The sequence below is a fragment of the Gluconacetobacter johannae genome (assembly GCF_014174305.1).
Taxonomy (GTDB): Bacteria; Pseudomonadota; Alphaproteobacteria; order Acetobacterales; family Acetobacteraceae; genus Gluconacetobacter; species Gluconacetobacter johannae.
Map to the genome: position 1 here is coordinate 1 of NZ_JABEQH010000004.1, position 115343 is coordinate 115343.

Genomic DNA, 115343 nt, shown 5'->3' on the forward strand with positions numbered 1-115343 from the left:
TCTGATGCGAGACCGGACGGCAACGAGCAATCGCCTCAAAACCTTGACGATCGACTTGCTGAAACGCCATGGCCGACATCGTTTGCGGCAGATTGAAGTGCAGATCGCTTCTCTCGATGCCGCCATCGCAGCGTTGGTGGCAGAAGACCCGCACCTGTCTCGCCGGCGGGACGTGCTGGCCAGCATCCCGGGTCTTGGCCTGATCACGGCCCACGCGCTGCTGGCCGACATGCCGGAACTCGGCACGATGGAGGAAGGCCAGGCTGCCGCTCTGGCCGGGCTCGCCCCGATCACCCGCCAGTCCGGAACATGGCGGGGAAGAAGTTTCATTCAGGGCGGCAGGGCTGCCATCCGGCAAGCACTCTACATGCCAGCCATCGTCGCCATGCGCTTCAACTCCGATCTCAAGCGGCTCTACGACCGACTGACCACCATCGGAAAGCACGCCAAAGTCGCCATTACCGCCATCATGCGAAAACTCATCGTTCTCGCCAACGCGCTGTTGCGGGACAACCGCCTCTGGACGCCAAAAGCCGCTTGATCACAACGGATACTCTCAGGGGCAGGGGGGATGGGTGCCGTCGGGGCAGACAACGTCGGTGCCGCGTGGAACGACGATGACCTTGTGGTCGCGGGGGGCGTCGTCCCCGTCGCCGCTGGCGGAACTGCACGCGGCCAGCGGCACGATGGCGATGCACGCCCCGAGTGTGAGGGGGCGCAGAAACCGTGTCGCGTTGTCGATCCACATTGCGGGACGTCTTCCTGATGGAGCCGGGACGCAGGTGCGGGTCCCGGATGACCACTCATCGCCCGGCGCCCATCACAGTTGCCACGATCGGGAAAGATTTTCGCGATGCGGCGCAGTGTTATTGCGGGTTGACCAGCAGCCGGCACAGCGCCTGGCAGGCCTCTGCGCGGTTGAGCGTATAGAAATGGAACCGCGACACGCCCCCCGCCCGCAACTGGCGGCACAGTTCGGCCGCCGTCGCCGTGGTGACCAGCGCGCGCGTCGCGGGCTGGTCGTCCAGCCCGTCGAACAGGCGGCGCATCCAGTCGGGAACGCGCGCGCCGCACATGTCGGCGAATTTATAGGCCTGGGCGATGTTGGCCACCGGCAGGATGCCGGGCAGGATTTCAGCGTCGATGCCGGCGGCGGCGGCCCTGTCGCGAAAGCGCAGGAAGGTTTCGGCCTCGAAGAAAAACTGCGTGATCGCCCGGGTGGCGCCCGCGTCGATCTTGGCCTTCAGATTGTCCAGGTCCGCCTGTGGGCTGGCGGCGTCGGGATGGGTTTCGGGATAGGCCGCGACCGAGATCTCGAACGGCGCGATCCGCCGCAGCCCCGCCACCAGCGCCGCCGCGTTCTCGTATCCGTCCGGATGCGGCACGAAGCGGCTGCCCGGCGTCGTGGGGTCGCCGCGCAGGGCCACGATATGGCGTATGCCGGCCGCCCAGTAGGCCCGCGCCACGTCGTCGACCTGCCCCCGTGTCGCATCGACGCAGGTCAGGTGCGCCGCTACCGGCACCGAGGTGTCGTGGGCCAGGGCCGCGATGGTCGCCAGCGTGCGGTCGCGCGTCGAGCCGCCCGCGCCATAGGTGACCGACAGGAAGCGTGGCCCCAGCGGCGCCAGCGCCCCGACCGTCTGCCGCAGGCCGTCTTCCATCTTCGTGCTCTTGGGCGGAAAGAATTCGAACGAAACCTCGACCGGGCCCAGGGCGGGGACATGCGACAGCGGACGCACGGCGGTAAGGGGGAATGGCATGCAGCCGGCTCCTTTATGAAAAGCTCTGGATTTTTGCGGGAGGGCGGCGACCCAGCCACAGCTTGACGGTCAGTTCGCCGTCGAGATGCGTGGGGCGCGCGCAGGACAGGCCGGCGGCCTTGAACCACGCCGCCATCTGCCCGTCCGTGAAGCCCAGGCGGACATGGGCATCGCGGTCGCGCAGGTCCTCGCGGTCGTGGGCCGCGAAATCGACGATCAGCAGGCGGCCGCCCGCGTCCAGCAGGCGCGCGGCCTCGGCGATCGCGGCGGCGGGATGCTGCGCGTAATGCAGCACCTGGTGCATGATGGCGACGTCCGCCGACCCGGCGGGCAGGGGCAGGGCGTAGATATCGCCCTGCCGCAGTTCGGCGCGGTCCAGCCCGGCCTGGGCCAGCTTGGTGCGCGCCAGGCGCAGCATGGCCGGGCTGCGGTCGAAGCCGATGGCGCACTCCGCCTTGCGGCCCAGCAATTCCATCATCCGGCCGGTACCGGTGCCGATATCCACCAGCCGGCCGATCGGCTCGGGCGCCAGCACCCGTTCGATCGCGGCCTCGACGTCGCCTTCGGCGACGTGGAGCGAGCGAATGGCGTCCCATTCCGCCGCATGGGTCTCGAAATATTCCTCGGCGGCGCTGGCGCGCACCGCCCGCACCGCCTTCAGCCGGGCGATATCGGCATCGGCGTCCGGGCCGTCGCCCCGCGTCCATTGGTCGATTGCAGCGAAGACCGGCGCCAGGTCCTGCGCCGGTCCCAGGGTCAGGAAGACCCAGCTGCCTTCCTTGCGCCGCTCGGCCAGGCCGGCATTGACCAGGATTTTGACATGGCGGGACACGCGCGGCTGGCTCTGCCCCAGCACCTGGGCGATTTCGCCGACCGAGAGTTCCATCGACCGCAGCAGCGCCAGGATACGCAGGCGGGTCGGGTCGGCCAGCGCCTGAAAGATGAGCAGCGGACGATGCATGGCGGATACATATAACGATATCCTTATATGTGCAAATTATATTGGTCCGATTTTTCCGCGGCATGGTTCTGAGCGCCGCCGGTGCCGTCCCCGTCGGGTAGCCAGCGGGGGCAGGATCCTATAAGGCGCGTGCTCGCGAAATGGTGTGGGGCCGTTTCGATGGGGTGTTGCGCGCGGGATGGAGTCATGACGTTCCAGTTTGCCAGCCGGATGCAGCATGTCGGGCCGTCGGCCATCCGCGAACTGCTGCGCCTGGGCGCCGATCCGGACGTGATCTCGTTCGGTGGGGGCTACCCCGACGCTTCCCTGTTTCCCACCGATGCGCTGTCCCGCCTGTTCGGCGACGTGCTGGCGGCCCAGGGCGCCACGGCGTTGCAATATATCGTCTCCAACGGCATTGCGCCGCTGCGCGCCCAGATCGCGGAACGGGCGTGGCGCGACGGGATTGCGTGCGACGCCGATCCTGAACGGGGGGCAGCAGGGGCTGGACCTGGTGGCGAAGATGATGCTCGATCCGGGTGACGTCGTCATCACCGAGGACCCGACCTTCCCGGCCGGCTTCGACGCGGCGCGCTTCATGGCGGAAACGATGCTGCCGCGCGCGAGGCTGGCCTATGTGCCCGGCGAAAGCTTCTTCCCGGTCGCCGGGCACGCCAATCATGCCCGGATCAGCTATTCGACGCAGGACGAGGCTACGATCGTGCACGGCATGACCCTGCTGGGCGGCCTGCTGACCGAGGCCCTGGGGTGACCCGCCACCCGTGACGAGGCCGGCGCGATGTCGTAATGCTGGTCGATCCGGCTTCGGAACGGTGCCGGTCGGCCGCTGCCTGCCCTGCCTTCATTTTCATTCGCAAGGAAACGTCCAGACGTGTCACCCCATCTGAATCGCGCCCTCGGCCCCTGGCAACTGCTGTTCACCGGGCTCAGCGCCATGATCGGGTCGGGCTGGCTGTTCGGCGCCCAGCGCGCGGCGGCGACGGCCGGGCCGGCCGCCAGCCTGGCGTGGCTGCTAGGGGCGTTCATCGCCCTGGTCATCGCCGGCGTGGCCACCGAACTGGGCGCGATGTTCCCGGTGGCGGGCGGGATGGTGCGGTACGCCAATGTCACGCACGGGCCGTTGATCGGCTTCATGGCGGCCAGCGCCAACTGGATCGCGATCGTCAGCGTGGTCCCGATCGAGGCCGAGGCCTCGGTCCAGTACATGAGCTCGTGGTCCTATCCCTGGGCGCGACAGCTCTATCAGGGCGGCGAGCTGACATCGTCGGGCCTGGCCGTGGCGGCGGGCCTGGTGGTGGTGTATTTCCTGCTCAACCTGTGGGGGATACGGCTGTTCGCCCGCGTCAACGTGCTGGTGACGCTGTTCAAGATCATCGTGCCCACCACCACGGCCGTGGCCCTGATGCTCAGCAGCTTCCATGCCGGCAACCTGGTCGGCAGCGATACCGGCGGGTTCATGCCCTACGGCCTGTCGGGGATCCTGACGGCGGTTGCGACCTCGGGCATCGTCTTCGCCTTCAACGGGTTCCAGAGCCCGTTGAACCTGGCGGGCGAGGCCCGTGATCCGGGCCGGACCATTCCCTTCGCCGTCCTCGGTTCGGTCGGGATCGCGACGATCGTGTATCTGCTGCTGCAATTCGCCTATCTGGGCGCGGTCCGGCCTGGGGCCGGGGGATGGGCCGGCCTTGCGTTTTCCTCGCCGTTCGCGGAACTGGCCGTCGCCTTCAACCTCAACTGGCTGGCGATGGTGCTGTATTTCGATGCCTTCGTCTCGCCCAGCGGAACGGGGACGACCGACATGGCGACCAGCGCGCGCATGACGCTGGGCATGCAGCGCAACGGGACGATGCCGGCGGTGCTGGGCCGCATCCATCCGCTGTACGGCGTGCCGCGCCCGGCGTTGTGGTTCAACCTGGGCGTGTCGTTCGCGTTTCTCTATTTCTTCCGGGGCTGGGGCATCCTGGCGTCGGTCATTTCGGTCTGTACGATCATTTCCTACCTGATGATCCCGATTTCGGCGCTGTCGCTGCGGTACAGCATGCCGGAGCACGCGCGTCCGGTCCGGGTGCCGGCGATGCGCGTCACCGGCACGCTGGCGTTCGTGTTCTCGTCGCTGCTGCTGTACTGGGCGCGCTGGCCGCTCAGCGGCGACATCATCCTGCTGCTGCTGATGTTCCTGCCGGTCTATGCCTGGTTCCGCCGGCATGATGGCTGGGAGCGCCATCGCGCCGCCTGCCGCCATGCGGTCTGGTTCATGGTCTATCTGCCGACGATCGCCGCCCTGTCCTATGTCGGCAGCCGGCCGTTCGGCGGGCTGGGGTGGATTCCTTATGGCTGGGACCTGGCGGTGGTGGCCGGGGTGTCGGTGCTGTTCTGCGAATGGGGCGTGCGTAGCGCGATGGACACGCCCGACCTGTCGGCGATCGCTGAAGAGGACGACCTGCCGGCGTTCGGCGGGCACTGACGTCCGGCCAGGCGTCAGAAATACCGTTCGTAGATGGTGATGACGTCGCCGGGTTGCAGCAGGGAATCGCGCCGTACCCGGCCCTCGATCGTCCGGCCGGACCCGCCCGCGTCGCTGCGGACGTCGCCGGCATGGTCGGTCACCGCGCGGTAGGTATAGCCGCCGGCCAGCGCGACGGCGCTGAGCATGGTCATGCCGGGCATGTAGGGATACTGGCCGGGATGGGCGACCTCGCCCAGCACGAAGATCGGCCGGTACTGGGTGACCTCGACCGAGACGCTGGGGCGGTTGAGGATGCCCTTGCTGGTCAACTGGTCCACGATCAGCGCCTGCAGCTCGCGGGTCGTCAGGCCCGATGCCTGCAGCGAGCCGATCAGGGGGAACGCGATCTGGCCGTTGTCGCCGACGGTGAACGTGTTGCTGAGTTGCAGGTCGTTATAGGTCAGCACCCGCAACTGGTCGCCGGCGCCCAGCCGGTACGCGCCGGGGGTGGGCGGCGGCAGGGGCGGAAGCTGGCCGGCGCATCCCGACAGCAGCATCGCCAGCACGCCGACACCGGGCCAACGGATGCGGCGCGGCGATGGGGCCGTGTGGGGGCGATCTTTCTGCACGGTCATCTTCACTCTCCGGTCATGATGGCTATTCGGCGAAATTGAACCCGATGGCGACATAGTTGCTGGCAAAGGTCGATTTCCGGTCGTTGAACAGCGGGTCGGACGTCTGGCCGCCGTGGGAATAGTTGTTGACATGGCTGAAGGACAGGTTGGCGGTGAGGTAGCGATTTATCGTCCAGTTGACCGATGCCCCGAATTTGAACAGCGTCTGGGTGCGCGATTGCGTGCCGGCCACGGTCTGCCCGGTGACGCTCATGCCGCCCTCGGCGAACCCCCGCAGCACGATGTTCCGGCGCAGTTCGTGGTCGATCTGGATACGTCCGTCCGTCACCGTCTGGTTGCGCGCGAAGGGCGAGGTCGGGTCGATGATGCGGCGGTAGAAGAACACGGTGACCGTATCCAGCAGGGTCGGGGTCCAGATCGTGTCGATCTCGAATGTCGGCGTGGTCACGGCGGGGGCCGGGCTGCGGGTGAAATGGCGGGTCTCGCCCCCCGCCAGCAGGCGGTAGCGGACGACCGAATCCCCATTCAGGTCCAGCCCGGCGAAGGCCGCCCCATCGACATAGTCATTCGGCGTTTCCCCCTGGGTCGGCACGAACTGCGCCGCCGAGGCGCGCAGGATCAGCACGGCGGCGTTGCCGGTCGACAGTTCGAAGCGCGATGTCAGCATGCCGGTTTCCAGATGGTGGCTCAGGCTGCCGTAATCGGTGTCGATGCCGCCCCCCGTCGCCTTGCCGAACGAGAAATCCTGGTAGATCGCCGAGGGGCTCAGGCTGAAGCGCCCGAACAGCCTGTTATAGGTCAGGCGGTAATCGTCGGCCGTGTAGGGCACCGGGCGCGACACGCCGAAATTCCCCAGATCCGTGGAATTCAGGTGCAGCACGTAATGCGTATAGCCCGCCGACAGCGTGTCGCGGCCCAGGGACAACGACCCGCCGGCCCCGGTCGTCCAGTTGGTGTAGTTCGCCACCGGGATTTCGGGAAAGCGCCGGTCGCCCACGCTGGCGAACACGCCCAGCGCATGGCGGCTCCAGTCCGAATTGATCCGCACGCCGCCGTTGCTGTCCAGTTCGGCGCTCTGGGTGTTGGGGGTGGCCAGGGTGTTGGTGTTGTATCCGGCATTGAACGAGGCCGACGGCCGGACGACGAAGCTGCCGACATGGATGCCGGTGGGCTGGTGCTGCAGCAACTGGCGCATGGTGACCGTATCGGCCAGGTCCGGAGCGGTATAGCCGGGAAGATCGACCGGAAAATATTGCGAAATCAGCTGTGCCCGCGCCGATGGTCCCGCGAGCAGGCAGGGCAGGGCCGCGACCGCGCGGATGGCCAGACGGAATCGGTTTCTCGCCGCCGGTCGCCCGATCATCAGGACAGGGTGCCCCGCTGTGCCGCATCGACGGGCATTGCGCGGATCGGCGCCGGATTCTGCCCGGCATGGGTCAGCACGTCGCGATACAGGTCGGCATAGCGCCGCGCGACGTCGTTCCAGTCATAGGCCGCCGCCGCCGCGATGGCCTGCTCGCGCACCGCGCGCACATGGTCGTCGCCATGGGCGGCCAGGACGTTTCGGGCGATGCCGTCCGTGTCTTCGGGCGAGCCGATGACGCCGATGCCGGTCTGGGTGACCAGGCGGCGGAACGGCACGATGTCGCTGACGATCGGGATCAGCCCGGCCGACAGGGCCTCGACGGCGGCCAGTCCGAACCCCTCGTGCCGCGACAGGCAGCCGTAATAGCTGGCCTGACCCAGCAGGGCCCGCAATTCCGTATCCGACGGCCCGATGACGAAGCGCACGGCGTCGCCCACGCCGGCCGCCCGGGCCGCCGCCGCCAGGTCCTGTTCGGTCTGGTCGGCGGGACGGCCGGCCACGATCAGGCGCCAGTCCGCGCCCTCCATGCGTAGCCGCGCCAGCAGGGGAAACAGCCGGTCGATCTGCTTGTGGCGGGAAAACCGGCCGAAGCTGATGATGGTCCGCGTAGGCGCGCCCGAGGCCGCGTTGCGGAATTTATCCTGGTTGATGCCGTTCTCGATGGTCGTCAGCCGGCCGCGCGCCACCTTGTCGAACATCAGGGCGTCGCTGTGGCTGCACGCCACGATGCGGTCGTAGCCGCGGACCGAGGCGCGGGTGACCGAGCCGAACCACAGCGCCTTGATCGCATGCAACGCCTGCGTGTGGAAGAAGCCGCCATGCGTCGAGGCCACCAGCGGCCGGCGGTGCAGCCATCGCGTCAGCGCCAGGGCGTCGAAGAAGAAGTCGATGGCATGGACATGCACCAGGTCGGCGTCGCCCAGATGGCGGAAGACGCCGGGTGCGACCGGGTAGCGGGTCGATCCCCGCCAGGCGATGCGCCGGACCGGCACGCCCTGCACGGTTTCCGTGGGTGACAGGCGGTCCGGCTGGCCGAAGACCCGGTCCAGCGTCAGCACCCGCGCGTCGAGGCCCAGGCTTTCCCGCTGGATCCGCGCCAGGCTCAGGACCGAATCCTCCAGCCCGCCGACCGACGGGCTGAACTGGCGGACGATATGAAGAACTTTCAATACCGATCCCTCATGAATTGTGATGCAGAGCGATGCGCCGCGTATCCTGGCGGCCGTATCGTGCGCCGGGATGCGCCGTTGCGTGTTCCTCGGCCATCGAGACTACGACGCCCGAGACATGGGCGCCGTAGGAGCGCAGGCGCTCAATGGACGACAGGACGGCGCTGCGCGAGGTGCTGAGCCAGCGGCAGATGAAGACCGTCTGGTCGGCCAGCGCGCCGTAGACCAGCCCGTCCGGCATGGCCAGCAGCGGCGGGCTGTCGATGACGATCAGGCTGTAGGACCGGCCAAGCTCTTTCAGCATCTCGCGCAGGCGCGCGATTTCCGTGGTGTCGAAGGGAAACAGCTTGGGCGCGCCGGCGGGCAGGAAATCGACACCGGTTTCGGGGTCCGGGCGCACCACCTCGCCCACCGACGCTTCGCCTGCCAGCAGTTCGGTCAAGCCGGGACAAAGGGGCGAGCGGCCGGGCGTGCCTTCGCGATGGTCGCCGTCGATGACCAGCACCGGCTGGCCGCCCGTGCGGGCCAGGCCCGCCAGCCAGGCCGCCAGCGAACTCTTGCCCTCGCCGGCCGAGGCCGAGGCGACGACGACGACCCGTCCCCGGCCGGTGGTCTTCGGCGCGGACAGCGACAACTGCGCCAGCAGGCTGCGTACGGCTTCGCTGGCGGGAGAAAACGGGTTGTCCAAGACATGGCGCCGCACGGACCGGCGGTCGCGCCCGGCAATCCGGGGAATGGCGGTCAGCAGCGGCAGGCCGACCAGCGCGCGCAGTTGTTCGACCTCGCCGAAGCCCGACGAAAACAGGTCGCGCAGGAACACCGCCCCGGTGGCCGCCACCAGCGACAGCACGACGACGCCCATCAGCAGCTTCCTGCGGTTGGGGAAGGTCGCGCTGTCGGGGGCGGCGGCGTGCGAGACGAAGGCGACCGGCGGTTGCAGCAGGGCGACCCGGTCGACCAGTTCCTTCGACCGTTCGAGGAAGGCCTCGTACACGTCCCGCGCGCTCTGGGCCTCCTGCGTCAGCATGCGATATTCCGCCTGCGGCGAGCCCTGGCTGCTGGCCTCCTGGCGCAGCCGGTCCAGGTCGTGGGCCAGTTGGGCGACCTCGGCGCGGGCGGACATCGCATCCTCGTTGATCGAGGCCAGGGCCGCGTGCGTCTCGGCGGCCAGGCTGGCGCGCGTGGTGGCGATCTGCTGGTCCAGTCCGGCCAGGTCGGGGTGATGCGGCCCCAGGGCGGCGGCCTTCTGCATGCGCGCGCTGTCCAGTTGCTGCAGGGTGTTGGCGGTCGCCACCAGGATCGGCTGCTGGGTCAGCGCGACCAGCCCCCGGGCCTCGCCGCGTGCGCTGGCGCGGGCCAGGGCGTCGGCCCGGGCCTCGGCCGCCGCCAGGCGGCCCTGGGCCTGCGTCAGGCTGACGGCGGTTTCCGACATTTCCCGTTCGATCAGCGGGCCGTTGCCGGCGCCGTCGCCGGTGTTGGACAGCTTGTGCGTGGCGTTGAACGTGCTGGCGTTGGTCGCGGCTTCCAGCCACCGTTCGCGCAGCTGCGCCGTGCGGCTGTCCACCCACGCCGCCGTGCGGTTCAGGTCCGCCCGCTGCCGGTCCAGGGCCAGTTGCTGGTACTGAATGACGAACGCGTTCGCCAGGTCGGCGGCCCGCCGGCCGTCATCGGCGTTGACGGTGATGCTGATGATGCGCGACCGCGGCATCGGCGCGATCGTGACGGCGGCCAGCAGCCTGTCCACCTGCGCCTGAGCCTCGGCGCCGGGGTCGGCCCTGGTCGCCTTCGGGCAGGCCGGGTACAGGCCGTGCGCGCAGAGCATGCCTTTCAGGCTGAAGCCGGTCCGGCCGGCCGGTGCCGGCAGGCTGTGCAGCACGGCGGCCGCGACATCGCGCGATTGCAGCAGCCCGGCCTGGGTCGCCAGTTCATCATCGCTCAGGCTTTCGGCCTGCTGCCCCCCGCGCGTGCCGACCGGATCGCTGACGGTCGGCGAGACGACGACCGTGGCGGTGGCCACGAACGACCGCCTGAGCGACAGCGTCGCCCCGCATCCCACGATGAAGGTGCCGATGCCGACCGCGAGGAACAGGCGGTGATAGCGGCGCAGCAGGCGCACGCCGTGCAGGATGATGGTCCTGCCGTCGCGCTGGCTCAGGGTGATCGTCGACAGGCGGTCGTTCATGCGGGTCTCGACTTCCGGAAAAAGGGGGCTCGCGTGGCCGGGTCGGCGGGGTGGACGTCAGGCTTGCGGCCGCTCGGGCCGGATTTTCCAGCGCAGGACATGCAGGCCGAAGACCGGCAGCCCCAGCAGGTAACGACGCCACAGCCGCCTGGGTTCGCGCACCAGCCTGACCAGCCATTCCAGGCCCATGTTGGCGACCCATCGCGGGGGCCGGCGGACGCGGCCGGCCGCGTGATCGACCAGCGCGCCGGCGGTGATGGCGATGGTCGGCGGCAGACGGTCCCAGTGATCGTAAAGCCACCGTTCCTGTCGGGGCATTCCCATATTCACCAGCAGCAGGGTCGGGCGCGTGGCGTTGATCTGCCGGACGATGTCCTCGGAGTCCGCCGATCCGGGACGGGCATCGAAAAATCCGTTCCGCACGCCCGCCGTGCGGACGCCGTAGCGTTGCTCGTAGGTACGCGCGGCATGTTCCGCGGTGTCCTGCGTCCCGCCCAGCCAGAACAATGATGCGTCGCGGCCCAGCTGTTGCAGGACGGGACCGATCCATTCGGGCGGGGTGGTGCGGTGCGGCCGCCGGCCGATCAGGAACGCCGCCGCAAGCTGGACGCCCGCGCCGTCGCAGAATGCGATATCCGCCCGGTCGAACAGGTCGCGCAGCCAGCGCTCGCGTTGCGACAGGACGACGCAATGCGCGTTGGCGTTCACGACCAGCATCCTGCCGCCCCGCCGCGCGGCCTGTGCCACGGTGTCGGCCAGCGCGTCGCGCGGAATGTCCAGAAGGCGCAGCCCCATGACGCGCAGCGCGTCGAACGGCGGGGACGCATCGCGGGGCGCGTCCGCCGCGCGCGCCGGGGGGGAGATCACATCAGAAGGCATGTTTGCTGAAAACCTCGCGCAGGACGGTCAGGGCCAGGATCTTCAGGTCGAAACGCAGTGACCATTTCTGCATGTATTCCAGGTCGAACTCCACGCGCCGGCGCAGGTCGTCCAACGTCACCAGTTCGCCGCGCGCGCCGTTGACCTGGGCCCAGCCGGTGATGCCCGGCTTGACCTGATGGCGGATGACATATTCGGCCAATGCATCGTCCAGCAGCATGCCGTCGGCGCGGGTATGCGGGGCATGGGGGCGGGGACCGACCAGGGACATCTCGCCGCGCAGGACGTTCAGAAGCTGCGGCAGTTCGTCCAGGCTCAGCCGCCGCAGCCATTTGCCGATCCGGGTCACGCGCGGATCGTCGCGCGACGTCTGCCTGGCTGCCATCACGTCGGACATGTTGGCGTACATGCTGCGGAACTTGAACACCATGAAGTTGCGATTGTTGTAGCCCAGACGGGGCTGCCTGAAGAATACCGGACCCGGCGAGGTCATCTTGATGGCGATTGCGATCAGGCCCATCAGCGGGGCCAGCATCGCAAGGGCGGTGGCGCCCAAAACCACGTCCAGCATCGTCTTGCGGACGATCTGCCACTCGGACAGCGGCCGGCGCTGCAACACCAGCAGGGCGAAGGGCCCCAGCCGTTCGATCGGCAGCAGCACGTCGATGCCATGCACCACATTGGGCATTACATAGACATCGGACAGGACGCTGCGGAGCCGCCAGCTGATTTCGGCGACATGATCCACTGGGTCGGAACTGGGTGGAATGGCAAGGATGATCGCATGCAGACGGGATTCCCGGCTGCGCGCAATCAGGTCGTCCAGCGTGCCGTCGGTCACGGTGGAATCCAGCGCCGTGTCGTGGTCGTCGAACACGCCGATCATCCGGTAGGTCGGGCCGGCTTCCTCGGCGACGCGCGCCGCGACCTTGGTTGCGACCTCGTCGCTGCCGATCACGGCAATGTTCCGGGCCAGATGGCGCGTGGCGGAAGGATGTTGCAGGATCAGGATTTCGCCGCCGCGCAGCACGCACAGGGTTGCGGCACAGATCCCGAGCCAGACCAGCGACAGCGCAATGATCTGGGCCGTGGGCCGGTGCAGCATGTACAGGACGACGAAATGCAGCAATGCGCCCATCACAAGCGGGGGCGTCAGATATCGAACCTGTGCCGAAATATGAAGGATGTTCGGGATATAGAGCAGTGAACGCTTTTTGGGGATCATCAGGAACCCGAGGGCTGACATCAGGTCGGCCAGGGGCAGCGCCACATGTCCGTTCCCCATCAGGATGGTCGGTTCGACATGCGTGCACAGGATGGTCGCGCCAAGGACGCCGAAGGCGTCGAGGCTGGTGGTCACGCCGGCCATGACCGGGTGATGATACGGGTAAGACCTGGCGCCGGTCGCCCCCGATGGCTGGGGTTCATCCACAAGGCCGTCGTTCGACAGGCTGATCGCGTCCTGCAACCGGCCGAATGATTCGCTCATGCGAGGACCTCCTGGGGGCACGCCACTGTCGATAACGACCGTTCTGATCGCTCCGGAATTAAGGGCCGAAAAACGTCTTTTTTAAGACGAAGGTTTCAAAAACGTCATAAATTCTTTTGTGTTTTTCTTGGAAATGGCGCTCTTTGCGCGCACCTCTCCAGGGCCGGCATCCGCGTGTCGCGGTCGGTCTATGGATCTGGTATTGTAAAACGCCGTACTATAAAACGGATTTACGGACCATCGCACATGTTCGCCCTCGGGAAACCCAAGGGCGCATCTGGAACATGTCAGTGTGAATCGACAATAAGGATCGAATTGTGGCGCTGTCCATTCTTTTGTGACGGGAATTTCAGAATCCGCACCGGGAACGGGATAAAATGCAATATCCCGCACCCATGCCCGTTCCCTTTCCGGTTTTACGGGCGGCCTACGGAACTGTAGCGCAGGCCATGCGCCCGCATGGCCTGCGGGTCCCAGATGTTACGCAGATCGACGATGACGTCGCCTTTCATCACGTCGCGCAGTCTGGATGGCGACAGGGCCCGGAATTCGTTCCATTCCGTCAGGACGACAAGCGCATCCGCGCCGGCCGCCGCGTCCAGCGGGTCGGTGCAGTACTGGGTGGCCTCGGGCAGCAGGGGGCGGGCCGGGACCATGCCGACGGGGTCGAAGGCGCGCAGGCTGGCCCCCGCGGCGGCCAGCCGGTGCAGGATGGGAATCGAGGAAGCTTCGCGCATGTCATCGGTTTCCGGCTTGAAGGTCAGGCCCAGGATGCCGATCGTCAGGCCCGACACGCTGCCGCCGCAGGCCGCGATGACGCGGTCGGCCATGCGCGTCTTGCGCGTGTCGTTGATGTCCACCGTCGTTTCGATCAGGCGCATCGGCGACCCCGCGTCCTGCGCGATATGGACCAGGGCCAGCGTGTCCTTGGGAAAGCACGACCCGCCGAAACCCGGGCCGGGATGCAGGAATTTCCGGCCGATACGGTTGTCCAGGCCGATACCGCGTGCGATATCGTGGACTTCGGCACCGACTTTCTCGCACAGGTCCGCGATTTCGTTGATGAAGGTCACCTTCATCGCCAGGAAGGAGTTGGCCGCGTATTTCGCCAGTTCCGCCGTTTCCAGGCCGGTGAACAGGATCGGGGCTTCGATCAGGTAGAGCGGCCGGTAGAGGCGGCGCAGGATCTCGCGCGCGCGCTCGCCCCCGCCGGGCCGGGTGGTGTCGGTGCCGATGATGACGCGGTCGGGGCGCATGAAATCGCCAATGGCGTTGCCTTCGCGCAGAAATTCCGGATTGGAGGCGACGTCGAAATCCAGGTCCGGCCGGACGCGGCGGATCAGGTCGGAGACCTGCCGCCCGGTTCCGACCGGAACGGTCGATTTCGTGACCACGACGGCGTAGTCGTTCATGCATTTGGCGATCTGTTCCGCCGCCGCATAGACATAGCGCAGGTCGGCATGGCCGTCGCCGCGCCGGGTCGGCGTGCCCACGGCGATGAAGATGGCCTCGGCCCCCTGCACCGCCTTTTCGATGTCGTCGCCGAAGGTCAGGCGCCCGGCGGCCACATTGTCGGCGACCAGCTTGTCCAGGCCGGGTTCGTAGATGGGGATCCGGCCTTCGCGTAGTGCCGCCAGCCGGCCGGGATCGGTTTCGACGATGGCCACGTCGGTGCCGAATTCGGCGAAGCAGGCCCCCGACACCAGCCCGACATAGCCACCACCAATCATCGCGATCTGCATGATCCACTCCTGTCAAAGATGTTGTTCGTCCCGCCGGGCCGCGCCGGCCCGGTCATGCCGACCGCCAGATGGCGATGCGGCGGTGGAGTGCGCGGCCGACCTGCCGCCCGATGCGCGGGACGAAGGACGGCCGTCGCAGCGCACGCGCCGCCAGGGCGCCGACGGCCCCGCGACGGATCGCCTGCGAAAAGAAATGCGCGTCGTCCAGCCGGGACAGGCCCTCGGCGCGGCGCAGCAGCAGGGCGGCCAGGCCGGGGGCCGACCGGATGGCCGGATGCGCGGTGAGGTCGATGGCCGCCCGCGCCAGCGCGCCATAGGCGATGGTGGTGCGCGTCATGTCCGACGCCTTGCGGCTGACGGCCCCTTCGCGCTGGGTATAGAGATAATGCGCCGTATCGAGGATCCTGAAGCGCGCCCCGTGCAGCAGCAGGGTCACCATGAAGGTGAAATCCTCGCCATGGCGTTGCGCGGTCGGGTAGCGGATGCCCGATGAAAGCAGGAAGGCGCGCCGGATCATCGGCTTGAGCAATCCCCAGTCGGGGCCGCGTCCATCGGCCAGGTTGTGGGCCAGATAGGTCTCGACGGCGACGGGGCCGGGGGGAATGGCCCCGGGGCCGATGGCGCGGCCGGTCGTCCGGGCGGCGGCCGCGTCGTAGTCCAGCAGGTCGTCCGCCACGATGTCGGCCGCCGGGTCGCAGGCGACGAGGCCGGCCAGCGCCGCCAGCCGGTCGGGCGCATAGGCGTCGTCGGCGTCGAGGATTGCGATCCAGTCGCCGGTCGCCTGCGCGATGCCCATGTTGCGCGCCGCCGCCGGGCCGCCGTTCGCCGCCATGCACAGCAGGCGCACGCTGGGGTGGCGCCGGGCCAGCGCCGCCACGATGTCGCGCGTCGCATCGCTGGAACAATCGTCCACCACCAGGATCTCGGCGGCGGGCAGGCTCTGCACCAGCACCGAGCTGATCGCCCGCTCGACGAAGGGGGCTGCGTTGAAGACCGGCATGATGACGGTGATGGCGATACCGGTCATGGGCGCGTACCCGCCAGGCGGTCGTACAGATCTTCCAGCGCGTCGGTGCAGGTCCGGATGTCGTGCTGCTGGCGCACGAAGCGGCTGCCGGCGGCGCCCAGCCGGTCGGCCAGGGCGTCGTCGGTCAGCACCGCCAGCAGCCGGTCGGCCAGGGCGTCGACATCGCCCTCGGCAAAGGCGTAGCCGGTCCGGCCGTCGATCATCCCCTCGGTCACGCCGCCCCGGGCCGAGGTGACGACCGGGACGCCGCTGGCCTGGGCCTCCAGCAGCACCAGCGGCAGGCCCTCGGCGTCGCCGCTGGTCGCGGTGATGCTGGGCAGGCAGAAGACGCGCGCCTGGCCCATCAGCGCCTGCACCCTGTCGCGCGACACCGCGCCGGTGAAGACCACGTTGCCCATCGTGGCGGCCTGCGCCTCCAGCAACGGGCGTTCGGGGCCGTCGCCCGCCACGACCAGCCGCGCCGCCGGCAGGATTTGCCCGATCCGGCCGAAGGCCTCGATCAGGAACCGGCATCCCTTCTTCTCGACCAGCCGCCCCAGGAACAGGATCAGCGGCGGCCGGCGGCCCGGCGACGGGTCCTGGGGGGTGAAGCGGCCGGGATTGATGCCGATATGGCGAATATGGACCCGGTCCGGCGGCAGGCCCACGGCAATCGCGGCGTCGCGGATATGGTCGGACACGGCCACGAAACTGACCTCGGGCCGGGACGCCAGCCGTTCGAGGCGGCGGGGATAGGCCTTCCAGCGCCGCCCGGACCGTCCGGCGGCGAACCAGTCCATGTGGGTGGTGATGTCGGCCCCGTGCAGCGTCACCAGCAGCGGCACCGATAGCGAGCGGGCCAGATGCCATGCCTCGACCCCGTCGAACCCGAAATGGGCATGGATCAGGGATGGCTGCACATGATGCGCGATCCGGGTCAGGCCGGGGGGCGCCAGGTCCAGCGTGCGGGCCACCAGGCTGCGGGCGCGCTGGGGCAGCGTCGCCGGACCGACATAGCGCGTCCGGGCGGCCAGTCCGTCCAGGGGCAGCCGGTCGACCAGGCGTTCGCCGATCATGACCGGCTTCCACCGTTGCAGGGCCAGGGACTGGTCCCGCACGAAGGTTTCGGACAGCGGCAGGATCTCGGTCCGGTAGATCCCCACGGTCGGACAATCCGTCACGGCGCTGGTCTTCTGGAGCATCCTGTATTCCTTCCTGTCGTGGTCGGATCAGATCCTGGTGTCGGAATAGGCGTGGGGGGTCATGATGCGGTCCACGACCTCGTCCCAGCCCAGCATGGGTGTGTCGATCGGCGTGTCGTGCGCCAGGGCGGCGTCGACCGCGCGTTCGATCGACGCCGGGTCGCCGGGCGCGTATCCATAGCGCCCCGGCTGGTCGCCCCGGGCGAATTCCGGGCAGACCGCCGGTATGCCGAACAGCCCGAATTGCCGCAGTTTCAACGAGGTGTCGATCAGATAGCGGGGCGTCTGCCGGTCCAGATAGGGCGCCACGCCGAAGGCGGCGTGCTGGACGAAGGGCAGCGTCTGTTCGAACGGCATTTCGCCATGGACGATGATGTTCGGGGCCGACAGGCCCGCCGCCGCCTTGCCCGCCCCGATGATGTGGAAGTCGATGTCCCCAAACGCCGCCGCCGCGATCGAGAAAAAGGTCGCGTCGAACAGCATGGATCCGACCGAGACGCAGCTGCGGCGCGGGCCGTAGGGATCGGCGTAGCGTCGCTGGGCGATGGATCGGTCGATGCCCTGCGGCACGAAGACCGACGACCGCGCGTGCGGCATGCCGTCGCGCAGCAGCCGCGACGGCAGCCGAACGGTGTCGATGCTGTCGAAATTGGCCCGGAACCGCCGCTTGATCGTTTCGGCGCAATCGACGACGTCCAGATCGTCGGAGGCCAGATAGACGATCCTGGCGGCCGGATTCAGGCGGCGTGCATCCTCGATGAAGACCGGCGCCATGCCGGATTCGATGAAGATTGTGTCGGCCTCGCACAGCCATTGTCGTGGAATGCGCGGAATGAGCCTGCGATAGAGCCAGAACATGGATTCCTCGACCCGGGCCAGGGCGGGACGGCGCAGGTTGAACGGATGCCAGCTTGTGCGCCACAGAAAACATTCGACATGATCGACGGTCTCTACCCGGTTGGCCCGGGGGGCCAGGTCGGTGCGCGTGTCGCCGCGATATTCTGATAGTCGGCTGAGACCGATGGAAAAGAAGCGTGTCCGTCCACGCTTCGCCAGTTCCGCCGTAATGAAATGGACGCTCGCCTTCCGGCGGGACCGGTAATCATGCACGGATATGACAAGCGAATTCGTCATGCGTACGATCTGCCTCTTCTTCTTTACGGGCCGCGTCGGAAAGGATGCGGTATCTGTTCAGATAGAAAACAAGGCGTCCGGCATCGGAAGCGCACGATGCCGAAACGTTTACGGGATGGATGGCGGAAATGCAAGAAAATCGAGTCCTGCAAACAAAAATGAGTCACCCGCTATCCGGACGGAAAATGAGGCTTTTTTTTGACGAATTGATGGGCCGGGTGTGGCGCACCTTACGGATTCTGCATTTTCCGGAAATTTTTCCAAGGATGCGATGTTGTGCTTGCGAGGCGTCGCGGGATGAGGATAAGGCTGAGTCCGGGCGGGTGACGGGCAGCGCTGGTCAAGGCGCTGGACGGGTTGCATTCCGGTCCGTATTTTTCAGCAAGATCCATATTTCTGGTCTCTTTTCCGGCGGGCGGGACCCGTTGCGTGACGTGGCGTGCCGCCATGCCCTGGCGGCGGCCGGCCAACGGATTTTCTCTGGAGGAAGGACGGGCGGATGTCGGACCATCTGTTTACGGAACGATCTGAAAAAACGTATCTTCAGCAGCTTACTTCCATCCGTGGCGTGGCGTGCCTGGCCGTTCTGGTCGGACATGTGATCCAGACCATCCGCTATGATCCGCTGCCGCCGGCGCCGCATCGGCACTGGATGCGCGACCTGGTCACCTATGCGTTCAATGCCCAGGGCGCGGTGTTGCTGTTCTTCGTCCTCAGCGGCTGCGTCCTGTCGCTGTCGCTGCGCCGGGTCGTCACGTTCGACCGGCAGACCCTCGCGGGGTTCTATGTCCGGCGGGCCTTCCGCATCTATCCGTTGCTCTGGGTGTCGGTGTTTTTCTCGATTGTTGTTACAACGTACGTGCGCGCCTCGATGGATATCGGGGTCTATGTGGACTGGCTGGCGCGTAATCTGGGCTCCACACTTTCGCCGGCGCATGTGGGGCTGGCGCTGGTGGGGGCCTATACCCGTTATAACGGTCCGATGTGGTCGCTGCGGGTCGAGCTGATCTTCTCGATCTTCTTCCCCGGCATTCTTCTGCTGATGCGCGCCCGGCGCCTGCGGGGCTGGGCGCTGGCCGGGCTGTTCGTCATGGCGCTGGTGCCCATGCCGTCGGAGATCGGGCTGAATTTCGGCCTGGCGTTCGCGCTGGGGGCGCTGGTCCCGCTGATGCCGCCGATCGGCTGGGCGTCTTCGGCGCTGGTTCCCGTGGCGGCGACGCTGGTGCTGATGTACGACCGCCTGGCCCTGGGCGGTCATGCTGTGCCGGAACAGATCTATGACGTGATCGAGACCCTGGCCGCGTTCGTCATCGTGCGCGACCTCTACGCCTCGGGCCGGTCCTTCGGCGTGCTGACCAGCCGGATTGCCGTTAAGGTGGGCGAACTGTCCTACAGCATCTATCTGCTGCACCTGCCCATTCTGCTGCTGGTCTTCGACCTGATGCAGCAGTGGATGGGCCTGGCCCCCCTGCTGGCCCATCCGGGATGGAGCCAGGCCATGCTGGCGGTGCTGACGATCGGGGTGACGGTTGTGGTCTCCAGCCTGACCTACAGGGTGGTCGAACTGCCGCTGCATAATATCGGACGGGGGCTGGCGCGCCGCATCGACCGTCCAGCACCCGCCACGGCCGGCTGGCGAAACGATGCCGCGCCGCGCGCGTTGCCGGCCACGGGCCTGGAATACGAGCGCGAATCATGACCATCGCATATGCGACACCGGGCCGTGTGCTGGCGACATCGGGCGACCCGCAAGGCGGAAAATATCTGGTGGTCGCGGGTGGCGTATTCAACCTGTGGTTGTGTTTCGTCGCCACCCGGGGTTGGCTGCATGTCGGCAACGCCCAGATCGCGGCGGTGGAACTTACGATCATGGCTGTCGGATTCTACATGATCCGAAACCGGATCGACAGGAACGCAATCTGGATCATGGCGGTGACGTGCGGCTTCCTGGCCGGCGCGAAGCTGGTCAATCCCGCGATCAGCTTCAAGATCCTGCATGATTTCGGGATCATGTATATTTTCTATCAGCTTGGCCGGATGGCGTCCGAACGGACGGCGCGTTCGACGATCCGGATCCTGATGGTGCTGGTCCTGGCCGTCGGCTTCGTCGAGCTTGTCTTTACCCAGGCCTTCGCCCAGGCTTTCAATATCTGGGACTATTACGTCCAGAAGGGTGTCATTTCCAGCGATACGGTGAATTACAGCAACACCAATCTGTTCCTCAGCGGCAATCGTGGGGCAGGCGCCGGCCGCACCTTCTTCGAATCCGTCTTCGGGCCGCATCGTGTCTCGTCCATCTTTCTGGAACCTGATTCGTTGGGGAATTTTTCCGCCGTCGTGTTCGCATGGTGCCTCAGCGTCTCGAAAAACCGACCCGGCCGGCGATGCGTCATGTTGTACATCCTGGCGGCCCTGTGTTTTGTCCTGGCCGATTCCCGCTTCGCGTCGGGGTGCTGCGCGCTGATGCTGATGCTGCGGCTGACGCCGCTGTGCCGGGTGGCGCTGGTGACGTTCCTGCTGCCGCTGCTGGTGGCCACGGCCCTGACGCTGGTCGGTTCGTTTCACGAACTGCCGGGCGTCCTGCCGGCCATCCTGAAGGACGATCTATCCGGTCGGCTGGTCTTTTCCGGCCGTCTGCTGGACTACTGGCATGTCGGGCAATGGTTCGGCATGGCGCCGTCGCAGGTCTACACGTCGGATACCGGCTATGCCTATGTCCTGAACAACCTGGGGGCGATCCTGACGCTGTTCTATCTGGGCCTGTTCGCGTTCCGGCCCCCGCGCTCGCGCGAGGGCGAGATCATGAGGGCGATGATGTCGGTCTATTTCGCGACATCGCTGTGCATCGGGGCATCGGTTTTCACGATCAAGACGGCGGCCCTGCTGTGGTTCCTCTACGGAACGACCGAAGCCGGGCCTGCCGCGCCGGATGGCGCATCCGCGCGCCGGCGCCCTGCGGCCCGTCGCCCGGTCATGTCCGCCATGACCGAAATCGCGGCCTGATCCTGATTTATGGGAAATGCCATGCGTATGCTGACATATTTGCGCTGTGCCGCAGTGCTGTTGTTGCCGGCGGGCCTGTCCGCGCCGGGCGTGGCGCAGGAGTACAGGGGGGTGAATCTGGCGGGGGCGGCTTATTCCTCGAACAAGATTCCCGGCCGATATGGCTATGACTATCTGTTTCCCAAACCTGGTGAAGTGGAATATTTCCGGGGGAAGGGGATGAACATCTTCAGGATCTCGGTGCTGTGGGAACGGTTGCAGCCGGCCCGCCAGGGCGCGCTGGACCCGGCCTATCTGGGCCGGCTGCGCGATTTCATCGCCGAGGCGAGCCGGTCGGGCGCGAAAGTCATCATCGACGTGCATGATTACGGCCGCTATCGCGGTGTGCCGATCGGCACGGACCCCGTGACATCGGCCGATTTCCGGGATTTCTGGACTCGTATGGCGACCGCGTTCGGTGGAAGCCCTGGCGTCATGTTCGGCCTGATGAACGAACCGCAACTGCATTCGGCCGACGCCTGGCGCGATATCCAGCAGCAGGCCATCCTGGGCATCAGGGGGGCGGGGGCGAAAAACCCCGTCCTGGTGTCGGGAATTGCCTGGGATGCCGCGCATAATTTCGCGACGGTGAACGGACCGGCCTTGCAGTCCCTGCAAGACCCTGCACACGCCCTGGTGTACGAGGTCCACGAATATTTCGACGGCGACAGTTCGGGGCGCAGTCCCGACTGCATTCCCCAAAGCCAGGTCGTCGGCCGCCTGGCGCCGTTCACCGCCTGGCTGCGCCAGACCGGCCATAAGGGGTTCCTGGGGGAATTCGGGGTCGGCCGCAACGACATATGCCTGCAGGGCCTGGACCGGGTCGGGTCCTATCTGGCGGCGAATGCCGATGTGTGGACCGGGTGGACCTACTGGGCGGCGGGGCCGCTGTGGGGCGAATACATGTATACGCTGGAACCGAAGAACGGAACCGACCGGCCGCAAATGGCGGTGTTGCAGAAATATCTTTCCCGGTGACAGGCGCGATGGAAGGCATGGTGCGATGACGGACCCGATTATCGACGTTCTGGTGCCGGCCTATGATGCGGGGCGGACGATCCGCGCGTCGATCGACAGCCTGCGCGGCCAGACCATCCGGAATATCCGGATCGTGGTCGTCGATGACGGCTCGACCGACCAGACGGGCCGCATCCTGGCCGAACTGGCCCGCGAAGATGGGCGGATCAGGGTGCTGACGCAGGCCAACCAGGGGATCGTGGCGGCATTGTCCCATGGGCTTGAGGCGTGCCGCGCGCCATTCGTCGCGCGGCACGATGCCGACGACCTGGCGGCCCCCGACCGTCTGGAACGGCAGATACGCTATCTGGAGGACCATCCGGAGTGCGTCGCCGTGTCGGGCGGGGGGACGCATATCGACGCCGACGGCCGGCCGACCGGCGGGCGGGTGCGCCTGGCGTCGGTGGAAGCCGCCGATCCGGCCTGGGCGCCCGCGCGCGAGCCCTATCTGCCGCAGCCCTTTCTGCTGATGCGGCGGGCGGCGTTCGACCGGGTGGGCGGTTATCGCAGCCTGGCGGTCGCCGAGGACAGCGACCTGTACTGGCGCCTGTCCGAAATCGGCGTGGTGCGGAACATCGACCATAGCTTCGGATCGTACCGTGTGCATGCCGGAAGTATTTCAAGCCGGTCGATCCGCAATGGCCGGTCGCTGGCGTTCTGGTCCCAGATGGCGGCCCTGTCGGCGCGGCGACGACGGGCCGGCCAGCCGGATCTGTTCTTCACGCCTGACGTGATGCGCCAGCGCGAGGCATCGATCACGCTGGATGATTTCTTCCAGATCGGATGCCTGGGCCTGACGGCCGAGGAGCGATCATGGCTGGCGCTGGCGCTGGGCCTGAAACTGGCGGCGCTGGCGCTCTATCGGCCTTACGAACTGGACAGCGCCGATTGCGATTTCATTCGCCGCGCGTTGCGGGACCGGCCCCGGTCCATGACGGCTGCAAACCGGGCGGAGATGGCGGACCTGCTGATGGCGACCGCGACGCGCCTCGCGATCCATGGCCGCATGGGCGACGCGGCGAAGCTGGTCTCGCCGGCCCGCTATCCCGTGCTGCTGGGGCGCATCTCGTTCCGTCTGGTGTTGCCGGCGGGGCTGCGACAGGTCGTCAAGCGCGCGGCCGGACGCGTCCAGCCGGCCTGATGCCGGTGGACCATGACGGATCATTTGGGGGGATTCATGACGGCACGGGCGGAACGATCGGACGGACGGCAGGGCGGCCTGGGCAAGGCGGCCACCAGCGGCTTCCTCTGGCTGCTGGTGCAAAGCGTCGCGGCGCGGGGGATCGGCTTCGTGTCGCAACTGGCGCTGGCGTGGCTGCTGACGCCGGCCGATTTCGGTGTCATCGGCCTGGCCTATACCGTGTTCGGCATCGCCAATGCCCTGGTCAGTTTCGGGGTCGATGACGTGCTGCTGCAACGCCAGAAGGCGATCATGTTCTGGACCGCGCCTGCCTTCTGGATCTGCCTGTCGCTGGGCGTGCTGGGCATGGTGGGCATGCTGGCTGCGGCGCCGTTCGCCGCGCGCTGGTATCATTCCCCCGAGCTGGTGGGGCTGATCGCGGCCCTGGCCGTGGCGACGCCGATCAAGACGCTGGCCACCGTGCCCTCGGTCAAAATCCGCGCCGACATGAATTTCCGGTTTCTGGCCGCCTACAACACGTTTGAAATCTTCGCGTTGCAGCTTGGCACGATCCTGCTGGCGTGGCTGGGCTGCGGGGCCTACAGCTTCGCCATCCCCATCCCGGCGCTTGCGGTCATCAAGGCGGCGCTGTTCTGGTGGAAGGCGCCGCCGCGCATCGGCCGGCTGTTCCGGAAGGTGCAGTTGCATTACATACTGGGCAGCAGCACCACGGTCTTCGCCACCCGGACGATCATCGAGATCGTCAACCAGGGCGATTATATCGTGCTGGGGCTTATCGCCTCGCATTCCGTGGTCGGCCTGTATTTCTTCGCCTTCCGCTTTTCGGCGCAGCCGGTTCGTATGCTGGCCGGGAATTTCATCAATGTGCTGCTGCCGGCATTCGCCCAGTTGCGGGCCGACCCGTTGCGCCAGACCGAGGCCGCGCTGAAGGCGTGCCGCCTGCTGGCCTATATGGTCGTGCCGTTCTGCTTCATGCAGGCCGCCCTGGCGGGGCCGGGGCTGCATGTCCTGTTCGGCGAACGCTGGATCAAGGCGGTGCCGTACGTGCAGATCCTGAGCATGGGCCTGCCTTTCGACGCGGTGTCGTGGATCACCGGGTCGCTGTTGAGCGCGCGGCGCGAATTCCGCGCCGGGCTGGTCTTCGCCCTGATCTCGGCGCCGATCTTCTTCGGCATGGCGATCGCGGGGGGGCTTCTGGGCAGCGCGTTCGGCGTGGCGGTGGCGGTGGCGCTCTATTATTTCACATATCCACCGCTCTGCTCGCTGCTGATCCTGCATCGGTGCGGTGTCGGGGTTGGCCGGGTTCTCGAACTCTATGTCATGCCGTTTTTGGTGTCCGCGCTGTCGATCGGCGGCGGCTGTCTGATCTCGCTGTTGCCGCTGGTCCGGACCTACGACCTTGCCAGGATCGTCGTGATCGGTGTCGTCGGCACGGGGTTGTATCCCGTCATTCTCTATGTGCTGCGGCGGGATGTCTTCGATCAGCTTTGCGACCGGTTCGGCGGGATCGTCGGAAAATTCCGCCGGGTCAGGATCGTCGCCCCGCAGGCGGTGGCGTCCGGCGGCTGATGAATGGGGCTCTTAACGTCCGGGGAGGCGTTGCCCCGTCCGGGCCCTTAGTGTATGCCGGGCCTTCTGCAGCAGCCGTATGATCGGGGGTGGCAGGGTATTATGCAGCGCGCTTTGCAGGCGTGCGCTTGCCGACTGGCCCGGTTGCGAAACATAGACAGTCGTCGATTTCATCTCTGGTGTTGCGTCATTGGTGTAGAAATAGGCGATCAGCGCCTTGCGTTCGAGGCCGGGCCGGATATGGGCCGGATGCCCGTGAGCGGCTATTTTCGACTGTTCCATCAGCACGGTCCGCCCGAAAAGAGGCGCGATCTCCACCGCGCGAGCGGACGGCCGTACCGACCAGAGCTCCAGATTGCCCCCATTTCGGCTGTCCCAATCCGGATTGAGGTACGTCAGCATCGCCAGGCGATTGGTCAGGTGGGTCTGGGGATGTTTCTGGAAGTCGATGTGCAGGTCGAAATGTCCGCCGCCCGCCACCACATGCATGCCGCCGCCGTAAAGGGACGGATCGGGGAGAAGGTTTTCGATGCCCGTCAGGCTGGTCAGGAGACGAAGAAACGGACCTGAGTAAACGAAGTCGAAATATCGTTGTATATTGAATGGAAGATCGGAATTCGGCATCGTCCCCATCTTCTTCTGCAGGGCCGTGTCGTAGGATTTCCATTGCCAGTCGGTCCGGTGGCGATAGTCGTCCAGTATCGGCAAGAGCCAGCTTGCCGGGAATAGATCGTCGATGATGAGGTGTGGGAAAGGGGGCGCCGACTGATAGCTGCCGCGTAACCGTTCGACCGGCTCTTTCAGGCCGAGCGCGCGGACCGTGAAAGGAGGCGTTGACCCCATGTCGGACTGTCTATCGTCGGAAATGGTCGGACCCATGTTCAATCGCTCATCGCAGGTGGGGGGCTATCTCATATTTAAAAAATCATGTCGTGGTTCTACAGCCTGCCGGCGCTATTGCTCCCGACCATGCGTTGCGATGCACCGCGCGGTTTCAGGTTCAGGAAAATTCTTGTCTGCTCTGTCAGGGGTTTTTCCAGGTACCTGTGCATCAGCAGGCCCAGGACGATCGCGGCCAGCACGTTGGCCGGGTGCAGCAGAATGGTTGCCAGGACGGGCAATCCCGACAGGTCGGCGGCCTTGCCGATCATCCTGCCGGTCACGTCGAATGCGATCTGCTGGAACAGATATATCGCATAGGATGCCGCGCCCAGTTCCAGCAGGATACGGCTACGCGGCATATATCCCGCGCGTTCGAGGGCCAGGACCGCCGACACGATGAAGATCGCTCCCGCCCCGAACAGCAGGTCGTGGTGGAACGGGACGAGAAGAAGAAAGCCGGCCGTCAGGGCGGCTGTCGCGCCGGCAATCCACCCGCCGGGCATCCGGTTCAGCCGGATGCCGTAAAGGCGCCCCAGCAGCATGCCGGCGAGAAATTCCAGAAGCAGGGGCGAGGTATAGACGGTCAGGGCCGGTGTGTGGGGCGGCCAGACGGCGCCCAGCATGACAAGAGCGCCGAACAGGACGCTCAGCACGCCGAGGCGCCGCGAACTGTCCAGCATCAGGAGTGCACCGAAAATCAGATAGAAAAAAACCTCGTACTGCAACGTCCAGCCCAGATAGAGCGTCGGCCAGACATGGCCGCCCGGCCCCCAGGCGGGAATGAACAGCAGCGAGGCCAGAAGGTGCCCGGCGCTCCGGTCGGTGACCGATGGTGTGAAGATGCCTCCGGCCGCCAGCAGGACCGTCAGGGCCGTGGCGGCCCAGTACGGCGGGACGATGCGCGCGAGGCGGTCCAGATAGAAATGTCGCGGCCCGATATCGCGTCCATCGGTCAGCGCGATCATGATGAATCCGCTGATGACGAAGAACAGGTCGACACCGTGCTGGAAAAATTGAATGGAAGGAAGGATATTTTGGAACTGGTGAAACAGCACGACGCCGATCGCGGCCACGGCCCGGAGATATTGAAGCGAAACGATCGTGTTGCGGCCGCGCAGATGGTCGGGCGACGGGGCCGCAACAGTGTCGGCCCTCCGGTCCGGCGGGCCTCGATCGGCGCGAGCGGGGTGGGGCATCCGCATTATGGGGCTCCGTCCTACGTCATGCTGCAAGGACGCCAGGATATCGCATCCCGCCGGGTCTGACAGGACCATAATGATCGGATTGGGAAATCGTTCCGATATTTCTTCATGGAATGGGCGGGTCCGTGGCGACCCACCCGCTCCGGACCTATGCCACCGCCGGCAAGGTCGCCATGTCGATGACGAAGCGGTATTTCACGTCGGACCGCAGCATCCGTTCGTAGGCGGTCTCGATCTGGTCCATGCGGATCATTTCGATATCGGCGGTGATGCCGTGTTCGCCGCAGAAATCGAGCATCTCCTGGGTTTCGGGGATGCCGCCGATCAGCGAGCCGGCGAAGCTGCGGCGCTTCATCAGCAGGCCGAACACCGAAACCGGCAGGGGGTCTTCGGGCGCGCCGACCTGCACCAGGGTGCCGTCGCGCTTCAGCAGGTTCAGGTAGGCGTTGATGTCGTGGTTGGCGGCGACCGCGTCCAGGATGAAGTCGAACCGCCCCGTCTCACGCGCCATGGCGTCCGGGTCGCGCGACAGCACCACCTGGTGCGCGCCGAGGCGAAGCCCGTCCTCGACCTTGCTGGCCGAGGTGGTGAACAGCACGACCTCGGCCCCGAAGGCGCGGGCGAACTTCACCCCCATATGGCCCAGCCCGCCCAGCCCCACGATGCCGACGCGCTGGCCCGGCCCGACCTTCCAGTGGCGCAGCGGCGAATAGGTCGTGATGCCGGCGCACAGCAGCGGCGCCACGGCGGCGGGGTCCAGAGTGTCCGGCACCTTCAGCACGAAGGCCTGGTCGACCACGATGGCGCGGGAATAGCCGCCGAAGGTGATGCCGCGCCCGTGGCGGTCCTGTCCGTTGTAGGTGCCGACGAATCCATTCTCGCAATATTGCTCGAACCCGTCGCGGCAGCTCTGGCAGGTGCGGCAGGAATCGACCAGGCAGCCGACGCCTACCAGGTCGCCGGCCCTGAAGCGGGTGACCGATGCGCCCGTTTCCGCCACGCGTCCGACGATCTCGTGGCCCGGCACGCAGGGATAGATCGTGTTGCGCCACTCGTTGCGCGCCTGGTGCAGGTCGGAATGACAGACGCCGCAGAACAGGATGTCGATGCGGACGTCCTCGGGCCCGGTATCACGCCGCTCGAACCCGAAAGGGGCGAGGGGCGCATCGGCGGCGGTGGCGGCGTAACCTGTGCATGCGAACATGGATGGAGGCTCCGTGGTCATGAGGGGAATGGGTCGCGGGACGTTCGGTCAGGTCCTGTCCGTGGGGCGGCGACGGTACGATGGGCGCCCGGGCGTTCCAGCATCCAGCCGGGATATTCTGCGGGCAGGGCGCTGACGCTGTCCAGCGTGTGCAGGTCCTGTTCGGACAGTGCGATCGTGGTTGCGCCGATATTGTCGGTCAACTGCCCTGGCGTGCGGGCGGCGCCCGCCCCGATCCCCTGACACGCGCCTGTGCGTTTCAGGGGGTGTCCGGGCCTGGCGTCAGAACGTGAAGTCGAGGTTGGACTGGACATAGGCCCCCGAGGTCGCGCCGCCGCGTGTGAACGCGTGCGAGGCGAACAGATATTCGCCATCGAGGCTGAGGGTGATGTGCCGCGTGGCGCGCCAGGTGAAGCTGCCCTGCGGGATGGTCGCGGTATAGGCCCCGCCGCGCGGCCGGTAGGCATAAAAGGTATTGCTGTCCGTATAGACCGCGTCATTGACGCTGTTGCGCCAGACGACGGGCGCCTTCAGCAGCAGGCTGGTATTCGTGCTGGTGGTCAGGGTGACCAGTGGCCCGACATCAATGATGTTCGACAGGCCCAGGTCCGTGCTGAGGTCGAGGTAATAGGCGCTGGGCACCCAGGGAGAGAGGAAATTGCCCCAGCTTCCGGTCGCGCCCTTGCGGGTGTCGCCGCCCGACATGTCGTCGGCCTGCACGCCGATCGACGGCTTGCCCCACCATGTGGCGAAGCGCCAGGACAGGGTGGCGTTGAACCCGTAGGCCGAAACCGGGCGGCTGGGTCCGTTCTTCGCGGCGTTGAAATACCCGCCCTGCCACATGCCGCCGGCCGAGAATTCGAGCGGTCCCGCATTGCCCCAGATCCGCATGCCCGGCGTGTCACGCCGGGTCGAGCCCGCCTGGGTGCCGAAGATCGAACCGCCCTGCTTCGGGATCGGGCTGCTGGCCAGCAGGTAGCCCAGGTAGAACGCGTCCACGAAGATCTGGCTTTTCTGGCCCAGGGCGGTGAATTGCGGCACCGCGTAGGACGTGTAGGCGCCGAACAGGCGCGAGCGGTATCCAACCTGATCGTGGAAGGGCAGATACGGGTTGGCGTTGGTCAATGTCAGGTCGAACAGATCGACCCGGAACCGCTTCCAGAACGCATATCCGCGGATGCCGTTCCACGAATAGGGAAGGGTGGGATAGACGCTGCCGGCCGACACATAGGGGGGCACATCCAGGAAGGTCATGCGTCCGACCATGACGCCTGTCGTCGCCCCCAGCAGCTTGCCGCGCACCTCGACGAACGCCTGCTGCGCGTCCAGCTTGGAGCGCCAGCGGCCGTTATAGCCATAGTAATTCATGCCGCCGGCCTGGCCGCTCATCAGTTCGCCATAGAGGCGGACATGTTCGCCCAGATGCAGGTCGGCGCCCAGGTTGAAGCGCAGGGTGGACCGGTAGGAGGGTGACCGCTTCACCGCGCCGAACTGCGCGAACTGGTCGTAGAATCCGTGATGGCGGAAATTGCCGCTCAGCGTCAGGTAGACCGATCTGGAGTCGTTGAGCGGGATGTATTTCAGGGGGTCGGCCCAGTCGATGTGATTGCGGGCCAGTTTCAGGCTCGACCAGTCCTCGGCCCAGCGCGATACGGCATAGTACCCCACCGTGCCGAAGCCGGCCGCCGCGGCGGTCGCGGTGTTGAAGACGCCCCACGGCCCCTGGTGCAGCAGCGCCGGGGGCAACGGGTGCAGATTCAGCAACTGCGGTTGTCCGTACAGTTCCGGCCGGCTGGTCAGTGGCGGCAGCAGGCTGGGTGCGGACGGCTGCGGCGGCGTGCCTCGGGCCGCCGTGGGGCGCGCGGCGGATGGTCCGCCGGGCTCGGCCGGCGCAAGCTGGATACGGGCGCCGGAGATGTCGGCGGTGGTCGGCGTCGCGTGGGCCGGCAGGGTGAATGCAATGCTCGCTGTCACGGGGAGTATGCCCCGTCTGAAATGTCGCAGGGAAGGAAAGAGCGAAAACCTTGGAAAGACATGCATGATCGGGTCTTTTTCTTTTTTGATCTTGGGGTCGGTCACAGTCATGCGATGACTACAACTCTGCCCTGCATGTGTTGTGGAACATTAGTCGCGGGTCGTCACTTCGAATTTGCGTGTTCTCTCGCTTTCCTTGCGCGCGGCCGTTTTTTATCAGTAAAGCCGGAGTGACAGGCCGCGAACGCGGCGGGTCAGCCGATCAGCGTCATCCGATCGACATCGACCAGGCCGTGATCGGTGATCTTCAGGCGCGGGACCACCGGCAGCGGCAGGAAGGCCAGTTGCAGGAACGGTTCGTCCAGCGTTACACCCATCGCGCGGGTCGCCGCGCGCAGGGCCTCCAGCCGGTCGCGCACCTCCTCGAACGGCGCGTCGCTCATCAGGCCCGCGATCGGCAGCGGCAGTTCCTCGCGCACCTGCCCGTCCTCGACGATCACGAACCCGCCGCCGATCTGGGCCAGGCGGTTCACGGCGGCCGCCATGTCATCGTCATCGACGCCGACGACGCAGATATTGTGGGCGTCGTGCCCGACCGAGGACGCCAGCGCCCCGCGCCGCAGCCCGAACCCGCGCACGAAGCCCCGGCCCATGTTGTCGTTCAGCCCGTGCCGCGCGACGACCGCGACCTTGGCCACGTCCAAATCGGGGCGCGCCCGTACCGCGCCCGCATGGCTGCCGAGGTCGATCGTCAGGAAATCGGTGATGATCTGTCCGGGGATGATGCCGATCACGGGCATGTCCCGGCCATCGCCCGCCACCGTGAAATCGGCCGGGGCCAGTGGACGGCGCAGATGCACGCTGTCCCGTCCCGGGGCGTCGATGACCGGCCGCGCCGCCAGCGCTGGGCCGATGGGCCGCCCGCCCGCCAGCACATCCGACACCACGCAGCCCTCCAGATCGTCAAGGAAGACGATGTCGGCCCGCTTGCCGGGCGCCAGCATTCCGCGATCGGTCAGCCCGAATGCCCGCGCCGCCGACAGGCTGGCCGCGCGATAGGCGGCCAGCGGCGGCACGCCACGGGCGATGGCGCTGCGGATCAGGAAGTCGATATGGCCTTCGTGCGCGATTTCCAGCGGATTGCGGTCGTCGGTGCAGAAGGCCAGGAACGGCGAGGTCGCGACCGTCAGCAGCGGCGCCAGCGCCGCCAGGTCCTTGCAGACCGACCCCTCGCGGATCAGCACGGTCATGCCCTTGCGGATCTTTTCCAGCGCCTCGTCCGCGCGGGTGGCCTCGTGGTCGGTCGAGATGCCGGCGGACAGGTAGCCGTTCAGCCGCTGGCCGGTCATCAGCGGGGCATGTCCGTCGATATGCCGCCCCGCGAAAGCCACCAGCTTGTCCATGCAGTCGTCCGCGCAGGACAGGACGCCGGGCATGTTCATGAATTCGGCCAGCCCGATCACCTTGGGGTGGTCCATGAACGGGGTCAGCGCATCGGCCCGCAGCACGGCGCCCGAGGTTTCCAGCGCGGTCGAGGGCACGCAGCTCGACAGGTTGACGCGCAGGTCCATGACCATCCGCGTTGCGGCGTCCAGGAAATAGCGCAGCGCCGCAACGCCCAGCACGTTCGCCATCTCGTGCGGGTCGCAGATCGCGGTGGTGACCCCGTGCGGCAGCACGCAGCGTTCGAATTCGAACGGCGTGACCAGCGAGGATTCGATATGCAGGTGCGTATCGATGAAGCCCGGAACGACGATCCGGTCATGACCCTCGATGATCGTGGCCCCGTCATAGCGGCCCAGCGTGCCGACGATGGTGTCGCCGCAGATCGCGATGTCGGTCGGGATCAGTTCCCCGGTCACCAGGTCGAGCAGCCGGACGTTCCGGACCACCAGCTCGGGGGTTTGCTGCCCGCTTCCCTGGCGGATCCGGCGGGCGAGGACGTCGTGCGATATCGTGCTCATGACATTCCTAAGCACAATCGGGGGCGTCGCGTCCACCGCATCCGCGTCCCTGGGAACGCCCTCAACGGCCGGAAACGGGGGCTTCGTCCAGGGCGATGACGGTCTGGCTGATGGACACGTTGCCGGACATCGGGCTGTCGGCGGTGCGGGTGTCGATGCCGTGCGTGATCTGGCGCAGGTCGGCCAGTTCGGCGCGTACGTCGTCCAGGATTTCGATCAGGGCGGCATGGTCGGCCGCCGCCCGTTCGTCCGAACTGCGCGACAGGATGGCGCTACCCACCATCAGGGCCGGCAGCGCCACAAGCTGGATGCAGTTGCTGACATAGAGCAGCGTATTCTGCCAGGCCGGGGCGGCCACCGGCAGCAGCGAGAAGAACAGGAACGCATAGACGCACCAGATGCTGCCGAAGATCACCGTCAGCCGGATCGCGACCCGGTCGTTGAGCGCATTGATGAACGTCCTGCCCGTGGTCATTGCCTGTTCGCCCCGTTGTCGCGGCCTGTCCTGCCGATGGGCGTATCAGTTGGGCGGCCGCTCCGCCATATCCCGCGCCGAAAGGCAGATATTCACCGTCGCCGGCACGTCACGCCCCGGACAAATGCCCCTTGCCCTCGTCCGGGGCGGCCGCGTTGCCGGCCCGGCTGCCGGGGGTGGGGCTGGTCTGGCCCGGCATGGCCCACAGGGCGAACGCGCCGGCCAGCGCCGTTGCGCTGACATACAGCGCCGGGGCATAGGGGCTGTGGGTCACCAGGGCCGAGACGCATGCCGGCGTCAGACCGCCGAAGATCGCGTAGGACAGGTTGTAGGAGAACGACAGGCCGGAAAAGCGGACCGCGGCCGGAAACGCCCCGACCATGGCAATCGGCACCAGGCTGACATAGCTGCCGCCGAAGCCGGCCAGGGCGGCCAGCGGCAGGAACCAGCCGGGATGGGCCGGGGCCAGGTCATACAGGCCCCAGGCGCCCAGGACCAGCAGGCCCACCACCGGCGGGATCATGGCGCGCAATCCCCACCGGTCGGTGCCCGCGCCGACCAGCACCGCGGCCACGGTGATGGACAGCGTGGCGACAAGGCTGGCGTACAGCGTCGCGGACGGCGAAAACCCGTGCAGCGTCTGCAACAGAGCCGGCATCATCAGCAGCAGGACCACGATTGCCGCCGTCAGCGTCCAGGTCGCCATGATCGACAGCATGACCGCCAGGCGATGTTCGGCCAGGATGGTGGCCAGCGGCAGCCGCCGGGCCAGTTCGGCACGCGCGTGCATTTCGGCGAAGACCGGCGTTTCCTCCAGCCAGCGGCGCAGGACCATCGCGATCAGGCCGAACACCCCGCCCAGAAGAAAGGGAATCCGCCAGCCCCAGTCGGCCACGGTGGCGGGCGGCAAGGCCGTGTTCAGCGCCAGCGCCACCAGCGACCCGATCAGCATGCCCGCCGTCAGCCCGCCGGTCAGCAGGCCGCAGGCCAGCCCGACGCGGCCCGCGCCGGCATGTTCGGCGACGAAGACCCATCCGCCCGGGGCCTCGCCGCCGATCGCGGCGCCTTGCAGCACGCGCAGCACCAGCAGCGCCAGCGGCGCGCCCACCCCCAGCATGCCGAAACCGGGCAGCAGGCCCATCAGCAAGGTCGGCACCGCCATCAACAGGACGCTGAAGGCGAACATTTTCTTGCGGCCCAGCGTGTCGCCGAAATGCGCCATGATGACGCCGCCCAGCGGCCGCGCCAGGTAGCCGGCCCCGAACAGGCCGAACGTCTCGGTCTGGCGTAGCCAGTCGGGCTGGGCGGCGGGGAAGAAATGCTGGGCGATGATCTTCGCGAAATAGGCGAAGATCACGAAGTCGTAGAATTCCAGCGCCCCGCCGAGGGCGGCGAGGGCCAGGGTACGCAACTCCCCGCCGCTCAGGCCGGCGGGGCGCTGCGCGACGACGGTCGAGGACATCGGGCGGGGTCCATGTTCGTTACGCGGGATGTGCATCCACCACGAAGCCGCGCGGAATTGCAAGTCTTCCCCCCGTCCGTCGCCGGCGGGCGGTCAGGGGGCCGCGTCGCATCCGACCATCCACGATATGCCGAACCTGTCGACCAGCATGCCGAATTGCGGCGCCCAGAAGGTCTGCTGCAAGGGCATGGTGATGCTGCCGCCGTCCGACAGGGCGGTGAAGATCAGTTCGGCGTCCTTCGCGGTGTCGGCGGTGATCGAGATGGAGAACCCGGCCGGCGTCACCGCCTTGTCCGGCATGCCGTCCGATCCCATCAGGACCTGCCCGCCCACCGTCAGCGCCGCGTGGCAGATACGCCCGCGCTGGTCGGCGGGGACGCTGTCGGCCATCGGCGTGTCGGCGAAGGTCATCATGGCCGTGATTTCGCCGCCCAGCGCGGCCTGGTAGAAGGCGAAGGCCTCGCGGCATCTGCCGTCGAAGGCGTGGATATAGGCGTTGATCCTCATGTCGGCGGTCTTTCCTGTTGGAACCTGTCTGGGATCGCGCCGGGCGCGGACGGATCCTGATCCAGGCGCCGCGACATCCGCAAGATTTTCGTCTTATGACCGTGCCCTTGCCGCGCGGCCCGGGCACGGTAGGATTGGCGTCGGACAGAGAAAGGGGGCGGATGACCCGCATTTTCATCGACGCGGACGCCTGTCCGGTCAAGGACGAGGTCTATCGCGTCGCCCTGCGCTACGGACTTGGGGTGTTCGTCGTGTCCAATCGCATGATGGCGGTGCCGGACATGCCGCTGATCGAACGGGTGGTGGTGGACCACGGCCCCGATGTCGCGGACGACTGGATCGTGGAACGGGCCGGGCCGGCCGATATCGTCGTCACCGCCGATATTCCCCTGGCGGCGCGCTGTGTGGCCGGACAGGTCGCGACCCTGGACCCCAAGGGGCGTCTGTTCGACGCGGATTCGATCGGCATGACCCTGGCCATGCGTAACCTGATGGACGATCTGCGCTCGACGGGGGCGGTGACGACGCATAACCGGCCGTTCGGCAAGGCCGACCGGTCGGCCTTCCTCTCGGCGCTGGATACGCTCATCGTCCGCCTGCGGCGGCGGCCCGTCCCCATCCGGCGGCCGGCGGAAGGGTAGGGAAAGACTATCCGCCCATGACCCGGCGCAGGAACGGCGCGGTGCGGCTGTCCAGGGCCTGGGCGATGTCGGCCGGACGTCCGGCGGCGACGACCCGCCCGCCGACGTCGCCGGCCCCTGGGCCCAGATCGACGATCCAGTCGCCGGCGGCGGCCACGCGCATGTCGTGTTCGGCCACGATGACGGTGTGGCCAGCGGCGACCAGGCTGTCCAGATGGGTCATCAGCCGGTCCACGTCCGACGGATGCAGCCCGGTCGTCGGTTCGTCCAGCACATACAGCGTGTGGCCGCGTCGCTGCTTCTGCAGTTCGGTGGCTAGCTTGATGCGCTGGGCCTCGCCGCCCGACAGTTCCGTCGCCGGCTGGCCCAGCCGCAGATAGCCCAGCCCGCCCCGGCGCAGCGTATCCAGGCTGATCTCCAGCGCCGGATGGTCGGCGAACAGGGCGTAGGCGTCGTCCACGTTCAGGCCCAGGATGTCGGCGATCGAATGGCCGCGATAGGTGACTTCCAGCACCTCGGGCCGGTAGCGCGCGCCATGGCAGGTGGGGCAGGGAGCATAGACGCTGGGCAGGAACAGTAGCTCCACCATCACCGCGCCCTCGCCCTCGCAGGTCGGGCAGCGCCCCTTGGGCAGGTTGAAGGAAAACCGCCCGGCATCGTAGCGGCGGCTGCGCGCAAGGTCGGTGTCGGCGAACAGCTTGCGTACCGTGTCGAACAGCCCCGTGTAGGTGGCCAGGTTCGATCGCGGCGTCCGGCCGATCGGCTTCTGGTCGATCATCACCAGCCGCCGCACCCCGGCCAGCCCGTCGGCCACATGACCCTGCGGTTCGCGGACGGCGGGAGCTGGGCCGTCCTGCGCGCCGTCATGCGTTTCGACCGGAAGGGCCTGGCCCAGCGCGCGGGCGACGATGCCGACCAGCGCCTGGCCCACCAGGCTGGACTTGCCCGATCCGGATATGCCGGTGACGGTCGTGAACGCGCCCAACGGGAAGCCGACCTCCAGCCCCGCCAGATTGTTCCATGTCACGTCCGCCAGCCGCAGCCACCCGCGCGGTTCGCGCGGCGCGCGGGCGATCGGGGCGGGGAGTGCGAACAGATAGGGTCGCGTCCGCGACCCGGCGACGTCGCGCAGGCCGTCCGGCGGGCCGCTGTACAGGATCTCGCCTCCGCGCTCGCCGGCGTCGGGGCCGACATCGACGATCCAGTCCGCGCGGCGGATGACATCCAGATTATGCTCGACCACGAACAGCGAATTTCCGGCTGCGCGCAATCCGTCCAGCGCCGCCAGCAGCGCCTGGGTGTCGGCGGGGTGCAGGCCCGACGACGGTTCGTCCAGCACATAGACGACGCCGAACAGGCTGGATCGGATCTGCGTTCCCAGCCGCAGGCGCTGGTATTCGCCGGGCGACAGGGTCTGCACCCCGCGATCGAGCTGAAGATAGCCCAGCCCCAGATCCAGCAGTACGCCGATCCGCCCGATCAGATCGGCGGCGATGCGCCGGGCCACGATGTCGGTCGCCTCGGCGCCCGTCGTCCTGGCCGCGGGCTTCAGCAGGTCCGCGATCCGCGCCAGGGGCAGGGCGGCAAGCTGTGCGATGTCCAGCCCGGCGAAGGTGACGCGCAGCGCATCGGGGTTCAGGCGCCGGCCATGGCAGGACGGGCAATCGGTCGCGACCATGAAGGATTCGGCGCGCTTACGCATCGCCGCACTCTGCGATTTGGCGAAGGTCTGCGTCACGTAGCGCCGCGCGCCGGTGAAGGTGCCGTTATAGGACGGCTCGATACCATGGGCGATCGCGCGCCGCACCGCGTCGCGGTCCAGGCCGGGATAGACCGGGACGGTCGGCGTCTCGTCGGTGAACAGGATCCAGTCGCGGGTGTCGCGGGGCAGGTCGCGCCAGGGGCAGTCGACGTCGATGCCCAGCGTAATCAGGATATCGCGCAGGTTCTGTCCCTGCCAGGCGGTCGGCCAGGCGGCGACGGCCCGATCGCGGATCGACAGGCTGTCGTCGGGCACCAGCGTCCGTTCGGTGACGTCGTGGACCCGCCCCAGCCCGTGGCAGCGGGGGCAGGCCCCCATCGGCGTGTTGGGCGAGAAGGATTCGGCCTCCAGCATCGCCAGGCCGGGTGGGTAGGTTCCGGCGCGGGAATAGAGCATTCGCAGCAGGTTCGACAGCGTGGTGATGCTGCCGACCGACGACCGGCTGGTGCTGCCGCCGCGCTGCTGCTGCAACGCCACGGCGGGCGGCAGGCCGTCGACGGAATCGACGTCGGGAACGGGCATCTGCTGAAACAGCCGCCGCGCGTAGGGCGAGACCGATTCCAGATAGCGGCGCTGGGCCTCGGCATACAATGTGCCGAAGGCCAGCGACGATTTGCCCGAGCCCGACACGCCGGTGAACACCACCAGCCGGTCGCGCGGCAGGTCCAGGCTGACGTCGCGCAGGTTATGTTCCCGCGCCCCCCGTACGCGCACGGCGTCCGTGGGTGTGGTGGTGTCGCGCGTCGGGTCAGGGGTCATGTCGTCGTCATCTTCCGGTCGTCGGGTCCTGGTGGCGGTCTAGACCATAACCGCGCCCTGGCGATGATCGGAACCGACATGGACCCGTCCGCACCGGGCGAAGGGCAGTTATTTCGCGATCGGGAGGAACGCGTGGTCGCCGTCCGCCGGCTGTCCATGCCCGCACGCGGTGCCTGGGATGGGAAAGAGGCCGTTGTGGCGGGTTGCGGCGCGACGCAGGATGTTGGTGTCAGAAAATGTCCCCTCCGCATCACGATGGCGGAGCGGGCGCAGGAAAGGCAGGAAATTGCATGAATTATCGTTCTGACCGGACGTTACGCGGGCGGATCGCGACCTTTGCCGTCTTGGCCCTGTCGGCGGCGGGCCTCATGGGCGGCGGCGCTCTGGCCGAGGAGTGTCCCATGGGTCATCACCACATGCATGCCGGGATGAGCATGATGGCGAAGGCGCATTTCGGTGCGTCGGGCATGCCGTTCGACCTGTCGCGCACGCTTCATATTTTTACGCCGCTGCCGGGCGGCGGCGAGCAGGATGTGGTGTCGACGGACAACGATGCGGCCCAGATCGCGCTGATCCGCCAGCATCTTTCCGTCCAGGCGGGCCTGCGCGCCAAGGGGGATTACAGTGGTCCGGCTGCCATGCATGGCCTGACCATGCCTGGGTTGCAGGCACTGGCCGCCGGGGCCGGGCGCATGCACATCCAGTTTGTTCCGCTGCCGGCCGGCGGACGCATTCTGTACGAGAGCAAGGATCGGGCGCTGGTCAGGGCTGTTCATGAATGGCTCCACGCGCAGGCGTGCGACCACGGGGCAGACGCAATGTTGTCTCACCAGTAACTGGCGATTCAACGATTCCGCTTCGCCCGGTCGCGCGGAGCGTGATGCGGAACGCTCTCTGAAGTCAGATCGTGACAGTAACTATATTCGTCTATATATGGACGAATATAGTGAGGGAGCGGGGCTGCGGGTTGGCGTGATGGGACAGCGATCGGAAGCGGGCACAAGGAAACGGCAGGGGCAACCGGGCGCGGCCCTGATGGCGGGGTGTCGATTGATCGTAACCGCCTTCGCGACGGCGCTGGCGGTTGCACATGGGTCGGCCCATGCACAAGGCGATTCGGCGCTCGGGGGGCGCAGGCCCGATGCCTGCGCGGGCGCAACCGATCGTGCGGTCGGCGCGCCGTCCAGCACCACACAGGTCGATGTATGCGGCACGCCGCCGCGTCGTTCGTGGCTACGGCAGATCCTCGATCACAAAAGCAGCGAGACCTTCGGCGACAGCGCGATCGTGCGCGGCGACACCATCCACCACGGGCTGGGGCGGGTTGCCGCTCCGGCGGCGTTGCCCGGGGCCAGGATGATGGCGAGCGGGCATGTTTCCCTGATGTTCAGCCCCGGTTTCATGGGCATGCAGGGGAATATGGTCGGCGATCACACTGTTTCATCGGGCGCGATCGCGACAACGTACAACGCGGTGACCGGCTCGAAAATCCGCGTCGTTCCCGATGGCATGAACGCGCAGATGTACATGTTCGGCGTGATGTATGCGGTTTCCGACTGGCTGAACGTCAGCGTCATGTCCAGTTGGACGCGCAAATACATGCGTATGACCACGTACAAGGGCATGATGGGGAGTACCGTTCTGGGGTCCAACAGCGGAAGCACCAGCGGGTTCGGAGATACCAGCGTAAACGCGATCGTCCGATTTTATCAGGACCAGCATACGCATCTGCATCTCAACTTCGGGCTGGGCCTGCCCAGCGGCTCCACCACGGAGACGATTACGATGCTCGCGCCCATGGGGATGCGTATGCAGATGCGCGCGCCCTACGGGATGCAGATGGGAACCGGTTCCGTCGAGGCGCTGCCCGGCCTGACCTATCTGGGAACGGCGGGCCGCTGGTCGTGGGGCGGCGCGTTCCGCGCGCGCATTCCCTTCGCCCGGAACAGTCACGATTACAACTGGGGGGCGATGTACGAGGAAGATCTGTGGGGCGGCTATCTTCTGCCCGGCGACATGGTTCTTTCGTTTCGCGTCGACTATACGCGCCAGGACCGGATCGGCGGACGCGACCTGATGATAAATGGACCGGGGCAACCGATGAATCCGGTCTATTACGGCGGCCAGCGCCTTCAGCTTCTGGGGGGACTGGACATCGACGGCCACAGCCTGGGGCTGCCTGGCTACAGTCATTTCGCGATCGAGGGTGGCAAGCCGGTCTATCAGAAGCTGAACGGCCCACAGCTCAGCGCGGAATGGCAGATCGGCGCCCGCATCAGCGAGATGTTCTGACGTCTTCCGCTACCGGGGTGTTCAGGGCTTGCGCGCCATATACATCGGCGTAACGAAATGTCTTTCGACCTGGCCGCCGAATTCGTCTTCGACCAGACTGGTCAGGTCATCGAGCAGTTTTTGCCGTGCGTGCTCGCCGGCGTTCACGACTTCCGAAAATGTCGCCGCCAGGGCGCGGACCTGGCCCGCGTCCATCTGGATCGTCCACCGGAGAACATCCACGACCGGATCTTCAAACCCGGCCTGCTTCAGATCGGCGATCCGGGCGTCGATATCGAGCCCGAATGGCCGCCGCCCCGGCGCCCATGCCGGCGAACTCCGTAGACCCCGGAACAGGGCGCCCGCGCGCTGGTGAAACGCATCCGGTGCATCCGGATCGCCGAAAACGTTCCACCACATGGTCCACCAGCCGCCGGGCCTGAGTGCGCGGACAATTTTCCGCAAGGCTTCCCCCTGGGGCAACCAGTGAAACGCGGTCGCTGCAAAGCCCAGATCGTAGGCCCCATCGGGCAGGACCGCCTCTTCCCAGGAGGTCGCCATGATGTCCAGCATGGGCCAGTCGTTGCCTGCCAGATCGGCCAGATGCCGGGTGAGACGCGCATCCGGCTCCACGGCCGTCAACTGTGCCGGTCGGTCGGCCAGCAGGGGAAACGTGGCCTTTCCCGTTCCGGCCCCGATCTCGAACAGGCGCGCGCCGGTAATCGTGCATCGTTCCCGCAAAGCCGCATAAACGGCGTCCGGATAGGGCGGCCGGGCTGCCTCGTAGCTGTCGGGATTGCCGCCGAACGCTGTGCGCCCGGCCTGGAGCGGAAGGCTGCTCATGGTTCGCTCCTTGGTCGGATGCGCCAGGAGGACGGCGCGGGGCGGCAATCGCCATCGAACAGCGGCCCCCCATGGGGCTGCATTTCGCGTTCGGCGAGCGCAATGACGTCTTCGCATTTTCCTGACACAAACAAAATGCGGAAGGCGTGTTCGTACCGGACGGCCAGATCGGCATCCACGGCCGCAAGAAGCCGAGGCGCCCATTTGCCCGCACCGTTCCATCGGCCTCGCCCCCGCAATGACAGTTCGACCAGTCGAGGATACAGGGTGGCGCCGATCGCCAGGATCTCGCCTGGACGGCGTTCACCACGCAGGTCGTCGATTGCGTCCGTGATGTCGTAGCGCAGGGCATCGCGTTCGCCCGGCGCCAGCGGGGGCGGCCCGTCGGCGAGGCGCCGCGCCATGTCCCGTTGCAGCGCCCGCGCACGGTCGGCGTCTCCGATGATCTTGCCTTCGGCGATCATGTTGAGGATGCTGGGGCGACCCCGCGCCACATCCGCGTCCACGAACCACGCAAGCGTCTCCGGATCGTGGACGAATGCTTCGATCGGAAAGCCATCGGCGGTGAAAGATTCGCGCCGCGCCGTTTCCAGACGATCGTGGATCACCACCAGATCGATGTCGGACAGGTATGTGCCGTCACCCCGCATGATCGAACCCGCCGCAAACGCGAAAGCGGCGTCTGCATAGCGCGTGGCGACGACCGCCTTCGCCACAGTCAAGGCTTCGATCGGGGTCGGGATCGTCACGTCTCTCGCTGGCCCTTTCCGCTGTCCGGTCATATGCGCCGGTTCAGGCATCCGGGGCAGCATCCAGGGCGCGCACCATCGCCGTCACGTCGTCCTCGCCGGCCGGGCGGTTCATGTCGAACATTGCGTTCTCGGTGATCCCGGCATAGCGGCCCAGGCCGCCGGCGCGCAGGATGGGGTGGGCGCGGGCGGTGTCGTACACCCCGTCGACCAGCATGGCCCGGTCGATATGCACCGCGATGACCTCGCCCAGGATCATCCAGCTTTCGAGTTCCGCGCCTTCCTTGTCGCGAAGGGGGAACAATTGGGTCAGCCGGCATTCGAAATTGACCGGGCTGGCGTGGACGCGCGGCGCGCCGACCAGCCGCGCGGGCGCCTGCGCCAGGCCGGCCAGCGCGAATTCGTCCTGCGGCACGGCGGCGGAGGTCAGATTCATCCGGGCGGCCATAGGGCGGGTGGCGAGGTTCCACACAAATTCGGCGGTGTCACGGATGTTGGCCACCGTGTCCTTCCAGCCCACGCTGGCGAAGCCGATGATCGGCGGGCGATAGTTGAAGGCGTTGAAAAAACTGTAGGGCGCCAGATTGGCGCGGCCCTGGGCTGACCGGGTGGAAATCCACCCGATCGGGCGCGGCCCGACGATGGCGGAAAACGGATCATGGCGCAGCCCATGCCCGTTACGCGGCTCGTAGTAATGGACGTCGTCGCCTGCCATGAGTTCGTCCCTGCTTGCCAAGTCGTTTCCCGTGCAGACAGGATATGGGCAAGGAACGATCCGTCGTCGAGGGGCAGGCGCTACAGCGTGGCGATCACTTTCAGGCCGACCAGCGCGGCGTCGGGGATGCGGGACGTTTCACCGGGGCGGATCATGTACTGGAATTCCGGTTGCAGCGTGATGCCCTGCATCGGCGTGAAGCCGTAATAGGCCTCGATCACCGACGAATTGGTCTGCGGCGCCAGTACCATCGCGCCCAGCGGCAGACCGGCCTGCTGGCGGATCGCCTGGCCGTCATACAGCCGGTCGCTGACATGGTACCAGGAATACAGCACGCCGATCCGGTCTTTCGGCCGCGACGGGATGAAGCCGGGGAAGGACCCGCCGACATAGACCTCGTCGGCGATGGTCGAGACGTGGGGGGTGTTGTGCAGATAGCCCGCCATCACGTACCCGCCATCCATCTGGCCGTGTCCGCCGGCGCGGTAGATCATCTGGTCCGTCATGATCCAGACCGAATCCCGGGGCGCCGAGCTTTTCTGTTCGGCGAGCGCGGCCGGGACGGCGCCCAGCGAGTCCGGATAGCGGGTGCTGTCGTGGGCGAAGCCCAGCACATAGTGACCCGGCAACCGGTTCCGGCCCAGGAAAGGCTGCCAGGTGAATTCGATCGGCAGCATCAGGCCGGTGCTGGGCTCGCTGCCCCAGGCCCAGCCGCTGGGATTGCTGGCCAGCGGGGCCACGTTGTAGGCGCCGACCTGCAGCATCGTGTCGCGGGTCGGGCGCATGCGGAATCGCGCCCCCCAGGTGGCCTTCGGATACACGCTGAACCCGGCATCGACCTTCAGCGCCACCGGGGCCGAGCAGGTGACCATGAACGAGCAGATCAGCGGCGACGTGGCGAAGACGTGCGTCAGAGACATGCGTCCGAAGGTGACGTCCGCGCGGTTGTTCAGGAATTTCTTCTCGGCATAGAAATCCACCAGATGCGCGACCGAATGGCCGGACAGGCCGTACACTTCCATCAGGCTGATATAGGGTTCGCCCACCCGGTCGCGTGAGACCTCGCGGCCCACACGTTCCATGACCAGGGTATGGACCGTCCAGCCCTTCAGCCCGGCCATCCGTTCCAGGTCGAAATTGACCTGCAACGTCAGTTCGTGGACATAGTCCATGCCGCGCTGCTGCCCGCCATTGATGTTGGCCATGGCCTCACCCTTGTAGGTGAAGTTGAACGCCACGCCGTGTTGCGCCAGGCGGGATCGGAAAGGCTGCAACTGCGGAATCAGATGTCCCGATGCCTGTGCCGGGATGAAATACGGATCGGTCATGTCGGAGTCGCGCAGGGCGTCCCAGCGGTCCGGCAGCAATGACGACACCGCCTCGCCCCGGAACAGCGGGTCCAGTTCGTTCTTCAGCGGGGCGCGCGGCGATATCCCTGCCTTGGGCGGCACGGCCGCCCGTGGGGTCGAAGGTGGTGCGGCGTCCCGGGAGGTGACGGTCGGCGCGGCCTCGCCGGACGTGGGGACCGACAGCATAACGGAAAGAAAGACGCCTGCCATTTTTAGGGACTGTGGTATGCGGCGAAAGCATAGCGTCGCCATCACGCTGTATTTCATGTTCATTCTTCTGTTTTACTGCGTGTCACGACCGGATTTTTATGGCTTTATGACTTTTATGTGATCGTAACGAACAAGGGAAACATGCGGAAGGCATGTCGGATCGACGGTCGTACGTCCTGTCCTTGCAGGGAAAAAACGGTCCTGGCGTCGAGGCCGAAAGAGCTTTCCCACGATTTTCCATGATTTGAAATAGGGGTGACGGTATATCTGTTCAAATCGGTACGGATATACCGGGTCAATCCTGATTTCTTAGACTAACAATACTTGTTAACTTTTATGTGAACAAAAGGGGTGTGGTCCTTTTAATGTGTCGAGGATATTTATTTTTTGAAGAAGCTGTGTTGATCGCAAGCTGTGTGACCTTGGGTGGACAGAAGGCATCGCGATTTTTTTTGTTATAACAAACAATGGTCGCAAGGATAGAAAGACGGGCTATCGCAGGCGCATGTAAAGTTCATGTAAAGGCAGGGCTATCATGCGCTGCCGTCATCGCAATGGCCATGTCGATAAATATATAACGTTTAAGTAACAAAAAACGCCTGCACGCGGGTTTCGGGCGGCTGCGGCAGGGGGACGGAATGACCGGTCGTCCTGCCGTTCAGACATGGCGCGGCCCCGATATGCGAAAGGAACAGGATGTGAGCATGACCCAACCGGACCGGAGAGGTTTTCTCCGCACGCTCGTCTCGGCCGGCCCGGCCGCGGCCCTGGCCGTGGGCGCGGCCCCCGCGGTCGGCCATGCCGTGGAAACGCCCGAAGCGTCCGGCGGGGCCTACGCGCCGCGCTATTTCACCGCTGCGGAGTGGCGGTTCCTGCGGGCTGCCGCGGACATCCTGATCCCCGCCGACGAGAACGGTCCGGGCGGCGCCGCCGTCGGTATTCCGGAATTCATCGACGGCCAGATGGAGATGCCTTACGGGCACGGCAAGCTGTGGTTCATGGGCGGCCCGTTCCATCCCGAGGTGGCGCCCGAACTCGGCTATCAGCTCGACCTGGTGCCGCGCGATATCTATCGGCGGGGTATCGGGAATTTCGATGCCTGGTGCGTGAAGACGCATGGCAGGCCTTTCGCGGACCTCGCGGTCGCCGAACAGACCGCCGCGATGCATGACCTGGAAGCCGGCCGGATCGTCTTCGCGGACGTGCCCTCGGCCACGTTCTTCGGCTTTCTGCTGACGAACACGAAGGAAGGGTTCTTCGCCGATCCGATCCATGGCGGAAACAAGGGCATGGCCAGCTGGAAGATGATCGGCTTCCCCGGTGTGCGGGCCGATTACATGGACTGGATCGACCGTCCCAACACGCCATACCCCTACGGGCCGGTGTCGATTTCCGGCGAGAGAGCGTAAATCCGATGACCATCACCATGAAAAAGAAGGACGTGGTCCTGATCGGGTTCGGCTGGACCGGGGCGATCCTGGGCCAGGAACTGACCGAGGCGGGGCTGGACGTCCTGGCGCTGGAACGCGGCGAGATGCGCGACACGCCGACCGATGCGCGCTATCCGCAGGTGATCGACGAACTGGCCTATTCGATCCGGGGCAAGCTGTATCAGGACCTGTCGCGCGAGACGGTGACGGTTCGCCACGGGGTGGACGACCTGGCGGTGCCGTACCGCCAGCACGGGTCGTTCCTGCTGGGCAATGGCGTCGGCGGGGCGGGCCTGCACTGGAACGGCATGCATTACCGCGTCCTGCCGGAGGAACTGCAGCTTCGTACCCGCTACGAGCAGCGCTACGGCAGGCATTTCATCCCCGAAGGCATGACCATCCGCGATTTCCCCGTCACCTATGACGAGCTGGAGCCGTTCTTTACCAAATTCGAGTATGTGTGCGGAACGTCGGGCAAGGCCGGCAACCTGGGCGGCCGGAAGATCGAGGGCGGCAATCCGTTCGAGGGCCCGCGCAGCAAGGACTACCCCACGCCGCCGCTGCATAACGGTTATGGCGCCGATCTGGTCTGGAAGGGCGCGGTCGAGGCCGGGTTCCATCCGTACTACGCGCCGGCGGCCAATTGCTCCACGCCGTACACCAACCCCTACGGCGTTCGCCTGGGGCCGTGCAATTTCTGCGGGTTCTGCGAAAACTACGCCTGCTACATGTATTCCAAGGCGTCGCCGCAGACCACGATCCTGCCGGTCCTGCTACGCAAGCCGAATTTCGAGGTCCGGCCCCGCGCGCAGGTGCTGAAGATCAACCTCGATTCGACGGGAAAGAAGGCTACCGGCGTCACCTATGTCGATGGCAAGGGGCGCGAGATCTTCCAGCCGGCCGACCTGGTCATCGTCACGGCCTACCAGATGCACAATGTGCGTCTGCTGCTGCTGTCGGGGATCGGAAAGCCCTACAATCCGAAGACCGGCGAAGGCGTGGTCGGCATGAACTATGCCTACCAGGCGATGGGCGGGGTGGAGGTACTGCTGCCGTCGGGCACGCGGCTCAACCCGTTCATCGGCACCGGGGCGGGCGGCGTTTCGATCGACGACGTGAACGGCGACCAGTTCGATCATGGTCCGCTGGGGTTTGTCGGGGGCGCCAGCGTGCGTCATGTGCGCCTGGGCGGTCGCCCGATCCAGATGACCCCGACCGTGCCCGGCACCCCGAAATGGGGCAGCGCCTGGAAGTCGGCCGTCAAGGACACCTACCAGCGCGAACTGCATATCGACCTGTCGGGGTCGGTGGCGGCGTATCAGGATGTCTATCTCGACCTCGACCCGACCTATCGCGATTCATATGGCCAGCCGCTGCTGCGCCTGACCTACAACTGGCACGATAACGAAGCCCGGCTGATGCACCATGTCGGCGACAGGATCAGCGAGATCGCCAAGGCGATGAACGCGGAAAAATACTGGGTGACCAACCGGGTGACTCCCGGCGCGAAATACGATGTCCGCTTTTACCAGAGCACCCATACCACCGGCGGGGCGATCATGGGCGCCGATCCGCGCAACAGCGTGGTCAACCGCTACCTGCAAAGCTGGGACGTGCCCAACGTGTTTGTGATGGGCTCCAGCGCCTTCCCGCAGAACATGGGCTACAACCCGACCGGCCTGGTCGGCGCGCTGGCCTACTGGGCGGCCAAGGCCATCCGGGAGCAGTACCTGAAAAACCCCGGCCCCCTGGTGCAGGCGTAAGGAGGACCTGATGATGACCAGACATCTCTCCGCCGCCGCCCTGCTTGCCGGCCTGGCGTTCGCATCGGGCGGCGCGCACGCGGCCGACGATGCCCAGGTGGCGCGTGGCGCCTATATCGCCCGCGCCGGCGATTGCGTGGCCTGCCATACCGCGACGGGCGGGGCGCCCTTCGCCGGGGGGCTGGCCATCCAGACCCCGATGGGGCGGATCTATTCGACCAACATCACGCCGGACCCGGAGACCGGGATCGGGACCTACGATTTCGCGGCGTTCGACCGCGCGGTGCGTGGCGGGGTCAACCAGGCGGGCCACCGCCTGTATCCGGCCATGCCGTACCCGTCCTACGCCCGTGTCAGCCCCGACGACATGCAGGCGCTGTATGCCTATTTCATGCATGGGGTGAAGCCGCAGCATCAGCCCAACCGGCCCGCCGACATCGCGTGGCCGCTGTCGATGCGCTGGCCCCTGATGGTCTGGGACGCGATGTTCGCCCCGTCACCCGCGACCGCAACGGCGCCGCCGTCCGGTTCCGCCGATCAACTGGCGCGCGGGCGCTATCTGGTGGTGGGGCTGGAACATTGCGGGTCGTGCCATACGCCGCGTGGCTTCGCCCTGCAGGAAAAGGCGCTGACCGACGTGGACGGGACGGCCTATCTGTCGGGCGCGCCGATCGACGGCTGGCTGGCCAAGAGCCTGCGGTCGGACGGGCCTGACGGGCTGTCGGCATGGTCGGTGCGGGATATCGTCACGTTCCTCAAGACCGGCCGCACCGACCAGGTCGCCGCGTTCGGCGGCATGAAGGACGTCGTGGTCCACAGCACCCAGTATCTGAACGATGACGACCTGACGGCCATCGCCCTCTATCTCAAGAGCCTGGGCGGCAAGGGTGGCGCGGCGCCGGCGCTGCGCCCCGACGCCACGGCCACGACGGCGCTGCGGACCGGACACGACCTGCCGCGGGGCGGTCGCGTCTTCCTCGATAATTGCGCGGCATGCCACCGGACCGGCGGCCAGGGCTATGACGGCGTCTTCCCGCGCCTGGCGCTCAGTTCCGTCGTCAACAGCGCCGATCCGATGTCGCTGGTCCGGATCGTGCTGGAAGGGTCGCGGATGGCGCCCACGGCGGGCGCGCCGGCGGCCTTCGGGATGCCGGGCCTGGGGTGGCGGCTGGATGACCGGGACGTGGCGGATGTCGTGACGTTCATCCGGACAAGCTGGGGCAACCATGGCGCGCCGGTCAGCGCGGAGGATGTCGCGCGGATCCGCAGGACGATCAACAGCGGACCGACGCCGGAAAGCAGGAACACCGTCGATCCGTCACCATCGTGACGGCGGTCCGGGCGAAGCTCGGACGAAACCAGGGGGGAGTAAGACGATGATCGGCAAGACGGCACGCTATATGCCGGCGTTCTTCCTGGGGCTTGCGCTGGTCGCAGGCCCCATGGCGACACGGGCGGCGACGCCGGGGCTGGCCTCGCGGCCGGTCCTGACCCTGGCGCTGGCCGAACGTCTGCTGCAGGCCGCGCTGCATGAGGCCACGCGCAACGGGTGGCCCGGCGTCGTCGCCGTTGTCGACGATGCCGGGCAGGTGGTGGCCTTGGCGCGGATGGACAATGCCTATATGCGTGCCAGTGTCGATCTGGCGCCGGGAAAGGCCCGGACGGCGGTGATGTTCCGCCGTCCGACCGCGGTGCTGGAAGGCGCGATCGACGGGCCGCGCCCGGCGCTGGTGACGGCGCAGGGCTATGTCATGATGAAAGGGGGCGAACCCATCGTCATCGATGGCCAGGTCGTCGGCGGAATTGGCGTGTCGGTCGATACGCCCGATCATGACGAACAGATTGCACAGGCCGCCCTGACAGTATTGAAATAGACCCGGCCCCTCGGGGCCGGACCGCGCGTAGAAACATAAAAGCAAGAACGCGAGCGAATCACATGGGAGAGACCAGCCTGACCCGGGCCGAGGAGCGCTTCATACGATGGGCCTTCGGCACTTATTCGGGGCATAATCCATCCCTGTCGGACGGGATCATCCTGCCGACGTGGAAAAGCGGGCCACGCACCGGCCAGCCGCGCATCCCGGCATCCATCCGCGACCTGCTGGCGCGCGGGCTGTTGCGGGTCGCGGTCGAAGACGGGGCGCCGCGCGCTTATTTCACCCATAACGGCATGACGGCCGTGCGCCGGATGTTCGTCAAGCCCCGCTTCGATGCCGGACGCTATATCCATCTGCTGCGCGAAGTGGAGAACGGGGCCGATCCGGGCTGATCGCCGGCCCCGTCATCATGGCTTCTGTCAAAATCCGCGCCGGTTGATTCACATCAACGCGCCGCCCTTGCCGCGCGTCTATGGAAAGCGGGATCACGAGAGAATCCGGACGCTGCCGCACGTTGGGGGAATTCGGTTCTTTCGGGGGCGGTGCGTACAGACCCGGCCAGTTCCGGACGGTCCATGCTGTGACGGGAAATCCGTTTGTAATAACGGAAAAGGAAGAAGTCCCATGCGACGATTGGCCTTGTGTCCGGGGCCGGTCCGGATCCACGATCCCGCCGCGGGACGGCATATGGATGCGACCGCACTTATGAACGCACGATCGTCGTTATGTCTGGATTGTTCCAGGTTTCGGTCCGGACCTGGATCGGAAGACGTGCATGCCGGACGATGCTGTGTCCCGCGGGGCCCATGGAAGGGCCCGGCGGTTGGATAGCGGCTGTCAACAGGACAGGGAAGCACAAGAATGACATATACCGTAGGGATGTATCTGGGCGACCGGCTGAAGCAGATCGGCCTCGACCATCATTTCGCCGTAGCCGGGGATTACAACCTCGTCCTGCTCGATCAATTGCTGAAAATCGACGGGATGGAGCAGGTCTATTGCTGCAACGAACTGAATTGCGGTTATAGCGCCGAAGGGTATGCGCGGGCGAAGGGGGCGGGCGCCGCCATTGTCACGTTCAGCGTCGGCGCAATTTCCGCGTTCAACGCGGTCGGTGGCGCATATGCGGAAAACCTGCCGCTGATCCTGATTTCCGGCGCGCCGAACTCGAACGATCATGGCAGCGGGCACATCCTGCACCATACGATCGGCACGCCCGACTATGCCTATCAGATCGAGATGGCGCGCCGCATCACCTGCGCCGCGGTCTCGATCATCTCGGCCGACGAGGCGCCGGCGAAGATCGATCACGCGATCCGCACCGCCCTGCGCGAGCGCAAGCCCGCCTATATCGAAATCGCGTGCAACGTCGCCGGCGCGGCCTGCGCGCGCCCCGGCCCCGTCAGCGCCGTGCTGTCGCAGGTGCCCGGCGACGCCGCGACGCTGGAGGCGGCGGTCGAGGCGATCGCGGCCTTCCTGGCGAAGCGCGACAAGGTGGCGATCCTGGTCGGCAGCAAGCTGCGCGCGGCCGATGGCGGGGAGGGCGCGGTGGCGCTGGCCGACGCGCTGGGGTGCGCCGTGGCGACGATGGCCGCCGCCAAGAGCTTCTTCCCCGAAAACTATCCGAACTATATCGGCACCTATTGGGGCGAGGCCAGCAGCCCCGGCGCGCGCGAGATCTTCGACTGGGCCGACGGCATCCTGTGCCTGGGCTGCGTGTTCAACGATTATTCCACCGTGGGCTGGACCGCATGGCCCCGCGGCGCGAACGTCGTGCAGGCCGATATCGGCACGGTGACGCTGGACGGGCAGGTCTTTGACGGGCTGCACCTGAAGGACCTGCTGACGGCCCTGGCGGCGCGCCTGGCGGGCCAGCCGAAGAAGGGGGGCACGATGACGGAATACCGTCGTATCGTCGGCGCACCCGCGCCGGTGGACAGCGCGGCCCCGACCGCCAAGCTGACGCGCGCCGAAATGGCGCGGCAGATCGGCGCGCTGCTGACGCCCGAGACGACGCTGCTGGCCGAAACCGGCGATTCCTGGTTCAACGCCATGCGTATGAAGCTGCCGCAGGGGGCGCGCGTCGAGTTCGAAATGCAGTGGGGGCATATCGGGTGGTCCGTTCCCGCGACGTTCGGCTACGCCGTGGCGGAACCCAAGCGCCGCATCATCACCATGGTGGGTGACGGGTCGTTCCAGCTGACCGCGCAGGAAGTCGCGCAGATGGTGCGGCGCGGGCTGCCGGTGATCGTGTTCCTGGTGAACAACCACGGCTACACGATCGAGGTCGAGATCCACGACGGACCGTACAACAACATCAAGAACTGGGACTACGCCGGCCTGATCGAGGTCTTCAACGCCGGAGAAGGGAAGGGGCGCGGCTTCCGTGCGACCACCGGCGCCGAAATGGCCGAGGCCGTGCGGGCGGCGCTGGACAATCACGGCGGCCCGACGCTGATCGAATGCATCATCGACCGGGACGACTGCACCAGCGAACTGATTTCGTGGGGACGCCGGGTGGCGACCGCGAATGCCCGTCCGCCGGCGAAATAGCGGCAGGCAGGCTCTGGCCCCGCGCCATTCCGGCGCGGGGCACCTTCACGGGACGATGTGACACATGTCCGTAATATCCGCCAATTTTTCGGCCGCGCCCTCACAACGGGCCGACAAGGCGAACCCGTCCGCGCTGCGGCCGCTTTATGTGCTGGCCTGGTTCCTGTGCGCGGCCTTCTATTTCTACCAGTACGCCGTACGCTCGGCGCCGGGCGTGATGCAGGAAGAACTGACCCAGGCCTGGGGGGGCAATCATATCGGGTCGATGATCGCGGCCTATTACGTCGCGTACGCCCTGATGGCCCTGGTGGCGGGCGTCCTGCTGGACCGTTATGGCGCGCACGCCACCATTCCGTCGGGCATCGCCGTGGTGGCGGTGGGGTGTCTGGTCTTCGCCCAGGGCGGCGAGGCCGCGGGCATGGGTGGCTTCGTTTTGCAGGCGATGGGCGCGATCTTCGCCTTCATCGGCTCGTCCTATGTCGCGGCCCGTTACCTGCCGCCGCGGATGCTGGCGCTGTTCGTGGGGCTGACGCAGTGCCTGGGCATGGCGGGCGCCGCCTTCGGGTCCAAACCCGTTCATCTGCTGATCGATCCGGCGGGCGGCGTTCATATGGCCTGGCAGCAGGTCTGGCTGGGCTTCGCCGCCCTCGGCGCCGCGCTGGCGGTCGCCACCTGGGTGGTGATGCCGCGCGAGGGCGGCGACAGCCACGCCCATCACGGCCCGCTGTCGGCCGGCAGCCTGATGCTGCCCTTCCGCACGGTCTTCGCCAATCGGCAAAGCTGGATCGCCGGCGCCATCGGCGGGCTGCTGTTCGTTCCCACCACCATCGGGGCGCTGGTGTGGGGCACGCTGATGCTGCATGTGGGCGAGGGCACGTCGATGGCCTTCGCGGCGTCGGATGTCTCGATGGTGCCGATCGGCTGGGTCATCGGCTGCCCGCTGCTGGGCTACATCTCGGACCGGATCGGGCGGCGGCGGCCGGTGCTGATCGGGGGGGCGGCGGTGCTGCTGGCGGCCTGCCTGGTGGCTGTCTATGTCCCCGTCGGGATCATGCCGCGCTATTCGGTGGCGCTGGTCATGGGAATTGCATCCGGGGCGGCGATGATCCCGTTTTCCAGCATGAAGGAAATCAATCCGCCGCAACTGAAGGGCACGGCGGCGGGGGTCATGAACTTCATGGTGTTCCTGACGACCGGCATCATGTCGCCCGTCGTCTCGGCGTTGATGGGCAATGGCGAACAGGTGTCCATGCCGACGATCCAGCATGCATTCCTGCCGCTGATCGCCGGCGTCGCGGTGGCGATCGGCCTGGCGTTCTGCCTGCGCGAGACGGGATGGAAGGTGCATCCGGAGGGCTGAAACACGCCCGGTGCCCGGTCAGTCCAGGGGCCCCTTGCCGGGCGGACGCGGGGCGTGGCAGCCTTGGCACAGGCGGACGGGCCCGCCGGGGCGGCCCTGTTCGCGCCGGCGGATGTGGCAGGATTCGCAGAACTGGTGGAACGTCGCCTCGACCCGGGGGGCCTGTCCGGGCTCGGTCTTGTGGCAGGCGATGCAGTCCTGCCGCGGCAGGCGCGCCATGCGCGATTGCGCGTAGTTATGGTGGCAGGCAATGCAGTTGATCGCCGTGTGATCGGTGTGCGCGAAACGCAGCGGCAATGCCGGATGGGCCGTCACGGATTGCACATGCAGCCTGTCGACCGCCCACCCCGCCGCCGCCAGAAGGACCACCCCGAACATCGCGCCGCACACCCGGCCCGGGCCACCCGTCATCCGGGGCCGCCATGCGGCGTAACCGTGGCGTAGCCCACTGCCGACAGCACACTGGCCGCCAGCATCAGGGCCACGATGGTCCGGGCATGGATGGACATGTTGCGCCATCGCTTTCGGCCGGGGGCCGCGCGGTTCCGGCCCGGCCGCAGCAGCCACCGCACCGGTGTCCATGAGGCGGCCCCGGCGGTCAGCGCCGCGCAGAGCGCCGTCTTCCATGTGGTGTTCACATGCAGTCCGGCCGCGGCCACATGGAAGGCCGACAGCGGCAGCGTGGCGTAGGCGATGACGGAATGACCGATCCGGAACCGCCGCGCCGTGCGCCACAGCGCGTGGCGTACGCCATGCAGGCCCGACAGCGCCGCCGCCAGCATCAGGCACGCGGCTGCCAGCCCCGCCAGCATCGGCCAGGGACCCGACGGCAGCAGGTCGTCGACCAGCAACGGCGCGACCCATAGGGGCGGCACGATATGCAGGCCCAGCAGGACCAGCGCGCCGGCGCCCAGCCCCCGATGCAGCACCATGAAGAACTTGCCGTCGCAGTTCGGCCAGGCCGTGGGCCGTCCGTTCAGCATGAACAGGCCCAGCAGCACGACAAAGGCGGCAAAGCCCGCCGCGTCGGCCATATCCCACGACAGGCCGACGCCCGGTGGCGGCGACGCCAGCAGGAAGACGGCCGGCCCGATCAGGACCAGCCCCACCAGTGCGGCGGCCAGGACAGCGATCTCGGCCTTCATGGCCGCCCGTCGCGGCCCATCGCCGGCGGGGCCACCGTTAAAACGGTTCCTCAGGCCCCGGCCAGCGAGCGGCGGCGCAAGGGCATGGTCATGCAATGGATGCTTCCGCCCCCCTGCGAGAACTGGTCCAGCTCCGGATCCAGCACCGTCAGCCCCTCGGCCCGCAGCATCTCGTTGACGCGGGTGGAATGGCGGGGGCTGACGACTCGCCCGTCGCCCAGAGCCAGCACGTTGCACGCCATGTCCCGCATCGCTTCCTTGTAGGTCACCGGCAGCAGGCGGATGCCCTGTGCGCGGAACCAGTCCAGATCGGCGTCCGCCAGGGCGTCGGGCGCGACCAGGGCCAGCTTGTCCGCCACCATCGAGAAGACGACGTCCAGATGCAGGAAATGGTCCGAAAAGCGGATCATGCGCGTCTGCCATCCGGCCTCGTCGAACCAGCCGGTGAATTCCTCGGCCCCCGCGGTGTCGGTCCGGGTGCCGGTGACGCCCACCGCCAGCAGGCCGGGGCTGATGACGTGGATGTCGCCGCCCTCGACATGGCCGCGGGTCGCGGTCTTCCAGATCTCGCCCTCGCCGTAGAACGATTCGATCAGCGCCTTTTCCCCCTTGCGTTCCTGGCGGAACAGGCTGGTGACGACGGTGCCGAACGGCGTCGTCTGCGAGCTGTCGCGGGTATAGACCTGATAGGGCAGGCCGGGCTGGGGGGTGAGGAAATGGCAGGCGACGTCCGCGCCGCGCAGCGCGTCCACCATCTCGTCGAACTGCTTGCGGACCGCGTGCGTTTCGGGCTTGCGGCCGTTCTCCAGGCTCAGGATCGCGATGTCGTTGCTGGGGATCCAGTCATAATAGGTGGGCGGGCAGAGCAGGACGTCGTCCAGATGTCCGGTCTCGCTGTCGATGAACCACTGATTGCTGCTCATATCCCCTGGAATCCTCGCCGGAAAATCTGATGTCTCGATCGGTATCATAGGGAAGGACGTTACGGTATCCGATAGCAGGGGATGCAAGTGAACTTTGCGATCCGTTCAATCGTCATCCGGCCCCGGCTCTTCTCCCAGCCCCTTCTCATTGTCCACGCCGGTCTGTATGGGCTGGGGCCGGATGACTGGCGCGGGCGGTCCTGGAGGTTTTCTTGCGTATTCTCATGACCGGGACGGCGGGGTTCATCGGCTTCCATCTGGCGCTGCGGCTGCTGGATGAGGGGCACGACGTCACGGGCATCGACGGCATGACCCCCTATTACGATGTCGCGCTGAAGCAGGCACGGCATGCCCGCCTGCGCGCACGGCCGGGCTTCACCTGCCATGAGTTCATGCTGGAGGAGTCCCGCGCGCTGGCCCGGACCTGCCGCGCGGCGCAGCCCGACATCGTCATCCATCTGGCGGCGCAGGCGGGGGTGCGGTACAGTCTGGAGAACCCCAGCGCCTATGTCAGCGCGAATGTGGTGGGCACCCATAATCTGCTGGAACAGGTGAAGGATCTGCCGGTCCGGCATTTCATCCTGGCCTCGACCTCGTCGGTCTACGGCGCCAGCCCCGAAATCCCGTTCTCCGAGGATCTGCCGTGCAACCAGCCGTTGAGCCTGTATGCCGCGACCAAGAAGGCGTGCGAGGACATCGGCCATTCCTACGCCCATCTGCATGGCCTGCCGATCACCGCCTGCCGGTTCTTCACCGTCTACGGGCCGTGGGGGCGGCCGGATATGGCGCTGTTCCGCTTTACCCGCAACATCCTCGCCGGTCTGCCGATCGACGTCTACAACGGCGGGGACATGGAGCGCGACTTTACCTATGTCGACGACCTGGTCGAGGCCGTCTGTCGCCTGCTGCCCCTTCCACCCGCCCCGGCGAGCCAGGCCGGGCATGGCGCCAGCCCGGTCGCGCCCTATCGCGTGGTGAATGTCGGCGGGGGGCGGCCGGTCGGCCTGCGGGATTTCATCGTCGCCATCGAACGGGCCACGGGCCGCGAGGCGATCCGCAACATGCTGCCGATGCAGCCGGGCGACGTGCCGCGCTCGTGGGCGGATTGCGGGGTGCTGGAACGCCTGACCGGCTTTCATCCCGCCACGCCCTTGCAGGCCGGGGTGGATGCCTTCGTCGCCTGGTACCGCCAATGGTATCGGAGCGCGGACGGGGCGTGACGCGGCGCGATATTATCCACAGAATTGGGGACAATCCTGTGGGTGGTACTGGGGGGGATGATCGGACAATGACCATCTTCATCGCGGGAATCGCGAGTCACCGGGAATCGGGCCGTCAATGGACGAGGTAGGGAGCGGGCGGGTCCCGATCGTCTTCGCCCCGACGATCCCGGCGGACTGCCATGCGCGGGTCCGCGTAGCCCCGCATTTCCGGCGGTGGCTGGCGGCCGCGGCGGGGTTCGACCTGCGGCGGGTCGCGGTGGACAGCGTGACGATATTCCGCGCATCGGCAGGACCGACGCCAAGACGCTGCTGTGGTTCTACATGTATCGCGCCCGGGCGGCCCGCGCCGGGGCGTGACGGCCTTGCCGGATCGGCGGAAACCATGGATATTCCGATTTTCATGTCGTGATCGGAATATTCCAATGGAACCAGACGACTGCCAGCCGGTTGATGCCGCACGCGTGCCTCGTTTCGCCGGTCTTGCGACCTTCATGCGCCTGCCGTACCGGGAATCGGCAGCGGGCCTGGATGTGGCGCTGTACGGCATCCCGTGGGATGGGGGCACCACCAATCGCGCCGGCGCGCGGCATGGCCCGCGCGAGGTCCGCAGCCAGTCCAGCATGATGCGTAGCGTCCATCACGTGACCGGCCTGCAGCCGTTCCGCATCGCCCGTGTGGCCGATGTCGGCGATCTGTCGGTCAATCCGACCGATATCGGGGACACGTTGGAACGGATCGCGGCGGGGGTGGCGGCAATCGTGCGGGCGGGGGCGATCCCGCTGGGAGTCGGGGGCGATCATCTGACAACCTTGCCCGTGCTGCGTGCCGTGGCACGGTCGGGGCCGGTGGGCCTGATCCAGTTCGACGCCCATTCGGACACCAACGACACCTATTTCGGCAACAGCCCCTACACCCATGGCACGCCGTTCCGCCGCGCGATCGAAGAGGGGATCCTTGACCCGAGGCGCACGATCCAGATCGGCCTGCGCGGGTCGCTCTATGACCCGGCCGAGCATGACTGGGCCAGGGCACAGGGCATACGGACGATGTATATGGAGGAATGCGTGCGCCTGGGCCCCGAGCGGGTCATGGAGGAGGCGCGGCGGGTCGCGGGGGATGGCCCGACCTACGTGACCTTCGATATCGACTGCCTGGACCCCTCGATGGCGCCGGGGACAGGTACGCCGGAAATCGGCGGCTTCACCACGCGCGAGGCCCAGCAGATGCTGCGCCTGCTGGACGGCGTCCGGATCGTCGGCGCCGACGTGGTGGAGGTCGCGCCGCCCTTCGACCTGTCCGGCATCACCGCGCTGGCGGGGGCGACCGTTCTGTTCGAACTGCTGTGCGTCGTCGCGTCGGGTTGCCGGCAGGCCCGTGGTTAAGGCGGTTTCCCGGACGATCGCGCCGCAGGGTACCGCGCGGAGACGGCGGGACGTCCGTGCTCCGCTGTGGAGAATTCCGGTCGGGGTGGGCCTTCCCTTCGTCGCGGTCGACCTGGCGTTGCCGCTGCTGGACCGCGTGGGGGGAACGGTGCTGGGGTTTCCCACGGTGGTGTTCTGGCTGTTCGCGTGGTTCGTCCTGACCAGCGTCTGCCTGTCCGCCGTCTGGTTCCTGCATGACCGCCACCGGGCGGACGAGGCGGGCTGATACCCCCCGCGCATTCGACAGGCCAACGGAAAGAAAGCCCCTTCATGGCGACAGTGACGTTTTGCCTCGTGATCCTGTTGTCGCTGGCGATCGCGCTGTATTCCCGGCGGGGACATCATCACCAGGGGTCGCGGGATTTCTTCGTTGCCTCCGGGCAGTTCGGTGGGGTGCTGCTGTTCTTCCTGGCGGTGGGCGAGACCTACAGCATCGGCAGCGTCCTGGGATTTCCGGCCGGGACGTTCAGTCACGGCACCGCGTTCGTCATCTGGTTCCTCAGCTATATCGTCCTGGCCTATCCCGTCGGCTATTTCCTCAACCCCTGGATCTGGCAGGCCGGGCGGGACCATAACGCCATCACCATGGCCGATCTGTTCCGGCACCATTTCGGCAGCCGCGCGGTCGAGGTCGCGATGGCGCTGAACGCCATCCTGTTCCTGATCCCGTTCGGCGACCTGCAATTCACCGGCCTCCTGGCCGTGCTGCAGGGGTTCGGCTGGCCGGTTCCGACAGTCGTCATCACGACGGTGGCGGCGGTGACGGCCTTCTTCTGGGTGGCGCTGTCGGGGATCCGGGCGCCGGCCTATGTGTCGATCCTGAAGGACGTCATGATGATCGTCGCCGTCGTGGCGGCCGGTGTCGCGGCGCTGCTGGCCTCGGGCCATCTGCCCGATGTCCGGCAGGCTGGGCAGGATATCGCGCAAATCCGCCCGACCGGACGCGAGGAGGCGTTCGCCATGTCCACGGTGGTGCTGCAGGCCATCGGTTTCTGCGTCGCGCCCCAGACGATCGCCTTCCTGTTTACCGGCCGGTCGCGACGGATCGTCCGGCGCAACCAGATCCTGATGCCGCTTTACATGCTGATGTTCCCGTTCCTGTACTGGGTCGCGGATTATGCGCGGCGGTCGGGGATGCCGCTGCATGCGCCCAACGATGCTTTCATGGCAGTATCCCTGGCCCTGTTGCCGGGGTGGATGGACGGGTTGGTGGCGGCGGCCTGCGCGCTGTCGGCGTTGGTCGTGCTGGCGGGGATCTGCCTGGCCATCGGCCCATTGGTGTCGCACAATCTGCTGCATGGCCTGTCGGATCGCCAGCAGCGTTACGGGGCGCAGATCGTGATTGCGGTCTATCTGCTGTTCTCGATCGTCAGCGCGGCGCATGCGTCGGGCGTGATGATTAAGTTCAACACCATGTACTATTTCGGCGTCACGCAGGTGGCGCCCGGCATATTCGCCATCCTGGCGGCGCGGGCCGTCAGCCCCGCGGCCGTGGTCGCTGGGCTGGTGGCGGGCGATCTGCTGTCGGTCGGGCTGTATCTGGGCGACATCGACCTGGGCGGGATCAATCCGGGCCTGGTCGGCCTGGTGACGAACGCCGCCATCCTGTGGGGCGGCAGCCGCCTGCTGCCCAGCCGGGCGCTGGTGCCGATCCTGCGGCGGGACGAGATGCCGCGTCAGTGATCGCGCCCGGCCACCCTGACGTCCGGCGTGGCGTCGCGTATGTCGGCCATGGCCTGAAGGATCCGCTGGCGCAGGGCGACCTGCATCTGCCCGCTCTGGTGGATGCCGTCCGGCAGGTGCTGGCCGGCACCCAGTTCGGCGGCCAGGGCATCGACGTCGATGATGGTCAGTTCGCGCGTCTCGGCGATGTCGTGGAGCATCAGGTTCTGCTCCTTGGCCGCGATGTTCGACAGCGTGGCGCTCATGGGCGCGTCGAAGGCCATGTAGTTCGATATATCCTCGTAGCCGGATGTGGACATGCGGTTCAGGACGAGGATCCGGCCCCCCGTGGTGCGGGCGAGCGTGTCGATCAGCTTCTCGTAATCCTGGCGAATGACGTCGATGGATCGCTTGACCGGTTCGAAGGCGCTGCTCAGCCAGGCCTGGATGGCCGGCCCGGCGGCGGCCTGATGGTGACGCATGATATGCAGATGATACCCGAGCGTGCGATGGCGCAGGATGGATTGCGGCTCGGCACTGAGGGAGAGCAGGGCGGCATCCGGAGGTCCCAGGCGGCGGGTCCCGGTGGAGGAGATGATGTTGTAATTGTCTTTCAGGGGCGTGTTCCGCAGCACCGACAAAAGGGCGCCGGCGAACATCCAGTCGTCGGCCGTCGGCGGAACGGCGGACGTGCCGAGAAAACGGCGCAGATCCTCGGCAAGCGCGTCGAACTGGGCCGGCGTCCGGGTGAGTTGGTCCAGCAGCACGGGCGCGCAGGGCGCCACCGGGTGATCGGGCACGAAGACGAACTGCATCGCGTCCGAGGCGGCTTCGAACATTTCCAGGAAAGCGCACTGCTCCCCCAGGATGACCCCCGTCGCGTCGCACAGGCCCAGGCTGAGGAGCGTGACGGGGGTTTCGCCTTCCTCGCACCACCAGCCGCGACTGCGGCCGTTCCAGCCCGGCAGCAGGCCCGAATGCACGTCGGCCAGCGCGGTCATGCGCCGTCCCGCGACCACCATAAGGCGCAGCCGTCCCGGATCGCCCTCCTCGACCGGCTGGTCGGGTTCGATATGCCCCAGGACCGTGTCCGGCTTCCAGGCATCGACCCCGCGAATGCTCAGATAGCCGCCGCGGGCCATTTCCGGATGGATGGTCAGCCGGCCGCTGACGCGGGGGGCGAAGACCACCTGCAATTCCAGTTCATCGGCGACCGCGTGATGGCGGCCGACGCGGACGCTGGCCGGCTCCAGGCTGACATTGCAATAGGCGATGGGTTGACCGGCACGGCAGAACTGGCCGCTCTCGCGCAGCCAGCGCAATCCGGAGCGCACGATGGCATAGCCATCCGACGCCAGCGGCCCGAACCGCAGGGGAATTCCGTTCATGAATGGCTCCCCGTCCACATGCCGTCGTGATGGATGATGCCCGCGATGGTGTAGCGCACCTGGCGCGTCGTCTCCTGGTCGATCGGTTCGGAAGGATCGGTGCTGAACAGCGCGATCCGGTCGCCAAGGGCGCAGTGCTGTCCGGGCTGGACGTCGATTTGCCGAAGATAGACCGCCTCGCGCAGCACCAGCCGGTAGAACGACACGGGCGGGCATTCCTGGGCGAATGCGCTGCTGAGATCGACGCTCAGATCCATCAGCTTGCTTCCCAGCCGAAGCGAATCGTCCCTGGCGCTATACAGACATTCTACGGTGGCGCCGGACATCTGCGGAACGATGACGGGAAGCTTGAATTCGTAAAGCATTATCGGTCCCATTATATGAAAAAGACGAATGATGCAGGCGTATGAGCCGAACAGGATCGAACAGGACGATAGTTTGGACGACGGCTCGTACAACGATCCTGATATCCGCGGGTTTTCCCCGGTATCTTAAAAAAGCCTTATTTTAGCTGATGGCGACATGGTCGCTGTAGATGGGGGCGCCGTCGGCGCCGATCAGGCTGATATCGACGCCATCGCCCCTGGAGGTCTGCAGGATGCGCCAGGTCGGCGGGATCGCCACGCCCACGGCCCCGGTGAAGAGCCGGGGCAGGCATTGGGTGACCATGCGGGCGTCCACCCGCCCGAAAAAATGGTCGCGCCACGCAGGGTCGCGGCCGCCTTTCGACAGGTCCCAACTCATGAAATCGAACGACGCCCATCCCTGGCCGTCGAGCCAGACCTCCGACCAGTAATGCAGCGTCGGCGAGCGCTGATAGAGAAAATGTCCGCTCACCAGCCGGGCCGGGATGCCCCGCGCCCGGCAGAGCGCGACAAAAAACGACGATCCGAGCTGGCAATCGCAGCATCTGGCTTCGAGAACCCAGTCGAGGGGGGCGTCGAGCCTGACCTGGTCATAATGCACGGGGCCGGAAAGGAACGCGTCGATCATGAAATCCCAGAAGGCACGTACCGCGACCTCCGGCGACGCCGATCCGCCCAGCCGCCGCGCAAGGGCGGCGACCGGCGCGGACAGCTTAATCAACCCTTCGTCCGGCTTCAGGTACAGATCGCCATCCGGCCGGTCGGCAGCGTCCAGGCCCGATCGCGGGCGGAAGCAGATGTCGGCGCCGATGCTGATATCCTCCCCCGCCGAAGGGGGGACCTGCACGTCCAGACGTCCGTCACTCAGGACGCAGGTTGCGCCGTGATCGGGGACCTGGGCGCGGATATCCAGAAAATCGCAGCGATGACGCAGCGGCAGGCCCAGTCTCAGGCGCCTTGCCCGGCCAGGGGGGGCATTGCGGAAATTGTAGGTCCGCCGGAGGGTCACCGTGACCGGTCCATCCGCCTTCGCGGCCAGGTCGCCGACCAGTTGGCGGCTGGTCGTCACGTAATGAGTCTGCCAGAAATCATCGTCGCCGATGGTCCCGGCATATTTAAGGAAATGCACTACTTCGACGGGATCGAAGAATCGCCGTCCCGCCGGGTCGGGACGAACGCCGAGGCCACAGCCGATCCAGCGGTCCAGGGCCTGTCGCGCGGTGACCCGGGCATGATCGGTGTCGTCGCAGAATGCCCAGCCCAGCAGCAGAAGACTGTCCAGAATGCGGTCTTCATCGACGGCTCTGTATCGGTCGTCAAACTTCAGCATCGTCGTCATCGACGCTCTCCGGGGAACATATGTCAGATATGGGACGTCGCGTCCTACGATGCGCGCGCCATCAGCACGACGCCGGAGACGATCACGGCTAACCCCACGACCCGCATCGGATGGATGTTCTCGCCGAGAAAGATGATTCCGGCGAGGACGGTCAGAACGATGCCGAACGCGACGCAGGGATAGGCCTGGGACACGTCGATACGCGCCAGCACCAGAAGCCATACGACGGCGCTCAGGCCAAAGGCCAGCAGGCCCAGGACGACCGGCACATTCAGCGCGATCACCGACACCGCGTCCCAGACGCCGGACCGGTTCGCGATCGCGGCCTGGACCGCCCGGTCCGACATTCCCGTCTTCAGCAGGATCTGGGCGGAGGAGGACAGCAGGACGCTGATAAGTACAAGACCGATTGTTCCGAATGTCATGGCGTGGATACCCCTGGCGCGGCGAAGACGCAAAGACGGTCAAATCGAGCCGCCTGTGCCTGTGAATCGGCCTGCGTGCAGCCATCGACCACATAGGCGATGCCGTGAGCCGCGGCATAGGACAGGCGTTGAGGAAGAGTCTGCAATGTTCTGACCTCCGTTACCCTGCTCCGCCATGTCTGGTAATAGGCGGGCGCCCACATCACGGCGGCCCCGGCCTGGGCGAATACCCATGCCTGCCGGTGGGAAAAATAGGGGAATACGACGACGCCCGCGGACAGTTGTTCCTGATCCGCGCTGGCTCTGGGAAACATGCCCGAATCCCGCAGGGCCCCAGGGGGGACGAGAAATACAGCGTCGGGCTTCGTCTGGGTCCTGGCCCATGTACCCAGGGCCTGCCACTCATTTCGTCGGGCGATATCGGCGCGGTCGGATGCCATGGCGTGATAGATCCGCGCCACGTTGAACAGCACGACAGGCAGCAGCAGGGCCGCTGGCGCGTAAACGCGCCATGAGCCGGTTATGACCGGCGATGTCCGCTGCCACAGCAATAGCGGAATAGCCAGCGGCAGCAGAGGTTTGAGCGAGCAGGACAGCAGGATAAGCGCGGGCGCCCACACGAGACGGTCCATCTCGTTGCGGGAAAAGATCCATCTGGTTGACAGGGCCGCGATGGCGGTCGCCGCCATCAGATGCACCGTGCTTCCCGATCGCAGCAGGTGCAGGTTCAGCAGCATGCGCGCATGGGTCGCGAAGGGAAGGAAAACGCCGAAGATCCAGACTGCCGCCGCCCCGCATAATGCGGCTGTCAGATACGAACCGGGCGCACGCAGCATCTGCGCGGCGAGTACGCCGCAGCAGAAAACGCCCGTCAGCAGGCACACATCCCGAAAGGAGATGGTCCATATCAGGAAATGATCCGGATAGAACGACGTCAGATAGGTGACGTAATCGAAATCTGCCGGCCTGGCATACGGATTGCTCAGGATGTTGTAGACGACGGGCGCGGCCAGCAGCCCGAAGAGCACAAGACCCACGCCTGCTTGCCGCAGAAGCGCCGGCCACGTCCATTCATGCCGTCGTCCCTGGGACCACAGGATGAAGGCGAGAGGAACCGCGGTCCAGACGGCGATGAAGGCGTTGATGAAGAACGTCACGCCGTTCATGGCAAAGGCGGCGGTGACGCGCCCCCGCGCCGCCCAGGCCAGGGCCAGAAGTGTCGTTCCGTTCGCCAGTTCGGATTGCGTGAAGTTGTTAATCAGCAGGCCTCCGCCCCCTGCATGGGAAAAGGCATGCAACGGTGAGGAGACGGCGAGAAGCGCCGTGAAGACCAGGCGTTCTTTCGGACTGTCGATTCCCAAAAGGCTTGCCCATGACAGGAAGCCGAGGAACAGAAGGGTTCGCGACAGGATCTGGAATACGAACAGAATTGCGTACACGTCCTGGCCATGCACGCGGCCGGACAGCAGTTGCCAGAAGCCGGACGAATAGAAGCGCAAGCTCTGGATGAACGGGTCATTTGCGAATTGGGGTTCGTTATACAACCCGGCCAGGATGGAGAGATGAAAGAAATTGTTCAGTTGTCCACCGATATGTCCCGACAGCGCAACCGACAGCAACGCACCGAACGATGCGATGGCATATGTGACGCACCAATCCGGAACGCGTCGCACGCGCAGGGTGGCACTCGGCAGTATGGTGGAGCCCGTCATGTCATGCCGTCCGCGTTATGAATGGCTCTTCGGCGGCATGTCTCAGGGCGCCGCCCTGAAACTCGCCGAAGGCCACAGGCCTTTGGAAACCGATCCGTTCATCCGTGGCCGGGGTCCAGGGCCTCGGACCCTGGTGGGTCCGGGCAAGGCCCGACCTGTCCTGCCGGTTGTGTCACCGTTTTCGTCGCCTGGCGTCAGATCGAGATCAGGACGACAAGAAACGAGATTGCGACCGCGTAGCGGCAGGTACGGTCACGCAATGCCCAGATGACCGGGTCGTCATGCATCTGGCGTCGATGCGCGACCAGCAGCGCCCGGGCAAGGATGAACAGCAGAATGGGCGACAGGATCCAGAGAACGTACGGGTGGGTATACATCTGCCTGACCGAATCAGACGTAATATACAGGGTGAATACCGTCACCGCATTCGTCCCGCAGGCCGCGGCCAGCGCCGCCAGGATCATGAGGTCGTCCTTCCGGTAGGCCCGGCTGCTCGATTCCGGAAGATTGCCGTCCAGCCGGACAAGAAGTTCGGTGTACCTCTTGATAAGGGCAAGAGAGGTGAATACGAACAGCGAGAATGCCAGGATCCATTCGGAAAGAAAGATGCCTGTCGCCGCCGCCCCCCCGATCAGCCTGGCCGTGTAGAGCAGCGCAAGTCCGACGACGTCGCCGAGCATCTTGCGCTTCAGCCAGAAGGAATAGCATGTGGTCAGGGCGACGTAGCCGGCTAGCGTGACCGAGAACATCCATGGCAACACAAGGCAGGCGGCAATGGCGCCCAGGCCCAGTATCGGGATTGCCAGCAGGGCGGAATGGACCGACAGGGCGCCACTTGCCAACGGACGTCGTCTTTTGGAGGGATGCAGCCGGTCATCCCCCAGATCGACCATGTCGTTCAGCAGATATATGGCGGACGCTGTAACACAGAAGGCCAGGAACGCGACGCAGCTTGCGGCCAGTGTTCCGATGTGGAACGCGTGCGCGGCCAATGCGGGCAGAAACACCAGAACGTTTTTCGCGTATTGGTGGACCCGAAGCGCACGCGCCCAGATCTTTACGGTATGATTCGGCTTTTCGATGATGTCGACATTTTCGAATTTATTCAGCTTCCTGAGCGAACGGGCATCAAGCCCGATGGCATGGCAGCGATGGGCGTGACGCCAGATCGCCAGGTCATGGCGATGGTTGCCGACATAGTCGAACCCCTTGTCGCCGAAAGCGTCGACCAGTACGCGCGCCTTGTTGGCGCCGGCGAGATTGTGGCGCTTGTCGCTGGCGAACAGCCCGTCGAAGCTGCCGAGATGGTCGGCCACCGCGTGTGCGAATCGTTCGTTCGAAGCCGTGGCGAGATAGACCGGCCGCCCTTCCATCCGAGCGTCGTCGATCAACTGCAGGATGGCCTGATGATAGGGCAGCGTCGTCGCATCAATCTCGGCATGCGTAGCAACGGCCTGCTTCAGATGAGACCGCCCGCGAAATAATGAGAAAAGCAGGGATGGCAGGGCCGCGGGGTTTCGCCCGACGCAATTGAAAAAGGATTCTATAAGAAGATCCGACGCTATAAGCGTGCCGTCCAGATCGACAACCAACGGATGCGAGTGGGTTTGACCCAGGGACACTGCTACGTTCATGTGCGCCTCAAGGTGAATTAAATATGAAATTGAAATATTCTATATAATAGAAAATATAGATGATATTATATCAAAATACTCTGCACAAAAATGCAGCTTGCATCTAACGGCGCTCTGTCCGGTTGGTTCCTGCCCGCTGTTACGAAATTTTACATTTCCGGCAGACCGGTCTTGTGTGCTTCTCGATGCCGTCGCCGTTTCGCGGCCGGACGCCTGCGGGGTGTCATCCGAGAGTTCCCATGGGCATCCGTATGAAAATGAAGGCAAAATAGCCGATGCCAGGACATCACATGGAGATGCAGGCGCACGGTGTCCTTCGTGCGCCTGCCGGGACATCTGGTCGTGGATAAAGACGGCGCAGGCCGGTTATGTCACCTCGAAATCGACCAGGATGTCGGTTGCCGTCGCATCGCCTTCCGGCAATGGCTCGTCCGCGCTGTCCGAGAAGAGCGCCAGGCGCAGGCCGACGGCGCACCAGTCGCCGGGCTCGGCCTTTATCTCGCGCAGAACACCGGCCTGGCCGGCGCGGACCTCGACCACGGCCTTGTGGGTTTCCAGTTCGACAATCAAATCACCCGGTGCAAATGTCGATCCCGCGCCGCCATGCCATTCCAGGATCCGGATTTCCTCGACGCCCGGTACCGCGGCGGGAACTGACAATTGATAGATCATTATTATCCTCCTTGTTGTTCGGGTGATGTCAGCGCGCCAGCAGCGTGCGGATGGCGTCCGCCACGCGGGGCGCGTCGGGGATGCAGGCGGCCTCCAGCACCGGATTCGACGAGACCGGGGCGGGAAGGGCGCCAATGCGGATCCATGGTTTCGGCCCGGTCCGCTCGAACGTCCGGGTCGCCACTTCGGTCCCGACGCCGCAGACGGTCTGGCCTTCCTCGAGGGTCAGCAACCGGCCGGTCCGCTCCACGGAGCCCGCCACGGTGTCGATGTCCAGCGGCGCCAGGCTGCGGAGGTCGATGACCTCGCAGGATATGCCGTCCTGGGCCACGATCTGCGCGGCGTCGCTTGCCACGCGCATCATGTAGCCGTGGCTGACGAGGGTCAGGTCGGTTCCGTCGCGCCGTATGCAGGCCTGCCCGAAGGGAATGGAGGTTTCCGTGACCGGCACATCGCCCGGTGTCGGAAAAAGCCGCTTGTGGTCGATATAGACCACCGGGCCGTCGCCGCGCAAAGCCGTCTTCATCAGCCCGTAGGCGTCGGCGGGCGTCGAGGGGGCGACGACCCGCAGGCCGGGGACGCTCATCAGCCAGGCTTCGATGCATTGGGAATGGGCGACGCCCTGTCCCTGGGCGCCCGCCGTGGTCTTGACGACCATCGGCGCCGACAGGCCGCCCGCCGTCTTGTAGCGGAGCTTGGCCGCGTAATTAATCAGGGCGTCGAAGCCCAGCATCAGGAAATCCATGTAGGTGATGCTGACCAGCGGCCGATAGCCCGCCGCCGCCGCGCCGGCGGCGATGCCGATGGTCGCGGCCTCGGCGACCGGGGTGTCGCGTATGCGGTCCGGGCCGAATATCTTGTACAGCCCATCGAATTCCCGATACGAGCCACCGAAGGCGCCGACGTCCTGGCCGAGGATCAGGATATGGGGGTCCCGCGTCATTTCCTCGCGGACGGCGCGCGTCACCGCTTCGCGGAAAAACATCCGCGCCATAACCGGCTTTTGTTCATACAACATGTCGCAGAACCTCCTGTGCCGTCGGGTAGGGCGATGCCTCGGCGTAGGCCATGGCCTGTGCGATTTCCGCCGCGGCGTCCTGACGCATCTGCTCCAGCCCCACGTCATCCACGATGCCGTCCGCCTGCAGGGCGGCGGCATGGCGCCGTATCGGGCAATGGGTCTGCAGTTCGGCCAGTTCGGCGCGGCTGCGGGTTTCCCGGGCCGTCGTGGAATGCGACCGCAGGCGAATGGATGTGCATTCCAGGAACGCCGGCCCCAGGCCGTCGCGGATGTGACGCACCGCGTCGCGTGCCGCCGCCGCGACGCCCTGCACATCCAGCCCGTCGATGGTGCGGGCCCACATGCCGAACGTCGCCCCCAGGTCGGACAGGTTGGCGACCGCCAGCGCCGCGTCGCGCGCGGTCGATACGGAAAGCTGGTTGTTGTTGCAGACGAACAGGATGGGCAGCTTCCATTGCGCCGCCATGTTCAGGGTCTCGTGCAGGGCGCCCGCGCCGCAGGCTCCGTCACCGAACAGGATGGCGACGATACCGCCGTCGCCGTCCAGTTGCCGGGCCATGGCCACCCCGGCGGCGATGCTGATATTGCCGCCCACGACGGCGTGCGCGCCGAAAAAGCCGGCCTGCGGGTCCGACATATGGCCGCGTCCCGCGCGGCCCTGGTTCATGCCGCCGGACTTTCCCAGCAATTCGGCCATGACCCGTTCCGGTGCGACGCCACGGGCCAGCGCCGGGCCGATCGACCGCCCGCCGGTCAGCAACTGGTCTTCGGCCCCCAGCGCCGACGCCAGGCCGACGGCGACGGCCTCCTCGCCCGATGACAGCAACTGGAAGCCATGTTCCTTCCGGCGGGCCAGGGTGTCCTCGAAGGTGCGGATCATCAGCATGGCGCGCAGGGCGCCCACGGGATCGATATGGGTCATTGCGGTTTCAGTCCCATCAGTCTGACCATGCCCGACGTCAGCAGGCCGAGGCTTTCCTGCACGCCCCGTCGCCGGACCGCGTGAATGAGTTTGTCCGCCGCCTGGCGTGGCGGGATCTGGCCCTTCAGCACCTGCCGGATCAGCCAGCCGACGTGGTTATCCTGGACAGAGTCGGTAATGGTGGAGACGACCTGCCGTCGTCGACCCTTGCCCATGGTCATCAGGTTGCCGGGAACAAGGTCCGGCGCCGGCCGGATGGCGGGCTGGCTGGCGGTGATCGCCCGCTTGACGCGCTCCTGGGCTTCGAAGGGCAGGGCGGCATCCAGGGCGTTGTCCACGATCCCCAGCGCCAGCGCATGGCCCGCGAGCTCGGCGGCCGCCTGGCCGTCCAGGCCGTAATCCGTCAGTACCCGCACGGCGCCGACATCGCTGAATATCCTGTCCAGATCGACGACGAAGAGGCCGTAGGCGCGTGACAGTTCCGTCGCCAGCAGGTTCAACCGGCGGATGCGGACCAACAGCGCCTCGGCGCGATCGGGGTCCCGCTGCGCGCCGATGTGGCGGAAGATGGTGGTGACAAGGACCGTGTCGCCGCTGTCGCACAGGGCGGCATAGTTCTGGCGCAGCCGGGCTTCGACCTCGCTCCAGGGGGTATCCAGCTGGTCCAGTTCCGGCGTCAGCGACGCAATGCGGATCGTGCCGGGCGTCGCCGTTTGCAAGCGGTCGAAATCGGCGACCGTCGCACAGGCCAGTTCCGCCCCTTCGTCGCCAAGGGCGGCCTGCAGGATGTGGGCCGCCCTGGCCACGGTGGCATGTTCGCCTGGGGGCACGAAAGCCGCGACGGATATCTGCTTCATCGGGAGATCCCCTGTTCGGCATGGCGGGTGCCGAACGGCGCGGTGCTGGCCGCCAGATAGGCCGCGCGTACCGCATCACGCCCCTCCAGCCCGTCATATGTCGCGGCGATGCGCGCCAGTTGCGGCAAGGACAGGATGCGCGATGCCTCGAGCACGGTCTTCTCGTCGCTGAGGCTTTGCCAGAGCAGCGGCAGCAGGGCCACGTCGGCGCGGGGATGGGCGGTATAGAAGATGTCTTCCCAGTCCTTGTCCTGCAGGGGATCGCGCCAGCCGCTGCGATGGATCATGTGATAGCTGCGCGCGGTGGTGGCCGTCATTTTCCCGCCGTCCCGGCACAGCCGCAAAGCCAGTTCACGATGTTCGTTGATCGAGAGATCGGGGTGGAAACCGCCGGAGTCCAGAAAGGCGGCGCGCACGACCGACTGGTTGGCGCCGGCGGCCGCGGCCCACAGGATGCCGCAATCCTCCGCGTCCCGCAGGGCTTCCATTTCCAGTTCATAGAGCTTGCGCGGGCCATATCCCGGATAGACCCCGGGCTGCGCGCGGCCATCGATTTCGTCGAACCGGCTTCTGATCTGCTGCCGGGTGACCCGGGCACGGTCCATCTCGGCGGGGGACATGCGGGCCACCCGTTCCTCGTGGCCGGGCTGGGGCGTGCCGGCCTCGGGGTCGCGGAACGGCCGCGTGCATCTCAGATGAAAATTCTCGCCCCGGACGATGAGGTCCGGCCGTAGGCGGTGGCACTGCATGTGCCCGGCGACCAGGTCGGGCCCCGCCAGCGTATCGCCGTCCAGGAAGATCAGGATGTCCCCGCTGGCATGCGCGGCCCCGGCATTGGCGGCCGCGGACCGGCCGGCCGGCTTCGCATGGTGCACGGCGACAAGGTCGAGGTCGCGCGGGGCCTCGGCGATGACGGACGCCGTGTGGTCGGTCGATCCGTCGTTGACGACCACGACCTCGGCCGCTTCGGTTTGACAGGCCAGCGAGGTCAGGGTCAGGCGCAGGCGGTCTGCCTCGTTCATCGAACGGATGACGACGGTCGCGTGCATGGTCATTTCTCCTCCGCGCTATCGAACACACCCAGATCGTCAAGCACGCGTACGGCGTCTTCCGCGACGCGCCTGTAGCCTTCGGGCGTTAAATGGAACGTATCGAGTTTCAGTTTGTCCGCGCCATGGCGGGCGATGACGGCATCCACATCCACAATGGATATGCCGAGCGTCGCGGAAAGTTCCACGAGGGCCAGGTTGAAACGCCGTATACGTGTCGAAAATGTTTCGTCCAGGCCCAGATAGCAGTGGACCCCGTCACCGGGGACCACCGACGACAGATTATGGACCAGAATCGGTACATCCCGTTCCTGACGCAGTCTTTCGACAATCTGTGCCAGATTGTCCATCGACTGCTCGACCGTCAGAAAGCCGACCGCTTCGAATTCCGATCGAAGCCATCGTCTGTCCGCCTCTGCCCAGGTGGCTGCGTCGGCGGGGTACAGAAAATATCCCTCTGTCCGGTGACGCACCAGTTCGGTGGCGACGTCCGGCAGGATCGACAGGAAAATGGCGTCGGCAGGCGTTGTGAAAACTGCCGTGCTGAACTGGCTGGTCGGCGGGTAGTTGCCAAGTGGTAGCGTGCGCTCGGCCAGGGAGGCCGGAACGGCCCCGGTCGCAGCCAGAACGGCGTCCGAACGTGTCAGGGTCTCGTGACGCAGGCGCGTCGACAGGCCCGGATAGGACCCGCGCAGGATCTCGTTGATGCCGTTCCACTGCACCGTGCCCCCGATCCGGCAGGAATGCAGGGCATCATGGACATCGACATTGCCTTTGGCGAAGAGGGTCAGCCGCTTCATGCGCTTTTCGTTTCCTGTCGGAATTATTCGAGTTTCTGGAGTTTATGTCGCGGCCGCCGCGGGCGAAGGGGCGCGGTATCCGGCCAGCCGGCCGAAAAAGGTCATGACGTAATATCGGGCGATCGGAAAATCGAGCTTTGCGGCATTGACCAGGGCGCCACCGATCGGTCGCAGCAGGAATCGGGCGACTGTTGCCAGGTCGCAGCGATTCTTACGCATGACCCGCCCCATGCCGAGCCCGTAGGGGAAGGCTCGCGAGATATTCAGGGCCACCGGCTTGTCGGGATGAATGATCCGCAGCCGGTGGATGTAGCGTCCGGATGCGCCGTGCGACAGCAGGCGCAGGGCGAGGTCCTGTCCTTCTCCCGATCCGAAGCGTGTGCCCGGCCCGAGTGTTTCGTCAAATCCGCCGACGATTTCGAAAAGGGGGCGGCGGATGAACAGGTTGAACTCGATCAGGCAGGTCCAGACGGTCTGGCTGTCGATGGCGCTGTCATGCTTCAGCCATCGCCCGGACCGCCCCGATGTGCCGCCGGGGAGGATGACCGACCCCGTCAGGAAGCCGGTCGCGGGATCGTTGCGAAAAAACTGGTCGACCTGCGTCAGGACATCCTGCGTGTATTCGCAGTCGTCGTCGGGGAATGTGATGATGTCGCCGGTCGCATGTCGCGCGCCCAGGTTCCGGGCATGGTTGCACAGCCGCACCGGGCTGCGGAGGTGAAGAATGCTCAGGCGATCGGTGAATTCGGCAATGACGGGATCGAGGCGGTTGTCGTCATTCTGGTCCACGACGATGATTTCGAACGATCGGACGGCCTGCATGGTCAGGGACCGCAGAAGGGCCCGCACTTCGTCGGTGCGCCCCAGGGTAGGCACGACAAGGGAAAAGCGCATGGCGTATCGTCCGAAGAGGGGTGTCTACAGCGTCAGTATGCGTTCGGGCGCAATCCGGCCGCGCAGGAAATCGACAAGGGCCAGCCCGTTGCCGATGAGCCGGCCCCGACGATCGACATAGGGTTCGGGCCGCAGGCTGAAGATCAGGTTCATCGCGATATTGCGCCCGACGCTACGCAATGTGTGGTCCCAGGGAAAGGTGCCCTTGCGCGCCAGATAGACCGGGTTGGCGACCTGCGAATATCCCAGGCGCCGGCCGGGGGTGCGGCCCGTCTTGGTGCCCATGTGGATGCCCTTGGCGCCATTGACCTTCACGATGCGGCCCTGGCGGCCCAGGCGTCGGGAAAAATCAATATCCTCATACCAGGCATAAAGCGGCAGACGTTCGTCGAATTGCAGGCCCTGGCGCCGGATTTCCGACATGCGGAAGGTCATGTTGCAGCCATAGCTGCTCCACACCGTCTCGACCGGCGGCAGGTTCGGGCTGTCGTTGATCGTGGGATCGGCCAGCATCGCCAGGGCGGTTTCCGACGAAATGCCGGGCCCCTTGGCGCCATCGGCAAGGACCCGCCCGGTGGCGGCGGAAATGGTCGGGTCGGCCTGGAACGCCTCGACGCAATGAAGCAGGTAATCCCGGTCCGGGATGAAATCGTCGTCGAAGAAGACAATAAGATCGGTGTCCTGGGCGTGGGACAGCACGACATTGCGCTGATGAGGCGCGCCCATTGGGCCCTGGAGCAGAACGAGGTCGCGGGCCTCGACCAGTCCCGCCGCGTCGGACGGACGGGGGGTGCAGACGATGATGCGTTGCACGGGATAGCTCTGATTTCGCAGCTCGTCGATGGTTTCGCGCAGAATGGCAGGACGACCGCAACTGACGATGGCGATCGTGACGGTCAGGGGTGTCTTCATCACACGGTTCCAGCCTGCTGGTATGCGGTCGGGTGCCTGTGCGGCACGGGGGAGGGGGACGTCGGCGAGCGGATGCGGGCTTCCGACAGCAGGTCGCGCGACAGTTCGACATGCCGCGCGACGTAGGCGCGGGAATTCAGGCAGTCGCGCATCCGCTGCTGGGCATGGGCGAGCATCGCGGCCTGGGCCGCCGGATCGGCCGCCAGGTCGATGATGGCGCGCGCCAGTGCCGGCGCATCGCCCACCGGCACATACCGGATCGCGTTATCGCCGAAATAATGGCGCAGGCCGCCCACGTCGGTGGCGATGACCGGTACCCCGCGTGCGGTCGCCTCCTGGATGGCCGTGATGCCCGAGGCATGCTGGTTGGGGCCGACCGGCACGACGACCAGGTCCGCCTGGTCGTACAGATCGAACAGTTCCGTATTGTTCGTCAGCGTCGCCAGCGTCACATGCGCCGCCGTGGCAAGCATCCGGCGTGCCGCGCGGTCGGTGGTCGCAATGGTCACCGTGCAGGGAAGGTCGGATGTTGCCGTCAGCAGGGTGTTCCAGTCGCGGTGCCGGTCGTTTCCCAGGGACAGGACGCGGATCGGCGCGCCGGGGGACCGGTCGCGCGGGGGGCGGACGATCATCTCGTCGATCCGGATGCCGAATTCCATCAGCGCCATACGCTGATCGGGAAAAATCACGGCGGCCTGGTTCAGGTTACAGGGGGACAGGAAGGTCAGGATATCCGCACGGGACAGAAGATTGCGGAATATGATGCGATTTTTCCACGATTCCGTGGGCCACCGATCCACCAGCCAGACGCTTTGCGCGATCGTCCGGGGGTGCCGGCGGCGGGGAAACAGGCGCAGGACCAGCTGGACCGCCAGGGACTGGGATTCGGTATGGGTCCAGACGACGTCGCTGCCGAGGATGGCGGCACGGTTCCGCCATGCGTGAACGAAATCGAAGCCCAGAAGCAGGCGCGCGCCATAGCGGACGAGACGCCCGAAAACCCCTTCCGGGGCGTCCTCGGACTGGGTTACGGTAAACCCGGGTTCCGAGGCGCGCAGATAGCCGTAGGCATATTCCTCATTCAGGCCGAGAATGCGCCCATCCTGCCACCGTCGATGCCACGTCGTGGCCCCGTAGCCATAACTGAGCTGCACGAAGGCGCGTATGGGCTGCCCAGCTTCGTTCTTCGGCATATACATGTCCTTTCCGGCAGGTCAGAAAACCCCGACGCTGACGATCGCGACGTTTTGGGCGGCCATGCGGCTGATCTGGGTGGCGCGGGCCACGGCGGCGGTCGAACGTTTCGCGGACTGGTGGCAATAGTTGCCTTCCAGGCCCAGATGCAGGCCGTAGCGCGCATTGACGGTCCTGCCGAACCGTCCGCTATACGCCCTGGCCGCCATGAAGGAGCCCGTGCCGAGCCGGGTCACGTCGCTGACATACAGGGCGCCCCCTTGCGGGACGCTGCACCATATGACCGTGGGCGGGCGCACCGGATGGGCCGCCATGTCCGCGGCCGGGTCGTCCTGTGCGGCGGCCGGACGGCATGTTGCTGCGGCAAGGAGGGCAAGGCCGCACAGTACCGTCGCGCGACACGCCGTGCGGATCGTCACCTGGCGGTCGATGGGGGACGCGGATTGCATGAAGGTCTCCGGCCTGCCGTTATCGGGCGCCTGTTGGTTGCTCATCGCCCCGATGCCTTCCGCCCTACGATGTCAGCAGGCCGTACTGGCTGTAGACGCCGAGTTGCCGCTTTTCGGACCCTTCCAGCCCGCGCGACGGCACCTGCGTCAGCACGCCGCCCAGAACGCGGGCGTCGTAGGCGTGCAGGATCCGCATGCCTTCGGCCAGAGCCGACGGCGCCGTCAGCCCCCATTTGACGACCATCACGACACCATCGGTCTGCTGCGCCAGCACGGCGGCGTCGGGGAAGGCCAGGACCGGCGGCGTATCCAGGATAATCATGTCGTAGTGCGGCGAGAACTGCGCCAGGATCCGGCTGAGTTCCAGCGGCGAGACCATCGCGCAATTGCGTTCGTTCCTGGGGCGAAGGGTCAGGATATCGACCCCCGGCAGGACGTCGCGCATCAGCCCCCCGGCCGCGGGGTTGAGCGGAAGGGTGTTGTCGCCCGGCCGGTCCGACCTGCCCACGACCGCAAGAGCCGAAGGATTGCGTGTGTCGCAGTCGATGACCAGCGCGCGCTGCAGGTCCCGGCCCGTATTGGCGGCCAGGGACACGGCGAAGGTCGTCTTGCCTTCTCCGGGGTTGGCCGACGTGACGAGCACCACCTTGGCCCGGAAGCGGCTGTGGCCGAAGCACAGGATACTGCGAATGGCTTCGATGGTCTCGACATAGGCCGAGGACGTCCCGCCCGAGCGGTAATGTCGCGCCAGGCCGCCGCTCAACGCCGGGACCAGGCCCAGGGTGAACAGTCCAGGCACCGAATCAAGCTGGGACGTGCTGCGGATGCCGTTGCGGATCCGGTCGATCACCAGGGCGGCCCCCGTACCCAGCATCAGTGAAAACAGGGCCGCGATGGCCATGTATTGCGTGCGCGGCGGCCCGGAGACGCCCAGGGGGGTCTCGGCGTGGGAAATCAGTTCGGCCTCGGGTTCCTGCAACTGCGCCTGCGTCGATGTCTGTGCGAAGCGTCCCAGATAGTCCTGATAGACGACCCGCGCGGCGTTGGCCTCGCTGACCAGCTGGCGCAGGCCGACATTCGCCTGGTTTTCGCTGGTGACCTGGCGCTGCAAGGTGTCCACCGCCCGGCTTAGCGCCGCGACGCGCGCCTGGGCGGCGCTGACGTCCTTGGCGACGCTGTCGGCGATCCTGGCGGTTTCCGTGCCGATCTGACGTTGCACCTGCGCCTCGGCCGCCTGTGCGGCCTTCAGTTCGGGATTGCCGTCCAGATAGGTCTGGCTGAGGGTGGCGACGTGGCTGCTGAGCTGGGTGTGCTGGGTCTGGAGCTGCTGGACCAGCGGGGCCGCCACGACTTCAGGAAGGCTGCCCAGCGTGCCGTTGCGCGCGGCTTCGCGGACTTCCATGTAGCGCGAGCGCTTTTCCTCCAGAATCCCCTGCGCGACGGTCAGTTCCTGGTTCATCTGCATAAGCTGCTGGTCGGCGACGGTGGACATGTCCACGCCACCGCCGCCGGGGCCGGGCTGCTGTTCCATGCGGGCCGAAATCAGCCCGTTCTGTTCGCGGAATGTCTCGACCGCCTGCTCCGCCTTGCGTAGCCGTTCGCGCAGGGGCACGATCTGGTCGTCCAGAAGGGCATTGGCCCGCCAGGTCGCCGCGACCTTCATCTGGCGCCGGAAATTGAGATAGACGTCGGCATAGGCGTTGGCGATTCGCGCGCTGGAGATCGGGTCGCCGGTCTTGGCCGTGATGGTGATGATGTAGGATCGTCCGTCATTGATGACATTGACCATGTTGGTCAGCATCAGGGCCGTGATCTGAAGACGCTGGGCCGGCGTTATGGGTTTTGCCGGCGGGGGCGGATGGCCCACCATCGTCGACAGGGCGTTCATGATCTTTGCCTTGAGGGGAACGTGCTCAAGCGCTTCCCGGAATTCGGGATCGTCCACCAGATCAAGCTGCTTTGTCACGGCGGTCGCGATCGACGGGCTGCGGAGGATGCTGACCTGGGTATTGATGGCCACCATATCGACATCGGCGCCCGAGGTCGTGGCCTGCAGGTCCCGGAACGGCGTCTGCCGTGTTCCCAGCAGCAGAACGGACGACGCAGTGTAGTACGGCTTCATCTGTTCGATTGCGAACCCGGCCGGAAGGCTGATCCCCAGGGTTATCAGGGCAACCGTCAGACGATGGCGGCCCAGGGCGCCGAACACCTGCGTTGGGGAGGCCTGCTGAACCCCGGAACGGTCTGCCGGCAGGCCACTCAGTGACGCGAGCTGGAGCTGGTTCATGGCATGGTCCTTCGCATCAGGGCAAAAGGGAATGTCAACGGATCGGATCGTCAAAGCGTCGTGCGGGGCGGGTCCTAGCGCGCGCCGCTCTGGAACAGGACGGCGGGCACGGTCTTGGCCAGGATGACGACATCGTTCCACAGGCTCCAGTTCCTGACATACCAGTTGTCCAACTGCACCCGTCGCGGATAGGACGTGTCGCTGCGGCCGCTGACCTGCCACAGGCCGGTGATGCCGGGACGGATCGCCTGATAGTATTCTATGTCGTCACCATAATGGTCCTGCTCGGCCTCGACGATCGGCCGGGGGCCGACGAGACTCATTTCCAGGCGCAGAACGTTCAGAAGCTGCGGCAGTTCGTCCAGGCTGGTCTTGCGAAGGAAGTGACCGATCGCGGTGATCCGCGGATCGTTCGTCAGCTTGCGCGACGCCGCCCATTCCGCCGCCGCCTGGGGGTCGCGCGCCAGAAGGTCCGCCAGGATATGGTCGGCATTCTGCGCCATCGAGCGGAATTTGAGGCACCGGAAGGCGCGCCCGTTCCGGCCGATACGAAGATGCCCGAACGTCGCGGATCCCCCGTCGAGCCGGACGAGCACGTAGAGTATGACGAAAAGCGGCAGCGTCAGCAGCAGAAGGATGGACGCCACGGTGACGTCGAATGCGATTTTCGTCGCCCGATGGAAGGGCTGGTCCAGGCTGCTGCGGAACGTCAGCATCATGGTATCGTAGCTGAAATAGCACAGGCGTTCGTGCTCGAGGGGAACGCCGACCATCTGCGGCACCAGCGAGAACGGCACCCGTCCGCGCGTGACGCGGGAAATGACCGCGCGCCCCGTATCGTCGTTGGCGTCGACCGCCAGGACCAGACGCGCCGCGCCGTAGCGTGTCAGCAGGACGCGCGCCAGATGGGCCGGCGCCACGCGCAGCAGCGTATCCGACGAGACGCAGCCGACCGACCGCAGGCCGGGCAGGCGCTCGCTGGAAAAGGCCTCGACGGTGCGGGCGCATGTCTCCGGATTTCCGACCAGCAGAACCGGCAACTGCCATACCCCGAAGAAATGCAGGATATTTTTGGCAGCCTGCCGGAATGAAATGGCCAGGATGGAAAACAGCGTCCATTGTTCGATCAGCGGCAGGGCCGGGCCCGTCGGCCACAACAGGAACCAGATCCCCGATGTCGCCACCAGCACCGCGCCGGCCGCCGCGATGACCTGCGGTACCTCGCTGAGGAACGGAAGGCGGTCGCGGTAATGACCCTTCCTTGAAAAATAAACGACCAGGCCGAAAAACATGAAGATGGACAGCCATAGTCCCCGGGATTCGGTCATGGGATCGTGCGAGGCGACGTGCCATACGGACATCATGTGGCTGGTGGCGGTCGCGATGGCGAATGCCATCACGTCGCCAAGCATCAGCGCGTATATCGACAAATAACGAAAAGACGGGGCATGCGATGGAATCAGCGGCTGAGGCACGTCGGTGGCAGGAATAGTGCTGCCTTCTGTCCGGGCGGCCGCGTTCGGCATTCCAATAACGACGCTGGAAGTCTGCGTGGACATAATACATCCCCGTATTGAAATATGAAAATATTATAAAAATTTCCAAAAAAACGGAGAAAAAATAAAAAAATATCAAATATAGCAGAACCAGGCCATATTTTTGAGCGTTATTTAAATTGTTCGACGGCGATCAATATATATCGTGTGATCCGAACGGCCTATACGCAGGGTATTCGTTAAAGTTTCATGTCAGTTCGTAATAAAATTAAGAACATGGACGGGCAAGAAAACACGATAATGTGATGATATCGGGGGGTGGCGGGATTGCAAATAAAGCTGGCGAAACGGGATATGGTTTCTCTACATAGAAACAGCGTTTCCAATAAAAAAATACAATTCTGGAAAACAATAAACCGACACATTGCAAGGCTTCCGGTGCGCACAACCTTACCTGTCAGCCTGGGTCTGATCGTCATTGTTCCCCTGCTTCTGCCGGATATCGCGTCCGCTCAGATCGTCGATGCCTATTTCCCCCCCCTGGGGACGGGCTTCGGCGACCTGACGACCGAGCCGGAGCAGATACGCACACTTGAACATTATGCGCCGCAGGGCCTGCGGTACGGACCCGTCCGCTTCGATGCCAGCGCTACCGAAAATGGTGGCTATGACAATAATGTCAGCCGTCTGGTGAACGGGCGCGGCAGTGCCGCCTTTGTCACCAGCGGCAGGGCGGCGGTCGTGGCCCAATGGCAGCACGACCAGGTTCACGCCGATCTGGGTGTCGACGATTATCGTTTTGTCTCCCAGTCCATCCAGAACCGCACCAACTGGACGGCCGCGGCAGGGGGTATTCATGATTTCGGGCACGACCAGCTTGGTTTGGCGTACACACATCTGTCGCTTGTCCAGACGCCGGTGAACCTTGGCGCCCTCGGGCTGAGCCAGCCGGTGCCTTACCAGTTTGACAATGTCAGGCTCAGCTACACGGCTACGACCCATGGTCGTCTCAGCTTCATCCCCGAAGCCCAGCTCAGCCAGTTTCATTTCGACCAGATCACGCCGTCGGAGGTGCAGATCGACCAGAGCTACCGCAATCGCGCGGTGATTACCGAGGGCATTACCGGGCGGTATGATGTGGCGGCGGGCCAGCAGATCCTGGTTGTGCTGCAGGGAATCGAGATCCGGTACCTGGATGGCACTCCGGGACTTCCGACCCGCGATTCGAATGGTGCGTCGGGAATGGTGGGCATGGATTTCGGCCTGTCCGGACCGATCCGTTTCCGCGCGCTGGTCGGATATCAGACCAGGCTGTACCGTGCAGCTCTGTTCGGTCAGATTTCGACCCCGATGGCCGAGGCCGAGCTGTCATGGAGCCCGACGCGGCTGACGATGGCGACCCTGACGGTTCGCCATGGAATCGAGGACAGCGCCTTCGAGAATGTCGTGGGCTTTACCTATACGTCCGCCCAGATCGGGGTGCGCCATGCCTTCAGCCGCAATATCGTGCTGACGGCGCAGGCCGGCCTTCAGCAAGCGGATTATTCCCAGACGCCGCAAGCCCTGAACAATACCGTCCTGACCCAGGTGGGGGCGAGCCAGGCGGTCTATACGGTCGGGGCCGGGGCGGAATGGCTGATGACCCGCCATATCGGTTGGACGTTCAATTACATCTTTTCCAGCCTGAACACGGTAGGAGCGGGGAACGTCCCCGACCATACCGTCATGCTCGGCCTGCGCTTCTCGCTCTAGCCCTCATAAACGGGAGCATACCAAGAATGCTGACGACCTGTCTCATGCGCCGTCGGTTCGCCGCCCGGACTGCCCTTTTCGGCATGGTGGCGATCGTGGCCGGGTGCTCGCCTGGCGCCGATCTTCAACCGCTGACGCCCTACGATCCGAACCAGTACAAACTGGGCGTCGATGACCAGATCAGGGTCATCACCTATGGACAGGACCAGTTGACCTCGGACTTCCGGGTCGACAGCAACGGGAAAATCGCCTTCCCCCTGACCGGCGCGCTGCAGGCCGAAGGGCTGACGACGGCCCAGTTCGCGGCCGAGATCGCCGCCGCGCTGGAAAAGGCGCGCATGGTGCGCGAACCCCATGTGTCGGTCGAGGTGACGTCGTACAGGCTGGTTTCGATTCTGGGCGAGGTGGCGCGTCCCGGCCAGTATCCCTACCAGCCTTTCATGACGATGCTGACGGCGGTCGCCGCGGCGGGCGGATTTACCTATCGCGCCCTGGAACAAAGGGCCTATGTCGTGCGTCAGGAAGGCGATCATACAGTCGTGGGGCGCCTGGCGCCGCATGATTATGTCAAGCCGGGTGACGTCATCAAGATCTACGAACGCCATTTCTGACCGGCGCCGGAGAGCCACCCGATCGGACGTGACATTGGGGGTGTATCATGACGATCATGCAGCCTGATCCAAACGTTGCGCCTGTCATGAAGGTGGCGATCGTTCACGAATGGCTCGAGCATTTTGCCGGATCCGAGCGGGTGGTTGAGCAGCTTCTGCTTGTTTTTCCACAGGCGGAACTGTTTGCCATCGTCGATTTCATGCCGGCGTCCGATCGGGGCATGCTGGCCGGGCGCAAGGTCACGACCACCTTCATCCAGCGGTTGCCGTTCGCGCGGAGGCTGTTCCGGAATTATATCGGCCTGATGCCCATCGCGGTGGAACAGCTCGACCTTGCGGGGTTTGATCTGATTATTTCCAGCAACCACGCCGTGGCCAAGGGGGTTATTACCGGTCCGGACCAGATCCACGTCAGCTATGTCCATTCGCCCATGCGCTATGCCTGGGACATGCAGGCCGCCTATCTGCGGCAGGGGGGGATGGAGCGCGGCCTGAAAGGCCTGTTCGCGCGCTGGCTGCTGCATCGGCTGAGGAACTGGGACGTGCGATCGGCCAGCGGCGTCGACATGTTCGTCGCCAATTCCCACTACATTCGGCGTCGCATCCGCAAGGTGTACCGACGCGAAGCCGCCGTCATCTATCCTCCGGTCGATATCACCCGCTTTCAGGTGGTGCCGGGCCCGCGCGACGCTTATGTCGTGGTGTCCCGTCTTGTACCGTACAAGCGCGTCGATCTGGTGGTCGAGGCCTTCCGTCGGATGCCGCATCGCACACTGGTCGTGGTGGGCGACGGCCCCGAGCGGGAGCGCATCGCGGCCCTGGCGTCAGGTGCGCCGAACATCACGATGCGCGGCAAGGTGCCGCATGATGAGTTGCTGGCGCTGATGCAGGGCGCGCGCGCGTTCGTCTTCGCGGCGGAAGAGGATTTCGGGATCGCGATGGTCGAGGCCCAGGCCTGCGGCACGCCGCTGATCGCGTTCGGGCGGGGGGGCGCGCTGGACATCGTGCGTGGCGTGGGGGATGCCGGCGGCCCCACGGGCCTTTTGTTCGACTGCCAGACGTCGGACGCGATTGTCGATGCGGTGGAACGGTTCACGGTGCTGGCGCCGTTGATGACGCCGGAATTGTGCCGGGCGAACGCACTGCGCTTTTCGGAAGAGGCATTTCGCGATTCGATGCGCGGACTGGTGGAACAGGTCCTGTCGGACGACTCCCGCGCTGCCCGGACGCAACCGGCGACCCGGGACAGCGATTGACCATGGTGTAACCCTGTCCCTTTTTCCCGGGGCCTTTTTCATGACTGGAGGCCGCCACCATGGCTGTTCCTTTCGCCGGCCTGCTTCTTTTCCCGCTCTGCCTGTTATTGTGGACGCGGCCCTACACGGTGCTGCAGATCCTGATGGTGGCCGCTGTCTTTCCGGCAGCGGCGGCACTCATCCTGGCCGGGCAGGGGGTGCAGCCGCCCCTGGTGCCGGGACTTGCCTTCATCTCTTACGTGCTGCTGCAGCGCATGCTGGGGGTGCGCTATCCCGGTGACCGGATCACATGGTGGCTCTGCCTGCCGTTCGTGCTGACCGCCGCCTGGACGATCATGGGATCGGTCGTGATGCCACGGCTGTTCATGAACAGCGTTCTCGTCTGGCCGCAGAAAAACGATGCCGTCGGCGAGCAGGTCCTGCTGCAACCCAGTTTCGGCAATGTCTCCCAGGATATGTATCTGCTGATTAATGTCACGCTGATGGTGACGGCGGCGGGATTCCTGACTCGTGGGGATATCCGCATCGATCGGCTGTATCGCGCCTATCTTTTCAGCGGCTGGGTGGTCTGCGTGATCTGTTTCTGGCAACTGGCGTATCGGCTGGCGGGCGTGCCGTTCCCGGAGACATTCCTGTATTCCAATCCGGGATGGGCCATTCTGAGCGGACAGATGGCGGGTTCGGTTCCCCGCATCAATGCCTCGTTCAGCGAGCCTTCGGCCTGTTCGACCTATCTGGCGGGGATCCTGTATTCGCTCCTGTGGATCACGCTGCAGGGGTATCGCCTGCCGATGGCGCGCCTGTTGATCGCGTTCGCATCCATCGCCCTTCTCTGCACGACGGCGACCACGGGCTTCGTCACGATGGCGGTGGGCCTGCTGCTGCTTCCCGCGGCGGCCCTGGCCACCGGGTCCATCCGGCTGGCGGGGCGTTTCGTTCGTTTTGTGGTAATCGGCGCCGCGGTTGCGGGGTGCGGGCTGCTGGTCGTTGTGACCGTGGCCCCGCAGTTCGCGCCGGCCGCGCGGTTCGTCCTCGAATCGACCCAAAGCAAGCGTGATTCCCAATCCTATCAGGAACGGTCGCAGACCGACGCCGATGCCCTGGCCGTGGTGCCGCAGACCTATGGGCTGGGTGCGGGGTGGGGCAGCACCCGCGCATCCAGCCTGATCCCCGGCCTGCTGTCGGGGATTGGCGTCGTCGGCGTGATCGGGTTGCTGATATTCGACTGGCGCCTGGTGCGCGAAGCCATGGCCGCGCGACGTCTGGTTCCGGCCTGTCCCGAGAGCCTGGTCATTGATGGGGGACTGGCGGCATTAGCCGGGCGGCTGGTCGCTGCTTGCGTGTCCGGACCCACGATCGGTGCCCCGGATTTCTACCTGATGATGGCGCTGGTGATCGCCGCGATCGCCCGCATACGGGTATGGGCCCGCGTGAACGGCAACGCGCATGGCCAGCGGGCGTTCGTCACGGCGGCGACGATGCCGATCCAGGCGGAAGGCGACGGGGGACGGATGGGCGGGCGTTTCACCCCCGAACTGTCACCGGAGCGATAGCAATCATATTTTAATTTTTAAGTCGCCGTCTATCCGGAACGCACCGTCCCGGCGGTGCGTTGGTCAGCCGGATTTCAGAATATGACGAAGCCGAGGATGATGAGGATCCAGAGGCCCACCCCGATCACGACGGCGCGGACCAGCCCTCGTGCCGGCCGCAGACCGTCCACTTCGGTCGTCGGCGAATAGATGGGTGCAGCGACGTCCTGCTTGCTTGGTTCTGACATGGTTCCGGTCTTGTCCTGTCGTTCCACACGCTCCGACCACGGTGGATAACGCAGTATTCCACTTTAAAGGCGGAATGATACCCCTGTCTTATATTCATCATGGAGCGCTTGAACACCCTTATTGGGCACGGGGCGCGGGTTATGCAAGCCCGTCGGGCGACGTGGCGCGTTGGCGGGACCGATCCGGCGGGGGCTACAGGGCGACGACGATCCGTCCGCGTATCCGGCCTTCCAGGAGGTCGCGGGCGGCGGGGATGACGTCCGACAGGGCGATCTCCTGCGTCATCGTTTCCAGTTCCGTGGGGTTCAGGTCCTGGGCCAGGCGCCGCCAGGCCTCCACCCGCTCGGCGCGCGGACACATCACGCTGTCCACGCCCACCAGCGTCACGGCGCGCAGGATGAAGGGGGCGACGGTGGCGGGAAACGCCATGCCGCCCGCCAGGCCGCAGGCGGTGACGACGCCCCGATACTGCATCGCCGCGCAGACGCTGGCCAGGATCTGCCCGCCCGCGACGTCCACCGCCCCGGCCCAGCGCGCCCGTTCCAGCGGGCGGCCGGGATGCGACAGGCTGTCGCGGTCCACGATCTCGGCGGCGCCGAGGGAGCGCAGGTAGCTCTCCTCCTCCGGCCGGCCGGTGACCGCCACGACACGGTAGCCCAGGCGCGACAGCAGCGAGACGGCGACGCCGCCGACGCCGCCGGATGCCCCGGTCACGACGATGTCCCCCGACGCCGGGCTGACGCCGTGGCGTTCCAGCGCCATGACGCACAACATGGCCGTATAGCCGGCTGTTCCGATGGCCATGGCCTGCCGCGTGGTGAAGGCGCCTGGAAGCGGCACCAGCCAGTCGCCCCGCACCGCGGCCTGCTGGGCCAGGCCGCCCCAGTGGCTTTCGCCCACGCCCCAGCCGTTCAGCACCACGCGGTCGCCGGCGCGATAGTCCGGATGGCCGGATTCGGTGACGACCCCCGCCAGGTCGATGCCCGGCACCATTGGAAAGCTGCGGACGACCGGGCCGCGGCCGGTGATCGCCAACGCGTCCTTGTAGTTGAGCGAGGAATATTCGACACGCACCCTGACGTCGCATTCCGGCAGGCGCGCCGGTTCGAGCGAGCGCAGCGCCGCGTGATAGCCGTCGGCGTCCTTCTCGATCAAGATCGCCCTGAACATGGTCATTCTCCCGAAACAGATCGTGCGCGGGCCCCGACCGCCGATGCGCCCAGGCCCGCGATGAAAACCTTCTCGAACAGACGCAGCGGGACAGGCCCGCGTTCCAGCTTCGCGCGCAGCACCGCGCCCTCCCACCCGATCCAGAAGAAGGCGGCCAGATCCGCGCAGGACGATCCGGGGGCGATGTCCCCCGCGTCGCGGGCCAGGCGCAGGCAGTGCGCCGTGCGCGCCTGCCAGCCCAGCAGGACGTCGTGCAGGCGCTGGCGGAACGATTCCGGCAGCGCCCCCATTTCCTGGCCCAGGTTGCCGACCAGGCAGCCCCGCCGGTAGGCATGCCGGGCCATGCCGGCGCAGGCATCGTCGATCATCGCGCGCAGCCGATCCAGCGGCGCGCGGGCGTCGTCGGACAGGAAGCGCTCCAGCCGCCGGTCGAAATAGGCGGCGTAGCCGTCGATCAGCCGCAGGCCGAACGATTCCTTGCTGTCGAAATAATGATAGAACGACCCCTTGGGCACGCGGGCGATCTGCAGGATCTCGTCCAGGCCGGTGGCCACATATCCCTTTTCGGTCAGCAGTGCGATGCCCGTGCGGATCAGCAGGTCGCGCACGTCGTCACCGTCGCCCGGCGCGCGCGGCGGACGACCGCGCCGGCGGGAAAGGGGAGGCGTGACGAGGCAGGCCGGGTCGTCGGACATGGCGATTTATTGGACCGATCGTCTTTTAAAATCCAGTGTCGTTCGCGTGAGGCAGGCAGGCTTTGACCCGGGCGGGCCGTTCAGGCAGGGTTCGCCCCGGCCCGCGATGCCGGTAGCCTGCCTTTTTCATTCGCAGTTATGGAGAGCCTGTCGTGCCCCACTATCCGGATACCCTGCTGTTCATCGACGGACAGTGGACAGCGTCGGGGGACAACCGCTTCATCGACGTGGTGAATCCCGCGACCGAACAGGTGATCGGGCGCGTGGCCCATGCGGGCCAGCCGGAACTGGCGGCGGCGGCGGCGGCGGCCCAGCGTGGTTTCGCGGTCTGGAGCCGCATGTCGGTGTTCGATCGCTACAAGATCATGCGTCAGGCCGCGACCCTGTTGCGCGCGCGCGTCGACACCATCGCCCCGATCATGACCATGGAGCAGGGCAAGCCGGTGGGCGAGGCGCGGATCGAGCTGCTGGCGGCCGCCGACACCATCGACTGGCTGGCCGAGGAAGGACGCCGCGCCTATGGCCGGCTGATCCCGTCGCGCGCCCCGGGCGTGACCCAGGCGGTGATCCGCACGCCGGTCGGCCCGGTCGCCGCGTTCTCGCCATGGAATTTCCCGGTCAACCAGGTGGTGCGGAAGGTCGGCGCGGCCCTGGCGACCGGCTGTTCCATCATCGTCAAGGCCGCTGAGGAAACGCCGGCCTCGCCGGCCGAACTGATTCGCGCCTTCGCCGACGCGGGCGTCCCGCCGGGGGTGATCGGCCTGGTCTACGGCACCCCGTCCGAGATTTCGGAAACGCTGATCGCCCATCCGGCCATCCGCAAGGTGACGTTCACCGGGTCAACGGCGGTGGGCAAGATGCTGGCGGCGCTGGCGGGGTCGCACATGAAGCGCGCGACCATGGAACTGGGCGGCCACGGGCCGGCGATCGTCTGCGCCGATGCCGATGTCGAGCTGGCGGCGACCACGCTGGCGGCGGCCAAATTCCGCAATGCCGGGCAGGTCTGCGTCTCGCCGACGCGCTTCCTGGTCGAACGTCCGGTCTTCGGCCGTTTCGTCGAACGGTTCGCGGCGCTGGCCGCCGCCCATAAGGTCGGTGACGGGCTGGAGTCCGACACCACCATGGGGCCGATGGCCAATGTCCGGCGCATCGACGCGATGGAATCGCTGATCGCCGATGCCACGGCCAAGGGGGCCGAGATCGTCACCGGTGGCCATCGTGTGGGCAACGCGGGCTATTTCTTCGCGCCGACGGTGCTGTCCGGCCTGACGGGCGACATGCGGATCATGAACGAGGAGCCGTTCGGCCCGGTGGCGCTGATGTGCCCGTTCGACACGCTGGACCAGGTGGTGACCGAGGCGAACCGGCTGCCCTACGGGCTGGCGGCCTATGCCTTCACCGGGTCGGGCCGCACGGCGGCGCGGCTGCGCGACGAGGTGCGGACCGGCATGCTGACCGTCAACCATCTGGGCCTGGCCCTGCCCGAGGTCCCGTTCGGCGGGATCGGCGATTCGGGATACGGGTCGGAAGGCGGCACCGAGGCGCTGGAGGCCTATCTGGACACGCGCTTCTTCACGATGCGCGAATACGCCTGAATCCGGCATGACCGACGATGTGATCGCAGGCCTCTGGACGGCGCGCTACCGGACCGCGCCGCCCGACGGCGTGCCATCCGGGGACGATGTGCTGCGCCACCTGCTGTCGCATCGCTCGGTCCGCGCCTACCGTCCCGATCCGCTGCCCGACGGCGCGCTGGAGGCCGCGGTGGCGGCCGCGCAATCGGCCTCGACCTCCTCCAACCTCCAGGCCTGGAGCGTGGTGGCGGTCGAGGACCCGGCCCGGCGCACCCGTCTGGCGGCCCTGGCCGGCGGGCAGGCGCATATCGTGCAGGCGCCCCTGTTCCTGGCCTGGCTGGTGGATCTGTCGCGCCTGTCGCGGCTGGGGGCGGCCCGCGCCCATGCCACCGACGGGCTGGATTATCTGGAAACGTTCGTCGTGGGTGTGGTGGACGCCGCCCTGGCGGCGCAGAACGCGGCCGCGACCTTCGAATCACAGGGGCTGGGGATCGTCTATATCGGCGGGTTGCGTAACCATCCGGAACAGGTGGCGCGGGAACTGGAACTGCCGGGGCGGACGATGGCCGTGTTCGGCATGTGTGTCGGTCATCCCGATTCCGACCGGCCGGCCAGCATCAAGCCGCGCCTGCCGCAATCGGTGGTCCTGCATCGCGAACGCTACGGCATGGCGGACGAGGCCGCGGGCATTGCGGCCTATGACCAAAGCGACGCCGCGTTCCAGCGTGAACAGGGGCTGGCGCCGCGCGCCTGGTCCGACGCCATGGTCCGCCGGGTGGCCGGACCGGAATCGCTCAGCGGCCGTGACCGGCTGCGCGACGCGCTGGCGGCGCTGGGCTTTCCGCTGCGCTGACGCCGCTTGTCAGGCCCGCCCTGTCCGGCGGGCGGGCTTGACGCGCGGCGCGATCTGGGGACTCTGGCCGATCGGCGCGGCCCGTCCGGTGGGCGCGCGCCATGCCTGTCATGGGCCGGCGCGCAGAGGATCGCGCCGATGTGGTGGTGAAAGAGCAAGATCATGGATAGCGCCGACAATTTTCGTTTCACGCTTTCTCCGCATCCCGCGCCGGTTCCGGCCGCGCAGCGGGCCGCGCTGCTGGCCGATCCGGGATTCGGCCGGGTCTTCACCGATCACATGGCGGTCGTCCGATACAAGGAAGGCCAGGGCTGGCATAACCCGACCATCGAGGCCCGGGCGCCGATCCCGCTCGATCCCGCCGCCGCCGTGCTGCATTATGCCCAGGAAATCTTCGAGGGGATGAAGGCCTACCGTGCCGCCGATGGCGGTGTGGTCATGTTCCGCCCCGACGCCAACGCCCGCCGTTTCCACCAGTCGGCCGAACGCATGGCGATGGCCCCGGTGCCCGACGCCCTGTTCCTGGAGGCGGTGCGCCAGCTGGTGCGCGTCGATCGCGACTGGATCCCCGAAGGCGAGAACGCCAGCCTGTACCTGCGCCCGTTCATGATCGCGAACGAGGCGTTCCTGGGCGTGAAGCCGTCGTCGGAATATCTGTTCATCGTCATCGCCTCGCCGGTCGGGTCCTATTTCAGCGGCGGCGCGGTGTCGGTCTGGGTGTCCGAGGACTATACCCGCGCGGCCCCCGGCGGCACCGGGGCGGCCAAGTGCGGCGGCAACTACGCCGCCAGCCTGCTGGCGCAGCGCGAGGCCAAGGCCCAGGGCTGCGACCAGGTGGTGTTCCTGGATGCCGTCGAACATCGCTGGGTGGAGGAGATGGGCGGCATGAACATCTTCTTCGTAATGGATGACGGGTCGCTGGTGACGCCGCCCCTGAGCGGGACCATCCTGCCGGGCATCACCCGCGATGCGATCCTGACGCTGGCGCGCGATCGCGGGCTTGCGGTGCGCGAGGAACCGTACAGCATCGACCAGTGCTATGCCGACGCGGCCAGCGGCCGGCTGAAGGAAGTCTTCGCCTGCGGGACGGCGGCGGTCGTGACGCCGGTCGGCCGGCTGCGCGGCAAGCGGGGCGAAATCGTCATCGGCAGCGGCAACGGCGCCGATCCGGTGACGGAAAGCCTGCGCGCCGCCCTGATCGGCATCCAGCGCGGCCAGCTTCCCGATCCGCACGGCTGGGTGCAGCGGGTCGACTGACTGACCCACGGCGCCGACGCCGGACAGTGCGTGTCGCGTCCGCCGGTCGCGGACGGCGAGCGATCAGGGCAGGGCGGCGATGCCCGTCAGCTCCACGCGCCAGTGGGGGTCGGCCAGGCTGGCCTCGACGGTCGCGCGGGCCGGTTTGTTGGCGCGGTCCAGCCAGGCGTCCCATGCCCGGTTCATGCCGGCCATGTCGCCCATGTCCGCAAGGAAGATCTGGACCGAGATCAGGCGGCTCTTGTCCGTTCCGGCCTCGGCCAGCAGCGTATCGACCTGGCGCAGGATGTCGGCCATCTGGCCTTCGGCATCCAGGGTGGCGTCGTCGGCCACCTGGCCGGCCAGATAGACCAGCCCGTTATGGATGACCGCGCCGGTCAGGCGGGCCTCGGGTTGCAGGCGGGTAATGGGCGACATCGGGTGGTCTTCCTCTGATGGATGGGGAGGATGGGAACGATAGACCGATCCCCTGCCAGGAAAACAGAGGTTGGATGGCGCCGTCAGCGCGTCGGGCGGTCGGTCAGCGTGCCGAGGAAGGCGACGATGTCCTGCTGCTCCCGATCCGTCAGGGCCGGCGCATCGCCCGGATGGCGGTCGAACGGGGCGTCGGTGGTATCGACGTTCGACTGGTAGGGCGGCGGAAGATCGTCATATTTCAGCACATGCCCCTTCGCATCGACGGGATATACCCGTTGCGGCGCGACGTCGCGAAAGCTGTAGAAAGCCAGGACCTGATTGAGCGTGCCAAAGACCCCGTTATGGAAGAAGGCATGCCGGGTGGCGGCATTGCGAAGGGTCGGGGTCGTGAACATGCCACACCACATGGCCTGCCCCGTCATGTCGGCGCGCTGCGGCCCGCACAGGCCCAGATCGTGGAACGCCGCGTCGCGATTGACGGCCAGCGCCCGGTTCCTGGGGGCGCCCAGGGCTTCGAACTGGTGGTCGGTCAGCAACGGCGGCGCGCCGTCCGGGCCGGGCCGGTCGGGATGGCAGGCCGCGCAATTGCCCTTGGCGGGATCGTTGAACAGCAGATATCCCCGGCGTTCGGCCGGCGTCAGGCGCGTCCGGCCTTCCAGCCAGGCGTCGAACTGGCTGGAATAGGGATGGAAGGCCGGATCCTCGATCTGGTAGCGCGACACGGCGAACAGCGCCTCGGCCAGCAGCAGGTCCGGCGTGTGTGACGCGGCGGGGCCGGCCAGTTGCAGCAAAACCCTGGTGTAGGGGGCATGGGCCAGCCGCGACAGGACGATGGCGCGGCTGGAGGCCATTTCCTGCGGGTCGAACAGCGGGCCGGACGCCTGCTGTTGCAGGGTGTCGGCCCGCCCGTCCCAGAACAGCCCCCCTTGAGGGACCATGTTCGTTGCCGATGCCGCGCCGTTCTGCGCGCTCTTGGCCGCGTGCGGCGGCGGCGGCCCGGCGACCGCGGCTGGGGGCGGGCCTTCGCTCTCGGCGTCGTCGGGGCCGATGCTGAATCCGGGGCGGCGTTCCAGATAGGTCAGCGTCGGCACGGCGCGCAGACCCTGCCGGGTCAGATCGAGGCCCCCGCGCGCCACCATGTCCCGGCCGGGGGGGCCGTAATGGGCGGCCCGGTCGTGGCATGACGCGCAGGATAGCCGCCCCGATCCCGACAGGGCCGGGTCATGGAAGATCGCCCGGCCCACCAGCGCCATGGCCGAGAGCGGCGCTGCCGGCGGACGTTGCAGCCGGATCGGGCAGGGATTGCCGCCGTCGTTGGCGGGCAGGCAGGAGGCGGCCCTTACGTCGCCGGACTGGGCATGGCCGGTTGCCGGCCCGAACATCAGGCCGGCAAGCCAGCAGACCGGCAGCCATCGAAATGGCTGCCGGCGGGCCTTGGCGCGGGGCCTGGTCATGCCGTTATCGGGAAGGCCGCGGAGGTACGGCCCGCAGAGGCGCGCCACTGCGGGGATCGAGATAAAGGGGGGCGAGGCGCGGCGGCTGGGTGAAGTCGAACAGGCTGGACAGGTCGGCGGCATCGGCGTCGAACGACCCGCCGCCCAGTCGGGCGCCACCCAGCCAGTTGTCCTCGATGAAACGGGTGACCGAACTCTGGGTAATCAGGGTATGGTTGACATGATTGGTCCGCGCCCAGGGCGAAATGACAACCAGCGGAAGGCGCGTGCCGGGGCCGCAGCGTCCGTTGACGGGCTTGCCATCGACGCCGGCCGGCCGGGCGCCGGCGCCGCACCGGCCCGGTCCGTTCAACTGGTCGGCCTCGGCGTCGAACGAGGCGCGGGTGGTGGGGGTGAAGGCATGATCGTACCAGCCGTCCGAATCGTCCCACGCGATGATGATGGCGGTGTCCTTCCATTCCGGCCGGTGCTGCACGGCGTTGACGATGCCGACGATGCCCTGCTGTTCGTCCAGCGGGTCGGAATAGCCCGCATGGCCGTCCTGATAGGCCGGCAGTTTCAGGAACGACACCGCGGGCAGGTTTCCGGCGCGCAGGGCGGCGAAGAAATCATGCAGATCGTATTCGTGGTTCGCCGGGTCGCGCGTGGTCCCGTCGGGGCCGAACGTATGGCCGACGGCGGCAACGGAACCCGGCCGGGCATGGGTGGGGTTGGCGGTGCTGGGATAGTACTGGAACCAGTTGTGATGCGGGATGTAGTCGACGATGGTTTCGCCGACGACGGGCGAGGGCGTGGCGCGCCGGCATCCGGTGGACCCGTCAGGGTTACGCAGGCCCAGGTCGAAGCCGCCCATGAACCCGCCCCACGAGATATCGGCGGCATTCAGCAGGTCGCCGATATTGCGCCCGCGCATCAGCACCTGGTCGCCGGGAACCGAACATACGTCGTGGGCGGGGTCGATGTCGTTAATCATCGTCCAGCCGCCCTGTCCATCGGCGATATAGGGCGAGGAGACCTGCCGGGTCGCGGGTTTCTGCGTCGTCGCGACGATTTGCATGCCATTGGTCTGGCCCGATACGACCTCCAGCGCGCCGGGGGTCGAGGGGCCGTAGGTATCGGTATAGGCCGCGTCGCTCATGGCGAATCTCTGAGCATAGCGCCACAATGCGCCGACGGTGTTGCCGTCGTAATAGCCCATGACCTGCCCACGGGTGGCGAATGCGCCGACACCGCCCGGCGTGCCGCGCCCGGTATGAAGGGGGAACAGGTCGGCCTTGCCGCCGTTATAGGCCAGTTGTTCGGCCGTATAGGCGTGGTTCTGGTCGGCGGTGGCGGCCTGTGTCCGGTCCAGCCGGAAGGGCAGGGCGGCGTCGCGCCCGTCGAGCGGGCCGGCATTGGGGTTGGACGTCAGCAGGCCGGCGGTCGCCAGCGTATTGGCCACCGGGGTATCGGCCCGCGCGACGAAGGCCGGTTCGCCCGGCGGGTTGGCCGCCTGCGGATAGGTGGCGAAATAATGGTCGAACGAGACGTTTTCGTCATACAGGACGATCAGGTGCCGGATCGGCGTGGCGGGGGCGTGCGCGCGGGCCACCGCCGGGCCTGCGAGGTCCCCGAACAGGGCCAGATAGTACAACCATCTGGAAAACCGCATACTTCTTCCTCATTGGTAGGTTGTTCCGACTGTCGGAGAGACATGTCGGTCGGAACCATAGAGAAAGGACGCCCAATGGGAAAACATTTTTGGGCGGGATGTTGGTGGTGTCCAAATGTCGCGTTTGAGATCGTCATGGAGGCGTCGTGCAAGTGAACCATTCATGAATTTCACATTGTATCCGGGATAATTCGGCATGCTTCTTTACCGGAGAGCTTTGGGTTCTGCCTTCGACCGACTGGTGCTTCCCACACCATGTGCTATAATTTACCACCGGATTTCAAAATGTGTACAAATGCAATTAAAAATGGGAGAATCTTGTAAAGTAAAATGATGAGTAAAAATAACGTTCAAGGCAATAAGGTGAATTTTTGATGAAAAATAAGATATTTAATTTATATGGGTTGGCGATATTAATTTCCCTTCCGATAATTATAATGCAGGTATTTTATTTTGTTAAAATAGAAGACCCCATTTATATGTGGGATTCCAAAGCATATTGGCTGACTTGGGAAAATTTCTCCAGACTGGCGGTAAATGCCCCGTGGAGATGGTTCAAAGCTAATCTGGCAAGTATAAATGGGAATGATTATAATTCCACACCGATTGCTTTGTTATTTCCTTTTTATTTTCTCCCGGCTGCTTCAAGATTTTTGTATGTTTTTGCTGTTTCGATATGCTACTTTTTGCCGACTGTTATTTTGACATTGTGGATATTCAACAGGCTGGAAAGGGATAAAACTTTCTGGTGGAAGATGTTTATTATTATTGCGATTGTCACCTACTCGCCGTTCTGGAAGCCTACCTTGCGGGGATATCCCGATATTGTTGGCCTGTTGGGTGTGGAATCTGCGATTATTTACAGCATTAAAAATAACATGACCAGTCGCCTGAATTTGAAAGTTGTTCTGGTGCTCGGGTTACTTATGTGGACACCGTTTTTATTCAGAAGGTGGTATGCCTATACGGTTGTTTCTTTGTATATGACGCTACCGTTCCTTAACTATATGCTATTTGTGGTGAATGGCAGAGAGAAGATCTTACAATTTAAAAACGTGTTGTTGAATTTTTTATGTTCTGGAGTGGTTTCGATCATCTTTGCGGTTATATTTCAATTGAGCCTTTTAAGAAGAATTATTCACACAGATTATTCCTATATATATTCTGCATATCAAAGTGATTTTTTGACTTCTACGAACAATGTTATTCATAATGGCGGTTTATATATCGTTCCTTTTCTCTTGATAGGCGCTGTCTGGTGCGTATCAAAAAATAGAAGTACCGAAAAAGATTTTTGCCTTTTCTGCGTCGCAAATCTTTTAATTAGTTTTTTCATATTCACGCGGACTCAAAGTCCCGGAATACAGCATTGCTTGCCTTTTTCGCTATGGATATTTTTCATATCTATTTTTGGATTCCGAAGGGTTTTGGAATTCATCCGGAATGATTTCCTCAAAAGATCATTAATCTTGGCTTCCAGCATTGCGTGTTTTCTTGTATTTTTTTCGACATTTAATGAAATAAAAGGAAGGCCATTATTAGACAATAATTACCTTCCGGCTAAAAACTATCCGTTTCATATAGATAATTTCGGGAACTATCAGGATTTGGCGACTGCTTTAGAAAAGTTGACGTCTCACGGTGACAAGTTATTGGTTCTCAGCTCAAGTGGGTTACTGAGTGACGATCTTGTTTCGACCTTGACGCAGGGCCGTATTGACGATCATTTGGATTCTGCGTCACAGGTCGATCTTCGTGATCGACTTCGCCTGTGGGGATTTCAGGCACGATATGTTGTCGTGGCGGACCCAATTCAAATTCATCTGCCGCCCGAAGGACAGAGGGTGATTGTCATCCCGGCAAAGGAAATTCTGTCCGGCACAGGAATCGGTGCTGCCTACAAGCGAATGCCTATGGAATTTCACCTTTCCAATGGTGTGATTGCACACGTCTTCGAAAAAAATAGACCATTCACCTTTGATGAAGCGACTAATTTTATCTCCAAATTCACGGATCTATACCCAGATTGGAAAGACGCATATTTAAATCCATTAGCGGAATCCTATTTAACGGCGAGCATCACAACTGGGGACATATGGGGTAATTTCGAGATCGATTCCGACGGGAAGAAAATATATGCCCATCCTGGGGAGCATACACCGACCGTTGCAGAATGGTATTTTGGGGATATTCGATCCCTGACGTTTCGTATGGCAAACAGAAGCTGCCCTGCGGCGGATGGTGTAGTCGTCCAGTTGGAGAATGCAGATGGCGCGCGTGTGCGGATTGATCTTCCAAACGATGCCTCACGCAAGATCATTACGTCGGATTTTTCCCGGAAGATGGGAAAAATTATCATTGATAAAAATCAGAACTCGTTCTGCGACAAGGTGGAGATTACCGAGGAATAATAAGACCTATATGGGATAACGGGATGTCGGTCCTGCGTTCGTAACGGACGGCGAGACGGCGGAAGTGTGAGATCCAGGCAACGGTTCGTTCAACGACCCAGCGGTTTCTTCCGAGGGTGAGGGCCGCTTTCGATGCCCTTCCCGAAAACTGGCAGCGCATCGAGAAGTGGTTCCCCGGCACATCCGTCGCCTGATGCGGGCGATGCGGGTATAGCGACCCTGGGACTGCGGACAACGCAGTCCACGCCCCAGGCAGAAGATCTATACCCTACCGGCTGCGGGGTCTCGTCATCGATTGGCATAGCCGCGCCGTGCTGGCCTGGCGCGTGTCAAACACGATGGGTGTCGGGTTTTGTGGACATGATGGCAACGCTGGCGCGACGCCTGTATCTCCACGGTACATCGGCAACAGGCATTCTGCTGGTTGCCTGACAGAGAGAAAACGAGAGCCGGACGATCCAATTTAAATCGCCGTGGCCCTCGTCCCCATCCCGTGGGGGACATCAGATATTATCGGATCCTGCCTAAATTCAGGCGAGCCTTGAGAAAACGATAGGAGGGCTGTTCAAACAGCTCGCAAGTGACAGTGGATAGAAAGATCGCCGCCGTCATTTCGATGACGAGAGATAGAAAATGTCCGTGCGGAGAAGATATGCCCGACACTATAACGCTGGAGTGAATGAGGTAGAGGGAAAAGCTGATGTACCCCATCCATTGAAGCGGGGCGCTAGAGAGTAACCTTGAGAGTAGATTTGGATATAGATCGGAATCTTCGATCAGCATCAGTGGGATGAACGCAACGATATAAAGAAAATCCAATCTGTTATGATCCTGGCTATATATTCCAACGAGAACAAATATAAATGCCGAGTATATCATATAATTGGCATGGGAAGGCTTCATCACGGAATAGAGACTGAAGCCACGATTCCTAACATCATACATGAACGCTCCCAAGGATATACCGGAAATGCCACTAAGAAGGCCGAAATAATGGTCAATGTTTCCGACGCCACCAGCGTTGAAAATGAGAAAATACATATAAGAAGTAAAAAACAATATAAATTTTCCAACCGTATTAAATCTAATCAATACGGGAATAAGCATAATAGAAAGCCAGAATTCGATGCTTATGCTCCATGATGGATCGTTAAATAGCGGAAAATTCGACGGCAAAATGCCGTGCATAAATCCCACGTTCAGTAGGAATATCTTCAAATCAAATATGTTAAAATCCGGTACGTAGCGTCCATGCCCTTTATTATAAGCATATATTAAAAACATCCCTAACGTCGTAATAAAATGCAGAGGCCAGAGGCGGAATAGCCGTAGGCATATATATTTTATCCATGGAATTTCGGAACGGTAGGTTAATGACAGAACAAATCCGGACAGTATGAAGAAGTAATTCACCGCCAGATATGCGCCGTTGAATGGCCGGAACCCCCATCCGTACAAAGAACCAATGATATGATTTATAGCTACGGTAGCGGCGAGTAGTCCCCGTATTCCGTCGAGAAATGCAACCCGGCCTGTTTTTGATATTATCACGTTCCAAACATCCTACACCTCTTGCACACCATGGCAAAAGGTCATATTGGGCCTCTGGTAAATATGCAACAATCACATAGTTTCTTTACCAGAGGGCGGCGGGGTCGTGGTGTCGGCACCCGGACTCCATTCGCACGGTCTTCTGTCCATCGCCGTTACGGCAGTTCGGGCGTCCAGTGTCGGTCTCACCACCCCGATGATGTCCGCCAGCGCTGCCTTCATGTCGCCCGAAAGGGCGTGGGCAGCCACCATATTGCGGCCCCCGGGGCTTCGCTCGCGGTGTCGAATCAATAGTCAACGCATTAGTCGCCTGGACACTCATGTTTGACGTTGGTCCGCGCTATCGCGTGTTGCCTTGAGGTTTGATAAGGATTGTGAGAGTCCGCCGCCAGACGGTCGTGGTGCGGTGGGGAGGCATGTGCTAAATCGTAAGATGATAAGCGACTGGTGCATGAGGCCGAAGTGAAGACCGAAATATATATCGCTGCCCACAGAGAAGCCGACATGCCGTCCGGCGCGTGTTTTGTGCCGATTCAGGTGGGTAAATCTCTGTCGAACGAGGATATGTACCCGATCGGTGACGACACCGGCGACAATATTTCGGAAAAAAATCATACGTTCTGTGAACTTACTGCTTTATATTGGGTCTGGAAAAATACCTCCGGACAGGATTATGTCGGCCTGTTTCATTATCGTCGCCATCTGAACTTTTCCCTGGTCGAATGGCCGGAGGATCAGTGGGGGGTGGTCGTCTATCCGGCGATGGATGACGAATATGTGGATGCGAACAATCTGACCGATGCCGGTGTGTCGTTCTTTGTGGCGGACAACGACATTGTGCTGCCCAAGCGGTGGGATGTCCGGCAGGCGGGCTCACGCACGATGCGGGAGCACTACAAGAACGGTGGTCATCACAATATCAAGGACTATGACCGGGCAACGGAAATCATCAAGAAGAAATATCCCGCTTACGCGCCGTTCGTTCGCAAGGTGAATGAGTCTTCCGGCGGCTTTTTCACCAATATGTTTGTCATGAAGCGGGATATTTTCGATCAATATTGTAGCTGGTTGTTCGATGTGTTGTTCGAACTGGAGCGTCAGATTGACCTGTCGGCCTATTCCATCCAGGAAAATCGGGTCTTCGGCTATATTTCCGAATGGCTTTTCAATATATTTGTCGAAAAATATATTTATGACCATAGAGGGGTAAAAATCCGCGAGTCTCAGCGCACGTTCGTCGAGAATGCGCTGACATCGGTAACTCCGTTCTTCGACGAAAATGCCGTTCCGATCGTCCTGTCATTCAACGACGCCTTCACGCCTTACGCCGGCGCCTGTATCCAGTCCATCATCAATACGTCATCATCGGACACGAACTACGATCTCGTCGTCATCAATGACGACATATCGGACAACAGCAAGGCGCTGTTGACCAGCCTCGCCGGCGGCAGAGCCAACATATCCATACGGTTCATCGAGGTTGGTTTTATATTCGATAAATTCAACCTCGATACGCATATGCATTTTTCCAGGGAGACGTACTATCGTCTTTGCATCCCGGAAATATTTTCAAAATACAGTCGAATTATCTATATTGACACCGATACCATCGTAAAGCGTGACCTCGCGGAGCTGTTCGCGACGGATCTGCAGGGGAAGATGGTCGGCGCGGTGCGTGATTGCGTCATGACGGGATTCCGCAAGCTCCGCATTCCGTCGATGGCGGAATGTGGAGGGCTGGATGCGGATACCTATCTGCGGGGATATGTCGGGATGCCGGATCCGGCCGGCTATTTTCAGGCCGGCGTCATGATCTTCGATCTTCCCCGGATAGATGACATGTATCCGGATCGTGTCCGGTCAATACTGGAATCGGGCCGGCGATACTGGTTCCTGGACCAGGACATCCTGAATCTTCTGTTTCAGGGCAACGTCCATTACCTTGACATGCAATGGAACGTGTATCACGGCAATGGCGATGTCCATACGTTTTTCGCCAATCTACCGTCCGGTATCCGCAAAGCATACATGGATGCACGAAAGGCGCCCTACATTATCCATTATGCGGGGGAGAAGAAGCCCTGGTCCTTTCCATTGATCGATTTCGCCATTGATTTCTGGACCGTGCTGCGCGAAACCCCGTGGTACGAATTCGTGGTGATGCGGAACGCCAGGGGGATGTCGGAGACCGTGCAGCACGGGTCGATCATCGTGGGGTTGCGTGACATTGCGCGGGCCGTTGCCAACCCGATTGCCCCGCTGGGGTCGAAGCGGCGATCGGCATTGAGGAAAATATATAATGTCACTCAAAAAATTCGAAATTAAGTCGGTAAAGACCCGCCTGGATTCCATGTGACAGGATGACAAAGCAAGTGACGCCAACATTGGCCATTGTCGTGCCATGCTATAATGAATCGGAAGTCTTTTCGCTGTGTCTTCGCGAACTGTCGGCCGTCATGGCCGACATGGCCGGGAATGGGCTGATCGCCGGCAACAGCTACCTTCTGTTCGTCGATGATGGCAGCAAGGACGACAGCTGGACGCAGATCGAGGCGGCCTGTCGGGGCAACGGCCATGTGCGGGGCCTGAAGCTGTCGCGGAACAAGGGCCATCAGGTGGCTTTGATGGCGGGGCTTACGGCGGCGGACGCCGATATCATCGTCAGCATAGATGCTGACCTTCAAGATGATATCTCGGTCATACAGGACATGGTGAAGGCGTATCTGGCCGGCAGCGACATCGTGTACGGCGTGCGTGGGTCGCGCGATGCGGACAGCGGCTTCAAGCGGTTTACGGCCGAAAGCTTCTACAAGATCATGGAACTGATGGGGGTGCAGCAGGTCTCCAACCATGCCGATTTCCGGTTGCTCAGTCGGCGGGCCTGCGCGGCATTGCTCGCTTACCGCGAGCAGAATATCTATCTTCGCGGGCTGGTTCCGCTTATCGGTTTCAAATCATCGTGCGTCTATTACGATCGCGCCGAACGCGCGGCGGGGGAATCGAAATACCCGCTGAAAAAGATGCTTTCCCTGGCGCTGGAGGGCATTACATCGCTCACCGTCACGCCGCTGCGGATTATCGCGGCCCTGGGCCTGTCGATATCGGCCCTGTCGATGGTGGCGACCTTTTATTCGATCTTGCTGAAATATACCGGCAAGACGGTGGAAGGCTGGACATCGGTCATGATCGCCATTTTCTTCATGGGCGGCGTCCAGATGTTGTCCCTTGGTATTATCGGCGAATATGTCGGTAAGATTTACATGGAGACGAAAGGCCGCCCGAAGTTTTTCGTGGAAAAGCATGTCGGGGGGGCACCTGATGCATCGTAATGCCCCCAGCCATCGTGTGGTGCGGGTTGACCGCCTGGCCGGTCCGTCACGCGGGGACGCCTATCTGTCAGCGAGGACACCCCTCTGGCCCGCCGCCTGGCGGCCCGACGGTTGGGCGTGATCGTCGCGGCACGTCGAAGGTGAAACGGGCGGGGCCGGCCAATGTGTCGTGGATCCGCCCCGTGACCCCATCATGGTTCACCGTGAACTGAACGGTGGCCAAGGTATTTTCTTCGTCCGGGTCGGCGGGGTCGTCGCGGCGGATCGGCAGGCCCGGACCCGCCCGGTCGCGCAGGACTGCCAGCGGATCGCGCGCCGCCACGCCGGACTTCACCAGATCGTCCCCCCGTGCCTGCCGGCTGGCGGAGGAGTCGGTGACGATCTGCGGGATGTGCCGGTCGCCGGGATGGATGGCGTGGTTGGCGTGGACCGCCGGCGCGGTGACGCTCCGGACGGAGCAGCCGTGGGCCGAGAATTCGATGCTCACCAGTCGCGGATCGCCCGCCTGGGCCAGTGTCAGGTGATAGCCGCCGGCCCGTTCGGCATGGCGCAGCAGGTCGATGGCCTGGTCCAGGTCGGCGCAGTCCAGCATCGCCCGCGCCAGCACCATGCGGGGTACGCCTTGGGCGGCGGCCAGGAAGCGAATATTGTTCACCGTCTGCACCAGACCGGCGTCATTCAGCGCGAAGGCGTGTCCGGGCAGCGAGGCCGGATAGACGAACGACGAAAAGGCGATCCCGTCATCCGGTTCTACCCGGACCCAGGCGCAATGTCCCCGGAAGGCGGGGTCTCCGTCCTCGTTATGCGCGATGGTGATCGGCGGGCCGGGCAGCATCACGGTCGTGCAGCCTTCCGGCGCCATCGCCCAGATGTCGCCGCGGCAATTCCAGGCGAACAGATCGGCGAACGGCACCTCCAGCCCGTAGGCCATGCCCTGCAATTCGGCGAAATGGCGGGGGAAAAGCCGCTGCACCTGATCGCGCATATGCCCCACACGCCGGTCGTCGCGGTGGGCGGTCACATGGGCCCAGCCGGCGGTGTGGATCAAATGGGCGTGGACGATGTCTCGCCCGAACACACCCATTCCGACGCCGGTTTCGTACGCGCTTCCGCCGACCGTCAGCGCCCGCAGGGTGGCGTTGGCCGCCGTCACGACGGCAGCGAGGCCAGCGCCGCGTCGATGGCGTCGCCCAGCCGGTCGACGATGCGGTCGATATCGCCGGGCGTGACGATGAAGGGCGGGGCCAGCAGCACATGGTCGCCGCGTGTCCCGTCCGCCGTGCCGCCGGCTGGATAGACCATCAGGCCGCGCGCCATCGCCTCGTGCTTGATGCGGGCATGCAGTTTCAGGGACGGGTCGAAGGGCGCGCGGGTGGTGCGGTCGGCGACCAGTTCGACCGCGCGGAACAGGCCGCGCCCCCTGATGTCGCCGACATGCGGGGTATCGCCCAGCCGTTCGACCAGGCGTTGCCGCAATATCTCGCCCATCGCCGTCACGTTGGCCAGCAGCCCGTCGCGGCGGAGGATGTCCTGCACCGCCAGCCCGGCGGCGGCGGCCATCGGGTGGCCCATGTAGGTATGACCGTGCATGAAGGCGCCGGACCCGTTGGCGAACGCATCGAAGATCCGGCCCGACAGCAGCACTGCGCCGATCGGCTGGTATCCGCCGCCCAGGCCCTTGGCGATCGTCATCAGGTCGGGCGACACGCCATCCTGTTCGCAGGCATGCAGCGTGCCGCACCGGCCCATGCCGCACATGACTTCGTCCAGGATCAGCAGGACGCCGTACCGGTCGCAGATCGCCCGGATGCGCTTCAGGTAGTCCGCCACCGGGGGGATCGCGCCGGCCGTCGCGCCGACGACGGTTTCCGCGACGAAGGCCATGACCCGCTCGGGGCCGATGTCCAGGATCCGGTCCTCCAGCGCCTGGGCGGCGCGCGCCGCATAGGCCGCCTCGCTCTCGCCGGGTTCGCGCAGGCGGTAGGCGTAGCAGGGGTCGATATGATGGGTGTCGATCAGCAGCGGCTGAAAGGCCGCGCGCCGCCCCGCGTTGCCCCCGGTCGCCAGCGCGCCCAGCGTGTTGCCATGGTAGCTCTGCCGCCGGGCGATGACGTGCCGGCGCTGGGGCTGACCGGTCTCCACCATATACTGGCGGGCCATCTTCAGGGCGGCTTCGATCGCCTCGGACCCGCCGCTGACCAGATAGACGCGCTCCAGCCCCGGCGGGGCGTCCGCGACCAGCCGTTCGGCCAGTTGCTCGGCCGGTTCCGAGGTGAAGAAGCCGGTATGGGCGTAGGCCAGGCGGTCGAGCTGCGCGTGCAGCGCGGCCAGGACGTCGGGATGCTGATGACCCAGGCACGAGACGGCGGCCCCGCCGGAAGCGTCGATATAGCGCCGTCCTTCGCTGTCGATCAGTTCGATCCCCTGTCCGCCGACGGCGACGGGCAGGGTGGCGCGCGCGGTGCGATACAGCAGGCGGGTCATGCGGTGCATCCGCTGGAAAGGAAACGGGTCATTGTGGGCCAGTGCATTGGCAAGCCGCCCGGGGCGGGTTGGCATGGCCGATTCCTGGCATGATTCATCCGGGTATGCAACAATCGGCCCGATTGTCGTTTCGAGGCATGAGGTATGTGATGGCCCATCCGCTCTTTCCCCGTGGGGATGGTCCCTCCGGACCGTCGGCCGGGCATAACCGGCCGGACCTGGAGGCCGAGATCGTGTGGCAGGCGCGGGCCGATCTGGCCGCGTGCTTCCGCATGGCGGCCCGGCTGGGGCTGGAAGAAGGGATCTGCAACCATTTCTCGGCCCTGGTGCCGGGGTATGACGATCTGTTCATCGTCAATCCCCATGGCTATGCCTTTCGCGAACTCACGGCCTCCAGCCTGCTGATTTGCGATTTCGACGGCAACGTGGTCGACGGCGCGGGCCTGCCCGAGGCGACGGCGTTTCATATCCATGCCCGCATCCACCAGCAGGTGCCGCGGGCGCGGGTGGCGTTGCACACCCATATGCCCTACGCCACCGCCCTGACGATGACCGAAGGCGACCCCCTGCTGTTCGCCGGGCAGACCGCCCTGAAATTCCATGGCCGCGTCGCGGTGGATCGGCACTATAACGGCCTGGCGCTGGATGCGGCGGAGGGCGACCGCATCGCGGCGGCCATCGGCGCGGCCGACATCGTCTTCATGCGGCATCACGGCGTGATGGTGCTTGGCCCGACGATCGCCGAGGCGTGGGACGATCTGTATTATCTGGAACGCGCCTGCCAGGTGCAGTGCCTGGCCATGGCGACCGGCCGGCCCCTGGTGCCCGTGGACCCGGCGGTGGCCGAGGCGACGGCACGGCAGATGCGCGCGGGCGATGCGGAGTCCGCGCGGCTGCATCTGGCGTCGGTCCGGCGCGTGCTGGATGCCGAGGACCCGTCCTACCGGTCGTGAGGGCCGCCGCTCAGAGGGCGATCAGCGCCAGGTTGGCGCGCAGGAAATCGTCCATGCATTCCACCGCCGCGCCGTCGGCGGCGTGGCTACGCAGCAGGCTGAATTCCAGATGATCCAGGGGCGGCATGGCTTCGGCCTCGCCGATGATGTCGATGGACGGCGGCACGCTGCATCGCGCGAGGGCCGCGACCGCCAGGCCGGCCTGTACGGCGGCGACCAGTCCCGGCAGGCCGGCACTGAAACAGGCGCAGCGATAGGGGCGTCCGGCCTCGCCCAGCGCATGCAGCACGCCCGAGCGCGCGGCGCATCCCGGTTCGAACAGCGCGACCGGCAGCGGATCGCGCGTCCAGGCTTCATGCGCGCGCGACGCCACCCAGACCAGCGGTTCGCGGCGCAGGACCGGATAGGGCTGTTCGGGCAGGCGGGTGACGATCGCAAGGTCGATCCGTCCGGCCCCGATGGCCGGCACCAGCCGGACCGATGGTTCGCAGACCAGTTCGACCGTGACCAGGGGGTGATGCGCCGCGACATGCGACAGGATGGGGGGCAGCAGGAAGCCCGCGTAATCGTCGGGAACGCCCAGCCGGACGCAGCCGCGTTCCTCGGGCTGGGTCACGCTGGCCCAGACCTCGTCCGACACATGCAGCAGCCGCCGCGCCTGGACCAGGAAATCCGCGCCGGCGGGTGTGGGGACGACCGAACGCGGATGGCGGACCAGCAGCGGCCGGCCGACGCTTTCTTCCAGCCGCTGGATCTGCATGCTGACGGCCGACTGGCTGCGCCCGATCCGTGGGGCGGCGGCCGACAGGCTGCGGCATTCCACGACGGTCACGAAACTGCGGAGAAGATCGAGGTCGAGTGGGTGCGCCATGCCATCAATATAACGGATGGCAGCATTCAGTTCTATTCGTTTGAGTGAACGGACGAAGCCGTCCACTGTGCCGCCCTCCGCCACGGCAGGTTTTCGTCATGACCCATCGCGACCATCACGGTCATCCCGCACTGAAGCTGGCCTTCGCCATGCTGCTCTCCGGCACCATCGGCGTGTTCGTGATGCAGAGCGGGCTCGACCCGATCAATGTCGTGTTCTGGCGGTGCGTGTTCGGCACGGCGTTCATGGGGGCGTGGTGCCTGTTTCGCGGCTATTTCCGTGGGCTCGCGTGGCGTGGCGTGCGGATGGCGATCGTGTGCGGGGTGCTGGTGGTCCTGAACTGGATCACGCTGTTCACCGCCTATCGCCTGACGTCGATCGCGACGGCCACCATTGTCTATAACGTCTCGCCGTTCTTCGTGGTGCTGGCGGGACGCCTGTTCCTGGGCGAGACGATCACCCGCGACCAGATGGGCTGGATGCTGGCGGCGTTTGGCGGCGTCGTGCTGGCCAGCGGCCTGCTGTCGCCGGGGGAGCACGGCGCGGCGGGCTGGGCGGCCGGCACCGCGATCACCCTGGTGGCGGCGATGCTGTATGCGATGACGACCCTGATTTCCAAGGGCATGGGGCACCAGCGGCCGGAAATCACGGTGTTCTGGCAGACCGCGACCGGCATCGTGCTGCTGGCGCCGCTGGCCGACCTGTCCCACCCCATGCCGGCCGCCGCGTCCTGGGGGTGGCTGCTGGGGCTGGGGGCGATCCATACCGGCCTGTGCTACGTGCTGATGTATGCGTCCTATCCCCGGCTGACGACATCGACGATCGCCACGCTGTCCTTCATCTACCCGCTGGTGGCGATCCTGAGCGACTGGATGGTCTACGGCCACCGGCTGACGGCGGCGCAGATGACCGGCGCGCTGGTGATCGCGGTGGCGACGCTGGGGTCACGGCTGGGCTGGCGGGTGGGCTGGCCGCGCGGGTATTCGCGCGCCGGATAAGGGCTTACCCGTCGCACGGCGGCAGCATGACCAGCTTGTAGTCGGGGTGGCCGGCAGGGATCAGCGTGATCTGGTCGTGGACCAGCGGGCCATCCTGCGGGTGCAGGAACCGTCGCGGGCCCCCCGTGCGCGACAGTACGGCATGCCCGGTCCAGAACCGCGCGAAATCCGGACTGTCGCGCAGCAGGGCTGCAATGATGCGCTCCAGGGCCGGATCGTCGGCCAGACGCGCCGTGTCGGCGCGAAATTCGGCCAGGATCCGGCGCGCGCGGTCGTCCCAATCCTCCAGAAACGTTCGGGCGGCGGGGTCGAGGAAGACATAGCGCAGCAGGTTTGGCTCCGGCCCCGACAACCAGCCGGTAAACAGGTGGCGCGCCGGGGCATTCGCTGCCCGCACGCACCATAGCCGGTCCAGAAGATAGGCGGGTGCGTCCATCAGGTCGGGCAGGCGGGCCAGGTCGGGCGGCAGTGATCCGGCCCCGGCCGGGTCGGGTGGGTGCGGATCCTTCTGGCGGGCGAGTTCGAACAGATAGGCGCGTTCGGCCGGCGACAGGCGCAGCGCATTGGCCAGACGCCCGAGTGTCGGGGCGGACAGGGTGATGTCGCGCCCCTGTTCCGCCCAGGTGTACCAGGTGGTGCTGATGCCGCAGAGCTGCGCCACCTCCTCGCGCCGCAGGCCGGGTGTCCGCCGGCGGGTGGCGATGCGCGTCACCCCGACCCGCTCAGGCGGCAGGGCCTCGCGCCGGGCACGCAGGAAAGCGCCGAGAACAGGGCGCTGGTCAGGGGGGATCGGCATGATGGCAGTTTTTATACCAGGATAAATGGACATCTTATACCCGTGTCCGGAACCGGGCACCTTGTCATTATCAACGCCAGGGGAGACGGGCATGACGGACGAACAGGATCATTTCGCGGCGCGTCATTACGGTGCGCGCGCGGCCGACTATGTCAGCAGCGCGGTCCACAGTGCCGGTGCGGATCTGGACGAGATCGAGCGGGTGGTGGCGGGCCGGGGCCTGCGCCGCGTCCTGGACCTGGGGTGCGGCGGTGGTCATGTCGCCTATCGCGTTGCCCCGCATGTCGGTGAAATCGTGACCTGCGACGTCACGCCCGAGATGCTGGAGGCCGTGGCGCGCACCGCGCGGCAACGCGGCCTGGCCAACATCGTGACGCACCGCGCGGCGGCCGAATCCCTGCCGTTCGCGGACGGGGCGTTCGACGCCGTGCTGTGCCGGTTCACCGCCCATCACTGGTCCGGCATGGAGGCGGGACTGCGCGAGGCGCGGCGGGTGCTGGGTGTGGGCGGTGTCGCCGTCTTCGCCGATGTCGTGGCCCCGGCGGACCCGCTGTGCGACAGTTGGTTGCAGACGATGGAACTGCTGCGGGATCCGTCGCATGTGCGCGATTATCGCGTGGCGGAGTGGATGGCGGTGCTGGGGCGGGCCGGATTTGCGGTGCGGGAGGTCAGGTCGCACCGGTTGCGGATGGATTTCGCCGACTGGGTCGCCCGGACCCGGACCCCGGCCGAGCGGGTCGCGGCCATCCGGTCCCTGCAGAGTGACGCGCCGGCGGCCGTGCGGGCGGCCTTCGCACTCGAGACCGACGGCAGCTTCACGCTCGACACCGCTACGATAACGGTCGCGCCCACCTGATATCCGGCCGCGGTCAGCCCTCGTCGGGTGGACAATTGGCGTCGATGATCTGCCGGGCGAGGAGGGCGACATTGCCGGCCGGGCCGCCGGGACCGAAGATCTGGGCGGCGATGAAGGTCCCTTCCATCAACAGCAGCAGGCCGTCGGCCAGCAGGGCTGGGTCGCGCGCGTTCATGGCCTGGGACATGACGGTCAGTCGCTGCCGGACCTCCTCCTTCAGGCGGCCGGCCACCTGCCGGACCGGATGGGCCTGGTCGGGATATTCCACCACCGCGTTGGTCAGGCCGCAGCCGCGATAATCGGCCTGCGACGCACGGTCGGCCAGACCGGTGAAATACTCCAGGATCTGCGCGCGCACATTGTGCGGATGGCGGTCGGCCGCCGTTTCGAAACGCCGCCAGAATTCCTCCTGATAATCGCACAGATAGGCGGCCGCCAGATCGTCCTTCGAGCCATAGGCCCGATAGAGGCTGGGTTTCGTCACCCCGGCGTTCCGCACGATCTCGTCCACGCCCACGGCGCGGATGCCGTGGCTGTAGAACAGGTCGCGCGCGGTATCGCGGATTTTCTCGGCTGCACGACGGCGTGGCGGGGTGGGGGGGGCGGTTTCCAGGGACACGATCGGCAAACTCGCGATTGACAATGTTACTGAACGGTACGTATCTGTTTATAGCACAATCAACCATCGGTCGGCCACATGCGTATATCGTCTTCCCATCCCCGTTACGTCTTCGTGGTGCTTGCGGTCACGTTCGTTTCGTTGCTGGTTTCGGCGGCGCTGCGGGCGACGCCCGGCGTGCTGATGATGCCGTTGCAGCATGCGCTGGGCTGGACGCGCGAGGATATCTCGTTCTCGGCGGCGGTTGGCATCTTCCTGTACGGGCTGATGGGGCCGTTCTCGGCGGCGCTGATGCAAGGGGTGGGCATCCGCCGGACCCTGCTGGGTGCGCTGGCGCTGATGGCGGTCGCCACCGGCGCGTCGCTGTGGATGACCCGGCCGTGGCAGTTCTTCGCCACCTGGGGCGTGCTGACCGGGTTGGGGACCGGGTCGGTCGCGATGGTTCTGGGGGCGACGGTGGTCAACCGCTGGTTCGTCGCGCGCCGGGGCCTGATGATGGGCATCCTGGCGGCCAGCACCGCCACCGGTTCGCTGCTGTTCCTGCCGGTGCTGGCGGCACTGGCCCAGAACCGGGGCTGGCAGGCCGTGGTGCTGAGCGTCTGCGTCGCGTGCGTGGTGCTGATCCCGCTGGTGGCGGCATTGCTGCCGGAACGGCCGGCCGATCGCGGGCTGGTGCCCTATGGCGCCGGGCCCGGCTACCTGCCGCCGCCGCCGGCACACGGCCATCCGGTGGCGGTGGCGCTGGGCACGCTGGCGTGGGCGGCGGGGCGCCTGGATTTCTGGCTGCTGTTCCTGACGTTCTTCGTCTGCGGCTTCACCACCAACGGGCTGATCGGCACGCATTTCATCGCCATCTGCGCCGATCATGGCATCGCCGAGGTCCCGGCGGCGGGGCTGCTGGCCACCATGGGGCTGTTCGACCTGGTGGGCACGACGCTGTCGGGCTGGCTGACCGACCGGTTCGATGCGCGCAGGCTGCTGTGCGTTTATTACGGGCTGCGCGGGGTCTCGCTGATCTTCCTGCCGTTCTGCGATTTTTCACCGACCGCGCTGATGGTGTTCGGCGTGTTCTACGGGCTGGACTGGATTGCCACGGTGCCGCCGACATTGCGCCTGACCAACGCGGCGTTCGGCGAACGCCTGGCCCCCGTCGTGTTCGGCTGGGTCTTCTTCGGCCATCAGGTCGGCGCCGCCTGCGCCGCCTATGTCGCCGGGATGCTGCGGGAGCGGATGGGAAGTTACGAACAGATGCTGGTCATGGCCGGGCTGACGGGCCTTGTCGCGGCGCTGCTGGCGTTGGGCATCGGCGGGCGTGTTGCCGACGCCGGGGGCGAGCTGGCGCCGGTCGCGCGTTGAAGGCTATCGCCTCGGGCGCGCATGCCGCTTGATTTTCCGGGCCGCCCGGTCTGAAAACGCGGTTGGACCATCACGTCTTCAGATCCGGGGCAGGCGATGCGAAACAGCAGTCAGATATGGGATTTCGTCGAGGCACGGAAGGAACCGCTCATTGCGCTCAGCGACGCGGTCTGGGCGGTGCCGGAACTGAATTTCGGCGAATTCCGGTCGGTCGCCCTGCATGGCGCGACCCTGGAGAGCGAGGGCTTCCGCGTGACCCGCGACGTGGCCGGCCTGCCGACGGCGATCATGGGCGAAGCCGGGGAGGGCGGTCCGGTCATCGCCATCCTGGGTGAATATGACGCCCTGCCGGGCCTGAGCCAGCAGGCGGGGGCCACCGAACCCTGCCCCCTGCCGGGTGACGGCAACGGCCATGCCTGCGGGCATAACCTGCTGGGCTCGGCGTCGCTGCTGGCCGCGACCGCGGTCAAGAACTGGCTGGCCGCCACCGGGACGCCGGGCCGCGTCCGCTATTATGGCTGCCCGGCCGAGGAAGGCGGCGCGGGCAAGGGATTCATGGTCCGCGCCGGGGTGTTCGATGACGTCGATGCCGCGATTTCCTGGCATCCGTTCTGCTTTGCCACTGTCTTTCCGCCATCGGCGCTGGCCAATGTGCGGCTGGACTTCACCTTCACCGGCCGCGCCGCCCATGCGGCGGCGGCCCCGCATCTGGGCCGATCGGCGCTGGATGCGGCGGAACTGATGAACATCGGCGTCAACTATCTGCGCGAACATATGCTGCCCAGTTCGCGCATCCATTACGCCTATCAGGATGCGGGTGGCGTCGCACCCAATGTGGTGCAGGCCCGCACCGTCATCCGCTACACCGTCCGGGCGGCGGAACTGGAGGACATGCTGGCGCTGGCCGATCGCGTGCGCCAGGTGGCCGAGGGGGCCGCGATGATGACGGAAACCACCGTCACCTGCGCGGTCGTCAGCGGCATGGCCAACCTGCTGGGCAATCCGCCGCTGGAGGCCGCGATGCAGGCCAACCTGGAACGTCTTGGTCCGCCGCCGTTCGACGCCGCCGATCAGGCCTTCGCGCGCCAGATGCAGGCGACTTTCAGCGAACAGGATATCGTCACCGCCTTCCGGCAGGTCGGCCTGCCGGTCGATCGCACGACGGCGCTGTGCGACAGGATTTTGCCCTATCCGACGCCGGGCGGCGCGGTGACCCTGGGGTCGACCGATGTCGGCGACGTCAGCTGGACGGTGCCGACCGTGCAGGCGCTGGGGGCGACCTGCGCCATCGGGACGGCGCTTCATTCCTGGCAGATGACGGCGCAGGGCACCTCGGCCCTGGCCCACAAGGGCATGGTCCATGTCGCCAAGATCATGGCGGCGACGGCGACCGATCTGTTGTCCGATGCGGGGTTGCTGGACCGCGCGAAGCAGGACCATGCGGCGAAGCTGCGGCAACGCCCCTATGTCAGCCCCATGCCGCCGGAGGTTCAGCCGCCGATCGCATAGGCCGGGCCAGCAAGGGGCCGGGTTCGATGGCGGTGGCACCGCCGCGCAGCGTCATGTTGCGGCCGCCGGCACGGTTCCGGAATTCGAGGATTTGGCCTGATAGAGACCGGCGCGGCCGGCGAGAAATACCGACCCAGCTCAGCATCTGGCGGCGCGTCTGCGCCGGATACCGGGGCTCCGTGGTCATTAACTGTCCACGGATATTTTAGCTTTTTACGGAGCGATCTGTTCACGCGCCGTGAAAACTCGGCAGGCGAGCATGATGTCATGCTCGCCTGCTTCGCGTTTTAGAAGGTCACGTTCAGACGGCCGTAGTAGTAGCCGCCGGTGATGGGAACCTGAAGCGAGAACTGGTCATAGACCTGGGCGCCATAGGGGTTCACGTTCTGGGGCACCTTGCGAGGGCGAACATTGAAGATATTGTTCGCGCCGACGGCGAGGTGGAAGTGCTGGTTGAACCGGTATCCGACCTCGAGATCGGTCAGCCAGCGCGGCGTGTTCTTGAACTGCGAGAAGCAGGAATTGCTGTAACGAAGCTTGCCACCGTCTGCCGGACAGGTCAGGGCGCTGTTGGTCCAGTCCGAATATTGCAGCATATCCGTGGTCTCGCCGTAGCGGGTCTGGCGGACGTTGATGTCCCAGGCGCCGACGGTGTAATAGGCATTCAGGATGATCTTGCTGCGCGGATAGGCCGTGGTGATGTAGCCGGCATTCTGCTCGTTCAGGATCTGCGATCCATCGGGGGCCGTGCCGTTATGATGCAGGCGCGTCCGGTTCAGGTCCAGCGCCATGCTCAGCGCCAGATTGCCGTACTGATGCAGGTGGAACGTGTAGTCGGCCTTGATATCCAGGCCCTGCGTGCGGGTGCTGGCGCCATTGGTCAGGTAATAGGCGCTGACCTGCGAAGGATCGGCGTCTGAAGCCAGCGCATAACCCATATTACGGATTGCATCGACCGCCGCATTCCCCGTGACGGTGCCACCACCGACGATGCGATTACGCAGATTGATCTGGTAGACATCGGTTTCGATATGGAACCCGTCGATGGGCTCGAGGACGATACCGCCCGACTCACTGACCGACTGCTCAGGCTTCAGCGGCTGTGCACCCAGCGCGCGGGCCGCCGGCGAATCCGCCGCCAACATGCCGCTCGCGCCACCCGGGCTGACATTCATCGCGCTGTAATGCGTTTCCGCCAGCGTCGGCGCACGGAAGCCGGTGCTGATCGTGCCGCGGATCGCCACCCGGCGCGAGAAATCGTAGCGGGTCGAAATCTTGCCGTTCTGGGTATTGCCAACGTCGGTGTAATGCTCGAACCGGCCGGCAAAATCCAGGTCCCAATGCTTGGTCAGACGGAAATCACCGTCGATATAGGCGGCGAAGATGTTGCGGTTCCAATTGCCCGCACTCTGCGGCCCAAGGCCGGCATAGCCCTGCGTGCCACCCGCTTCGTAGGAAGGCGGATTGCCCGCGATGATCTGGTAGGTTTCCAGGCGATGCTCGCCACCGACCGCCAGCGTCATGGGAACGACATTGGCGATATTGAAACGACGGCGGAAATCCAGATTGTTCGTCCACTGCGCCATGCGATACGTCTCCGCACGCGCCTGAGTCGGCGACCAGCCGCAGCCTTCGGACGAATAATTATTCGCCAGGTCGTTCGGGTCGGTCGTGCAGATGGCGTCGGAACCATCCGCATTGGCATGGACAGTTTTCAACATCCCCGGGTTGGCGGTGTTCTTGTTGCCGATCTTCGTCCCGTCGGCGCCATAGGTCGAACTGGCGTCCCAGTCCCAGTTGCCGAACAGCCTGTCGCCCTTCAGGCCCATGGTGACGGCGTAATCGTTTTCCTCGTTGGTTTCGGTCGGCGAGAAACCATTGGGATACATGTCCGGGGCGATGGTCGGGATACGGTAATTCTCGTAGGCTTCGCCATGACGGTGAGCATAGGTGAGGTTGCCGTAGAACTGCAGCCTGTCGTCGATGAGATCCTTGCCCCACTCGATGCCCAGGTTTTCGCGGGTCTCTTCCGGACGGCCCAGGATCTTGTTGAGGTTTGTCGGCATGTTGCGCGCATTTGCCACGACGCCGTTGTAATAGTGCGAGGTATCCGCCCCTTCGGGCCAATAGCCAAGCAGGCGATGATCGGCGGCGCCGACGTTCATGTGGTCGGTGTGATACATCTGGCCGCTGATGTGCACGAAGCCGTTATTGCCCCATTTGAAGCCGCCGTCGGCATTGAGCTGGTACTGCCAGCCATCGCCGTTATAGGCGTTGGCGCCGGTCTGCGCGCTCATATCCAGGCCGTGGTCGGCTTTCTTCGTGATGATGTTCACCACGCCGGCGATCGCGTCGGAACCGTACATGGCCGCCGCGCCGTCTTCGAGCACTTCGATATGGTCGATCATGTTCGCCGGGATCATGTTCAGATCCGCGCCGGTCGAACCGAACTGCGGGCCGGAATCGGCGACGATGTTCGCGGTGTTATGACGGCGCTTGCCGTCGACCAGCACCAGCACTTCGTTGGGGCCCAGGCCACGCATCTGGATGGAGGAGGTCAGCGCCGCCGAGTCCGCGCCCATGGCGACCACGTTGATCGAGGCGTAGGTCTTGGTCAGCGCGTCCGCCAGGTTCATCTGGCCCGACCGGCGCAGCACGGCGGACGAGACGACGGTGATGGGGCTGGAGCTCTGGCGGGCGTGGCGGTTGGTGGCGTGCGTGCCGGTGACGATCACGGCCTCGCCCGCGTCGGCCGGCGGCGGATGATACGGGGCGGCCGGGGCAACCGCCGGAACGACGGCGGGGATGGCGTGCGCGGCCACCGGGGTGGTCGGGGCCTTCTGCGCGGCTGCCGCCGCAGACTTCGACGCCTGGCGCGTGGTCTTGTGGGGGGCTGTAGCCGCATAGGCGTCCACGGTGCCGGCGCAACCGATGGCGGAAATCATGGTCGCGGCAACGAGGCGTCGTCGTAAGCTCATATAAAGGGACCCGTTCATGATTTGATAAGACATCGTAACCTTACCGTAAGGAGGAACGTTCCGATAACAGCCTAAATATGGACCGTGACGCTTTCGTCTCAATATGTTGCATTTTGATGACAGCCGGGGGCCGGTCCGACCGGATCGGATGCGGACGCAGCCGCGGTTCGCCCCGTCGCGGCATGGGGCATCCGGCCATGGGATGAAAAACGTTACGATTATGTGATCGGATGATTGCTCCGGCCCGACATCTCCCTGTAACTAGCGTTGCACCCGCATGGATCGTCATCGGACATGCGCCACTTCATCCTGGGGAAGCTTGATGACAAATGCTTTCCAGCGTCCGGCGGCCACGCGCCGCCAGATGCTGACACGAATTGGTATCCTGGGCGGCAGCGCCGCCCTTTATCAGGCGATGACCAGCCTGGGCCATGCGGCCGGCACCGACTTTCGCGGCGCGCCGGCCCTGACCGGGGCGAAGCGCGGCACCCGCGTCCTGGTGCTGGGCGCCGGCCTGGCCGGCATGCTGGCCGCCTATGAACTGCGTAAGGCCGGCTACCAGGTCCGGATCCTCGAATTCCAGAACCGCAGCGGCGGCCGCAATATTTCGTTGCGCGGTGGCGACACGCTGACGGAGCTGGGCGGCGCCACGCAGAAGGTCCAGTTTGCCCCCGGCAACTACATCAATCCCGGCCCGTGGCGCATCCCGTACCACCACCAGGGACTGTTGCATTATTGTCGCGAGTTCGGGGTGGAGCTGGAACCGTTCGTCGAGTTGAACCACAACTCGTGGTTGCATTCCTCGGACAATTTCGGCGGCAAGCCGGTGCGCTATCGTGACTATGCCGCCGACTTCATGGGCTTCACGGCGGAACTGCTGTCCAAGTCCATCGAGCAGCACAAGCTGGATGAAGTCATCTCGGCCGACGAGCGCGCGCATGTCGCGGCGGCGATGCGCGGCTGGGCGGGGCTGGAGGCCGACGGCGCGTATCGCAAGGGCGTCAGCAGTTCGCTGCGGCGCGGTTTCGCCAAGCCGCAGGGCGGCGGCGTGGATGGGGCGCCGGTCCCGTCCGACCTGTTCGCCCGCGACGAGGTCATGCGCTCCGGCCTGTGGCAATGGCTGGCGTTCCACGAGCGGCTGGACATGCAGACGACCATGTTCCAGCCGGTCGGCGGCATGGACCAGATCGGCAAGGGCTTCACCCGCCAGGTGCATGACCTCATCACCCTGAACTGCAAGGTCTCGTCCATCCATCAGGACGATCATGGCGTTCAGGTCACCTACAACGACATGGCCAATGGCGGCGCCGTCCGGCAGGAAAGCGCGGATTACTGCGTCTGCACCATTCCCCTGTCGGTGCTGTCGCAGCTCGATATCCAGGTCAGCGGCCCGCTGAAGGCCGCCATCGCCGCGGTGCCCTATGCCTCGTCGGTCAAGCTGGGCATGGAGTTCAACCGCCGCTTCTGGGAGGAAGACGACCAGATCTACGGCGGCATCAGCTTCACCGACCAGCCGATCAGCCAGATCTCCTACCCCAGCCACGGCTATTTCTCGCGGGGGCCGGCGGTCCTGCTGGGCGGCTACATGTTCGGCCCCGCCGCCTACGACTTCGCGGGCATGACCCCGGCCGAGCGAATCGAGCACGGCCTGGCGCAGGGGTCGGTGATCCATCCGAACT

At 65.2% G+C, this 115343-nt stretch carries 101 protein-coding genes (1 of these 101 running past the window's edge); 41 read left to right on the forward strand and 60 right to left on the reverse strand.

Annotated features, from left to right (window positions below; translation table 11 throughout):
• Positions 1-541: transposase (locus tag HLH21_RS03535; RefSeq protein ID WP_182941381.1), on the forward strand; the 541-nt coding region annotated here is incomplete at its 5' end.
• A gap of 15 nt (positions 542-556) precedes the next feature.
• Here the strand turns inward: HLH21_RS03535 and HLH21_RS03540 are convergent.
• The 3 genes from HLH21_RS03540 to HLH21_RS03550 all read right to left on the reverse strand — a co-directional run bounded on the left by HLH21_RS03540 (position 557) and on the right by HLH21_RS03550 (position 2721).
• A complete protein-coding gene (locus HLH21_RS03540) occupies positions 557-748 on the reverse strand; it encodes a hypothetical protein (protein WP_182941711.1) in 192 nt (63 codons plus the stop codon).
• 118 nt (positions 749-866) lie between these two features.
• Positions 867-1760: a methylenetetrahydrofolate reductase [NAD(P)H] gene (metF, locus tag HLH21_RS03545; protein ID WP_182941383.1), complete on the reverse strand. Its 894-nt coding sequence runs from the start codon at positions 1758-1760 to the stop codon at positions 867-869.
• 13 nt (positions 1761-1773) lie between these two features.
• On the reverse strand, positions 1774-2721 hold the full coding sequence (locus HLH21_RS03550) for an ArsR/SmtB family transcription factor (protein ID WP_182941385.1): 948 nt from the start codon (positions 2719-2721) through the stop codon (positions 1774-1776).
• A gap of 186 nt (positions 2722-2907) precedes the next feature.
• On the opposite strand from HLH21_RS03550, the gene HLH21_RS16875 reads away from it, so the two are divergent.
• The 3 genes from HLH21_RS16875 to HLH21_RS03560 all read left to right on the forward strand — a co-directional run bounded on the left by HLH21_RS16875 (position 2908) and on the right by HLH21_RS03560 (position 5185).
• Positions 2908-3243 carry a hypothetical protein gene (locus HLH21_RS16875; RefSeq protein WP_220789658.1) on the forward strand — a complete coding sequence of 112 codons (336 nt, stop codon included), beginning with the start codon at positions 2908-2910 and terminating at the stop codon, positions 3241-3243.
• A complete protein-coding gene (locus HLH21_RS16880; RefSeq protein ID WP_220789659.1) occupies positions 3215-3472 on the forward strand; it encodes a hypothetical protein in 258 nt (85 codons plus the stop codon). The genes HLH21_RS16875 and HLH21_RS16880 overlap by 29 nt, the downstream gene beginning before the upstream one ends.
• Before the next feature lie 120 nt (positions 3473-3592).
• Positions 3593-5185, forward strand: coding sequence for an APC family permease (locus tag HLH21_RS03560; RefSeq protein ID WP_182941387.1), 1593 nt, complete (start codon positions 3593-3595; stop codon positions 5183-5185).
• Between the two features lie 14 nt (positions 5186-5199).
• Here HLH21_RS03560 and HLH21_RS03565 read toward each other — a convergent pair whose 3' ends face one another.
• The 10 genes from HLH21_RS03565 to HLH21_RS03610 form a co-directional block, all read right to left on the reverse strand.
• Complete coding sequence (locus HLH21_RS03565; RefSeq protein ID WP_182941389.1) at positions 5200-5802, reverse strand: polysaccharide biosynthesis/export family protein; 603 nt, start codon at positions 5800-5802, stop codon at positions 5200-5202.
• Positions 5803-5824: 22 nt separating this feature from the next.
• Complete coding sequence (locus HLH21_RS03570) at positions 5825-7165, reverse strand: outer membrane beta-barrel protein (RefSeq protein WP_182941391.1); 1341 nt, start codon at positions 7163-7165, stop codon at positions 5825-5827.
• The gene (locus tag HLH21_RS03575) at positions 7165-8337 is read right to left on the reverse strand and encodes a glycosyltransferase family 4 protein (RefSeq protein WP_182941393.1); all 1173 of its coding nucleotides are present in this window, start codon (positions 8335-8337) and stop codon (positions 7165-7167) included. Before HLH21_RS03575 ends, HLH21_RS03570 begins: the two co-directional genes overlap by 1 nt.
• A gap of 10 nt (positions 8338-8347) precedes the next feature.
• Positions 8348-10519 (reverse strand): GumC family protein, encoded by a 2172-nt coding sequence (locus HLH21_RS03580; protein ID WP_182941395.1) that lies wholly within the window; start codon positions 10517-10519, stop codon positions 8348-8350.
• A 57-nt stretch (positions 10520-10576) separates the two neighbouring features.
• The gene (locus HLH21_RS03585; RefSeq protein WP_182941396.1) at positions 10577-11398 is read right to left on the reverse strand and encodes a WecB/TagA/CpsF family glycosyltransferase; all 822 of its coding nucleotides are present in this window, start codon (positions 11396-11398) and stop codon (positions 10577-10579) included.
• Positions 11388-12887: an exopolysaccharide biosynthesis polyprenyl glycosylphosphotransferase gene (locus tag HLH21_RS03590; protein ID WP_220789660.1), complete on the reverse strand. Its 1500-nt coding sequence runs from the start codon at positions 12885-12887 to the stop codon at positions 11388-11390. Before HLH21_RS03590 ends, HLH21_RS03585 begins: the two co-directional genes overlap by 11 nt.
• Positions 12888-13303: 416 nt before the next feature.
• On the reverse strand, positions 13304-14629 hold the full coding sequence (locus tag HLH21_RS03595) for a UDP-glucose dehydrogenase family protein (protein WP_182941408.1): 1326 nt from the start codon (positions 14627-14629) through the stop codon (positions 13304-13306).
• Positions 14630-14681: 52 nt separating this feature from the next.
• Positions 14682-15656 carry a glycosyltransferase family 2 protein gene (locus tag HLH21_RS03600; protein ID WP_182941410.1) on the reverse strand — a complete coding sequence of 325 codons (975 nt, stop codon included), beginning with the start codon at positions 15654-15656 and terminating at the stop codon, positions 14682-14684.
• Positions 15653-16837 (reverse strand): glycosyltransferase, encoded by a 1185-nt coding sequence (locus HLH21_RS03605; RefSeq protein WP_182941412.1) that lies wholly within the window; start codon positions 16835-16837, stop codon positions 15653-15655. The genes HLH21_RS03600 and HLH21_RS03605 overlap by 4 nt, the downstream gene beginning before the upstream one ends.
• Positions 16838-16864: 27 nt before the next feature.
• Positions 16865-17971, reverse strand: a complete 1107-nt coding sequence (locus HLH21_RS03610; protein ID WP_182941414.1) for a GumK N-terminal domain-containing glycosyltransferase — start codon at positions 17969-17971, stop codon at positions 16865-16867.
• A gap of 499 nt (positions 17972-18470) precedes the next feature.
• On the opposite strand from HLH21_RS03610, the gene HLH21_RS03615 reads away from it, so the two are divergent.
• Genes HLH21_RS03615 through HLH21_RS03635 form a run of 5 tightly spaced genes read left to right on the forward strand, consistent with a single transcriptional unit; the run spans position 18471 to position 24740 of the window.
• Complete coding sequence (locus tag HLH21_RS03615) at positions 18471-19670, forward strand: acyltransferase family protein (RefSeq protein ID WP_182941416.1); 1200 nt, start codon at positions 18471-18473, stop codon at positions 19668-19670.
• On the forward strand, positions 19667-20974 hold the full coding sequence (locus HLH21_RS03620) for a polysaccharide polymerase (RefSeq protein ID WP_246379169.1): 1308 nt from the start codon (positions 19667-19669) through the stop codon (positions 20972-20974). The genes HLH21_RS03615 and HLH21_RS03620 overlap by 4 nt, the downstream gene beginning before the upstream one ends.
• A 21-nt stretch (positions 20975-20995) precedes the next feature.
• Complete coding sequence (locus tag HLH21_RS03625; protein WP_182941418.1) at positions 20996-21991, forward strand: glycoside hydrolase family 5 protein; 996 nt, start codon at positions 20996-20998, stop codon at positions 21989-21991.
• A 25-nt stretch (positions 21992-22016) separates the two neighbouring features.
• Complete coding sequence (locus HLH21_RS03630) at positions 22017-23171, forward strand: glycosyltransferase family 2 protein (protein ID WP_182941420.1); 1155 nt, start codon at positions 22017-22019, stop codon at positions 23169-23171.
• Positions 23172-23183: 12 nt separating this feature from the next.
• Positions 23184-24740: a lipopolysaccharide biosynthesis protein gene (locus HLH21_RS03635; protein ID WP_246379172.1), complete on the forward strand. Its 1557-nt coding sequence runs from the start codon at positions 23184-23186 to the stop codon at positions 24738-24740.
• 12 nt (positions 24741-24752) lie between these two features.
• Here HLH21_RS03635 and HLH21_RS03640 read toward each other — a convergent pair whose 3' ends face one another.
• From HLH21_RS03640 to HLH21_RS03675, 8 genes are all read right to left on the reverse strand, one after another.
• Entirely contained in the window at positions 24753-25619 is an 867-nt protein-coding gene (locus tag HLH21_RS03640; RefSeq protein ID WP_246379174.1) for a 2OG-Fe(II) oxygenase, read from the reverse strand.
• Between the two features lie 59 nt (positions 25620-25678).
• Positions 25679-26896, reverse strand: a complete 1218-nt coding sequence (locus HLH21_RS03645; RefSeq protein ID WP_343064947.1) for an acyltransferase family protein — start codon at positions 26894-26896, stop codon at positions 25679-25681.
• Positions 26897-26972: 76 nt separating this feature from the next.
• Positions 26973-28028 (reverse strand): NAD(P)-dependent alcohol dehydrogenase, encoded by a 1056-nt coding sequence (locus HLH21_RS03650; RefSeq protein WP_182941424.1) that lies wholly within the window; start codon positions 28026-28028, stop codon positions 26973-26975.
• A 282-nt stretch (positions 28029-28310) separates the two neighbouring features.
• The gene (locus tag HLH21_RS03655) at positions 28311-30068 is read right to left on the reverse strand and encodes an alginate export family protein (RefSeq protein WP_373319654.1); all 1758 of its coding nucleotides are present in this window, start codon (positions 30066-30068) and stop codon (positions 28311-28313) included.
• Between the two features lie 188 nt (positions 30069-30256).
• Positions 30257-31966, reverse strand: coding sequence for an adenine deaminase (ade, locus tag HLH21_RS03660; RefSeq protein WP_182941428.1), 1710 nt, complete (start codon positions 31964-31966; stop codon positions 30257-30259).
• A 61-nt stretch (positions 31967-32027) separates the two neighbouring features.
• On the reverse strand, positions 32028-32441 hold the full coding sequence (locus tag HLH21_RS03665; RefSeq protein WP_182941430.1) for a hypothetical protein: 414 nt from the start codon (positions 32439-32441) through the stop codon (positions 32028-32030).
• Between the two features lie 109 nt (positions 32442-32550).
• Positions 32551-33903: an MFS transporter gene (locus HLH21_RS03670; RefSeq protein WP_182941432.1), complete on the reverse strand. Its 1353-nt coding sequence runs from the start codon at positions 33901-33903 to the stop codon at positions 32551-32553.
• A gap of 93 nt (positions 33904-33996) precedes the next feature.
• Positions 33997-34410 (reverse strand): VOC family protein, encoded by a 414-nt coding sequence (locus HLH21_RS03675; protein ID WP_182941434.1) that lies wholly within the window; start codon positions 34408-34410, stop codon positions 33997-33999.
• Between the two features lie 161 nt (positions 34411-34571).
• Between HLH21_RS03675 and HLH21_RS03680 the strand changes: the two genes are divergently transcribed.
• Complete coding sequence (locus HLH21_RS03680; RefSeq protein ID WP_182941436.1) at positions 34572-35051, forward strand: YaiI/YqxD family protein; 480 nt, start codon at positions 34572-34574, stop codon at positions 35049-35051.
• Positions 35052-35058: 7 nt separating this feature from the next.
• On the opposite strand, the gene HLH21_RS03685 is transcribed toward HLH21_RS03680, so the two are convergent.
• Complete coding sequence (locus tag HLH21_RS03685) at positions 35059-37572, reverse strand: excinuclease ABC subunit UvrA (protein ID WP_182941438.1); 2514 nt, start codon at positions 37570-37572, stop codon at positions 35059-35061.
• Positions 37573-37650: 78 nt separating this feature from the next.
• Here HLH21_RS03685 and HLH21_RS03690 point away from each other — a divergent pair, with 78 nt between their 5' ends.
• The 3 genes from HLH21_RS03690 to HLH21_RS03700 all read left to right on the forward strand — a co-directional run bounded on the left by HLH21_RS03690 (position 37651) and on the right by HLH21_RS03700 (position 39864).
• Positions 37651-37866, forward strand: a complete 216-nt coding sequence (locus HLH21_RS03690) for a hypothetical protein (RefSeq protein ID WP_220789661.1) — start codon at positions 37651-37653, stop codon at positions 37864-37866.
• Positions 37863-38408: an aspartate carbamoyltransferase gene (locus HLH21_RS03695; protein WP_182941442.1), complete on the forward strand. Its 546-nt coding sequence runs from the start codon at positions 37863-37865 to the stop codon at positions 38406-38408. Before HLH21_RS03690 ends, HLH21_RS03695 begins: the two co-directional genes overlap by 4 nt.
• A 214-nt stretch (positions 38409-38622) precedes the next feature.
• Complete coding sequence (locus HLH21_RS03700; RefSeq protein ID WP_182941444.1) at positions 38623-39864, forward strand: hypothetical protein; 1242 nt, start codon at positions 38623-38625, stop codon at positions 39862-39864.
• 21 nt (positions 39865-39885) lie between these two features.
• Here the strand turns inward: HLH21_RS03700 and HLH21_RS03705 are convergent, their stop codons facing one another.
• From HLH21_RS03705 to HLH21_RS03720, 4 genes are all read right to left on the reverse strand, one after another.
• Complete coding sequence (locus HLH21_RS03705; RefSeq protein ID WP_182941446.1) at positions 39886-40734, reverse strand: class I SAM-dependent methyltransferase; 849 nt, start codon at positions 40732-40734, stop codon at positions 39886-39888.
• Entirely contained in the window at positions 40683-41435 is a 753-nt protein-coding gene (locus HLH21_RS03710) for a nucleotidyltransferase family protein (RefSeq protein WP_264811871.1), read from the reverse strand. Before HLH21_RS03710 ends, HLH21_RS03705 begins: the two co-directional genes overlap by 52 nt.
• Positions 41436-41478: 43 nt before the next feature.
• Positions 41479-42150, reverse strand: a complete 672-nt coding sequence (locus HLH21_RS03715) for a flavin reductase family protein (protein WP_182941450.1) — start codon at positions 42148-42150, stop codon at positions 41479-41481.
• A gap of 80 nt (positions 42151-42230) precedes the next feature.
• Complete coding sequence (locus HLH21_RS03720; RefSeq protein WP_246379177.1) at positions 42231-43685, reverse strand: carbohydrate porin; 1455 nt, start codon at positions 43683-43685, stop codon at positions 42231-42233.
• A 728-nt stretch (positions 43686-44413) separates the two neighbouring features.
• Between HLH21_RS03720 and HLH21_RS03725 the strand changes: the two genes are divergently transcribed.
• From HLH21_RS03725 to HLH21_RS03755, 7 genes are all read left to right on the forward strand, one after another.
• A complete protein-coding gene (locus tag HLH21_RS03725; RefSeq protein ID WP_182941454.1) occupies positions 44414-45118 on the forward strand; it encodes a gluconate 2-dehydrogenase subunit 3 family protein in 705 nt (234 codons plus the stop codon).
• Between the two features lie 17 nt (positions 45119-45135).
• A complete protein-coding gene (locus HLH21_RS03730; protein ID WP_246379179.1) occupies positions 45136-46902 on the forward strand; it encodes a GMC family oxidoreductase in 1767 nt (588 codons plus the stop codon).
• A 10-nt stretch (positions 46903-46912) separates the two neighbouring features.
• Entirely contained in the window at positions 46913-48232 is a 1320-nt protein-coding gene (locus HLH21_RS03735; RefSeq protein WP_182941457.1) for a cytochrome c, read from the forward strand.
• 46 nt (positions 48233-48278) lie between these two features.
• On the forward strand, positions 48279-48776 hold the full coding sequence (locus HLH21_RS03740; RefSeq protein WP_220789662.1) for a GlcG/HbpS family heme-binding protein: 498 nt from the start codon (positions 48279-48281) through the stop codon (positions 48774-48776).
• Between the two features lie 62 nt (positions 48777-48838).
• The gene (locus tag HLH21_RS03745) at positions 48839-49171 is read left to right on the forward strand and encodes a hypothetical protein (protein WP_182941459.1); all 333 of its coding nucleotides are present in this window, start codon (positions 48839-48841) and stop codon (positions 49169-49171) included.
• A 469-nt stretch (positions 49172-49640) separates the two neighbouring features.
• The gene (locus tag HLH21_RS03750) at positions 49641-51332 is read left to right on the forward strand and encodes an alpha-keto acid decarboxylase family protein (protein WP_182941461.1); all 1692 of its coding nucleotides are present in this window, start codon (positions 49641-49643) and stop codon (positions 51330-51332) included.
• A 64-nt stretch (positions 51333-51396) separates the two neighbouring features.
• Positions 51397-52692, forward strand: coding sequence for an MFS transporter (locus HLH21_RS03755; RefSeq protein ID WP_182941463.1), 1296 nt, complete (start codon positions 51397-51399; stop codon positions 52690-52692).
• Between the two features lie 18 nt (positions 52693-52710).
• Here the strand turns inward: HLH21_RS03755 and HLH21_RS03760 are convergent, their stop codons facing one another.
• From HLH21_RS03760 to HLH21_RS03770, 3 genes are read right to left on the reverse strand one after another with little or no spacing between them, the layout of a single operon-like run.
• Positions 52711-53103, reverse strand: coding sequence for a cytochrome c3 family protein (locus HLH21_RS03760; protein WP_182941465.1), 393 nt, complete (start codon positions 53101-53103; stop codon positions 52711-52713).
• Entirely contained in the window at positions 53100-53837 is a 738-nt protein-coding gene (locus HLH21_RS03765) for a ferric reductase like transmembrane component (RefSeq protein ID WP_182941467.1), read from the reverse strand. The genes HLH21_RS03760 and HLH21_RS03765 overlap by 4 nt, the downstream gene beginning before the upstream one ends.
• Positions 53838-53887: 50 nt before the next feature.
• On the reverse strand, positions 53888-54760 hold the full coding sequence (locus tag HLH21_RS03770; RefSeq protein ID WP_182941469.1) for a dimethylarginine dimethylaminohydrolase family protein: 873 nt from the start codon (positions 54758-54760) through the stop codon (positions 53888-53890).
• Positions 54761-54972: 212 nt separating this feature from the next.
• Between HLH21_RS03770 and HLH21_RS03775 the strand changes: the two genes are divergently transcribed.
• The 5 genes from HLH21_RS03775 to HLH21_RS03795 all read left to right on the forward strand — a co-directional run bounded on the left by HLH21_RS03775 (position 54973) and on the right by HLH21_RS03795 (position 59087).
• Entirely contained in the window at positions 54973-55980 is a 1008-nt protein-coding gene (locus tag HLH21_RS03775) for an NAD-dependent epimerase/dehydratase family protein (RefSeq protein ID WP_182941471.1), read from the forward strand.
• A 118-nt stretch (positions 55981-56098) separates the two neighbouring features.
• Positions 56099-56392, forward strand: coding sequence for a hypothetical protein (locus HLH21_RS16885; RefSeq protein ID WP_220789663.1), 294 nt, complete (start codon positions 56099-56101; stop codon positions 56390-56392).
• Between the two features lie 13 nt (positions 56393-56405).
• Positions 56406-57365 carry an agmatinase gene (gene speB, locus HLH21_RS03785; protein WP_220789664.1) on the forward strand — a complete coding sequence of 320 codons (960 nt, stop codon included), beginning with the start codon at positions 56406-56408 and terminating at the stop codon, positions 57363-57365.
• A gap of 85 nt (positions 57366-57450) precedes the next feature.
• The gene (locus HLH21_RS03790; RefSeq protein WP_264811870.1) at positions 57451-57630 is read left to right on the forward strand and encodes a DUF3311 domain-containing protein; all 180 of its coding nucleotides are present in this window, start codon (positions 57451-57453) and stop codon (positions 57628-57630) included.
• Positions 57631-57674: 44 nt separating this feature from the next.
• Positions 57675-59087: a sodium:solute symporter family protein gene (locus tag HLH21_RS03795; RefSeq protein WP_182941475.1), complete on the forward strand. Its 1413-nt coding sequence runs from the start codon at positions 57675-57677 to the stop codon at positions 59085-59087.
• On the opposite strand, the gene HLH21_RS03800 is transcribed toward HLH21_RS03795, so the two are convergent.
• The 18 genes from HLH21_RS03800 to wbaP all read right to left on the reverse strand — a co-directional run bounded on the left by HLH21_RS03800 (position 59081) and on the right by wbaP (position 78398).
• Positions 59081-60454 (reverse strand): SGNH/GDSL hydrolase family protein, encoded by a 1374-nt coding sequence (locus tag HLH21_RS03800; protein WP_182941476.1) that lies wholly within the window; start codon positions 60452-60454, stop codon positions 59081-59083. The two genes, HLH21_RS03795 and HLH21_RS03800, sit on opposite strands and share 7 nt — an antisense overlap.
• Complete coding sequence (locus HLH21_RS03805) at positions 60451-60819, reverse strand: hypothetical protein (RefSeq protein WP_182941478.1); 369 nt, start codon at positions 60817-60819, stop codon at positions 60451-60453. The genes HLH21_RS03800 and HLH21_RS03805 overlap by 4 nt, the downstream gene beginning before the upstream one ends.
• A gap of 142 nt (positions 60820-60961) precedes the next feature.
• Positions 60962-62158 carry a transglutaminase-like domain-containing protein gene (locus HLH21_RS03810; protein ID WP_182941480.1) on the reverse strand — a complete coding sequence of 399 codons (1197 nt, stop codon included), beginning with the start codon at positions 62156-62158 and terminating at the stop codon, positions 60962-60964.
• Positions 62159-62202: 44 nt separating this feature from the next.
• Positions 62203-62583 (reverse strand): DMT family transporter, encoded by a 381-nt coding sequence (locus tag HLH21_RS03815; RefSeq protein ID WP_182941482.1) that lies wholly within the window; start codon positions 62581-62583, stop codon positions 62203-62205.
• Positions 62580-64295, reverse strand: coding sequence for a hypothetical protein (locus tag HLH21_RS03820; RefSeq protein WP_182941484.1), 1716 nt, complete (start codon positions 64293-64295; stop codon positions 62580-62582). The genes HLH21_RS03815 and HLH21_RS03820 overlap by 4 nt, the downstream gene beginning before the upstream one ends.
• A 194-nt stretch (positions 64296-64489) precedes the next feature.
• Positions 64490-65929, reverse strand: a complete 1440-nt coding sequence (locus HLH21_RS03825; RefSeq protein ID WP_182941486.1) for a UbiA family prenyltransferase — start codon at positions 65927-65929, stop codon at positions 64490-64492.
• Positions 65930-66295: 366 nt separating this feature from the next.
• Positions 66296-66601, reverse strand: a complete 306-nt coding sequence (locus HLH21_RS03830; protein ID WP_182941488.1) for a lipoyl domain-containing protein — start codon at positions 66599-66601, stop codon at positions 66296-66298.
• Positions 66602-66629: 28 nt separating this feature from the next.
• On the reverse strand, positions 66630-67619 hold the full coding sequence (locus HLH21_RS03835) for an alpha-ketoacid dehydrogenase subunit beta (RefSeq protein ID WP_182941490.1): 990 nt from the start codon (positions 67617-67619) through the stop codon (positions 66630-66632).
• Positions 67609-68544 carry a thiamine pyrophosphate-dependent dehydrogenase E1 component subunit alpha gene (locus HLH21_RS03840; RefSeq protein WP_182941492.1) on the reverse strand — a complete coding sequence of 312 codons (936 nt, stop codon included), beginning with the start codon at positions 68542-68544 and terminating at the stop codon, positions 67609-67611. The genes HLH21_RS03835 and HLH21_RS03840 overlap by 11 nt, the downstream gene beginning before the upstream one ends.
• Positions 68541-69401, reverse strand: a complete 861-nt coding sequence (locus HLH21_RS03845; RefSeq protein ID WP_182941494.1) for an SGNH/GDSL hydrolase family protein — start codon at positions 69399-69401, stop codon at positions 68541-68543. Before HLH21_RS03845 ends, HLH21_RS03840 begins: the two co-directional genes overlap by 4 nt.
• Positions 69398-70450 (reverse strand): glycosyltransferase family 2 protein, encoded by a 1053-nt coding sequence (locus HLH21_RS03850; protein WP_182941496.1) that lies wholly within the window; start codon positions 70448-70450, stop codon positions 69398-69400. Before HLH21_RS03850 ends, HLH21_RS03845 begins: the two co-directional genes overlap by 4 nt.
• A 2-nt stretch (positions 70451-70452) precedes the next feature.
• On the reverse strand, positions 70453-71250 hold the full coding sequence (locus HLH21_RS03855) for an SGNH/GDSL hydrolase family protein (RefSeq protein ID WP_182941498.1): 798 nt from the start codon (positions 71248-71250) through the stop codon (positions 70453-70455).
• Between the two features lie 42 nt (positions 71251-71292).
• A complete protein-coding gene (locus tag HLH21_RS03860; protein WP_182941500.1) occupies positions 71293-72144 on the reverse strand; it encodes a glycosyltransferase family 2 protein in 852 nt (283 codons plus the stop codon).
• 24 nt (positions 72145-72168) lie between these two features.
• On the reverse strand, positions 72169-73056 hold the full coding sequence (locus HLH21_RS03865; protein WP_182941501.1) for a glycosyltransferase family 2 protein: 888 nt from the start codon (positions 73054-73056) through the stop codon (positions 72169-72171).
• Entirely contained in the window at positions 73056-74249 is a 1194-nt protein-coding gene (locus HLH21_RS03870) for a glycosyltransferase (protein ID WP_182941503.1), read from the reverse strand. Before HLH21_RS03870 ends, HLH21_RS03865 begins: the two co-directional genes overlap by 1 nt.
• A 21-nt stretch (positions 74250-74270) precedes the next feature.
• Positions 74271-74744: a hypothetical protein gene (locus HLH21_RS03875; protein ID WP_246379181.1), complete on the reverse strand. Its 474-nt coding sequence runs from the start codon at positions 74742-74744 to the stop codon at positions 74271-74273.
• 19 nt (positions 74745-74763) lie between these two features.
• A complete protein-coding gene (locus HLH21_RS03880) occupies positions 74764-76986 on the reverse strand; it encodes a GumC family protein (protein WP_182941505.1) in 2223 nt (740 codons plus the stop codon).
• A gap of 74 nt (positions 76987-77060) precedes the next feature.
• Entirely contained in the window at positions 77061-78398 is a 1338-nt protein-coding gene (gene wbaP, locus HLH21_RS03885) for an undecaprenyl-phosphate galactose phosphotransferase WbaP (RefSeq protein WP_246379187.1), read from the reverse strand.
• A 522-nt stretch (positions 78399-78920) separates the two neighbouring features.
• Between wbaP and HLH21_RS03890 the strand changes: the two genes are divergently transcribed.
• The 4 genes from HLH21_RS03890 to HLH21_RS03905 are packed head-to-tail and all read left to right on the forward strand — an operon-like array spanning position 78921 to position 83654.
• On the forward strand, positions 78921-80234 hold the full coding sequence (locus HLH21_RS03890; RefSeq protein ID WP_182941507.1) for an outer membrane beta-barrel protein: 1314 nt from the start codon (positions 78921-78923) through the stop codon (positions 80232-80234).
• Between the two features lie 26 nt (positions 80235-80260).
• Positions 80261-80845: a polysaccharide biosynthesis/export family protein gene (locus HLH21_RS03895; protein ID WP_182941509.1), complete on the forward strand. Its 585-nt coding sequence runs from the start codon at positions 80261-80263 to the stop codon at positions 80843-80845.
• 56 nt (positions 80846-80901) lie between these two features.
• On the forward strand, positions 80902-82101 hold the full coding sequence (locus HLH21_RS03900) for a glycosyltransferase (protein WP_246379189.1): 1200 nt from the start codon (positions 80902-80904) through the stop codon (positions 82099-82101).
• A gap of 59 nt (positions 82102-82160) precedes the next feature.
• Positions 82161-83654: a hypothetical protein gene (locus tag HLH21_RS03905; protein WP_246379190.1), complete on the forward strand. Its 1494-nt coding sequence runs from the start codon at positions 82161-82163 to the stop codon at positions 83652-83654.
• Between the two features lie 74 nt (positions 83655-83728).
• Here HLH21_RS03905 and HLH21_RS03910 read toward each other — a convergent pair whose 3' ends face one another.
• The 3 genes from HLH21_RS03910 to acuR all read right to left on the reverse strand — a co-directional run bounded on the left by HLH21_RS03910 (position 83729) and on the right by acuR (position 85747).
• On the reverse strand, positions 83729-83881 hold the full coding sequence (locus HLH21_RS03910; RefSeq protein ID WP_182941513.1) for a hypothetical protein: 153 nt from the start codon (positions 83879-83881) through the stop codon (positions 83729-83731).
• Positions 83882-84074: 193 nt separating this feature from the next.
• Entirely contained in the window at positions 84075-85052 is a 978-nt protein-coding gene (gene acuI / locus HLH21_RS03915; RefSeq protein WP_182941515.1) for an acrylyl-CoA reductase (NADPH), read from the reverse strand.
• Positions 85053-85054: 2 nt separating this feature from the next.
• Entirely contained in the window at positions 85055-85747 is a 693-nt protein-coding gene (gene acuR / locus HLH21_RS03920; protein ID WP_182941517.1) for an acrylate utilization transcriptional regulator AcuR, read from the reverse strand.
• A gap of 152 nt (positions 85748-85899) precedes the next feature.
• On the opposite strand from acuR, the gene HLH21_RS03925 reads away from it, so the two are divergent.
• The 3 genes from HLH21_RS03925 to HLH21_RS03935 all read left to right on the forward strand — a co-directional run bounded on the left by HLH21_RS03925 (position 85900) and on the right by HLH21_RS03935 (position 89431).
• Positions 85900-87342 carry an NAD-dependent succinate-semialdehyde dehydrogenase gene (locus tag HLH21_RS03925; RefSeq protein ID WP_182941519.1) on the forward strand — a complete coding sequence of 481 codons (1443 nt, stop codon included), beginning with the start codon at positions 85900-85902 and terminating at the stop codon, positions 87340-87342.
• 7 nt (positions 87343-87349) lie between these two features.
• A complete protein-coding gene (locus HLH21_RS03930) occupies positions 87350-88174 on the forward strand; it encodes a nitroreductase family protein (RefSeq protein ID WP_182941521.1) in 825 nt (274 codons plus the stop codon).
• 162 nt (positions 88175-88336) lie between these two features.
• Positions 88337-89431 (forward strand): branched-chain amino acid aminotransferase, encoded by a 1095-nt coding sequence (locus HLH21_RS03935; protein WP_182941523.1) that lies wholly within the window; start codon positions 88337-88339, stop codon positions 89429-89431.
• Positions 89432-89494: 63 nt separating this feature from the next.
• On the opposite strand, the gene HLH21_RS03940 is transcribed toward HLH21_RS03935, so the two are convergent.
• From HLH21_RS03940 to HLH21_RS03950, 3 genes are all read right to left on the reverse strand, one after another.
• A complete protein-coding gene (locus tag HLH21_RS03940; RefSeq protein WP_182941525.1) occupies positions 89495-89848 on the reverse strand; it encodes a RidA family protein in 354 nt (117 codons plus the stop codon).
• Positions 89849-89931: 83 nt separating this feature from the next.
• Positions 89932-91302, reverse strand: coding sequence for a cytochrome-c peroxidase (locus HLH21_RS03945; protein ID WP_182941527.1), 1371 nt, complete (start codon positions 91300-91302; stop codon positions 89932-89934).
• A 4-nt stretch (positions 91303-91306) separates the two neighbouring features.
• Complete coding sequence (locus HLH21_RS03950) at positions 91307-92953, reverse strand: phospholipase C (RefSeq protein WP_182941529.1); 1647 nt, start codon at positions 92951-92953, stop codon at positions 91307-91309.
• Positions 92954-93327: 374 nt separating this feature from the next.
• Here HLH21_RS03950 and HLH21_RS03955 point away from each other — a divergent pair, with 374 nt between their 5' ends.
• The gene (locus HLH21_RS03955) at positions 93328-95364 is read left to right on the forward strand and encodes a hypothetical protein (RefSeq protein WP_182941531.1); all 2037 of its coding nucleotides are present in this window, start codon (positions 93328-93330) and stop codon (positions 95362-95364) included.
• Positions 95365-95874: 510 nt separating this feature from the next.
• On the opposite strand, the gene HLH21_RS03965 is transcribed toward HLH21_RS03955, so the two are convergent.
• Positions 95875-96915, reverse strand: a complete 1041-nt coding sequence (locus HLH21_RS03965; protein ID WP_182941533.1) for an acyltransferase family protein — start codon at positions 96913-96915, stop codon at positions 95875-95877.
• Between the two features lie 447 nt (positions 96916-97362).
• On the opposite strand from HLH21_RS03965, the gene HLH21_RS03970 reads away from it, so the two are divergent.
• Both HLH21_RS03970 and HLH21_RS03975 read left to right on the forward strand, forming a co-directional pair.
• Positions 97363-99240, forward strand: a complete 1878-nt coding sequence (locus HLH21_RS03970) for a DUF4422 domain-containing protein (protein ID WP_182941535.1) — start codon at positions 97363-97365, stop codon at positions 99238-99240.
• A gap of 35 nt (positions 99241-99275) precedes the next feature.
• Complete coding sequence (locus HLH21_RS03975) at positions 99276-100244, forward strand: glycosyltransferase family 2 protein (RefSeq protein ID WP_182941537.1); 969 nt, start codon at positions 99276-99278, stop codon at positions 100242-100244.
• A gap of 67 nt (positions 100245-100311) precedes the next feature.
• Here the strand turns inward: HLH21_RS03975 and HLH21_RS03980 are convergent, their stop codons facing one another.
• On the reverse strand, positions 100312-101397 hold the full coding sequence (locus HLH21_RS03980) for a C45 family autoproteolytic acyltransferase/hydolase (RefSeq protein WP_220789665.1): 1086 nt from the start codon (positions 101395-101397) through the stop codon (positions 100312-100314).
• Positions 101394-102803, reverse strand: a complete 1410-nt coding sequence (locus HLH21_RS03985; RefSeq protein ID WP_343064979.1) for an aspartate aminotransferase family protein — start codon at positions 102801-102803, stop codon at positions 101394-101396. The genes HLH21_RS03980 and HLH21_RS03985 overlap by 4 nt, the downstream gene beginning before the upstream one ends.
• Positions 102804-102877: 74 nt before the next feature.
• On the opposite strand from HLH21_RS03985, the gene HLH21_RS03990 reads away from it, so the two are divergent.
• On the forward strand, positions 102878-103681 hold the full coding sequence (locus HLH21_RS03990) for an aldolase (RefSeq protein ID WP_182941539.1): 804 nt from the start codon (positions 102878-102880) through the stop codon (positions 103679-103681).
• Between the two features lie 10 nt (positions 103682-103691).
• Here the strand turns inward: HLH21_RS03990 and HLH21_RS03995 are convergent, their stop codons facing one another.
• Positions 103692-104552 carry a LysR substrate-binding domain-containing protein gene (locus tag HLH21_RS03995; protein ID WP_182941541.1) on the reverse strand — a complete coding sequence of 287 codons (861 nt, stop codon included), beginning with the start codon at positions 104550-104552 and terminating at the stop codon, positions 103692-103694.
• 98 nt (positions 104553-104650) lie between these two features.
• On the opposite strand from HLH21_RS03995, the gene HLH21_RS04000 reads away from it, so the two are divergent.
• Positions 104651-105550, forward strand: a complete 900-nt coding sequence (locus HLH21_RS04000; protein ID WP_182941543.1) for a DMT family transporter — start codon at positions 104651-104653, stop codon at positions 105548-105550.
• Positions 105551-105554: 4 nt separating this feature from the next.
• Here HLH21_RS04000 and HLH21_RS04005 read toward each other — a convergent pair whose 3' ends face one another.
• A complete protein-coding gene (locus tag HLH21_RS04005; protein WP_182941545.1) occupies positions 105555-106346 on the reverse strand; it encodes a helix-turn-helix transcriptional regulator in 792 nt (263 codons plus the stop codon).
• 91 nt (positions 106347-106437) lie between these two features.
• On the opposite strand from HLH21_RS04005, the gene HLH21_RS04010 reads away from it, so the two are divergent.
• Complete coding sequence (locus HLH21_RS04010) at positions 106438-107202, forward strand: class I SAM-dependent methyltransferase (protein ID WP_182941547.1); 765 nt, start codon at positions 106438-106440, stop codon at positions 107200-107202.
• Between the two features lie 13 nt (positions 107203-107215).
• On the opposite strand, the gene HLH21_RS04015 is transcribed toward HLH21_RS04010, so the two are convergent.
• Positions 107216-107821, reverse strand: coding sequence for a TetR/AcrR family transcriptional regulator (locus HLH21_RS04015; RefSeq protein WP_264811863.1), 606 nt, complete (start codon positions 107819-107821; stop codon positions 107216-107218).
• A gap of 78 nt (positions 107822-107899) precedes the next feature.
• Here HLH21_RS04015 and HLH21_RS04020 point away from each other — a divergent pair, with 78 nt between their 5' ends.
• On the forward strand, positions 107900-109177 hold the full coding sequence (locus tag HLH21_RS04020; protein WP_182941550.1) for an MFS transporter: 1278 nt from the start codon (positions 107900-107902) through the stop codon (positions 109175-109177).
• Positions 109178-109273: 96 nt separating this feature from the next.
• The gene (locus HLH21_RS04025; RefSeq protein WP_182941552.1) at positions 109274-110686 is read left to right on the forward strand and encodes a M20 family metallopeptidase; all 1413 of its coding nucleotides are present in this window, start codon (positions 109274-109276) and stop codon (positions 110684-110686) included.
• A 287-nt stretch (positions 110687-110973) separates the two neighbouring features.
• On the opposite strand, the gene HLH21_RS04030 is transcribed toward HLH21_RS04025, so the two are convergent.
• Positions 110974-113664 (reverse strand): TonB-dependent receptor plug domain-containing protein, encoded by a 2691-nt coding sequence (locus HLH21_RS04030; RefSeq protein WP_182941554.1) that lies wholly within the window; start codon positions 113662-113664, stop codon positions 110974-110976.
• A 322-nt stretch (positions 113665-113986) separates the two neighbouring features.
• Between HLH21_RS04030 and HLH21_RS04035 the strand changes: the two genes are divergently transcribed.
• Positions 113987-115343, forward strand: partial view of a flavin monoamine oxidase family protein gene (locus tag HLH21_RS04035; RefSeq protein ID WP_182941556.1) — the 5' portion only. The gene runs 245 nt beyond the window's last position; the window shows 1357 of its 1602 coding nt (coding positions 1-1357); its start codon is at positions 113987-113989; its stop codon lies beyond the right edge, outside the window.

What these genes read in the sequence shown, in the direction of transcription:
- HLH21_RS03540 (WP_182941711.1), bottom strand. Translation starts at nt 748, where the DNA reads ATGTGGATCGACAACGCGACACGGTTTCTGCGCCCCCTCACACTCGGG.
- metF (WP_182941383.1), bottom strand. Translation starts at nt 1,760, where the DNA reads ATGCCATTCCCCCTTACCGCCGTGCGTCCGCTGTCGCATGTCCCCGCC.
- HLH21_RS03550 (WP_182941385.1), bottom strand. Translation starts at nt 2,721, where the DNA reads ATGCATCGTCCGCTGCTCATCTTTCAGGCGCTGGCCGACCCGACCCGC.
- HLH21_RS16875 (WP_220789658.1), top strand. Translation starts at nt 2,908, where the DNA reads ATGACGTTCCAGTTTGCCAGCCGGATGCAGCATGTCGGGCCGTCGGCC.
- HLH21_RS03565 (WP_182941389.1), bottom strand. Translation starts at nt 5,802, where the DNA reads ATGACCGTGCAGAAAGATCGCCCCCACACGGCCCCATCGCCGCGCCGC.
- HLH21_RS03570 (WP_182941391.1), bottom strand. Translation starts at nt 7,165, where the DNA reads ATGATCGGGCGACCGGCGGCGAGAAACCGATTCCGTCTGGCCATCCGC.
- HLH21_RS03580 (WP_182941395.1), bottom strand. Translation starts at nt 10,519, where the DNA reads ATGAACGACCGCCTGTCGACGATCACCCTGAGCCAGCGCGACGGCAGG.
- HLH21_RS03585 (WP_182941396.1), bottom strand. Translation starts at nt 11,398, where the DNA reads ATGCCTTCTGATGTGATCTCCCCCCCGGCGCGCGCGGCGGACGCGCCC.
- HLH21_RS03590 (WP_220789660.1), bottom strand. Translation starts at nt 12,887, where the DNA reads ATGAGCGAATCATTCGGCCGGTTGCAGGACGCGATCAGCCTGTCGAAC.
- HLH21_RS03595 (WP_182941408.1), bottom strand. Translation starts at nt 14,629, where the DNA reads ATGCAGATCGCGATGATTGGTGGTGGCTATGTCGGGCTGGTGTCGGGG.
- HLH21_RS03600 (WP_182941410.1), bottom strand. Translation starts at nt 15,656, where the DNA reads ATGACCGGTATCGCCATCACCGTCATCATGCCGGTCTTCAACGCAGCC.
- HLH21_RS03605 (WP_182941412.1), bottom strand. Translation starts at nt 16,837, where the DNA reads ATGCTCCAGAAGACCAGCGCCGTGACGGATTGTCCGACCGTGGGGATC.
- HLH21_RS03610 (WP_182941414.1), bottom strand. Translation starts at nt 17,971, where the DNA reads ATGACGAATTCGCTTGTCATATCCGTGCATGATTACCGGTCCCGCCGG.
- HLH21_RS03615 (WP_182941416.1), top strand. Translation starts at nt 18,471, where the DNA reads ATGTCGGACCATCTGTTTACGGAACGATCTGAAAAAACGTATCTTCAG.
- HLH21_RS03620 (WP_246379169.1), top strand. Translation starts at nt 19,667, where the DNA reads ATGACCATCGCATATGCGACACCGGGCCGTGTGCTGGCGACATCGGGC.
- HLH21_RS03625 (WP_182941418.1), top strand. Translation starts at nt 20,996, where the DNA reads ATGCGTATGCTGACATATTTGCGCTGTGCCGCAGTGCTGTTGTTGCCG.
- HLH21_RS03630 (WP_182941420.1), top strand. Translation starts at nt 22,017, where the DNA reads ATGACGGACCCGATTATCGACGTTCTGGTGCCGGCCTATGATGCGGGG.
- HLH21_RS03635 (WP_246379172.1), top strand. Translation starts at nt 23,184, where the DNA reads ATGACGGATCATTTGGGGGGATTCATGACGGCACGGGCGGAACGATCG.
- HLH21_RS03640 (WP_246379174.1), bottom strand. Translation starts at nt 25,619, where the DNA reads ATGGGTCCGACCATTTCCGACGATAGACAGTCCGACATGGGGTCAACG.
- HLH21_RS03645 (WP_343064947.1), bottom strand. Translation starts at nt 26,896, where the DNA reads ATGGTCCTGTCAGACCCGGCGGGATGCGATATCCTGGCGTCCTTGCAG.
- HLH21_RS03650 (WP_182941424.1), bottom strand. Translation starts at nt 28,028, where the DNA reads ATGTTCGCATGCACAGGTTACGCCGCCACCGCCGCCGATGCGCCCCTC.
- HLH21_RS03655 (WP_373319654.1), bottom strand. Translation starts at nt 30,068, where the DNA reads ATGCATGTCTTTCCAAGGTTTTCGCTCTTTCCTTCCCTGCGACATTTC.
- ade (WP_182941428.1), bottom strand. Translation starts at nt 31,966, where the DNA reads ATGAGCACGATATCGCACGACGTCCTCGCCCGCCGGATCCGCCAGGGA.
- HLH21_RS03665 (WP_182941430.1), bottom strand. Translation starts at nt 32,441, where the DNA reads ATGACCACGGGCAGGACGTTCATCAATGCGCTCAACGACCGGGTCGCG.
- HLH21_RS03670 (WP_182941432.1), bottom strand. Translation starts at nt 33,903, where the DNA reads ATGTCCTCGACCGTCGTCGCGCAGCGCCCCGCCGGCCTGAGCGGCGGG.
- HLH21_RS03675 (WP_182941434.1), bottom strand. Translation starts at nt 34,410, where the DNA reads ATGAGGATCAACGCCTATATCCACGCCTTCGACGGCAGATGCCGCGAG.
- HLH21_RS03680 (WP_182941436.1), top strand. Translation starts at nt 34,572, where the DNA reads ATGACCCGCATTTTCATCGACGCGGACGCCTGTCCGGTCAAGGACGAG.
- HLH21_RS03685 (WP_182941438.1), bottom strand. Translation starts at nt 37,572, where the DNA reads ATGACCCCTGACCCGACGCGCGACACCACCACACCCACGGACGCCGTG.
- HLH21_RS03690 (WP_220789661.1), top strand. Translation starts at nt 37,651, where the DNA reads ATGGACCCGTCCGCACCGGGCGAAGGGCAGTTATTTCGCGATCGGGAG.
- HLH21_RS03695 (WP_182941442.1), top strand. Translation starts at nt 37,863, where the DNA reads ATGAATTATCGTTCTGACCGGACGTTACGCGGGCGGATCGCGACCTTT.
- HLH21_RS03715 (WP_182941450.1), bottom strand. Translation starts at nt 42,150, where the DNA reads ATGGCAGGCGACGACGTCCATTACTACGAGCCGCGTAACGGGCATGGG.
- HLH21_RS03720 (WP_246379177.1), bottom strand. Translation starts at nt 43,685, where the DNA reads ATGCTGTCGGTCCCCACGTCCGGCGAGGCCGCGCCGACCGTCACCTCC.
- HLH21_RS03725 (WP_182941454.1), top strand. Translation starts at nt 44,414, where the DNA reads ATGACCCAACCGGACCGGAGAGGTTTTCTCCGCACGCTCGTCTCGGCC.
- HLH21_RS03730 (WP_246379179.1), top strand. Translation starts at nt 45,136, where the DNA reads ATGAAAAAGAAGGACGTGGTCCTGATCGGGTTCGGCTGGACCGGGGCG.
- HLH21_RS03735 (WP_182941457.1), top strand. Translation starts at nt 46,913, where the DNA reads ATGATGACCAGACATCTCTCCGCCGCCGCCCTGCTTGCCGGCCTGGCG.
- HLH21_RS03740 (WP_220789662.1), top strand. Translation starts at nt 48,279, where the DNA reads ATGATCGGCAAGACGGCACGCTATATGCCGGCGTTCTTCCTGGGGCTT.
- HLH21_RS03745 (WP_182941459.1), top strand. Translation starts at nt 48,839, where the DNA reads ATGGGAGAGACCAGCCTGACCCGGGCCGAGGAGCGCTTCATACGATGG.
- HLH21_RS03750 (WP_182941461.1), top strand. Translation starts at nt 49,641, where the DNA reads ATGACATATACCGTAGGGATGTATCTGGGCGACCGGCTGAAGCAGATC.
- HLH21_RS03755 (WP_182941463.1), top strand. Translation starts at nt 51,397, where the DNA reads ATGTCCGTAATATCCGCCAATTTTTCGGCCGCGCCCTCACAACGGGCC.
- HLH21_RS03760 (WP_182941465.1), bottom strand. Translation starts at nt 53,103, where the DNA reads ATGACGGGTGGCCCGGGCCGGGTGTGCGGCGCGATGTTCGGGGTGGTC.
- HLH21_RS03765 (WP_182941467.1), bottom strand. Translation starts at nt 53,837, where the DNA reads ATGAAGGCCGAGATCGCTGTCCTGGCCGCCGCACTGGTGGGGCTGGTC.
- HLH21_RS03770 (WP_182941469.1), bottom strand. Translation starts at nt 54,760, where the DNA reads ATGAGCAGCAATCAGTGGTTCATCGACAGCGAGACCGGACATCTGGAC.
- HLH21_RS16885 (WP_220789663.1), top strand. Translation starts at nt 56,099, where the DNA reads ATGGACGAGGTAGGGAGCGGGCGGGTCCCGATCGTCTTCGCCCCGACG.
- speB (WP_220789664.1), top strand. Translation starts at nt 56,406, where the DNA reads ATGGAACCAGACGACTGCCAGCCGGTTGATGCCGCACGCGTGCCTCGT.
- HLH21_RS03795 (WP_182941475.1), top strand. Translation starts at nt 57,675, where the DNA reads ATGGCGACAGTGACGTTTTGCCTCGTGATCCTGTTGTCGCTGGCGATC.
- HLH21_RS03800 (WP_182941476.1), bottom strand. Translation starts at nt 60,454, where the DNA reads ATGAACGGAATTCCCCTGCGGTTCGGGCCGCTGGCGTCGGATGGCTAT.
- HLH21_RS03805 (WP_182941478.1), bottom strand. Translation starts at nt 60,819, where the DNA reads ATGCTTTACGAATTCAAGCTTCCCGTCATCGTTCCGCAGATGTCCGGC.
- HLH21_RS03810 (WP_182941480.1), bottom strand. Translation starts at nt 62,158, where the DNA reads ATGACGACGATGCTGAAGTTTGACGACCGATACAGAGCCGTCGATGAA.
- HLH21_RS03815 (WP_182941482.1), bottom strand. Translation starts at nt 62,583, where the DNA reads ATGACATTCGGAACAATCGGTCTTGTACTTATCAGCGTCCTGCTGTCC.
- HLH21_RS03820 (WP_182941484.1), bottom strand. Translation starts at nt 64,295, where the DNA reads ATGACGGGCTCCACCATACTGCCGAGTGCCACCCTGCGCGTGCGACGC.
- HLH21_RS03825 (WP_182941486.1), bottom strand. Translation starts at nt 65,929, where the DNA reads ATGAACGTAGCAGTGTCCCTGGGTCAAACCCACTCGCATCCGTTGGTT.
- HLH21_RS03830 (WP_182941488.1), bottom strand. Translation starts at nt 66,601, where the DNA reads ATGATCTATCAATTGTCAGTTCCCGCCGCGGTACCGGGCGTCGAGGAA.
- HLH21_RS03835 (WP_182941490.1), bottom strand. Translation starts at nt 67,619, where the DNA reads ATGTTGTATGAACAAAAGCCGGTTATGGCGCGGATGTTTTTCCGCGAA.
- HLH21_RS03840 (WP_182941492.1), bottom strand. Translation starts at nt 68,544, where the DNA reads ATGACCCATATCGATCCCGTGGGCGCCCTGCGCGCCATGCTGATGATC.
- HLH21_RS03845 (WP_182941494.1), bottom strand. Translation starts at nt 69,401, where the DNA reads ATGAAGCAGATATCCGTCGCGGCTTTCGTGCCCCCAGGCGAACATGCC.
- HLH21_RS03850 (WP_182941496.1), bottom strand. Translation starts at nt 70,450, where the DNA reads ATGCACGCGACCGTCGTCATCCGTTCGATGAACGAGGCAGACCGCCTG.
- HLH21_RS03855 (WP_182941498.1), bottom strand. Translation starts at nt 71,250, where the DNA reads ATGAAGCGGCTGACCCTCTTCGCCAAAGGCAATGTCGATGTCCATGAT.
- HLH21_RS03860 (WP_182941500.1), bottom strand. Translation starts at nt 72,144, where the DNA reads ATGCGCTTTTCCCTTGTCGTGCCTACCCTGGGGCGCACCGACGAAGTG.
- HLH21_RS03865 (WP_182941501.1), bottom strand. Translation starts at nt 73,056, where the DNA reads ATGAAGACACCCCTGACCGTCACGATCGCCATCGTCAGTTGCGGTCGT.
- HLH21_RS03870 (WP_182941503.1), bottom strand. Translation starts at nt 74,249, where the DNA reads ATGCCGAAGAACGAAGCTGGGCAGCCCATACGCGCCTTCGTGCAGCTC.
- HLH21_RS03875 (WP_246379181.1), bottom strand. Translation starts at nt 74,744, where the DNA reads ATGAGCAACCAACAGGCGCCCGATAACGGCAGGCCGGAGACCTTCATG.
- HLH21_RS03880 (WP_182941505.1), bottom strand. Translation starts at nt 76,986, where the DNA reads ATGAACCAGCTCCAGCTCGCGTCACTGAGTGGCCTGCCGGCAGACCGT.
- wbaP (WP_246379187.1), bottom strand. Translation starts at nt 78,398, where the DNA reads ATGCTTGGCGACGTGATGGCATTCGCCATCGCGACCGCCACCAGCCAC.
- HLH21_RS03895 (WP_182941509.1), top strand. Translation starts at nt 80,261, where the DNA reads ATGCTGACGACCTGTCTCATGCGCCGTCGGTTCGCCGCCCGGACTGCC.
- HLH21_RS03900 (WP_246379189.1), top strand. Translation starts at nt 80,902, where the DNA reads ATGCAGCCTGATCCAAACGTTGCGCCTGTCATGAAGGTGGCGATCGTT.
- HLH21_RS03905 (WP_246379190.1), top strand. Translation starts at nt 82,161, where the DNA reads ATGGCTGTTCCTTTCGCCGGCCTGCTTCTTTTCCCGCTCTGCCTGTTA.
- HLH21_RS03910 (WP_182941513.1), bottom strand. Translation starts at nt 83,881, where the DNA reads ATGTCAGAACCAAGCAAGCAGGACGTCGCTGCACCCATCTATTCGCCG.
- acuI (WP_182941515.1), bottom strand. Translation starts at nt 85,052, where the DNA reads ATGTTCAGGGCGATCTTGATCGAGAAGGACGCCGACGGCTATCACGCG.
- acuR (WP_182941517.1), bottom strand. Translation starts at nt 85,747, where the DNA reads ATGTCCGACGACCCGGCCTGCCTCGTCACGCCTCCCCTTTCCCGCCGG.
- HLH21_RS03930 (WP_182941521.1), top strand. Translation starts at nt 87,350, where the DNA reads ATGACCGACGATGTGATCGCAGGCCTCTGGACGGCGCGCTACCGGACC.
- HLH21_RS03935 (WP_182941523.1), top strand. Translation starts at nt 88,337, where the DNA reads ATGGATAGCGCCGACAATTTTCGTTTCACGCTTTCTCCGCATCCCGCG.
- HLH21_RS03940 (WP_182941525.1), bottom strand. Translation starts at nt 89,848, where the DNA reads ATGTCGCCCATTACCCGCCTGCAACCCGAGGCCCGCCTGACCGGCGCG.
- HLH21_RS03945 (WP_182941527.1), bottom strand. Translation starts at nt 91,302, where the DNA reads ATGACCAGGCCCCGCGCCAAGGCCCGCCGGCAGCCATTTCGATGGCTG.
- HLH21_RS03950 (WP_182941529.1), bottom strand. Translation starts at nt 92,953, where the DNA reads ATGCGGTTTTCCAGATGGTTGTACTATCTGGCCCTGTTCGGGGACCTC.
- HLH21_RS03955 (WP_182941531.1), top strand. Translation starts at nt 93,328, where the DNA reads ATGAAAAATAAGATATTTAATTTATATGGGTTGGCGATATTAATTTCC.
- HLH21_RS03975 (WP_182941537.1), top strand. Translation starts at nt 99,276, where the DNA reads ATGACAAAGCAAGTGACGCCAACATTGGCCATTGTCGTGCCATGCTAT.
- HLH21_RS03985 (WP_343064979.1), bottom strand. Translation starts at nt 102,803, where the DNA reads ATGCCAACCCGCCCCGGGCGGCTTGCCAATGCACTGGCCCACAATGAC.
- HLH21_RS03990 (WP_182941539.1), top strand. Translation starts at nt 102,878, where the DNA reads ATGGCCCATCCGCTCTTTCCCCGTGGGGATGGTCCCTCCGGACCGTCG.
- HLH21_RS03995 (WP_182941541.1), bottom strand. Translation starts at nt 104,552, where the DNA reads ATGGCGCACCCACTCGACCTCGATCTTCTCCGCAGTTTCGTGACCGTC.
- HLH21_RS04000 (WP_182941543.1), top strand. Translation starts at nt 104,651, where the DNA reads ATGACCCATCGCGACCATCACGGTCATCCCGCACTGAAGCTGGCCTTC.
- HLH21_RS04005 (WP_182941545.1), bottom strand. Translation starts at nt 106,346, where the DNA reads ATGCCGATCCCCCCTGACCAGCGCCCTGTTCTCGGCGCTTTCCTGCGT.
- HLH21_RS04010 (WP_182941547.1), top strand. Translation starts at nt 106,438, where the DNA reads ATGACGGACGAACAGGATCATTTCGCGGCGCGTCATTACGGTGCGCGC.
- HLH21_RS04020 (WP_182941550.1), top strand. Translation starts at nt 107,900, where the DNA reads ATGCGTATATCGTCTTCCCATCCCCGTTACGTCTTCGTGGTGCTTGCG.
- HLH21_RS04025 (WP_182941552.1), top strand. Translation starts at nt 109,274, where the DNA reads ATGCGAAACAGCAGTCAGATATGGGATTTCGTCGAGGCACGGAAGGAA.
- HLH21_RS04030 (WP_182941554.1), bottom strand. Translation starts at nt 113,664, where the DNA reads ATGAGCTTACGACGACGCCTCGTTGCCGCGACCATGATTTCCGCCATC.